The following is a 114,050-nucleotide window of genomic DNA, read 5'->3' on the forward strand; positions in this document are numbered from 1 at the left end:
ACTCCGTTAGCGTCTCGACGCAATCGCGACCAACGCCTCAAACTGATGGCGCCTCGCCGTTGCCGGCCGAACGTGACTTGCCGCGCTTGATCCAGGCCGCCAAGTTATGCGGGCGCAGCGTGTCGTACTCCTCGAACGGCTGATGGATCCACGGATTGGTCGCAAGAAACTGCACGGCATAATCAGGCTTGATCTTCGAGCACGCCTTGTGCCACAGCACAGCAGTACGCACGTCGGTCACGGCCGGATAGCGCTCCTTCAGGTGACGCCCAACGCGCTCCAGCGTGATGCCCGAATCCACCAGATCATCCACCAGCAGCACGCGGCCCGACAACTCGCCACGGGTCATCGTGATGTATTGCGCGATGTCGAGATCGCCCTGCTGCGTGCCAGCGGCTTCGCGATAGCTGCTGGTCGCCAGGATGGCCAACGGCAGGTCGTAGATGCGTGAAAGCTGATCGCCAACCCGCAAGCCGCCGCGCGCCAAGCACAGAATCTTGTCGAACTTCCAGCCCGACTCGTGCACGACGAGCGCCAGGCGCTCGATCAGGCCGTGGTAGTCATCCCACGACACCCACAGATGCGAGTCGTCGTTGATCGGCTGGTTCATGGTGTACCTCTTCGTATCGTGAATGCGGCGTGAGTTGCCGCTATCGTGTTCTATGAAAAACGGCGCTCCATGCAAATTCGCCCGGCGAATCACCGGGCGAATCTGGGAGCAATCGCGTCAGTCCTTGTAGGGATGACGCAGGAGGATGGTCTCGTCGCGGTCAGGACCAGTCGAGATCATGGCGATCGGGACGCCGGCCACCTCTTCGACGCGCTTCAGGTAAGCCTGAGCGGTCTCGGGCAGCGCATCCCACTCCTTCAGCCCGAAGGTCGAGGTGTTCCAGCCCGGGAATTCTTCGTAGATCGGCTGGCAACGCGCCACGGCATCGGAGCCACGCGGCAGGATGTCGATTTCCTTGCCATCGAGCATGTAGCCGACACACAGCTTGAGGGTTTCCAGACCATCCAGCACATCGAGCTTGGTCATGCAGAGGCCCGACACACCGTTGATCTGGATCGCCCGACGCAGAGCGGCGGCATCCAGCCAGCCCGTGCGGCGCGGCCGGCCCGTAACCGAGCCGAATTCCTTGCCGACATTGGCCAGACGCACACCGATCGGATCTTGGCGCGCCGGGTTGTCCGCGTCATACAGCTCGCTCGGGAACGGGCCTGAACCCACACGTGTGCAATACGCCTTGGTGATGCCAAGGATGTAATGCAGTTGGCCCGGGCCGACGCCTGCACCTGCGGCGGCATTGCCCGCCACGCAGTTGCTCGACGTGACGAACGGATAGGTGCCGTGATCGATATCGAGCAGCGTGCCTTGCGCACCTTCGAACATCAGGTTCTTGCCGGCTGCGTTTGCGGCAAACAGTTCGGCCGACACATCCGTCACCATCGGGGCAATGCGGCCTGCATACGACAGCATCTCGTCCAGGGTCTGCTGGAAGTCCAGCGCCGGGTGATTCAGGTACTGCGTCAGAACAAAGTTGTGGAAGTCCAGGTTTTCGCGCAGACGCTCGGCAAAGTAAGCCGGATCGAACAGGTCCTGCACACGCAGCGCGCGGCGGGCTACCTTGTCTTCGTATGCCGGGCCGATACCGCGGCCGGTGGTACCGATCTTGGCGGCGCCGCGCTTGGCTTCGCGCGCCTTGTCGATGGCCACGTGATACGGCAGGATCAGATTGGTGGCTTCTGAAATGCGCAGGCGGTTCTGCACCTGCACGCCGGCCGATTCCAGCTCGTCGATTTCCTTGAACAGCGCTTCAGGCGAAAGCACGACACCGTTGCCGATGTAGCACGCGACGCCGTCGCGCATGATGCCCGACGGAATCAGACGCAGGATCGTCTTCTTGCCGCCGATGATGAGGGTATGGCCTGCGTTATGTCCGCCCTGGAAACGAACCACGCCTTGCGCATGATCGGTCAGCCAATCGACGATTTTCCCTTTACCTTCGTCACCCCACTGGGTGCCGATGACGACGACATTGCGTCCTTGGCTCACTGCTGGTGCGGACATGTTGAATTTGCAGATGGGTTAAAAACGTATTCTACCCTTGTTGCCAGGGCCTTCCCTGGAATTACCGGGTATTTACACAACGTTATGCAACAACTTCAGACCGAAGCGTTGCGGGGCTTGACGATCCAGCGACCGCCCTCTTCGACGAGTTGCCGATCATAAGCGAACTCCTCCAGATCTTCCGGGTGGCCCGGCAGCGACTGGATAACAATCTCGCCCGCCGCGCGCAGCGCAGCGATCGCCTCACGAAGCTTGGCATCGCCCGACCAGGGCGCGTGGATGGCAGCGGCGCGCGCCTCCACCGGCGAAATGCCGGCGACCTCGCGCAGATCCAGCGAAAAGCCGGTCGCCGGGCGAGCACGGCCGAAAGCCTCTCCGACCTTGTCATACCGACCGCCACGCGCCACGGCATTTGGCACACCGGCCACATAGGCAGTGAACATCACACCACTGTGGTAGTGGTAGCCGCGCAGGTCGGCCAAGTCGATGTTGACGGTCGCACCGCCTGCGCGCTCGGCCAGCGTAGCCAAATCGTCCAGCGCACGGCCGATGGCGGGCAGCGCGGGCAACTGCTTGCGCGCACGGCCCAGCACATCGACACCACCGTACAGTGCTGGCAGCAGGTTGATGGCGTCGCGCTGCGCCGGCGGCAGATCGGCCGTGATGGCGCGCAGAGCAGGCACATCTTTGGCTGCGAGCGCCGTGAAGAGGTCATCCTGAAGGCCGACGGCAACCGGCGATTGCTCCAGCAACGCCGCCACCACCCCAACGTGGCAAAGGTCCAGGCGTACATCGGCCAGCCCCGCGGCCGACAGCGCGGCGAGCATCAGCTCCTGAATTTCCAGATCGGCTTCCAGACCGGCATGGCCATAGATCTCAGCGCCGATCTGCAGCGGCTCGCGCGTGACGTGAAACCCACTCGGGCGGGTATGCAATACCGACCCCGCATAGCACAGGCGCGTCACGCCAGCGCGGTTCAGCAAATGGGCGTCGATGCGGGCGACTTGCGGCGTGATGTCGGCGCGCAGGCCGATGGTGCGGCCTGAAAGTTGATCGACCAGCTTGAACGTCTTCAGGTCCAGATCGTGACCGGTGCCCGAGAGCAGCGACTCGATGTATTCCAGCATGGGGGGCATGACCAGTTCGTAGCCGTAAGTACGGAACAGGTCGAGCATGCGGCGGCGCAACTCTTCAATCTTGCGCGCCTCTGAAGGCAGCACATCAGCAATGGATTCAGGCAGCAGCCAATTGGTCGGCATGGCGGTCTCGCTCGGGAGTCTTGGTACGGCAGAAATTCGTAAAAAACGCAGGCAGTGCGCTAGCGATGCAGCAACCGCAGGAGGATCAGTCCGATCGCCATCGACACTAAGCCGATCGCGCGAAGCTTTTCGTCCGGCAGTTCGGTCAGCGTCTGGAAGGCGCGTCGCCAAGCCCGCGGCGCCACGAACGGCAGGATGCCCTCGAATACGAGCACCAGCGCGCACGCTGCCAGCAAAACGGTGGGGAGTGACTCTTCCATGGGATGCGCTTGGAGAACGAACAAAACCCCGGCAAGCCGGGGTTTGTCCGCCTCAAATGATCAGCGACGCATTGTACTAGCGATGGCGCCCCGTCTGGGCAGCCGGTGCTGCCGCCGAGCTGCCGCCGTTCGGGCTACGCATGTATTTGAAGAAATCGCTGTTCGGCTGCAGCACCATCACGTCCTTCCGATCGCGGAACGACGCGCGATACGCCTCCATGGAGCGCCAGAATGCGGCGAACTGCGGATCACGGCCAAACGCATCGGCGTAAACGTCAGCGGCGCGGGCGTCGCCCTCACCCTTGATCTTCTGCGCATCGCGGTAGGCATCGGCCAGGACGACTTCGCGCTGACGATCGGCATCGGCACGGATTTTCTCGCCCTCTGCAGCACCCGTCGAACGCAGCTCGTTGGCCACCCGCTTGCGCTCGGCTTCCATGCGGCGGTAGACCGATTCGGTCACGCTGGCCAGCAGGTCCACCCGCTTCAGGCGCACGTCGATGATGTCTACACCAACCGACTTGCCGTACTCCTGCACACCCTTGAGGATGCTCTGCATCACGGCTTCACGATCCGTCGATACCACGTCAGACACAGTGCGGCGCGCAAACTCATCGCGAGCGATGGAGTTGATCTTCTGCGTCATGCTGTCCTGTGCGAGGCGGTTATCGCCCTTGAAGCTCACGTAGAACAGACGCGGATCGGAGACGCGCCACTTCACAAACCAGTCGACCAGCAGGTTCTTCTTCTCTGCCGTGATGAAACGATCGGCGCCGGCCACATCGATGGTCTGCAGGCGCTTATCCATGAACACCACGTTCTGCAGCGGCGGCGGAAGCTTGAAGTGCAGCCCCGGCTCCTTGATGACCTGCTTGATCTCACCAAAGGCGAACACCACGGCGTACTGCCGCTGGTCCACCACGAACACCACCGACGAGAACACCGCCAGGGCAATGACCAGCGCCACGAAGGCCGAAATCAGACGATTCATAGTGCCCTCCTGTTAGCGCGAATCGCGGTCACGGTTGCGCAGTGCTTCGCGCGAGCGCGAGTCTGCGTCATTGGCCGGTGACGGGTTGGAGGGAGTCGGCACGCCCTGCGCAGAACCACTGTCCTGAGGCGACGCACCCGGCGCGACAGCGGGACGCGATGTATCGCCCTGCGTCTGCGCGATCAGCTTGTCCAGCGGCAAATACAACAGGCTGCCGTTGCTCTGGTCGACCAGCACCTTGGTCGAGTTGGCGTAAATGTCCTGCATGGTTTCCAGATAGATACGGTCGCGCGTGACCTGCGGCGCCTTCGCGTATTCGCGCTGCACTGAGGCAAAGCGAGCCGCGTCACCTTCCGCACGTGCGATGACCCGTGCCTTGTAGCCTTGCGCCTCTTCACCCAGACGTGCGGCCGTACCCTTGGCGCGCGGCACCACGTCGTTGGCATACGCCTGACCTTCGGAGATAGCACGCTCGCGGTCTTGGCCCGCCTTGGTCACATCGTCGAACGCAGCCTGCACCTGCTCGGGCGGCTGCACGCTCTGCACGTTGACGCTAAGGATTCGGATGCCAGTCTTGTACGCCGACAAGATGCGTTGAATCGATTCGGCCAAGTTGCGGCCAACGGCATCGCGACCTTCGTACAGCACCGCGTCCATCTTGTTACGGCCGACGATCTCGCGCACCGACGTCTCAGCCGCCTGCGTCACCAGTTCTTCATCGCCGCCGCGGTCCGTACGGTTGTAGAACAGGTAGTCGACCGGGTTGGCAATGTTGTACTGGACCGAGAACCGCACGTCGACGATGTTCTCGTCCTGCGTGAGCATCGACGAGTCTTTCAGGTTCGTGTCCTTGATCTGCGTCGTACGACCGATTTCAAGCGTACGCACACCCGACAGGTTCACGATCTCGTGCGATTCGATCGGATACGGCAGGCGCCAATTGATACCCGGCGTTGCCAGATACTTGAAACGGCCGAACTGCAAGATCACGCCCGTCTGGCCTTCCTGCACGATGAAGAAACCGCTGGCCAGCCACAGACCAACGAGCACCGCCAGCAGCACGCCGACGCCCAGGCCCGAACCACCTCGGCCGTTACCCGGACGCAGCGGCGTGGGGCCGTCATTACCGTTACCGCTGTCCTTGCGACCGAACAGGTTGTTCAGCCGGCGATTGAAGTCGCGCCACAACTCGTCGAGGTCCGGGGGGCCTTCCTGAGGCGGCTTGCTTTGACGCTTCGGTTCGTCTTTGTCTTCGCGCTCGGCGTTGTTGTCATCGCCGCGACCCCAGCGCGGATCGTTCAGCGAAAGCAGCACACGCAAGCGGTGCCACAAACCTCGCACGTTACGCGGCGAGGCCATGGAAGAAGACTGGGTCGAAATCTCGGGCATGAGCGGTCGGGCTTGTCCTGATTGGCTGACTGCGAAGGAGTAACGGGGCATTCTATCAGCCCTCTTCGTCACCTTTGGCGGAAGAAGCGCTGCTCGGCAAGCTTTGCGACAGTTCGTCACGGTGCGCGGGCAGCGAATCACGACGGGTATCGAAGCGCGGATCGAAATCGTCACCATGCGACGCAGGGTTCTCCCGCAGGCGGATCGCGGTCTCGACCAGCGCCTCGCGCAATAGATCAAGCCCGCTGCCTTCGATAGCAGAAACGAACACACGCCGCACGGCGCCGGTTTCGTCGCGCTCGATGCGCGGGCCAGCCGCACGCAACTCCTCCGCCGCGTCGATCTTGTTCATCACCAAAATCTGCGGGATGCCACTGGCGTTGATTTCATCCAGCACGCGATCGACCTGCTCCATCTGCTCGTGCTTGACGGTGCTGGCGGCGTCCACCACATGCAGCAGCACGTCGGCGTGGACGGTCTCTTCCAGCGTGGCGCGGAAAGCAGCCACCAGTTGCGTAGGCAAATCGCGGATGAAGCCGACCGTATCCGACAGCACCACATTGCCCAGCCCTTCCAGGTACAGCCGGCGGGACGTCGTATCCAGCGTGGCGAACAATTGGTTGGCCGCGTACGCACGTGCCTTGGTCAGCGCATTGAACAGCGTCGATTTGCCGGCGTTGGTATAGCCGACCAGGGAGACAGAAAACGCGTCGTTGCGGCTGCGCGAACGGCGCTGCGTGTCATGCTGACGCTGCAGCTTGTCCAACTCGGACGACAGCCGTTTGGCGCGTTCATCCAGCATCCGCCGGTCCAGTTCGAGCTGACGCTCGCCCGGGCCGCCGCGCAGGCCGACCCCGCCTTTCTGGCGCTCCAAGTGGCTCCACGCCCGCACTAGGCGGGCCGCCTGATATCGCACACGCGCAAGTTCCACCTGCACCTTACCGACGTGGCTTTGCGCGCGCTGGCTAAAAATATCGAGGATGAGGCCGGTCCGGTCCACCACGTGGCGCCCGAAAAAGCGCTCAAGGTTACGCTGCTGAGCAGGACTCAGCGCGTGGTTAAAGATGACGATTTCCGCGTCTTCCTCGTCTGCGGCAATCCTCACCTCTTCTGCCTTGCCTGCGCCGATGAACAGCGCTGCATCAGGCCGGGAACGCTTGCCCGTAACCGCGCGCACAGGTTCAGAGCCCGCTGTGGAGGCTAGCAGCGCCAGTTCACTCAGACTTTCCTGGAAATCGTGTTTGCCGAAATCGACAGCGACCAAGATAGCGCGCGTCGGCTCCGAGCTGGAGGTGGGATGAGATGCCAAACGGGGAAATAGAGAAGGGAGAAACGGGGTTGGTGCGTCCCGCCGCGCGGACGGCGGCGGGAGCGAGGCAGAATCAGGCGTCAGGCGCTTCGTCCACGCGGAAATTCACGGCACGGGCCGGCACCACGGTGGAGATCGCATGCTTGTACACCATCTGCGTCACGGTATTACGCAGGAGCACGACGTATTGGTCGAACGACTCGATGTTGCCTTGCAGCTTGATACCGTTGACGAGGTAGATCGACACCGGCACATGCTCCTTACGCAGCGCATTCAGAAACGGGTCTTGTAGCAATTGCCCTTTGTTGCTCATGGCACACTCCAGATTTATAGGTTTAGTGATGGGTTATGGGGCTAGGAAGCCCGGGTTCAAGCAGGCGACGCAAAAAAAGTTCGTCAAAAAGAGTCGGCCAGACGCGTCCAAATGACGCCGATGGCGCCTGGGTTTGCAGACACCAAGCGCCATGTCTCGAGAATTTAGCCTTAGAAATCAGGGAAAGCAAACGGAAAACCGATGACCCCGCCATATGAAATGGCTCGGCCATTTTGGTGATCCCCCGTTCGAATGCCCCCGCGTCACACGCCCCCGCCGTCGAGCACCGCCCGTGCGATGCTCAATCGTTCGATTGAGCGTACGGGTTTTTGTTCGTACGAAATTCGATCCGAAGCGGCGTGCCTTTCAGTTGGAAGGCCTCGCGGAAACGCCCCTCCAGGAAGCGGCGATAGGTCTCGGGGATATTCGACAGCGCGTTGCCGTGAATCACCACGATCGGCGGGTTGGAACCGCCCTGGTGCGCGTAGCGCAGCTTCGGCCGCGAGACGCCTGCGCGACGCGGTTGCTGATACTCCACCGCCTCCATCAGCACGCGCGTGAGCTTGGGCGTCGGCAGCTTGACCATGGCGGCTGCGTAAGCGGCGTCCACGGACTTCATCAGCGCGCCAATGCCCGTGCGCTCCTTGGCCGAGATGTAATGCACGTTGGCAAACGACAGGAACTGCAGCTTGCGCTCCATATCGTGCTTGATTCGATCGCGAGCATGGCCGGTCAGACCATCCCACTTGTTCACGCCAATCACCAGCGCGCGCCCGGACTCGACGATGAAACCAGCGATATGCGCGTCCTGGTCGGAAATGTCCTGCTGTGCGTCGAGGATCAGCACAACCACGTTAGCGTCGGCAATCGACTGCAGCGTCTTCACCACCGAGAATTTCTCGATTGCCTCGAACACCTTGCCACGCTTGCGCAAGCCGGCCGTATCGATGAGCGTGTAAGGCTTGCCGTTACGCTCGAAATCCACGTAGATGGCATCGCGCGTAGTGCCCGGCATATCGAACGCGATCACGCGCTCTTCGCCGATGAGGGCGTTCACCAGCGTCGACTTACCGACGTTCGGACGGCCAACGATGGCAATACGAGTGCCGTGGTTGTGCGCGTCGGCTGCCTCGGCAAGCTCGGGGCGCTCGGCAAACGCCAGGTCGAGCGCTTCGGCCACCAAGTCATTGACACCATCACCGTGCGCCGCCGAGATAGCAGCCGGATCGCCCAGACCAAGTTCGTAAAAATCGCTGGCGACGGCGGTGTAGCGCATGCCTTCAGCCTTGTTGACGGCCAAAAGGATGCGGCGCCCGGTTTTGCGCAAGTAATCGGCAATCACGCGATCCTGCGGCGCCAGCCCCAGACGACCATCGACGATGAAGATCACGACATCGGCTTCAACCACGGCCTGGCGCGTTTGCTTCGCCATCTCCGCAACGATGCCGTCCTTGGCGACGGGTTCGAAGCCCCCGGTATCGATGGCGATGAACGGACGGTCGCCCACACGGCCTTCGCCGTAGTGACGATCGCGCGTCAGGCCAGGGATATCCGCGACCAACGCGTCACGCGAGCGCGTCAGACGGTTGAAGAGGGTCGATTTGCCGACATTCGGCCGCCCTACGAGGGCAATGACTGGTTTCATGCTTGTGTGCCGCACGCGAATGGCGCCACGGCAAATTCTGATTGTTGCAACTGCGGTTGGCATCTGCACGGCTGAATGCCTGATGACACAGATGCAAGACGCCCGCGGAGTACGCGGGCGCAAGTCCAAGGCGGCGATGCCGCCCCGATGTGATGCGTGTGCCGCCACAGCCCATCCGGGCCGCGGCGGCCAATGTTATTTCGGCAGATAGCCGTAGACACCGCCACCGCGGGTTTGGACGACCAACGTCTGGCCAACCACCACGGGTGCTGCGCCAATGGCACTGCTGTCGGTTTTCACGCGGGCGACGAACTTGCCGTCGTCACGCGACAGGAAGTGCAGCCAACCTTCGGAATCGCCCACGATGACCGCACGGCCAAACGCCAGCGGCGTACCGAGGTCGCGCCACAGCAGTGCGTCGTTCTTCCAGAGATCGGCACCGTTTTGTGCGTTAAAACCGTAGACCACCGACTTCTCGTCCGCCGCGAACAGCCCGTCATCATCCTGAGTCACACCGGTCGGCGACGAGAAATCACGACCCCAGCGCGGAGCGCCGGTGCTCAGATCAAAACAAGCCACGCGCCCCTGGAAGCTGGCCGCACAGACTTGCGAACCGTTGATCGACGGTGCACCGGTCACATCGTTCAGGCGCTCGATTTCCGATACACCACGCGGATACGACACGGCAGCTTCCCAGCGCAACGCGCCATTGCTGGCCGACAGCGCACCGAGCTTGCCACCGGCAAAACCGAGGACGATGTTATCGCCGGCGAAAATCATCGGCAGACTGCTACGCAGGTTCAGTGCCGACGGAGAACGCTGATAAATCCACTTGCGTTCACCGTTGCTGGGGTCCAGACCCAAGACGCGGCCATCGGTCGTGCGAACGATCACCAATCCCTGGCCCACCAGCGGCGCCGTCAGGACTTCACCGTTGACGGCGATCTTCCACTTCTGCGCGCCCTTTTCGTCGAACGCGATGACCGCGCCCTTCTCACCTGCCACCGCCGTCAGCGTGCCATCGCTGCCAGGGCCGGAGGTCAGGTCGACGTCCGCCTTGCCTTGCCAGACCGTGCGACCGGTGGCGCCATCCAGGGCGGTCACAGTACCGCCAGCGGCCGACACATAGACGTTGTTGCCTGCCACCGCCGGCTGCATCACGTAGCGGCCGCTCTTGCCGACGCTCACGCTCCACACCTGGCGCACGGCCAGCACTTGCTGAACTTCCGTCAGCTTGGCTGGTTCATGCTTGTTCTTGCTGCTGAACAGCGAGCAACCACCAAGGACAGCCGTCGCTGCCAGTGCCAGCACTGCCACGCGTGCCGCCTGTGCAACACCGCGCGCGACACCACCCTGCTCAAGTGCGTGAATCATGAAATCGGGATCCTTTTGTTATGCGTTGAATTGCACCGGGTGCCCCAATCAGGCGCCGCCCAGGGCATCCAGCTTGAACTGCACGATCTGGCGCGCGGAAGCGTCGGCCGGACCAAACTTTTCCAGCGCCAACTTGTAGGCAGCACGGGCGTCTTCGTTCTTGTTCTGCGCGGCCAACAGGTCACCGCGACGATCGGCGTACAGCCCGGCGAACGCCGGCGCAACGTCGCCGGAGACTAGCGCGATGCCCTGATCGTAGGCTTTCTCGTCGAGCAGAAGGCCAGCCAGGCGCAGCTTGGCGAGCGCCTTGTATTCATCGTCGCGCGCATGATCAACCGTCCATTGCAGTTGCGCCTTGGCGCCCGCCGCATCGTTGGATTCGTACAGCGCCTTGGCTGCGGCCAGCGCGCTCATCTGCGCGTAGGCCGTGCCGCCAAACTTGGCTTCCATGTCAGTCGCGGCGCGCTTGATCTTCTCAGCGTCCTTGCCATCAACGGCCTTCTGCACCTGTTCGTACAGCACGGACGCTTCGCCGGCCTGCTTGCGCTGCCAGTTTTTCCAGCCAAACCAGCCCGCCACAGCAAGCAGCACCACGATGGCGATCCACGTGATCACGTTGCCGTTATCACGCCACCAGTGCTTGAGACTCTCTATTTGTTCCTGTTCTTCGAGATCGTAGGCCATGCTTTGCAGAGCTTGAATATTGGATGTGGGTCGCGGTGGTTCGCTGCCGAACGCACTGCCGCGGTTAGTCGTTGTTGGCCACCATGGCATCGATCAGGCGGTCGACCAGTTGGTCCGACGGCACGGTCTGCTGGGCATCCGCGGTCGGATCGCCACGCAGCGGCTTGATCTGCGCAACACCTTGGGTGACTTCATCGTCGCCAATGATAACCGCATAGGATGCGCCACTTGCGTCAGCGCGCTTGAACTGCGACTTGAAGCTACCGTTGCGGCCTTCCGGCGAGGCGTGAAGGATGACGTCGAGGCCGGCATCGCGCAGTCGCTCTGCCGCGATCAGCGCCTGCACCTGCGCCTCATCGCCCTGGTGGACGATGTAGACGTCACAGCCTTGCGCTTCGGGCTCAAGCTTTTCCTCACGCAACAGTTCGATGATGCGTTCTACCCCCATCGCCCAGCCGCATGCGGGGGCAGGCTTCCCGCCGATCTGCTCGATCAGCGGGTCATAGCGGCCGCCGCCGGCCACCGTTCCCTGCGCGCCCAGCTTGTCCGTCGTCCACTCGAAGACGGTGAGGTTGTAGTAATCCAACCCCCGCACCAGGCGCGGATTGATGGTGAACGGAATGTTGTTCGCCTTGAGCAGCTTCTGCACGCCTTCAAAGTGCGCGCGCGACTCGTCGCCCAGGTAGTCGATCAGCTTCGGCGCGCCGGCGGCCATTTCCTGCAGCGCCGGGTTCTTCGTGTCGAGTACGCGAAGCGGGTTGGTGTACAGGCGGCGCTTACCGTCCTCATCCAGAATATCCTGGAAACCTTCCAAGTACTTGATCAGGTCAGCACGGTGCGCGGCGCGCTCCTCTGCCTGGCCAAGCGAGTTCAGCTCCAGCTTCAGGCCGACGAGGCCGAGGTCGTCCCACAGGCGCTGGCACATCAGGATGACTTCTGCGTCGATGTCCGGGCCCGCAAAGCCAAGCGCTTCCACGCCAACCTGATGGAACTGGCGATAGCGACCGCGCTGCGGACGCTCGTGGCGGAACATCGGGCCGGTGTACCACAGGCGCTTCGGACCGTCGTACAGCAGGTTGTGCTCGATCACGGCGCGCACGGCGGCAGCGGTACCTTCGGGGCGCATGGTCAGTTGCTCGCCGTTCAACGCATCGGTGAAGGTGTACATCTCCTTCTCGACGATATCCGTCACCTCGCCGATGCCACGCACAAACAATTGCGTCTGCTCGACGATCGGCGTGCGAATCTGCTGGTAGCCATAGGCGCGCAGCATGCTGCGCACCGCGTTATCAAAGTGCTCCCACAGGGGGGCGTCACTGGGCAGCAGGTCGTTCATGCCTTTGACGCCGGCGATCTTCTGCACGCGTTGTTTTTGTGTATCGCTCATGATGTCACGTTGAAAACCGGCTCTCGCATCTACCTCAATGCGGGCCGGTCGGTCGTTTCGTGCTTCGGCTTCGGGCTCCGAAGCCTGATGCTGCCATTTAGACCGTCGCCGGAGCCTGTGCGCCGTAATGCGTGCGCACGTACTCATCGACGATCGTCTGGAATTCTTCTGTGATGCGTTCGCCGCGCAGCGTTTTCACCTTCACGCCGTCCACGAACACCGGCGCCGCCGGAGATTCGCCCGTGCCTGGCAGCGAAATGCCGATGTTGGCGTGCTTGCTCTCCCCGGGACCGTTGACGATGCAGCCCATCACGGCCACGTTCATCTCTTCGACGCCGGGGTACTGCATCTTCCACATCGGCATCTGCTCACGCAGGTATGACTGGATGCGCGCCGCCAGCTTCTGGAACACCGTACTGGTCGTGCGCCCGCAACCCGGGCACGCGATCACCATGGGGGTGAAATTACGCAGGCCCATGGTCTGCAGAATTTCTTGCGCGACGATGACTTCCTTCTCGCGTGGCGCACCCGGCTCCGGCGTGAGCGAAATGCGGATCGTGTCGCCAATGCCTTCCTGCAGCAGCACCGACAACGCCGCCGTGGAAGCGACGATGCCCTTGCTACCCATGCCGGCCTCGGTCAGACCCAGGTGCAGCGCGTAATTGCAGCGACGCGCCAGCTCGCGGTACACAGCAATCAGATCCTGCACTGCCGAGACCTTGCATGACAGGATGATCTGGCTGCCTGGCAAGCCCAGTTCTTCAGCCTTCTGCGCGGACTGGATCGCCGAGGTAATCAACGCCTCAACCATCACGGCACGGGCATCCCACGGAGATGCGCGTTGCGCGTTCTCGTCCATGATGCGGGCGAGCAAATCCTGATCGAGGCTGCCCCAATTCACACCGATACGCACCGGCTTGTCGTAGCGGCAGGCGATCTCGATCATCTGCGCGAACTGCGTGTCGCGCTTGGCACCCTGCCCGACATTGCCCGGGTTGATGCGGTACTTGGACAGCGCCTGCGCGCACTCCGGATAGTCCTGCAGCAGCTTGTGGCCGTTGTAGTGAAAATCCCCCACCAGCGGCACATCCACACCCATGCGGTCGAGCTGCTCGCGGATGGCCGGCACCGCCGCGGCGGCGGCCGGCGTATCCACTGTGATGCGCACCAACTCAGAGCCGGCACGCGCCAGTTCCTTTACCTGGATTGCGGTACCGATGGCGTCCGACGTGTCGGTATTCGTCATCGATTGCACACAGACCGGCGCGTCGCCGCCAACATGCACGACGCGATCGCCCCAACGGATTTCCGCAGCGCGCGAGTTCCGGCGCGGCAACGGGCCCACCAAGGCTGGAGCGCAATCGAGAGGCGTGGTGATTTCCATGATCAGACAAGGCGCGCCGCCCACAGGTGCCGCGCCATTTACAAAACGGTTCAGGGCAACGTAGCCCGTGCCACGCGATTGCGGGCGTACTTCTGAAGATCGACGGTGGCACCGCCCACAGCCAGCGATTCAACGGCTTCCGCATTGCCGAAGACGACCTTGAATGGCGGCGTACCGGTCAGATCGCGTGCGTCACCTTCCTTGGAAATGCCACTGGCAAGCGTCTTCCCAGTCTTGTCCTTGATCTCGTACCAAGACGAACCGGAGAAGCGTACCGAGACCGTACCGCCGCCCGATTCAGCCGGCTTGGCGGCTTCCGGCGGCAGAACGGAGACCGGTGCGTCGACGTTGATCACAGCCGGCTTGGCACCCGCAACGGCTACAGCGGGCGCCGGCGCGGCGCCATTGTCCGAACGCGGCAGCGTGGGCGGCGGCGCCAGCGGCGCAGTCACCACACCGGAGGCCGGAGCGGCCGGCGTAACGGGCGTCAACGGTGTCGGCATCGAAGCGGCCGGCGTTTCTGCCGGAGCCTGCTCAGCCGCTGGAGCCACTTGCGCGGGCGCGGCTTGCTCCACCGCCGGTGCTTCCTTCGCGGTGGAGTCGGTGTTTTGCGTAGCCGCGGTTTGCGTGGCAAACCACTGCTTGAGACGATCCATACCGACCAGCGCGCCGGCCGCCACAATCACCGCAACCAGCACGCCGATCAGCCAGCGGCCACTGCCGCTCCGACGCTTGGCAAAGCTCGGTTTGTCGGAGAACGATTCACCGAGCCCACCCTCGGGACGCAAGCCAATGTTGGTGACCGGCGCACGCGCGTTCAAACGCGCAAGCTGATCATCGACATCGACCTGCAAAGCGCGCGCATAGGCACGGATGAGCCCCTTGGTAAACGTCATGTCGGGCAATGCTCCGACATCTGCCGATTCCACCGCCAACAACTTGCCCGGCGCCACTTTCAAGCGCGTGGCCAGATCGTCGACCGTCAGACGCTGATGCTCACGGCCGGCGCGCAGACGTTCGGCAATCTGACGCAACGCATCGTCGCGCTCAGGCGACGCGGCGGCAGGCGGATTCGAGGCAGGCGCCGTGCCGTGAGAGAGGTCGGCAGCGCTTGCCACGTCGCGGTCAGTCATCCCAGGCTCCTCGTTCGAATGCCGCCTCTTCGGGCGCATTGGGGAAACGGCGCTGCAATTGCGCGCTCCACGCGTTCTGCTGCGAAGCGTCACCCAGGCGGCGCGCGATGCGAGCGCCCAGCCACAGGCTTTCCGCCGTCGCATTGCCACGACCATTCACACGTTCGATAAACGGCATGGCACGCGCATATTCGCGGCGTTTGTAATAAAGCTGCGCCAACGTGAGGTTGGTCAGCAGATTGTTTGCGTCGATGTAGGTGGCGCGCGTCAGGCTCTTCTCCGCGCCATCCAGATCGCCTTGGCGCATCTGGCAAACACCCAGGTTCGTCCACGGCTTGGCCGGGCTGGCGGCGGCCGGCGCCTCGATAGCCTGGCGCAGCATCGTCATGCCTTGATCTGGCTTGCCGCCTTGCGAGCACAGGAACCAGCCGTAGTTGTTCAGCAGGTCACCGTCTTGCGGTGTCGCGGCCAGAGCGCTGCGGAAACTCTCGTCAGCTTGTTCGCGTTGACCGAGATTCATATAGGCCAGCGCGCGGATGTGATACGCATTCGGGACGTTCGGATCGATCGCGATGGCGTTCTTGATTTCCTCAAGCGCTGTCGCATTCTGGCCGGCTTCCAGGTATTGCGTCGCGAGTTGCAATCGGATCGCGGCCCGGCGACCGGCGTCGGCCTTTTGATCGGGTACTGTTGTAACTTCTCGTGTCTGTGTCTGGACCGGCGGCGACAACGCGCACCCGGCGGCTGCCAGCGTGAAGACCAGACTGACAGCAGTCGACCAACGCTTCATGCGGTACCCATGCGGTGAGTTGAGTCGGCCCCGACCACGGGGATCTCGACGATCTTGCCGAACTTGCCGCGCTCGGCCAGGCGTGTGCGATCTTTGACCTCGCCAGCGAGCTGGCCGCAGGCCGCATCGATGTCGTCGCCACGCGTCTTGCGGATGGTGGTGACAATGCCAGCATCCAGCAGCACTTGTGAGAAGCGGCGGATCTGCTCATTGTTCGAGCGCTTCAACCCTGATTCCGGGAACGGGTTGAACGGGATCAGGTTGAACTTGCACGGCACGTCAGCCACGACGCGCAACAGTTCACGGGCATGCTCGACGGTGTCGTTGACGCCATCGAGCATGCAGTATTCAAAGGTGATGAAATCGCGCGGCGCGAACTCAAGATAGCGGCGGCAGGCAGCCATCAGTTCGGCCAGCGGGTACTTCTTGTTGAGCGGCACGAGCATGTCGCGCAACGCATCGTTGGACGCATGCAGCGACACTGCAAGCGCCACGGGCACATCGCGCGCAAGACGGTCCATCATCGGAACCACGCCGGAGGTGGATACGGTTACGCGCCGGCGCGAAAGGCCATACGCGTTGTCGTCCAGCATCAAAGCCAGCGCCGGCACCACGGCGTCGTAGTTCAGCAGCGGCTCGCCCATGCCCATCATCACCACGTTGGTGATGACGCGGTCGTCCTTGGGGCCGCGACCGAGTTGCTTGCGCATGGCGAACTCGGCCATCCACAGCTGACCGATGATCTCGCCAGTGCTGAGATTGCGCGAGAAGCCCTGCTTGCCGGTCGAACAGAACCGGCAGTTGACGGCACACCCCGCCTGAGACGATACGCACAACGTGCCACGCGTCTCTTCGGGGATGTAGACCGTCTCGACGGCATTGCCCTGCCCCACGTCGACCAGCCATTTGCGCGTGCCGTCCGACGATAGGTGATCGGTAATGACCGCCGGTGCCTGGACGTTAGCGCGGGTCGCGAGCTTTTCGCGCAGCGACTTGGCGAGATCGGTCATCTCGCCAAAATCGGACGCGCCCGACTGGTGAATCCAGCGCTGCAACTGCTTGGCGCGAAACGATTTCTCACCCAGACTCTCGCAGTACGCGAGAAGACCCTGTGCGTCGAAATCGAGGAGATTCACCACATCGTTCATGACTTGCAACCCGAAACCACCAATTCCAGTCTAGTGTTGACGCTTAGCGGCTGTAAATGTTCAAGCCCGGGAAGAAGAAAGCGACTTCCACGGCAGCCGTTTCAGCAGCGTCCGAACCGTGCACGGCGTTGGCGTCGATACTGTCAGCGAAGTCGGCGCGGATCGTGCCCTTCTCAGCCTTCTTCGGATCGGTTGCACCCATCAGGTCACGGTTCTTGGCGATTGCGTTTTCGCCTTCCAGCGCTTGCACCATCACCGGGCCCGAGATCATGAAGTCCACCAGATCCTTGAAGAACGGGCGCTCCTTGTGCACGGCGTAGAACTGCTCGGCTTCTGCGCGCGACAGGTGGATCATCTTGGCTGCGACGATCTTCAGGCCTGCACCTTCGAAGCGGGCGTAGATCTGGCCGATGACATTCTTGGCCACGGCATCCGGTTTGATAATCGACAAAGTGCGTTCGAGCGCCATCAAAAACTCCAAAAAATGAAGGTGTTACGTGAAAGATAAACGTTAGATTCTAACACGGGAGGGAGCCAGATTGGATGTCGAGCGGTGCAACCCGACGCCGCGCATGCCGGGAGAGACGGGAGGCGCAACGATCACTTCGCACTGAGCACGCTGCCAGCCCGATGTACCCGCCTTAGGATCCCCTTATTGGGGGTACGGAAAGTCACCTGCAAAGAACACTTTCCGCCGCGATTGCCGGCCAGCGACCGGAACCGCGTGGCATGCTGACTCTCCAAGTAAGGACGGCGCGGCTTGCAAAAGCCTGCTTTGGATGCCACATTCGCTGTGTCGTCGCATTGTCTGCAATGTCATTCACCCCAAGGAGTTCGCATGGACAACCAACTCAACACGTACGGTTTTGGCGCTTCCGGCACCGCCGGCGCGTTGGCCGTCCGCAACCGCGTGCTGCGCAATACCTATTGGCTGCTCGCGCTTTCCATGATCCCCACCATCCTCGGTGCCTGGATCGGCGTCGCTACCGGCTTCAATCTGATGGGGCGTAACCCGCTGATGGGTTTCGTCATCTTCATGGCAGTGGCCTTTGGCTTCTTCTACGCCATTGAGCGCTTCAAGAACAGTGGCTTGGGCGTAGCGCTGCTGCTCGGTTTCACGTTCTTCATGGGGCTGATGCTGTCGCGGCTGATCGGCATGATTCTGGGCTTCTCGAACGGCGCGTCGCTCATCATGACGGCGTTCGGCGGAACAGCGATCATCTTCGGCGTGATGGCAACGGTGGCCACGGTCAGCAAGCGAGATTTCTCGGGCCTGGGCAAGTGGCTGTTCATGGGCGTGCTGGTGCTGATCGTTGGCTCGGTGGCCAATATCTGGCTGCAACTGCCGGCGATGATGCTGACGATCTCGGTGCTGGCCATCGCGATCTTCTCTGCCTACATCCTGTTCGACGTGCAGCGTATCGTGAACGGCGGCGAGACCAACTACGTGACCGCCACCTTGGCGATCTATCTGGACGTCTACAACATCTTCACGAACCTGCTGGCGATCCTGGGCATCTTCGGCGGGAATCGCAACTGAGCCAAATTTGGCCCGCAACGCGCTAGCAATAGCGCGGAGTAACTAAAAAACCGGCGCTTGGTGCGCCGGTTTTCTTTTGCACGCAAGACTACGTGACGAACGGTCAGACTCGCTCGAATACCGCCATCGATTCCACATGTGATGTGTGCGGGAACATGTTCACTACGCCCGCGCCGGCCAGCCTGTAGCCCGCTTCATGCACAAGCAGACCCGCGTCGCGCGCCAGCGTCGCCGGATTACATGACACGTAAACAATGCGCTTCGGCAGCAAATCGGCCGCCTCGCCGCCGCGCTGAGACAACTCGGCCAGCGCCTTGGACACGGCCAGCGCGCCTTCGCGCGGCGGATCGATCAGCCAACGATCAAACTTGCCCAGCGCGGCAATATCGTCAGCCGTCACTTCGAACAGATTGCGGCAAGCGAATGTCGTCTTCGCGTCCAAGCCGTTGTGCTGGGCGTTGGCAAGCGCACGCGTCGTCAACGCCTCGCTGCCTTCGATCCCCATCACCTCGCGGGCACGCGTAGCCATTGGCAGCGTGAAGTTGCCGATACCGCAAAACAGGTCAAGCAGCCGATCGCCCGGTTGCGCGTCAAGCAGCTTCAGCGCCCGCGACATCAGCGCCCGGTTGATCTGGTGATTGACCTGCGTGAAATCCGTCGGCTTGAACGGCATGGTGATGCCGAACTCGGGCAGCGTGTACGTCAGCGTACGATCGAGCGGATGGAACGGATAGACCGTATCCGGCCCCTTGGGCTGCAGCCAGAACTGAACGTTGTGATGATCGGCGAAAGCGCGCAGTTCCGCCTCATCTTCAGCGGTGATTGGCTCCAGGTTACGCAACACCAGCGCGGTCAAATCCTGGCCGACTGCCAGCTCGATCTGCGGCATACGCTGCACGATCGACAGGCGCCCCACCAACTCGCGCAACGGCACCAGCAGCGCGGACACGTGCGGCGGCAACACCTCGCACGACGTCATGTCGGCCACATAGCTGCTTTTGCGCTCGTGAAAACCCACCAGCACGCCACCTTTGGCCGCAACATGGCGCACAGTCAATCGCGCGCGATAGCGGTAGCCCCAATCCGGGCCGGCAATGGGTCGGAACACCACGTCCGGGCGCAGCTTGGCCAAATGCCACAGATCGTCTTCCAGCACACGCTGCTTGATCGCAACCTGCGCGCGCGAATCCAGATGCTGCATCGAGCAGCCACCGCACACCCCGAAAAACTTGCACCGCGGCGTCACGCGCGAAGCGGACTGGCGCAGAATGTTCACGACACTCGCCTGCTCGTACGACGACTTGACGCGGTGACTGCGGTACATCACCCGCTCGCCCGGCAATGCGCCTTCCACGAAGACAACCTTCCCCGGCGTGCCATCCTCGTTCATCAAACGCCCGACGCCCCGCGCTTCGCCATCGAGCGAGACGATGTCCAATGGGCCCGCCACGGACATTTCGGGCTTACGGCGCCCACGGGTTTTGGCCGGCGGCGTGTCCGGCGCGACCGTTGCTGGAGCGGAAGAGGAAAGCGTGACGTTGGGTGCAGCTTGAGACACGAGCGAGCCTGGACAAAATGAGGACAAGGGCGGCATTGTAAGACACCGGAGGACCAGCATGGGCACCGTCATCCTGACGTGGAATATCCAGTGGGGCCGTGGCGCCGACGGGCACGTCAGTCTCGCGCGCCAACTTAAGCAAGCGCGGGAGATGGCCGAATTCGACGTGCTGTGCCTGCAGGAAGTCACCTCCGGCTTCAGCGATCTGCCGGGCCGACCGGGCATCGACCAATGGAGCGAGCTCGCCGACGCGCTTGGCAGCGAGTACACCGTCATCACTGGATTCGCGCTGGAGCGCCACAACCGCGCGCATGCGCAGCGCTTCGGCAACGCCATTGCCACGCGCCTGCCCGTGCATTACATCCGGCGCCACGCATTGCCCTGTCCGCCCGATGCCACACCGTACATGCCGCGCATGGCCATTGAGGCGGTCGTGCAGGCACCGTTTGGCGCGTTGCGCGTCGTCACGACGCATCTGGAGTACTACTCGGAGCCGCAGCGTGCGGCGCAAATCGATGCGCTGCGAGCGATCCACACGGAAGGTTGCGCGCGTACGAATCAACCATCCGTGCTTGGCACGGAGCCCGAAGTCGGCCCTTTCCGCCCGCTAGCGCAGACCACGGCAACCATCGTCTGCGGTGATTTCAACTGCAAGCCAGATTCCATGCCCAAGCGCTTGGCCACCGTGCCATTCACTCGCGAACCTGCTTTGCATGATGCGTGGGAGATTGCGCACGGCACGACGCCGCAGCCACCGACTTTCGGTGTGCACGACCGCGCTGGCTGGACCGAACCGGCCTACGCGTGCGATTTCATGCTGATCAGCGAGCCACTGAAGCCGCGCGTGCTGCGCCTGGAAGTCAATAGCGCGACCCAGGCGTCGGATCATCAACCGATACTGCTGGAGCTTCGAAACGACTGAAGAAGAGGAAGGAGAGACAAAGAGACAGCAGCGCTTTACAGCACCGCGTCCTTGCGCACGCCCTGCGAGGCGAAATGACGCTTGAGCTTGACCAGCGCCTCCTGTTGGATCTGACGCACGCGTTCACGCGTCAAACCCATCTCCGCGGCAAGTTCTTCCAGCGTGGCGGGCTCGATGTAGTTAAGGCCAAAGCGGCGCTCAACCACATAGCGATGCTTGTCAGACAAGCGTGCGAGCCACGACTTCATCAACAGCGACAGCTCGCGATGTGCCACCTCCTGATCGGGCGAGGCGCCATGCTCGTCCGACAGGAAATCGAGCAGACTCGTGCCGGGATCAAGATCGAACGGCGTATCCAGCGAAGTCGTGTGCTCGTTGAGCGAGAGCACGTCCTGCACCTCCTCCGTCGTCTTGCCGAGCAGGTGAGCGATATCTTCGAGGCTTGCGTCGCGGCCATCCACGCCGCTCTTTTCCAGATGACGCTTGGCGCGCAGCACCTGGTTGAGCTCGCGAATCACGTGCACCGGCAAACGAACCGTGCGCGCCTGATTCATGATCGCGCGCTCAATGCTCTGGCGGATCCACCACGTTGCATACGTGGAGAAGCGGAACCCGCGTTCCGGATCGAATTTTTCGATCGCGTGCATCAGACCCAGGTTGCCCTCTTCGATCAGGTCGAGCAGCGGCACACCGCGATTCAGATAGCCCTTGGCAATGCTCACTACCAAGCGGAGATTGCGCTCGATCATGACTTGGCGCGCTGCAAACTCGCCCGCCTTGGCCAGCGTCGAGAAATGCAGTTCCTCGGCCGGCGTCAGAAGCGGCTTGATGCTGATGCGATTCAGATAGTGCTGAACGGTGTCGGCGGCCAGTTCGGCCTGCAGCACTTTGCGGAAATCTTCCTCGGGTGCGGCTTCCTCTGCCTCTTCAGCCTCCTCCTCTTCTTCATCGGGCTCGTCTGCACTGTCCGACGTGTCGTTGAGCTCGGCGGAATCGGAAGCAGGCAGGTCGTCGACGAGCGCGTCGACGACTTCGATCTCTTCAGCGGGGGGCTGTGCCTCGCCGCGCGCACGCCGCCCAGCGCGCCCATTCGGGGTGCGCTGGCCCTCTACAGCAGCGTCGATGTTGTCATCGGCGGGGGTGACGGGCGTGGCGGCTTTCTGGCGCGGCATGCATTCCTCTATTGAGGCGGCAAGTAGCGCATCGGATCGACCGGCTTACCATTGCGGCGCACTTCAAAATGAAGCTTCACGCGATCCGCATCGGTACTGCCCATTTCGGCGATCTTCTGCCCTTTCTTGACCGTGGATTGCTCGGTGACCAGAACCTTATCGTTGTTGCCGTAGGCGGTCAGGAACGTGTCGTTGTGTTTGATGATGACAAGATTCCCGTACCCACGCAAGGGTCCAACGTGGATCACTTTTCCATCATCGGCAGCGACCACCGCGTCACCGCGTTTGCCACCAATGTCGATACCCTTGTTGCTCTTGTCATCGAAACGGTTGATGAGCGAGCCGCGTGCCGGCCAGGCCAGCGAGATTGCGCTGTCAGTTGCCCCGGCAGGAGCGCCGGACGACGCTGCGGACGCCGGCGTAACCGGTGTGGAATCGGCCGGCGGCGTGGTCGTGTTGGCCGGGCGAACCGGCGTGACCACGGCCCCGGTGTTGCTGACATCCGCATTCGGTGGAACGACACGTAGCAGCTGATCGACTTCGATCTGATTCGGGTTGGCGATGTTGTTCCAGGCCACCAGGTCGCGCGGCGCTTGGCCGTTACGCAAGGCGATGCTGTACAAGGTATCGCCACGCTTGACCCGATAGTAGCCGGGGGGCGGCGGCTCTTGCGACACGGTGCCAGCGCTGCCGGCACGCGAGGTGCGATCGAGAACAGGGGCTTGGTTGCCGGAGGATGCGCAAGCCGCCAGTAATGCGGCCGACACCATCGCCACGGCGAGCCGGCCTGCGCGTGCGGGGCTTGGACGGTTCATGGAGCTCCGGGAAATGAACATGCTAAACAGTTCCTGATTTTAACGGGACAAAGAAAACGCCTTCAAGCGCGGTACTGTGAAACTGGAAGCGGCTGCGGCGCTCGATGAGAACGAGCTGCTGCGCGGGGCCGCTGTTGCGATCGGTAGCCACCGGGGCGATCAGCCGTCCGCCGACGGTCAGCTGGTCGAGCAGCGCCTGCGGCACCTCCAGACCCGCCGCAGCCAGGATGATGGCGTCGAACGGCGCGGCCTTCGGCAGCCCCAGCATGCCGTCTCCATAGTGCAGACGGATGTTTGGCACGCGGAGTGGCCGCAAGTTCGCTTTGGCTTTTTCATGCAGCGGGCGGACGCGCTCGATCGAGTACACCTCGTCGGCCAGCTGTGCCAGAACGGCTGCCTGGTAGCCGCAGCCGGTGCCAATCTCCAGCACGCGAGCGAGCGGCATGCCAGTGCGGCCGGACCGTCCACTCAACAACAACTCGATCATCCGTCCGACCACTGACGGCTTGGAGATCGTTTGCTGATGACCGATTGGCAAAGCGGAATCTTCATATGCCTGCGAGGCAAGGCCGGCATCGACAAACAGATGGCGCGGTACCGTGCCGATTGCAGCGAGCACGCGCTTATCACTCACGCCTCCCGCCTGCACACGGCCAACTAACGCCTGACGCGCACGGTCCGATGCCATGCCGCCGGCAGCCGCGTGCGCTGCCGCCGTGCGTGCCTGTACAGCGCTCGCGGCGACAGCGCCGACAACAGCGTCGACACCCGCCACACGCTGTGGCGCAGGTGCAGGAGCGGATGCAGGCGACGCGCGCTCAACGGATACCGCACGCACCGGCGTGGGGCGTGACACCGCGCTCACTCCTGACGAGATACGCGTTTCACGCTGGCGCTCCACGGGCTTGCGCTCGACCACTGCGTCAAGCGTCAACGGAAAGCGCCGGTCTCGCGGGCGTTCAGACATGAGCCACCGTGACGATCATGGCGTCTGCCAGCGGCGCACGGTGCGCAGTTGGGCCGTATCGGTCAGATCGAGCTGCAGCGGTGTCAGCGAAACGAAGCCATGCGCGACGGCATGGAAATCGGTGCCCTCGCTGGCGTCTTTCGCATCGCCGGCGGCACCGACCCAGAAGATCGGCTCGCCGCGCGGATTGGCTTGGCGGATCACCGGCTGCGATTGGTGCCGCTTGCCCAGACGCGTCGCGCGCCAACCAGCCAGCTCGGCGTACGGCAGATTCGGGATATTGACGTTGAGCAGGACCGGGCCGTCCAGCGGATCGGACAGATAGCGCTCGACCACCTCGCGGGCAACACGCTCGGCAGCGTCGAGGTGCGTCCAGCCCTTGTCGGCCTGCGAGAACGCAATCGACGGAATACCAAACAGATAGCCCTCGATGGCAGCGGCGACGGTGCCGGAATACAGCACGTCTTCGCCCATGTTCTGACCCTGGTTGATACCGGAGACGACCAGATCGGGCTTCTCTTCAATCATGCCGGTGAGCGCGATGTGCACGCAGTCTGTCGGCGTGCCGTTGACGAAGCGAAAGCCCTTCTGGGCACCGTCGGTCGCTTCGAACACCGAAAGCGGTCGCTGCAGCGTGAGCGAGTTCGACGCGCCGCTGTGGTTCTGCTCCGGTGCGACCACCGTCACGCGGCCCAGGGGGCTCAGCGCACGATGCAGCGCCGCGAGCCCGGGCGCGAGGTATCCGTCGTCGTTGGCAATGAGAATATGCATGGCGCGGATTGTAACCGAGCAACGTTCGCGAATCGTGCTCGCGCACACGTTCTATACGCTTACAAAAATTGCATCGACAAGCCGAACGATTCATCGCATCCGGCCAAATCGAACGACCGTGCTTTTATTCGGTTACACTGCCAGCCGAGATCGCGTGCAATGCATGCGAGATGGCGAACAATCCAACGCAAAACTGTTGAGGAGACACTGATGAAAGCCGTCGTCTGCAAGACCTGGGGCCCGCCCGAATCGCTGGTGATCGAAACGCTGCCGGACCTCTCGCCCGGTGCCGGTGAAGTGGTTATCGACGTGAAGGCTGCGGGGGTGAATTTCCCTGACGTGCTGATCATCCAGAACAAATACCAGTTCAAGCCGGAGTTGCCGTTTACGCCCGGCTCGGAAGTGGCGGGCGTTGTTAATGCCGTAGGCGAAGGCGTGTCGCACCTCAAAGCCGGCGACCACGTGATCGCCTTCCTCGGCCAGGGCGCCTTTGCTTCACAGGTCAAGGCGTCGGCCAAGGTGGTGATGCCGATGCCGCCGGGCATGGCGTTCGACACCGCAGCAGCATTCACGCTCACGTATGGCACGTCGCACCACGCGGTGGTCGATCGCGGGCAACTGAAGGCCGGCGAGACAATGCTGGTGCTCGGCGCGGCCGGCGGCGTCGGGCTGGCGGCCATCGAGATCGGCAAGGCGATTGGCGCACGCGTGATCGCGGCGGCATCGAGCGACGAGAAGCTGGCGGTCTGCAAGGACCACGGCGCCGATGCGCTCATCAACTATTCGACCGAAGACCTGCGCGAGCGCATCAAGGAACTGACCGACGGCAAAGGCCCCGACGTGATCTATGACCCGGTCGGCGGAATCTATGCGGAACCGGCGTTCCGTTCGATTGCCTGGCGTGGCCGCTACCTCGTGGTCGGATTTGCCAATGGCGAGATTCCGAAGATGCCGCTGAACCTGGCGTTGCTCAAAGGTGCGTCGCTGGTTGGCGTGTTCTGGGGCGAGTTTGCACGTCGCGAGCCGAAGGCGAATCTGGCGAACATGATGCAGATGCTCGGCTGGATGCAGGAAGGCAAGATTCGTCCGCATATCTCGGCGCGCTATCCGCTGGAGCAGACGACACAAGCGCTGCTGGACATGGCGGCGCGCAAGGTGACGGGCAAGGTGGTGATCCAGCCTTAAAAAACACACGCTGGAGACAAAAAAGCCGCGCAGGTTGATCGCCTGCGCGGCTTTCTCTTTGGTGCAACGGATTATCAGGCTGCTTCTTCCAGCGTCGGATAGTCGGTGTAGCCCTTTTCCTGGCCGCCGTAGAACGTTGCGCGATCCGGCTGGTTGAGCGATGCGCCGGCACGGAAGCGCTCCACCAGATCGGGGTTCGCGATGAACGGACGACCGAACGCAACGGCATCAGCCAGACCGGAGGCAATCATCTGCTCGCCCTCCTCCGCCGTGTATTGGCCGCACACGATGAGCGTGCCCTTGAAGGCGTCGCGGAGTTGGCGGCGGAAATCGTTGGTCAGCTCGGGACCGCCGGCCCAATCGGGCTCGGCGATATGCAAATAGGCGATGCCACGCTTGGTCAGCTCGCGGGCGAGGTACAACGCGCTTTCTTCGGCTTGTGCGTCGGCAATGTCATGCGCGACGAAGTGCGGCGACAGGCGGATGCCGACGCGGTCTGCACCAATCTCGGCGATGGCGGTATCGACCACTTCGAGAATCAGTCGGGCGCGATTTTCCAGGGAGCCGCCGTACTGGTCGGTGCGCTGGTTGCTGTTGGTCGACAGGAATTGGTGCAGCAGGTACCCGTTGGCAGCATGGATTTCAACAAAATCGAAACCAGCGCGACGTGCACGCAGCACGGCTTGACGATATTGTGCGATCACGCTAGGGATTTCTTCCGTGGCGAGAGCGCGCGGTTCGCTGGTCGGCACATTGGCGGGCGTGCCGTCGGGCTGCACGACAAAGCTCTGCGCCCCCTTGGCGACGAGGGCCGACGGCGCGACAGGTGCCTGGCCGTTTTCCTGCAGCAACGTATTGGAAATACGACCCACGTGCCAGAGCTGTTGCGAGATGCGGCCGCCCTTGGCGTGCACAGCATCCACCACCGCCTTCCAGCCAGCTTCCTGTGCGTCGGTGTACATGCCCGGCGTCCAGGCGTAGCCCTGGCCCTGGCGGGAAATTTGCGTCGCCTCCGTAACGATCAGGCCCGCGGTTGCACGCTGCGCGTAGTAAGTCACGTTCAGTTCGGTCGGCACGTCGCCCGGCTGGCCAGCGCGCGAGCGCGTGAGCGGCGCCATCACGACACGATTGGCGAGGGTCGTACGTCCGGTCTGGACCGGGGACAGCAGTTGTTGGGTCATATCAGCTCCTGGAAGAGGCACTATTCGACCGGTCATCTAGAACCGGAATCAAAGAAAAAGCGAGGAACATGCCTCGCCGGCAATGGTTTGGGTTGCAATCAGTGTTTGGGCTTGGCCAGCAGGATTTCCGTTTGCGCCACACAGCTCTTGAACGCGGCGACAGTGCGATGCGACTTGGCCAACAGCGCGCCGCCCATCCACATGGCGTACAGCCCTTCGGCCAGATGGTGTGCATTCTCTACAGGTGCCAAGGAGCCGTCGGTGACGCCTGCCTCGATTGCCGTAGCGATACGCTCGACCATGCGCGTCATGCCGGTCGAAAGCACCTTGCGCATCGGCTCGGAGAGGTCCGACACCTCCCCCGACAGCTTGACCGCTAGGCAGGTGACCTCGCACGCGCTGCGCTCATGCAGATCGATCCAGGCCATGAAATAGCGCAGCAGCCGCTCGCGGGCGGTAATGCGCGTGTCGTTGAACAGGCTGACAACGCCCGCGTCGTAGTCCTGGAAATAGCGCTCCAGCATGGCGACGCCAAAGTCTTCCTTCGACCCGAAATAGTAATAAAACGAGCCTTTGGGTACCTGAGCGCGGCCGAGGATTTCCGCCAAGCCGACGGCCGAGAACCCGCGCCCGAGGATCAACTCGGCACCGGCGTCCAGAATGCGGTCGCGGGTGTCGTGCCGGGCTTCGGCGCCTTCAGCGGTGACGGGTTCGGGGTGCTTGCTCATGATGGATCGCATTGTAGTAGACCGACCGTCTAGTTGCATGACCCTGCTATGAGCAGGGTCGATGTGACGTTCGCGTCGTTGGCGCGCTCGCTCAGAGCTTCTCTGTCTCGCCGCTCTTCGGTTGCCAGCGCATCAGGCGTTTTTCCATCAAGCCGACGAGCCAGTCGAGCACCAGCGCAAAGACCGTCAACACGACGATGCCCGCAAACACGGTATTGATGTCGAAAGTGCCTTCGGCCTGGAGGATCAAGTAACCGACACCGCGGGCCGAGCCGAGATACTCCCCCACCACCGCCCCCACGAAGGCCAGACCCACCGACGTATGCAGCGACGAGAACACCCAGCTCGTCGCGCTCGGCAGGTAGACAAAGCGCAGCAGTTGCCGCTGCGATGCGCCCAGCATGCGCGCATTGGCCAGCACGACCGGGCTCACTTCCTTCACGCCCTGATAGACGTTGAAGAAGACGATGAAAAACACCAGCGTCACCGCCAGCGCCACCTTCGACCAGATACCCAGTCCGAACCACACGCCAAAGATCGGCGCCAGGATCACGCGCGGCATCGAATTGGCAGCCTTGATGTACGGATCAAGCACCGCCGATGCGGCCGGGCTCAGCGCCAGCCACAGCCCCGCCCCCAGGCCAGTGGCCGTGCCGATGGCAAATGCCAGCACCGTCTCGGCCAGCGTCACGCCAAGGTGCTGATAGATATCGCCTTCGGTGACGAACCAGGCCCAGACGCGCTGGGCAACGATGAGCGGTTCCCCGAAGAAGAAAGCAACTTCCTGCGAGCGCGTGGCGAAGTGCCACACGCCCAACGTGACGACCAGCAGGCCAAGCTGCCAGGTGCGCAGCGCGAATAGAGAAAGCGGACGGTTAGCCATGGATGCAATCGATCAGATTCAGGTCAAGCCACGCGGCGGTGCTGCGCATAGCCCTTGAGCACTTCTTCGCGCAGCACATCCCAGATGCGCGAATGCAGGTCGACAAAGCCGGCCTGGTCGCGAATCTCGGCCACATCGCGCGGGCGCGGCAGGTCGATCGTGAATTCGCCGATCGGGTGCGTGCCGGGGCCGGCGGCCAGCACGACCACGCGGTCGCTCATGGCAATGGCTTCATCCAGATCGTGCGTGATGAACAGCACCGCCTTGCGCTTGGCGGCCCAAAGATCGAGCACCTCGTTCTCCATCAGTTGGCGCGTCTGAATGTCGAGCGCCGAGAACGGCTCGTCCATGAGGATGATGTCGGGATCGAGCACCAGCGTTTGCGCCAGGCTCACGCGCTTGCGCATGCCGCCGGAAAGCTGATGCGGATAGCGGTCTTCAAACCCTGCCAGACCCACGCGCGCGAGCCACGACATGGCAAGGTCACGCGCTTCCTTGTCGGGCATGCCCCGAAACTGCAGCCCTGCTGTCACATTGTCGAGCGCGCTGCGCCACGGCATCAGCGCCTCTGCCTGGAACATGTAACCGGCGCGACGGTTGATGCCGAGCAGCGGCTCGCCGAACACCCGCACCTGCCCGGAAGACGGCTGCAACAGGCCCGCAGCCAGATTCAGCAACGTAGATTTGCCGCAGCCGGTCGGGCCCACCACTGAGACGAACTCGCCGGCCTGCACCTCCAGCGAGGTGTTTTGCACGGCGGTGTAGCGCTGGCCCGGCGTGTCGGGTGAGATGAACGTACAGGTGATCTGATCGAACGAAAGCGCGGGATGGGGCATGGTCTGCGGTCCAAAAGCAATGCGCCCGGGCGGAACCGGGCGCGTTGCTGAAAGCCTGTCGAAATTACTTGTACTTGGCGTTGGCCTTCTGCACGAAGGCGTTGGTGAAGGTCTGGTCGAGCTTGATCTGCTTGCCCTTCACTTCCGCATCAAACTCCGACAGCGTGCGCAGTGCTGTGGCGGGGCCGTCGACGGGCATCGTGCCATCCGGCGAGATGGCCTCGCGCACCTTGTCCCACGCCGCCAGATACAACGCGCGGTCACCCAGCAGATAGGCTTCCGGCACCGTCTTGACGATGTCCGAGGGGCCCGCCTTCTGCAGCCACTTGAGCGCGCGCACCATGGCGTTGGTCATCGCCTGTGTCGTGTTCGGATTCTTCTGGATGAACGCGGTAGATGCATACAGGCAGCCGGCCGGCATGTTGCCGCCGAATACCGCCTTGGTATCGGCCAGCGTGCGGGTATCCGAGACCACGCGCACTTCATTCTTCTGCGTGAGCATCGACATCACTGGGTCCAGGTTGGCCAGGGCGTCGATTTGGCCCGCACGCACGGCGGCAATCGCCCCACTGCTCGGACCCACGCCAATGATCGACACTTCGTTCGGCTTGATGCCGGCGCGCGCCAGCACGTAGTTGACCATGATGTTGGTCGACGAACCCGGAGCTGTCACGCCGATCTTCTTGCCTTTCAAGTCGGCAATCGACTTGTAGTTGGGCATCGTCTTGTTGTTGACCGCCAGCACGATCTGGGGCGCCCGCCCTTGCAGCACGAACTCCTGGTACATCTGGCCCTTGGCCTGCAATACCAGCGTGTGCTCATACGCGCCGCTCACCACGTCGGCGCTGCCACCAACCACGGCCTGCAGGGCTTTCGCGCCACCGGCAAAGTCGACGATTTCAACGTCCAGACCTTCGTCCTTGAAGTAGCCCAGGCGCTCGGCAATCGTCAGCGGCAGGTAGTAGAACAGCGCCTTGCCGCCCACCGCGATGGTGATCTTGCTCTTTTCAGGCTTGCCCTGTGCCAGAACGGCGGGGCTGGCAGCCACCAGGCTCGTCGCGCACAGTGCTGCGCCCATCCATTTTGCCCAGCGCCCAATGACTCGTGTCCCCATGCCTGTCTCCTGTTTTGTGGCGTTCACTGCCTCGGCGGCGATCTTACCGCAACGATTTGCAACACAACATGCGGGATCGTCCTAGCTGTTTAGCTTTTGGCTTCGGCAATGATGCCTTGCGAAACCAGCGCGTCGATCTGCGCGTCGGTCAGGCCGTGGCCGCGCAGTACGTCGCGCGTGTGCTGACCCAGGCGCGGCGCGCTCGCCTGTACGGCGCCCGGCGTGGCGGAAAGCTTGGGTACCACGCCCGGCATCTCTACATCGATGCCCGACTGCGCGCGCACCGTTTCGATCACGCCGCGCGCGCGGTAGTGCGGGTCGGCGGCAATGTCGGCGACGGTGTAGATGGGGCCGCTGGGCACCTCGGCCGCATGCAGCGCGGCCAGCACATCGGCGATGGGCAGCGTGCCCGTCCAGGCGTTGATGGCGGCATCGATTTCGTCCGCCCGGGCGGCGCGGCCGTCGTTGCGGGCCAAATCGGGATCGTCGGCCAGGTCTTGCCGGCCCATGTGTTGCATCAGGCGGCGGAAGATGTTGTCACCGTTGGCGGCAATCAGAACGTATTCGCCACCGGCGCAGCGGTAGGCGTTCGACGGCGCGATGCCCGGCAGCGCCCCACCCGCGGGCTGGCGAATTGCGCCGAACACGGAGTACTCCGGCAGCAGGCTCTCCGTCAGGTTGAACACGGATTCATACAGCGCCACGTCGATCACCTGCCCCTTGCCTCCGCGCGCATCGCGTTCGTACAAGGCCAGCAACACGCCTAGCGCGCCGTGCAAGCCGGCGATCGTGTCGCCAAGTGACAGCCCGGCGCGGGCAGGCGGCCGCCCCGGCTCACCGGTCAAATAGCGCAGGCCGGCCATGGCTTCAGCAATGGCGGCAAAGCCGGGTTCATCGCGTTTGGGGCCCGTCTGGCCATAGCCCGACACGCGCAGCATGATCAGTTTCGGATTGATGGCGGACAGTGCCTCATACGACAGCCCCCACTTTTCCATCGTGCCGGGGCGGAAATTCTCGATCAGGACATCGGCTTCGGCGGCCAGCTTGCGCACGACTTCCTGCCCTTCCGGCACACGCAGGTCCACACAGACGGACTGCTTGTTGCGCGACTGCGCTTCCCACCAGACTGACGTGCCCTCATGCAGCATCCGCCATTTGCGCAGCGGATCGCCCTGCCCGGGCGGCTCGATCTTGACGACCTGCGCGCCAAAGTCGGCGAGCGTCTTGGCTGCAAACGGCCCGGCAATCAGTTGCCCGAGTTCGAGCACGCGGATGTCCTGCAAAACCTGTGTCGGCATGGTTGTGTAGAAAGCGTTGAATTCAGAGTGCAGCGGGGTTGCCAAGCAGATACGTCATCAACAGGCGCGCGGAGCTGGTCAGCGCGTCGGGATCGCGCACGCCGACCAACAGGCGGCGATGCGCCCATTCGTCTTGCAGCGACACCAGTGCTAGACCCGCACCCGGCAGGCTCGATACGTGCCCTTGTGCCGCGATGCGCGGCAACACGCCCACGCCCAGGCCGGAAGCCACCATGCGGCAGACGGCTTCGAAGCTGCGCACCTGGATGCGCAGCCGCAGCGGCTTGCCCAAGCGCAGGCTTTCGTCGACCAGTTGCGCAGCCAGCGAGGTGCCCGGCGGCAGGCTGACGAAATCGAAATCCACGGCGTCGGCGAAGTGGACCTGCTTGCGCCCGGCCAATGGATGCCCGCGCGGCGTAACCAAGGCGAGATCGTCCTCGCGATAGTCGAACGATTGCAGCCCATCGCACGGCGTACCGGCCGCGAAGATGCCAAGGTCTGCCCGATTTTCACGCAGCGCGGCAACGATATCGCCGCTGTCCTGCTCTTCCAGCGCGATGCGGATGGCCGGATTGGCCAGCATGAAGGCGGCCAGGTCGTCGGCCAGGAATTGCGTAATCGATGAGGTGTTGGCCCACACGCGCACCAGCCCGCGCGTGCCGGCGGCAAAGTCCGATAGCGCACCGGCCATACGCTCGACGTCCTGCAGGATGCCCACAGCATGGCGGAAGCACGCCTGGCCGGCCTCGGTCAGCTCCACGCCGGCGGCATGCCGATAGAGCAACGGCGCGCCCACGGCTGCTTCCAGATCGGAAATCCGCTTGCTTGCCGCAGCTACAGCCAGGTGTGATTGGCGTGCCCCGGCCGAGATGCTGCCAAGCCGGGCCACCGCCACGAACAAGCCGAGGGTGACAAGATCGAAGCGGGCGAGATTCATCGTGGAAAGCTGAAGGTGGGAAATACACAACATCGGATGTGACATCGTGGCACGTTCCGTGCGTGTTTCATCCGGCCGTCACCCGCCCACGTTTAACATGGCGGACTTTTGCCGTTCCCGGATCCGAAAAAGGGATTCTAACGGCGTTCTCTCTGCTTGCTGCCATGTTGCTTCCGTTCCGTCTTGCCCGCTTGACCGCCCTGTGCGCCCTCTCCTTGAGCGCCGGCCATGCCTTGGCAACCCAAAGCAGCACAGGCGACACCGCCAGTTGGGCGATCAACGATCCCGACCGCTTTGCCGTGCATGGCCAGGCGACCTACGTGTGGCAGCACGACCTGTCGTTCCACTCGCCGTACAGCGGGCCGAACAGCCTGTCAGCCAAATCGACCACAAGCTATTCGGTCACGACGACGCTCGATCTGGGCATGCGCCTGTGGCAAGGCGCTGAAGTGCACATCAATCCGGAAATGGCGCTCGGCCAGCCTTTCTCGGGTCTGCATGGCCTGGCCGGATTCACCAATGGCGAGCTGGCCAAGACCGCCGGCCCAAACCCGACGCTCTACCGCGCACGCGCCTTCTTCCGCCAGACGGTCGGGCTAGGCGGTGGCACCGAAGACCGGGAAGCCGAGATGAACCAGTTTGCCGGCCAGGTCGACAAGCGTCGCCTGGTGTTCACGGCAGGCAACTTCTCGGTGCTGGACGTATTCGACGGCGTGACCTACTCGCATGACCCGCGCACGCAGTTCCTGAACTGGTCGTTCCTCACGCACGGCGCGTTCGACTACGCCGCCGATGCGCGCGGCTACACCTGGGGCGCTGCCCTCGAGTATTACGACGGCGATTGGGCCTACCGCATTGGCCGCTTCATCCAGCCGGAAGAATCCAACGGCCTGCCGCTGGACACGCGTATCGGCCGCCACTACGGCGACGTGTTTGAAGTGGAGCGCAGTCACACACTCGCCGGCCAGCCCGGCAAGCTGCGCGTCATGCTCTTCCGCAACAGGACCGACATGGCGCGCTACGACGATGCCCTCGCCCTTGGCCAGTCGACGGGCAGCGCACCGGACATCAGCCTCGCGCGACGCGACAACACCAAGGTGGGGATCGGCATTGGCGGCGAACAGCAGATCAACGATGACATTGGCGTCTTCGCACGCGCATCGTGGGCGGATGGCAAGACGGAAACCTACGCCTTTACGGAAATCGACCGCTCAGTGTCGTTTGGCACGCTGGTCAAGGGCAGCAAGTGGGGCCGCTCGGATGACACGGTCGGGCTCGCGGCCGCCATCAACATGCTGTCGCCGGATCACCGCCGCTACCTGCAGCAAGGCGGCCTGGGCGTATTCCTAGGGGACGGCAAGCTGAACTATGCGCCCGAGCAGATCGTCGAGGCGTTCTATAGCTTCCAGGCGACCAAGCACCTGTGGATCAGCGCCGACGCGCAATGGATCCGCAACCCCGGCTACAACGCCGATCGCGGCCCTGCGGTGTTCTTCGGTACGCGCCTGCATACCGAATTCTGAGGTTCGTTTGTGCCAGCTCAGAGCTGGCGCCGATCCAGCACCGCGCGAGCAATGGTGCCCGCGTCCACATATTCCAGCTCACCGCCCACCGGCACACCACGCGCCAGACGCGTCGCCTTGATGCCGCGCGCCTTCAACATTTCGCCGATGTAGTGGGCAGTCGCCTCGCCTTCGCTGGTGAAGTTGGTAGCAAGGATGACCTCAGCGCAGGGCCCACCCAGCGCAGGGTCAGTGGCGCGGGCCAGTAAGCGTTCGAGGTGAATCTCTTTCGGGCCGATGTTGTCCAGCGGCGAGAGCCGCCCCATCAGCACAAAATACTGGCCGCGATAGGTCAGCGTCTGCTCGATCATCATCTGATCGGCTGGCGTTTCCACCACGCACAGCACCGACGCATCGCGACGCGCATCCAGGCAGGTTTCGCAGATTTCCTGCTCGGTGAAGGTATTGCACCGGCTGCAATGCTGGATCGATTCCGTCGCCTCGGACAGCGCCTGCGCCAGTTGCGCAGCGCCCTCGCGGTCATGCTGCATCAGGTGATACGCCATCCGCTGGGCCGACTTGGGGCCGACACCCGGCAGCACACGCAAGGCTTCAACCAGCATCTGCAGCGCCGACGGCGTGCCTGGAGCGTTACGCATCACGCATGCTCCAGAACCGTCGTGTGGTGCAGCACTTCCGGCATCGGGTCATAGAAATGATGCAGCAGCGCTCGCCACCGCTGGTACTCGGGCGACTGCCGAAAGCCGATGGTGTGGTCTTCCAGCGTCTGCCACTGCACCAGCAGCAGGTAATCGCTGGTCTTCTCCATGCAGCGCGACAGCGACAGCGAAACGAAGCCCCGCATCGCACCGATGATGTGGCGAGCCTCATCAAAGGCCGCCTCGAAGGCAGTTTCCTGGCCGAGCCTGACGTGCAGCAGCGCGGATTCCAGCACCATGGCGCGATCCTGATGAGCGTCGTTTAGAACGGCAGCTTGAAGCCAGGCGGCAGCATGCTGGCCATGCCGCCCAGGCCGGAAGTGAGGGAACCCATCTTTTCTTGCGCGGTGGCCTCGGCCTTGCGCACGGCGTCGTTGAACGCAGCGGCGATCAGGTCCTCCAGCAGATCCTTGTCTTCGCCTTCGGCCAGCAGGCTCGGGTCGATCGACACGCGCTTCACGTCGTTCTTGCAGGTCATCACCACCTTCACGAGGCCAGCGCCGGACACGCCTTCCACCTCGATCAGAGCGAGTTGCTCCTGCGCTTTCTTCATGTTTTCCTGCATCTGCTGGGCCTGCTTCATCAGCCCGGCGATCTGGCCTTTCATCATGGTCGTTGCTCCTTGAAATGGGTCATGCAAGACGCGCCGCTCAGCGGTGCGCCGGTGTTCAATGTTCAGTCTTGGAATGCGATTCAGTGCGCGTGCGGTTGGATCGAACCGGGGACGACCTGCGCGGCAAAGTCCCGGACCAGCGCCTGCACAAACGGGTTGGCGGCGATGGCATCTTCGGCATTGCGTTGGCGCTCGGCGCGCTGCTCGGCATCGACAGCCGCCGCGGTGGCGCGTGCGGGTCCGATATCGCACGCCACGCGAACGGGCGTGCCGAAGTGTTCCGTCAGTGCCGCCTCCAGACGCTCGACGACGTTGGCATCGGTGAGGGGGGGCAGCGGCACGCGAAGGCGCACCGTGACGCCTTCCACGGCTGCCAACTCGCTCTGGTAAGCCAGCTGTTGGGCCAGACCGCGGATCGGCAGGCTCGCTGCCAGCGCCGGCCAATTGCCGTCGAACGTGGTAAGACCGCTGGCGCTCAGATCCGGCGGCGTAGCAGCGGCTAGCGGCTCCGGGGCGACCGTCTTGGCCGGCACGGGTGCAGCTGCCGGCGCCTCGATCTGTGCTGGACGTGTTGCCGGTTCAGACGCGCCGGGGCGCCCGCTCGAAGCGGAATCCCAACCGGCAAAGGCCGCGTCCATCTCTTCAAGCGACGGCGAAGCAAATTCGCCCGGCATTTCATCCCAGGGCGGCGGGCCATCATCGGCGGGCGTGGCAACTGCAACCGGCTGCTCACGGCGCTGCGGCGGAGAGGCCGCTGCCGCGGCCGGATTCGGACGCGGGCCCACGACGGGAGCAACAGGAGCAGCAGGACGGGCCACAGGCGCAGGCGCGGCTACCGGTGCAGCAGCAGGCGCGGAAGCACCACCACGGCCACGGCTTGACGCCTGACGCGCAGCGGCCAACGCTTCCATTGCCGGCGAGCGACGCGCTGGGGCCGCAGCCGGCGTATCTGCAACCGCCGCAACGGGCGCTGGCGCCGGCGGAGTCGCCTGATAAGTCGCTCGCGGCGCCTCGACCACCGGCTCCGGACGCATCGCCACCGGCGCAACCTCAGCAACCGGTGCCGCCACAGGCGTAGTCGCCGTGACCGCTGGACGCGTCGATCCGGCCGGCGTTACCGCCAGCGGCATTGCCCGCTTCCCGCCGCCACCGCCCGAAGGCGGCGGCGCGTCCCCACCCGACTGTCCGGGCTGGAACGCCAGCATGCGCAGCAGCGTCATCGTGAAGCCGGCGTACTCATCCGGCGCCAGCGCCAGTTCGTTCCGGCCCAGGTTGGCAAACTGGTAAAACAGTTGCACCGCCTGCGCGTCGAACCGCTCCGCGAGGCGGCGTACATCGTCGGCCTCGGGCCAGTCGTCCTGCACAGCGGCGGGCACGACCTGCGCCAGCGCAATCTTCTGCAGCAGGGATGCAAGATCCTGCAGCGCGCCCGAGAAGCTCAGACTGCGCCCGGCCATCTCGTCGGCAATCTCGATGAGCGCCGCGCCGTTCTCGTCGGCCAGCGCATCGAGCAGACGCACGAGGTAGCTTTGATCAATCGCGCCAAGCATGCCGCGCACGGCAGCCTCACTCACCTCGCCAGCGCTGTACGCGATGGCCTGATCGGTAAGCGACAGTGCATCGCGCATCGAACCCTGCGCGGCGGCCGCCAACAGACGCAGCGCATTCGGCTCGTGAGCGATGCCCTCTTCGCCAAGAATGCGGTCCAGGTGAGACACGATGTGCCCCGGCGGCATCTGCTTGAGGTTGAACTGCAGGCAACGCGACAGCACCGTCACCGGAATCTTCTGGGGATCGGTCGTCGCAAGAATGAACTTGACGTGCTCGGGTGGTTCTTCCAGCGTCTTCAGCATCGCGTTGAAGGCGTGGTTGGTCAGCATGTGCACTTCGTCGATCATGTAGACCTTGAAGCGGCCGCTGGTTGGTGCGTAGACCGCGCGGTCCAGCAACTGCGCCATCTCGTCGACGCCGCGGTTGGAGGCGGCATCCATCTCGATGTAATCGACAAAGCGCCCGGCATCGATCTCGGTACAGGCGCGGCACACGCCGCACGGCTGCGCGGTGATGCCGCCCTGCCCATCCGCGCCGACGCAATTGAGCGATTTGGCAAGGATGCGCGACAGCGTCGTCTTGCCGACACCGCGCGTACCCGTGAACAGGTATGCGTGGTGCAGGCGCTGCTGTTCGAGCGCATGCGTGAGCGCTTTCACCACGTGTTCCTGACCGACCAGCGTGGTGAAATCGCGAGGGCGCCACTTGCGGGCGAGCACTTGATAACTCATGCGGCGGATTGTAGCAAAGCGAGGTGGATTTCCGACGCGGTTTCGGTGGGGTCAACCGCCATGCGCGCCGAGCGAATTGCAAGGATATTCAGGTGGGGACGTGGGAGTCGGTTACAATGGCGGTCGGACGGGCCTCCTCGCATGGTGGCGCGGTCAACCTGGTCAGGTCGGGAACGAAGCAGCCACAGCCGTTTTCCGCCAGTGCCGAGGGTCAGGCTCGTCCCCCTTCTCTTTTCCCCTCCGCATCACCCCTCCCCGTTTTTTGTCTGTGCCGCTCGCGTCAGAACAACGCGCCTTGGCTGTCGTCATGTGATGCCTGGACCGGCTTCGGCAACGATTCCAGATCGATCCATTCGCCCTGTGCGGTAGCCACGCCTGCGCGCACGGTGCGCCCTGGATACATCGGCGTGACGGCAGCCACGTAGCCGCGCAACTGATCTGCATAGGCAGCGCGTTCGACCGGCAGCAAGCGCAGCTTGTAATCGACCACCAGGACGTCGTTGCCACGTTCGATCAGGCGATCGATGCGCAACAGCGCACCGTCTGGGCCAAAAAGTTCGATCTCGTTATGCGCGGCGTCGAAGCGCGCGGGGTCGAAGACATGCGCCAGCGTCTCGGCTGAGAGCATCCGGCGCACGGCTTCGGCGGCGCGTGTGGCGTCGGCTTGCGTGACGCCGGTGGCACTGAACCAGCGCGCGATCGTCTCGGCGTCGGGCGCCTGTTCGGGCAAGCCCCGGCGTGTCAGGCGCTCAAGCACCGCATGCAGCAATTCGCCCTGTGCGACGGCGCCTTGGTCAAAAACGATATCGGCGGCGCCCTCAGCGACAGCGCCGGCAGCACCAACACGCACCGTCACAGTCAGCGGTGCGCGGAAATCGTGATACGAGACCGCCTCCTGCCCCGCAGCGCTGACAGCCAAATCGGCTGCGCCGTCAACAACCGGAGCGGGTGACGCTACGCCTGCCGCGGCGAGCAGCGTGTACCAGCTCGCCGTGCCGTCCACCTCAGGCGCATCACCTTCATCGACAGATTGGGCCGCCGTGGCATCACGCTTGTTTGCGACGCCGGAAACGATCAGCGCTTGCCGTGCACGCGTCATCGCCACGTAGAGCAGGTTCCAGTTCTCGCGCTCGGCAAGGTCGTTTTCTTGCTTGAAAAGAGGCTCGCGCGCAAGGCCGCGCTCGGACGTCTTGCCGAACGCGGAAAAATGCGCAGGCGCTTGCGCGCCGGGCGGCCAGTCGATCAGGATGCCGGCCGTATCGACACGCGCGTCGCTGTGGTGGCTGTCGAGCAGCACGACGAACGGCGCTTCCAGCCCCTTCGAGGCATGCACGGTCAGGATCTGTACGGCATCAAGACCTTCGCTGGCGACTTCGGCGTCGATAGCATCCGGCGCGTCCGTGTCGCCCTGCGTGCCTTCGTCAGGGCTTTCATCCTCATCGCCCTGGCGGATGGCGCGCAGTTCGGCCATGAACTTCGGCAGACTCGGATAGCGGCCGCCGTCCAGATCGAGCGCGAGCTTCAAAAACGCATCCAGGTTGGCGAGCACCTGGTCGCGGTTTGCGGCCGGTGCGCGCTCGGCATAACGGCGCTTGAGTTCGCCGGTGTAGACGATGTGATCGAGCAAGTCGTGCACGGGCAGCGTGGGCGCCACCGCCAGCCAGCGCGAGAGCATGCGATGCGCGTGGCGCAAGGTGTCCGCCGCATCAGCCTGGCCGGCCAGCGCTGTCAGCCGCTCCCACCAAGTCAATGCGACCGTGCCTTCGCCAAACTGCGCCAGTGCGATGAGGTGGTCGTCCGTGGCGGCGAAGATGGGGCTGCGCAGCACATGCGCGAGCGATAAATCGGCCTGCGGCGTCATCAGAAAATCAAGCAGCGCGCACAGATCAAGCGCTTCGAGCGTAGCCAGCAGACCGCCACGGCGCGGGCTCAGATACGGCACGCCGGCATCGCGCAGCGCACGCTCGTAATCGGCGAGATAGCGTTTGCGGCGGACGAGCAGCTGGAAATCGCCCCACCGCACCGGGCGCTCGACGCCGCCTTCGCGAATGCGCTCATTGGCGTGTAACGCGCGCAGGCAAGCGGCCACTTGGCGGCCCTCAGCATATCGCTGCGAATCGCCGGTCTCTTCGCGCGGTTCGGTGAGCGTATCCCGGGGTGCGGCTTCGTCAGCCTGCTCGGCTTCGGACACCGGCACCAGCGGCAACAGCAGCGCCTGCCCAATGGGTGCGTCCACGGCGGTACTTTGCTCGGCGTAGATGGGATAGTCGCCGCGCGCCCGCGCTTGCAGGAACACGGCATTGACCCACTCCAGCACGGCCGGTGCATTGCGACGCGTGCGATTGGTACGCAGCACGGTCGCGTTGAATTCGGCGACCAGCATTTCACGCGCAGCGTCGAACAGCCGTGCATCGGCGCGCCGGAAACGGTAGATCGATTGTTTAGGATCGCCCACCAGAAACACGCTCGGCTGCGTGCCAGTGCCCGCGTAGCCTGCCAGCCAACCTTGCAGGATGCGCCACTGCATGGGGTTCGTATCTTGAAACTCGTCGAGCAGCAGATGCTTGTAGCGCGCGTCGAGCCGCACCTGCAGGTAAGCAGCTGTGTCGTCTTGCTGCATCAGGCGCGCCGCTTCCCATTCGAGATCGGTGAAATCCATCGCGCGCGCCTGGCGCTTGTACGCCTGATAGCGATCGATCAGTGCGTCGCCCAACGCAAACAATGCTGCGTTGACGGCGCGCACGAGGGCTTCCTGCCGGCGCGCCTGAATTGTCGTCAGCGCTTCGCATAGCGTGGTGTGCAAGGTCACCAGCGTTTGTGCGTGCTCGTCGCCGATGGCTTTGATGAGCGCCTTGGTCGGCTTGCAGGCGCGTGCCTTGCCGGCCTGCGTATGGAAGGCGGCGAAGAGCGCATCAAATGCTTGCGCGCGCGCGGCCTCGTCCGACACATTCGTTCCGCGCGCAGCAGTCACCGCCGACTCGATGGCCACGGCGCGCTTGCCCTCGGCCGCACCACCCTGCCCAAACCAGCCGGACACGCGCAGCATGTCGGCCAAAAACACCGCATCCTGCAGCGCTTCGATCAACGGATCGACCGTCGCATCATCGCCAAGCAGTGCGTCCAATGCATCCAGCGGACGCCCGCCGGCCTGCGTCTTGTACGCCCACCAGTCGCTGCGCTGGTGGAACATTGCATCGAGCAGGCGACCGGCCTGGAAATCGCCGACCAGATCGGCAAGCGTTTCATACGCGGCGCGCAAATCAGCATGATCTTCGGCCAGCAAGCCGCGCCAGAAAGGCGCCCAAGCTTCACGCCGCAGCCGCCCGGCATCTTCACGCAACGACGCGCCCTGCTGCACGCCAGACGACAGCGGCGCCCCGCGCAGCAACGACCCAAACCAGCCGTGGAACGTATCGATCGCCATGCGCGACGGCGATTCCAGCACGCGCGCATACAGCCCACGCGCGGTTTCAATCAGCGCCGGCGCATCGCGCTCATCCACCGTACGCGCGATCAGCTCGCGCACGACACCCTCATCGTCGGCACCGGCCAGTTGCGCGAGGATGTCGAGCAAACGCTGACGCATCTCTTCGGCGGCCTTGCGCGTGAACGTGATGGCGAGAATGTCCGACGGCGCGGCGCCCGCAAGCAGCAAGCGCAACATGCGAGTGACCAGCAACCAGGTCTTGCCGCTGCCCGCGCACGCTTCCACCACGACCGAGCGCTGCGGATCGCATGCGGCGCGCGAAAAGGCCTCGGGCGAGACGGCTGCGCCGTCGCGTTCGTAAGCGTGATCGCTCATGCCGCGCCCTCCGGCTCGCGGGGCGTACCTTCGGTCCAATACCCCTTGCGGCACAGGCCACGCGCCGCGCAGTAGCGGCACGCCGATTCATCACCGAAGGCCGGCAGCGGCGCACCGGCTGCGAGAGCGGTCATGTCCTTTTGCATCTGTTCGATCAACCAGTCAACGACTTGCGTGAAGTCGGGCAACGCAACGTCGCGCTTGTCGCCGCGCGCCTCGCCGTCGAGCGAAACCCAGCCGCCCGAATCTGCGCGCGCATCAAGCACGCCGTAAAACGGGAGTTGGCAATCCTCAAACGGCGTCTTGGCACGACGCACCAGCACCATTTGCGATTGCGTTTTGTAATCGAGCACTGCCACGCCGTGTTCGTCATGCACATCAATGCGGTCAATACGGCCGCGCAAGCGCAGCGGACGCTCGTCCGGCAACGTGATGGACGTATCGACTTCGACTTCACCCGCCTCAAAGCGCCAGCCATCTGCCTCACGCGCGGCCTGCCACGCCAGGTACGACGGCATCACACCGAGCCAGCGCCGATAGAAGCGCAACGCGTTGCCGTCCTCGGCCAACAGCGGACCGAACAGTTCGTCGGTAATGCTCTGCAGCAGCCCCTGACGATCGGCCGGATCGTGCATTGGCGCTTCCAGCAACTGCCGGTGAAAGCGATGCAGGATCGCGTGCAGGATCTCGCCAATGTCGCGTTTCTCCAGCTCGTCGGAAACCTCTTCCAGCTCGCCCAACCGCAGCATGCGACCGACGAAGAACTGGTACGGACAGCGGCGCAGGCTGTTGTAAGCGGCTGCACTCAACGTAGACGGCACCAGCGTCGGCGCAGCGGGCGCGGGCATGTCGGTTGGCTGGCTCGTGGTCTGCAGGCTGGGCAACGTGACTGACGTATCGATACGCACGCCGCTCACCGCAAACCGGCGTTGCAAGCGTTCGAGCCAACCGGAAAGGCGATGCGGCTCGCCGCGTCCGCCGTGACGTTGCCAGGTCAACACCACCTCGGGCTGATTGAGCAGCACTTCGGCCAGGTCGCGCGCCTGCTGCGCAAAGCGCTGTGCCCGGTCGGGCAAACCGAGTTCACGTCGCACGTCGTTGGAGAAGAACAGCCACTCCGGCTGCGCCGACGGCAACTGCGCATCATCGCAACCCACCACCACAACGCCATCAAACCGCCGCATGCGCGCGCCATTCAGCGGCAGGATGACAACACGCCGATCGGCAGGCGGTGAAGGCTCGCTGAAGACGGCGGACTCAAGCAGCATCGAGAGCAACGCGCGCCACTCCGTGAGCGAAAAACGCGCGCCCGCATCGGTGCTGCCATGGATGGAGGTCCGCAGGCGGTCAATCCAATCCAGCAACTGGCGGCCTGCATCGTCGTTCTGCAAACCGGTGCGCATATGCAGACGATCGAGCGTGCCTGCCAGCAGCGTTACCCATGCGTCGAGCGTGGCGCTGCCGGCACGGCGCCACAGCGCCGCCTCATCAGCCAGCACGCCCAGGCGATCGGCCAGGCGGCTAACCTTGACTTCGCCCTCGGCTTCGTTGGCGGGGCGATCGGCCACTAGCCGGCGCAACCGTCCCCAGCCACCAGAAACGTTGTGCCGGCGCACTCGGCGCTCCAGTTCGGCAACCCATGCGGGCGTGGCAGTGCCGGCGTCGGCATCGCGCAAACAGAACGGGCTTTTGATGAGATCGAGCAGCGCTGCGGTATCGCCGTCGCCCTGCACCACGTCGACCCAGCGCATAAGTGCCGCAGCGGCGCGCGTCGTGGAGAGCTTCCAGCCAGTCTCGTCGCGCACCGGCACGTTCACCCGCGCCAGCAACGCGCGAACACGCCGTGCGACGATGCGATCCTGCGCCACCAACGCCAACGAGCGGCGTCCGTCGTTCAACCAATCGACCAGCGTATGCGCGGCGAAGGCGGCTTCGTCCTCAAAGCGCGCAGCGCCGGCAATGCGCAGGGTTGGTGCGGGAATCTGCGCATCGGCAGCATCATCCGCTGCCTGGGCGGGCGTACCGCATTCGGGCCAGGCGTGCAGCAGCAGATCGCGGAAATCCGCGTGCGTGGAAGGCGCCGAAGGGGCGCCAGTTTCAGGCGCATTCCAGTCGTAGCCGATGTTGAGCACCGGCACGCGCTCGGCGGCGCGCTGCAGAAAATCCAGATCGACTGTCTCGGGATTGGTCGGGCTCATCCATACGATCGGCCCGTGCAGTTCGTCCAGCAGGCGCCGCATGGCGCGCAACCGCATTGGAATCGGGTCCGCCGCGCCCGAAAGCAACCGCCAGAACGTCAGCACGATGCGCGATTCGGTACCGAGAAAACGTTCGGACAATTGTGCGTAGATACGCTCCAACGCCTCCGCCAATGCCGACTCCAACTCGTCGGGTCGCCCATCTGCGCCACTGTGTGCTGCATCCAGCGTCAGCCAACGCTGCGACAACTCATCCGACACCGTCACGAGCACCTGCGCCACGCCCCATAGAGCGGCATCGTCCTGCGCGCCGAGGGCTTCACGCAGCCATGCCTGCGTCTTGAGGGCCTGCTGCACGGCAAGCAGCCGCGACAGCGGCGTGCGCGTGGCGGGTACACCCGCTTCGGGCTGCAAATCGAGCAGCCAATGCCCCAGCGTCAGAATGCGCGGAAGCAAACGCGGCGTGCCGGCCGCTTGCGCACTGGCATGCAGGGCACTGCGCACCCCCGGAATCTGCGCGGCTGTCGGCACAACAACGGTGGCGGTACCCGAGGATTGGGCGTGCGCATCCAGAAAGCGCCATGCAGCGTCGGCGGCACGGGAAAGGAATGCTGGGCCAGGCGCGAAGGCAAGCGTCTGCATGCGTGGGGATAAGCGATATACCGGGAATCGAAGACCTGCGGCTATCGGCGTGATAGGCAGAATCAACGGTTGAATCGGTTGAAAATGAGAGCGTGGGTACTATATCAGCAGCATCCGCGCCGACAGTGGTCCTAATACACGCCGGTTCGTGTAATCGTGTAATGTATGGGTTCGGCGCACGTCGCCAGCTTTTACGAAATAACAGAGGTTCCCGCCATGAGCGAACAGATCAAGTATGTGAGCGACGCGTCCTTCGAGGCAGACGTGCTCAAGTCCGACAAACCCGTGCTGGTCGATTTCTGGGCCGAATGGTGCGGTCCCTGCAAAATGATCGCCCCGATCCTGGACGAAGTTTCCAAGGACTACGGCGAGAAGGTGCAGATCGCCAAGATCAACGTCGATGAGAACCAGGGCGTGCCGGCCAAGTTCGGCATTCGCGGCATCCCGACGCTGATTCTGTTCAAGAACGGCGCTGTGGCCGCGCAAAAGGTGGGCGCACTGTCCAAGTCGCAACTGACCGCATTCCTGGACAGCCATCTGTAAGCTCTTTTTCGGCTGAGGGCGACCCTTCGCGTTGCCCCTCACCCACGCTGGCGCACTTCCGCCTGGAAGCTCGCCAGCGTTGTGCTAAGATTGCAGCCAATCTGTTTCTCCGAGCGTTCGCTCGACCTTTCCCCCTCCCCCCGTTTCTCGTTTCGCCGCCCGTTCGGGCCCTTCCCTCATCTTTCGTCTATGCATCTGACAGAACTGAAATCCTTGCACGTGTCCCAATTGCTGGAAATGGCGGGGCAGTTGGAGATCGATAACGCCCAACGCATGCGCAAACAGGAATTGATGTTTGCCATCCTGAAAAAGAAGGCGAAACAGGGGGAAACGATTTTCGGTGACGGCACACTTGAAGTGCTGCCCGACGGCTTCGGTTTTCTGCGCTCGCCGGAAACCTCGTATCTGGCCAGCACCGACGACATCTATATCAGCCCGTCACAGATCCGCCGATTCAATCTGCACACCGGCGACACCATCGAAGGTGAAGTCCGCACGCCCAAGGATGGCGAGCGCTACTTCGCGCTGGTGAAGGTCGACAAGGTCAACACGCAGCCTCCTGAGGCGGTCAAGAACCGCATCATGTTCGAGAACCTGACGCCGCTGCATCCGAACAAGCCGCTCACGCTCGAACGCGACATCAAGGCCGAAGAGAACATCACCGGCCGCATCATCGACATGATTGCCCCGATTGGTCGCGGCCAGCGCGCGCTGCTGGTGGCAAGCCCGAAGTCGGGCAAGACCGTGATGCTGCAGCACATTGCGCACGCCATCGCGACCAATCATCCGGAAGCCGAGCTGTTCGTGCTGCTGATCGACGAGCGCCCGGAAGAAGTGACCGAAATGCAGCGCACCGTGCGCGGCGAAGTGGTCGCCTCGACGTTCGACGAGCCTGCCGTGCGTCACGTGCAGGTGGCCGAAATGGTCATCGAAAAGGCCAAGCGCCTGGTCGAACTGAAGAAGGACGTGGTGATCGTGCTGGATTCGATCACGCGCCTGGCACGCGCCTACAACACCGTGGTGCCAACCTCTGGCAAGGTGCTGACCGGCGGTGTCGACGCCAACGCGTTGCAGCGTCCGAAGCGTTTCTTCGGTGCTGCACGTAACCTGGAAGAAGGTGGTTCGCTCACCATCATCGGCACGGCGCTGATCGAAACCGGCAGCCGCATGGATGACGTGATCTACGAAGAATTCAAGGGCACCGGCAACATGGAAGTGCACCTGGAACGCCGCCTGGCTGAGAAGCGCGTCTACCCTGCCATCAACCTGAACAAGTCAGGCACGCGCCGCGAAGAACTGCTGATCAAACCGGACATCCTGCAGAAGGTGTGGATCCTGCGTAAGTTCATCCATGACATGGATGAAGTCGAGGCAATGGAATTCCTGCTCGACAAACTCAAGACGACGAAGAACAACGCCGAGTTCTTCGACATGATGCGACGCGGTGGCTAAGTCTCCTGCCTGCATAGCGAAAAGCGCACCCATTGTGGTGCGCTTTTTTATTGCTGAGTCAACTGCCTGTTTTTCCAGCGGATTTTCTCGCCAAAGTTGTGAAATTCGCTAGTTCATTTGCATTACAGGGCTCGCGCGCAAGCGTTTGCTTCCATCGTCCTTAAACTTCATCGCAAAACAGAAACCCGGCAACCATACTGCAAGCCTGCCCTGGCCGAGCCGCCTCGGCAAAGAACGAACCACACCAAGAATGGAACGGGGGAAACCATGCGCGAAGAGTCGCTGGAATGTACTGCTGCGTGCCGAACCGTCGTGGTGGCGTCGCGCGCGGGGATGGGGGAGATTGACGAGACGATTCTGGGTGCGGAGTGGCACGTGCGGCGCGTAACGTCGATGCGTGAACTGGGTTGCGCCATTCGCGACGGCGTTCCCGTGGCGGGGTTGGTCGATTTCAGCAGCGCGTTCTCGGCTGCGGAGCTGGATTTGCTCGAACGCTGCATGCAGGTCTCGCACGTGGGTTGGGTGGCAGCGCTGCCGCCAGCCATGCTGAACCACGAGCGCGTACGCCAGCTGGTGCGCGATTACTGCGTGGACTACGTCTAGATGCCGCTGCGTACGGACGAGGCTGCGTATTCGCTGCGTCACGCCTGGGGCATGGCATCGCTCGCCCAGGAAGCCACGCCGGCGCCCAAGGCAAATCATGCGCGCATGCTGGGTGAGTGCCCGGTCATGCATAACCTGTTCCGCGCCATCCGCAAGGTCGCGCAGAACAGTGCGCCAGCCTTTATCGCGGGCGAGTCTGGCACCGGTAAAGAGCTGACTGCGCAGGCCATTCACGAAGCTTCTTCGCGCGCAAGCGGGCCGTTCATCGCCATCAACTGCGGGGCGATTCCGCCGCACCTGATCCAGTCCGAATTGTTCGGCTACGAAAAAGGCGCATTTACCGGCGCGCATCAACGTCATATCGGCTGGGTCGAACATGCCAATGGCGGCACGCTGTTCCTCGATGAAATCGGCGACCTGCCGCTCGAGAGCCAGGTCAGCCTGCTACGTTTCCTGCAGCAAGGCACGATCACGCGGCTCGGCGGGCATCAGGCGATTCCGCTGGACCTCCGCATCATCTCGGCAACGCACGTGGATCTGGAAGCGGCCCAACATCACGGCGGATTCCGCACCGACCTGTTTCATCGACTGTGCGTGCTGACCTTGTCGGTGCCACCGCTGCGCGAGCGCGGCAGCGACATCGTGTTGCTGGCAGAACATATCCTCGCCCAGCACGCCAGCGAAGCGTCGCACCGCATCCGCGGGTTCACGCCCTGCGCGTTGCACGCGATGATGCATTACCCATGGCCGGGCAACGTGCGCGAACTCATCAACCGCGTGCGCCGCGCGCTGGTGATGACCGACAACCGCAAGATCTCCGCCGCTGACCTGCACCTCGAAGGCTATGCATCCGTGTCGGGCCAGACGCTGGAAGAAGCGCGCGAAGGCGCCGAGTCGGATGCCATCCGCACGGCCATCGCGCGCAACGGCTTCCATATGGGCATGACGGCGCGCGAATTGGCAGTGTCTCGCGTCACGCTGTATCGGCTGATGCAGAAGCACGGCATTCGGGCAGAGCATCCGCTGCATACGGCCTAGGCTCGGTCTCATCGGTTTGATTCCTCCAAGGGGCGTAGCAAGCGTGCTACGTCCCCTAGACGTGTTCTTGGGAAAGCAGGGGGCGGCTGGACAGGGCCCACTTCCAGCACTGCTCATCCCATCCGACCTATCAATACTTGGTTCAGTACACTGAATTCTGCGGCTGGCGCCTGAAGGAACCGGAGGCGCCAGCGCTGCAAACGCTGTCAGATTGACTTGCATCGGGATCCCGCTCGAGGATGGCTATTGAGAAAAGAGTGCCCGCCGGGGGACGGAGCACGAAACCGTTGAACAGCCGCCATGTCGGGCTGTTCGGCGTACGTTGCGAAAGCGCCACATTTTGGTGCACCTAGGGCCGCGCAACCAGCGACAACCTTTGCCAAGAGACTGTTGCGGCGCAGGCAATCTGGCGCGGTAGCTGGCACATACCCGGCAGCACCCCACTTCCGGGGGGATTGCGCAAGCCACGTCGCCGTTGGATTGTTAAGCCACGCATGCGACGTACTCAGTTCGCCGTCCGTGAGTGCGGACACGACAGAACAGGTGGATGGATCGAATGCGCGGGTGGGAATGAGACCGAATGCGAGTCGCGCCGGCAACGTATCGGCGAGAACGCTTCGAAGGGCGATCAGCAGCGTGATTGCACGCCGCACGACGAGATCCCCGTCTACCGCGAGCACCGGCATCATGACGATCATGGCCGTGCGATTCGCGACCACTCCGGTCTTCTCGACCGTCCACCCGAACGGCAAACGTCGAGCACAGCGCTGCGCGATTGTCGGCATGGCTCGCTCCTCCCCGACGGGTATAGAGCGACATCTATGCCATGACGGCTAACGCCTTGTTTTAACGGGATATTTTCCATACGGAGAAACGCCCAACCCGGCATGGCATGCGATTTTTGTGTCGCGACTGAAACAGCTGTCGCCATAAAAACCGCTGTTAGTGGACGCGGGTTCTCCGGTGGTCGAATTGCTCGCCCTGGCAAACGCTGGGCTACAGTACCCAGAACGCAGCAATGAGGGTCCCGAGGCATGGCCGTGGCGCCTGTCATTTTTGACTTCCGCCACTAAAATGATTCGGAACGGGGGTCTGCTCCGGCCTGCATCTCGCCTGGGCGACAAGGATGTTCGCAAGATCGGTAACAGGTCGAGAACAACGATGAACACTGTTTTGATCGAAGCCCATCCGTTGGTGCGTACAGGCATTGCGCACCTGCTACGGACGCTCAAAGGCGTCACTGGCGTCACAGTCGTCGAACCGGACGAAGGGATGTTCGACGCCATCGAAACCAATGCCGACGCCGGTCTTCTTGTGATCGGCCTGCCGCTGCCACATCTGGACGAGTTGTCGGCCATCGGCGAGATCATGCACCGGCCGCACGCGCGCCACGTGGTCGTGCTGGCCGAATCCGAATCGCCCGACATCATCCGCACGCTCATGCAGATGGGCTTGTCAGGCTACACACTCAAGCACTCGCCGGGCGAAGTCATCGCAGCTTCGCTGGAGCTGGTTCTGGTGGGTGGTCAATACATTCCGGCCAGCGCGCTGCTGCCGGAATCACGCCTGGACGGCGCGCCCAACCCGGCGCTCGCGGGCGATCCGCAGACCGATCCGAAGCTGCTCGGCATTACGCCGCGGCAGTACGAGATTCTGGTGCTGCTCTCACGCGGGCATCCGGTCAAGACCATCAGCCGCATGCTGAACATCTCCGAGGCAACAGCCAAGGCGCATATCAGCACGCTGTATCGGCGCCTTAAAGTCCGTAGCCGCACCGAGGCCGTGTATGTCGCCAATCAGCGCGGTGCACGACTCCTCTCAGTCGCCTGATCCTCCGACAAGGGCGCAAGCGCGCGTCGCAAAGCTGCAAGCGACGGCCGATATACTGGACGCATGCTTTCGTCCGTCCTCCGGTGGTTCTCCGGCCGCGCACGCACGCGGCGCCTGACCCGTTACGCCATCTCCGACGCGCTGTGGTCACGTGCGCTCGATGGCCTGCCCTTCCTACTCGACTGGTCCGACGCGGACCTTGCACGTCTGCGTGAAACGGCCACGCTCTTCATCGCCGAAAAGGAATTCACCACCGCGCACGATTTGCCGCTCACCGACGACATGGTGATCAACGTCGCCGTGCAAGCCAGTGTGCCGATCCTGGAGCTGGGCATGTCGTGGTACGGCGGATGGCACGGCGTGGTCATCTACCCCGGCGAGTTCGTCATCCGCAAAGAAGTCATGGATGAAGACGGCGTCGTGCACAACGTGCGTGAAGAAGCTGCTGGGGAGGCATGGGAGCACGGCCCCGTCATCCTCTCGTGGCAGGACATCGAACTCGGGGGCGCACTAGCTGAGCCAGGCGTGCAGCCGTACAACGTGGTCGTACACGAGTTTGCACACAAGCTCGATATGCTCAACGGCGAGTCGGACGGCATCCCGGCGTTTTCATCGCGCCTGCATGCCAATGTTGACCGCGAGCAATGGGCCGATGACCTCTATGCCGAGTACGACGCCTTCGCCAATCGTTGCGAGCAGATTCCGGAGCGCCGGTGGGGCGACGACCCGATCCTTTCATTGCTCGACCCTTATGGCGCACAGCATCCGGCCGAGTTCTTTGCGGTAGCGTCGGAAGTGTTCTTCGTTGAACCGGTGGCCTTGCTTGAGACGCTTCCTTCGTTGTACTCGCTCCTGCAAGCCTTCTACCTGCAAGATCCGGCACGGCGCGTGCTGGACGCTGAGCAACGCCAGGAGGGATTCCTGCCATGACGATTCACCAAGCGCTTCGCACAACGCTGCTCGGTTGTTGCCTCGCTGCCGGCACCGCATTGGCGCAACCGACCGTGCCTGTGATCCTCAGCGTCACCGCGCAATTCGATGGGCAATCCGAGACCAAACGCGTCACGCTTTCGGCCGATACATCCGCCACGGGCCAGCACGTCGCACTACTCGAACGTACCCATACATACGACGTGGGTGGCTCAATGCCTCGCAAAGAATGGGAGGCGCGCTTCGCCGCCGGCCTGCCCGATGACACGATCCCGCTAGGCTGCGACACCACCACCTGCCAATTCATGCGCCACCGCTGGGCCAAGACCGGCGTGGACGTCACCCTGCGGCCGATGGTCGTGTCGGGCGAGTTCCAGACGCTGTCCATCGGTGTAACGCTGCATCGGTTCCAGCCGTCGCCCGACACCGATGCCCCTGCACGCGTCGACACCTGGGCACGCAATCTCGACACCTCGTTGCGCGTCGGCGACACCAAGATCATGGATCTGGACGGCCACGGCGTGCTCACGATCGAACGCTTGGCCAAACCTTGATCGAAATAGGCTTCCCGAGTCACTTTTCGATGCGCCGGCACGACGGATTTTGCGGCAAGCGCGTTGCCCAAGCCTTTGTTTCTCTGGCATAATCCTCGTTTCTCCACCCGGCAAGTGATTCGAGGGCTGGTCGCACGGTGGCTCCTACCATGTGAGCACCTGAAGCGCGCCGCGAATTGGCTACCTCTACCCCAGGGCCCATCATGAAAGAAGGCATTCACCCGAATTACCGCGAAGTCGTGTTCCAGGACATGTCCAGCGACTTCAAGTTCATCACCCGCTCGACCATCCAGACCAAGGAAATGATCACGCTGGACGGCAAGGAATATCCGCTGGCAAAGATCGAAGTCTCGTCCGAATCGCACCCGTTCTACACGGGCCAGCAAAAGGTTCTGGACACGGCAGGCCGCGTGGAAAAGTTCCGCAACAAGTTCGGCAGCAAGATCGGCAAGGCTGCCAAGTAATACCGGCGCCGGAGACGGCTCACCAGATGGCCCGTCTCATTGGTCAGAAAAAGGCAGCTCCGGCTGCCTTTTTTGTTTCTCGGCACATGGTAGGCCGTTGGCTCGGCCCCTCTTTACGATCCGCACGTCGCTGTGCAACCCCGACCGGGCTCGCCCGGTCTGACACTCGATGAACACCACCCGCGTCTCGCGCATCCGCCTGACTGCTGCCGCCACCCGCGAGTTACCGCGTTGGCTGCTGCTCGCCATCTGCGTGATCTACGGCCTGTCAGGGCTGTTCTCGCGCGACCCGTGGAAGAACGAAGACGCCGCCGGCTTCGGCGCGATGTGGACGCTGGCCACCGGCAACGCGCAGGACTGGCTAATGCCGAACATCGTCGGGCGCCCCATCGTGCAATCGGGGCCGCTGGTGTTCTGGATCGGCGGCGCGTTCATTCGCCTCTTCGGACAATGGCTCGGGCCGGCGGATGCGTCGCGCCTGGCCACCGCCCTCTTCTTCTTCGTCACCAGCGCATGCATCTGGTATGGCGCCTATCTGCTGGGTCGCCGCGCGGAAGTTCAACCGTTTGAATTCGTCTTCGGTGGCCAGCCCAACACGCGCGACTACGGCCGTACGCTGGCCGATGGCGCGCTGCTGATCTTCCTCGCCTGTGTGGGCCTGGCACAGCGCGGTCACGAAACGACACCGCTGGTCGGGGCGCTGTGCTTCGTGGCGGTTGCGGTGTATGGCTTGATCCGGGCGCTCGACAAGCCGGTACACGGCAGCCTCATCTATGGCATCGGCATCGGCTGCCTGTCGCTGGCGGGCGGCCCAATCCTGCCACTGACAATCATGGTAGCCGTGTTGATCGCCGCGCATGCCACGCGTGTGCTGCCGCTACGGCCGCTTCTGACAGTTGCGCTGCCCGTGTCGCTCGCGCTGGGATGCTCATGGCCGGCGATGGCGTACTTGCTGGCAAATAATCCGACTGACGCGGTGACGTACGTCCGCGAATGGGCGCGCTTCGATCGCCACCAATACGCTGGCCCGACGGCTCATTCGCTCGGCTTTGTCGCTCGCAACCTGCCACTATTCGCATGGCCAGTCTGGCCGCTGGCTGCATGGGCGTGGAAGAGCTGGGGCGGCATGCGCACCGCTCCGCATATCACGTTGCCGTTGGCCGTCCTGCTGCCGCAGCTAGTGCTGCTGCTCATGCAGCCCCACCCGGGCGACGACGGATTCCTGCTGCTGATTCCACCGATGGCCGTGATGGCGACGTTCGCGCTGCCGACGCTCAAACGAGGCGCCATCAGCGCAATCGACTGGTTTGCGCTGCTGGCCTTCACCATCTTGGGCGGGACGCTATGGCTGCTGTGGATCGCCAAGATGACGGGCTTTCCGCCTCAGCTCGCGCGCAACGTGTATCGCATCGTGCCGGGCTATCGACCCGAGTTCAGTTGGACAGCGCTGATCAGCGCGCTGCTCGTGACCGCGGCGTGGGTGCTCATCGTCGTCTGGCGCACATCGCGGGCGCCCAAGGCCATCTGGCGTGCAGTGGTGATCTCGGCCGCCGGCACGACACTGATGTGGGTGCTGATGATGACGCTGTGGCTGCCCACCATCAACTACGCCAAGACATATCGCGACGTCGCGCAGTCGGCCGCCCTTGCACTGCCGCGTACCTACACGTGCGTGCAGCCGATCCGCATGGGCGATGCGCAACTTGCCTCGTTTGCGTACTTCGGCCACATCCGTTTTGGTAGCGCCGAAGACAACTGCGACATCCTGCTGCGCCACGACCCGTACGACTACGGCGCACCGACGAGCGTCTCCAACTACGAGTGGCGCCTGATCTGGGAAGGCCGCCGTCCCGCCGACCGCGACGAGCACTTCCGCATGTACCGCCTGACCGAGGCTGCTGCCGCCACACATCCGCCGCCGACACCGGCAACCACACGCCGGCGCAAGCTACGCCAATAACGTTTCCGTAGCACCCACATGTTTGTCGCCGACGTCCGCCGCATTACCGAACTGGCTTGGCCGGTACTGATCGGCCAGTTGGCTGTCATCGCCTTCGGCGTACTCGATACAGCGATGGCCGGCCGCGCCTCTGCGGCAGACCTCGCGGCCATCGGGCTCGGCGGGTCGATCTACGTGACGGTGTACATCAGCTTGATGGGCGTGCTGCAAGCGCTCTCGCCTATCGCCGGACAACTCTACGGAGCGCAAAGGTACGGCGAGATCGGCGAAGAAGTGCGCCAGGCAGTTTGGCTCGGACTGGTGCTCGCGGCAATCGGCATGCTGATCCTGTGGTTCCCAGCCCCGCTGCTGCAACTGGCAAACGCCACGCCGGAACTCACCGAGAAAGCCACCGCCTATTTGCGGTATGAAGCGCTCGCATTGCCTGCGGCGCTCGGCTTCCGGATCTACTCTGCGTTGAACAACGCGCTGTCGCGCCCGGTGATGGTGACGATGCTGCAGCTCGCCGGCCTCGCCATCAAGTTTCCTCTCAACGCCTTGTTTCTCTATGGAGGCATGGGCGTCCCTGCGATGGGCGGCCCGGGCTGCGCACTCGCCTCGATGATCATCAGCTGGCTGTGGTTCGTCGCAGCGGCCGCCATCCTGATGCGCAATCCGGCTTATAAGCCCTTCGCGATTTTCGCGCACTACTCGCCCCCTAACCGTGCGCGGCTGTGGGCACTGGTACGCCTGGGTGTGCCGATGGGCTTCACCTACCTGATCGAGATCACGTCGTTCACGTTGATGGCGATCTTCATCGCGCGCCTTGGCACGGTGGCACTGGCCGGGCATCAGATTGCCGCCAACCTTGGAGCGGTTGCGTACATGGTGCCGCTGTCGCTATCGATCGCGACATCCACGCTGGCAGCGCAATCAATCGGGGCCCGCGATCGCGTAGCAGCTCGGCGCATCTCGCTGAACGGCATCAAGTTGGCGGTGATGTGTGCGGTCATCGTTGGCGCGGCCGTGTTGTTCTTGCGGCGCGAGTTGGTCAGCCTCTACACGCACGATGCCGCTGTCCTGGCGATTGCGGTGCCGCTGCTGCCTTTCATCGCCTTCTATCAGATGTTCGATGCGCTGCAAGTCATGACAGCGTTCATCCTGCGCGCATACAAGATCGCTCTCATCCCAACCGTCATCTATGCGCTATCGCTGTGGGGTGTTGGCCTTGGTGGCGGCTATGTGCTCGGATTTGGGCTGTTGGGGGACGTTGCCGCGGCACTGCGCGGGGCAGCCGGCTTCTGGGCCGCCAATGGACTCAGTTTGATGGTGGCTGGCGCGTTGCTGGTCAGCTATTTCAATCGCGTAAGCCGCGTTGCCGATTAAAGCAAGCCATTCACACTCACTTTAAAGCAGCATCAATCTTGATTGGCTTGCATTGAATGAAAAGCGCAAAAGAAAAAACCCGCTGCAAGCAGCGGGTTTTGATTTGGCGGAGCGGACGGGACTCGAACCCGCGACCCCCGGCGTGACAGGCCGGTATTCTAACCGACTGAACTACCGCTCCGTGTCGGTTGCAAAATCAGCTAGAGACTGATTTTGCTAATGAGCTTCTGGTTAAGCTCTTGTTTTGGCGTCCCCTAGGGGATTCGAACCCCTGTACTCACCGTGAAAGGGTGATGTCCTAGGCCTCTAGACGAAGGGGACAGAAACTGTTTTGCAACGCTTTCTGTCTTACGCTGCGAAGTCCGCTACTATAACGAACTTTTTTGCGTTTTGGAAGCCTCTTTTCAAATTATTTTTTGAATCGAATCTTCCGGCATTTTGGTGGAGCTAAGCGGGATCGAACCGCTGACCTCTTGCATGCCATGCAAGCGCTCTCCCAGCTGAGCTATAGCCCCGAGGTACTGCCTTTTACTGCTTGCTTCTCACTGCATTTCGCTTCGTGTTGCAGCGAAAACAAGAGTATAGGGGATGTATTTAGCGCTTGGCAATACCCTTCCGCAAAATTTTTTGCGCCGCACACATCACGCCGTTAGACGACGCAGAACAACGTCGCGGCCGAACAATTCCAGCACCGCATCAATCGAAGGCGTTTGCAGTTGTCCTGCTACCAGCAGGCGCACCGGCATCGCCAGCTTCGGCATCTTCCAACCCTGTGCCGCGAGCACTTCCTTGAAGGCGGCGCCAATGGCCTCGCGCGTCCACTCGGGCAGCGCGCCGAGCTTCTCAGCCAGTGCGGCAATGCCCGGACGCACATCGTCGGTGAGGTGCTGCGCAGCCAGTGCCGGATCGACAGCCAGATCCGTGCGATAGAACAGCAGCGCCGTTTGGGCGACTTCACGAAGCGTGTTGGCGCGATCCTTCACCAGCGCAATCACGTCGGCCAGCACGGGGCCGCCATCCACCTTGCCACCCAGCTCTTCGATGAACGGCTTCACCAGACCAGACAGACGCGCGTTGTCGGCCTGCTTGATGTAGTGGTTGTTCAGCCAGGCGAGCTTCTCAGGGTTGTATTGCGCGGGCGACTTGCCCAGGTGCTCGAGATCGAACCATTCGATGAACTGCTCGCGCGAGAAGATCTCCGCGTCGCCGTGCGCCCAGCCCAGGCGGGCAAGGTAGTTGACGATGGCTTCTGGCAGATAGCCCGCATCACGATAGCCCGTAACAGCCATGGCACCGTGGCGCTTGCTCATCTTCTCGCCCTGCTCGTTGAGCACGGTCGGCAAGTGAGCGTAAACCGGCGGCGTACCGCCTAGCGCGCGCAGGATGTTGATCTGGCGGGGCGTGTTGTTGACGTGGTCGTCGCCGCGAATTACATGGGTGATCTGCATGTCCATGTCATCCACGACCACACAGAAGTTGTACGTGGGCGTGCCATCAGGGCGGGCGATCACGAGGTCATCGAGTTCGTCGTTGGAGATCTCGATGCGGCCCTTCACTGCGTCGTCCCACACGACACTGCCCCCGATGGGGTTCTTGAAGCGGATCACAGGTTGTACGCCCGCTGGCGGCGTCGGCAAAACCTTCCCCGGCGCGGGGCGCCAGGTACCGTCGTAACGGGGCTTCTCGCCTCGCTCGCGTTGCGCTTCGCGCAGGGCGTCGAGCTCTTCGGTGCTCATGTAGCACGGGTAAGCCAGTTCCTGCTGCACCATCTGCGCGACCACGGCGCGGTAACGGTCCATGCGCTGCATCTGGTAGAACGGGCCTTCATCGATGTCCATGTCCAGCCAGTCCATCGCCTCCAGGATCACGTCGACGGCTTCCTGGCTGGAACGCTCCACATCGGTGTCTTCGATGCGAAGGATGAAGTCTCCCTTCATCTTGCGTGCGAAGGCCCACGGATAGAGTGCCGAGCGGATGTTGCCGAGGTGGATGAAGCCAGTGGGGCTGGGGGCGAAACGAGTGCGTACGCGCTGTGTCATAGGAATGGCTGAACGAATAAGGCCGCGTGGTCGGACCCTGAGCGCGGATCCTGAGCGGCCTCTATCAAAACCGAAATTATAGCAACCGCGCCACGCATATCCGGCCGACCTGTCGCTGAACTTTGGCACAATGGCGGCCAGCCGCAGTGCGCTCGGTTACGACTGAACATCACTGCGCGGCATACCAAACCGCCCAACCTCCTCATGCAACGCCGCCTCTTCCTGGGCGCCGCCGGCGCCTCCGTCCTCTCTGCCTGCACCGTGACGGGTTTCTCGTCCAGCAAAACTGAAACGCCAGTCACCCCGGCCTCGGCCGTGCTGCCGCCCACGGCCCAGCCGGCCACACAACCCGTGCGGATCGGGTTGGCACTGGGCGGCGGTGCCGCGCGTGGTTTTGCGCACATCGGCGTCATCAAGATGCTGGAAGCCCAAGGCATTCAGATCGACTTCATCACCGGCACGAGCGCGGGTAGCGTGGTGGCGGCGATCTACGCGTCGGGCATGTCAGGGCTGGAAATGAACCGCATGGCGCTCAAGATGGACGAGGCCATGATCGCCGACTGGGCGCTGCCCTTCGGCACGCGCTTCGGCGGCTGGCTCAAGGGCGAGGCGCTGGAGAAGTACATCAACCGGCTGGTCAAGCAGAAGCCCATCGAACAGATGCACATTCCACTGGGCATCATCGCGACGGACCTGGCGAGCGGCAAGCCGATCCTGTTCCGGCGCGGCAATACCGGGCAGGCTGTGCGTGCGTCGTGCAGCATCCCAGGCGTGTTCCAGCCGGTAACGATCAGCGGCCGCCAATACGTGGACGGCGGCCTGGTGGCGCCCGTGCCGGTTACGTACGTCAAGCAGATGGGCGCTACGTTCGTGATTGCGGTGAATATCTCGGCAGACCCGTCCAACCAGGCGGTATCGGGGCAGGCGAGCATGCTGCTGCAGACGACGGCCATCATGGGCCAGAGCATCAACAAAACCGAGCTGGCCCAGGCGGATGTGGTGATCACACCGTCGCTGCCGTTCGTTAAGGGCAGCGACTTCACCGCGCGCAACGAGGCGATTCTCGCGGGCGAACAGGCCGCCCAGGCTGCCATGCCACTGCTGCGGGAGAAGCTGCATCTGACGCAAACCATCGTCGGCACCCCGCTGCCGCCGCACTGATACCCCTCACAGGCAACAAAAAAGACCGCCAAGGCGGTCTTTTCTAATTGGGCAGCAGCGAATCAACCGCCGTACATTGCCAGCGGCTTGCCGGCAGCGTTCGGATCGACGCGCTTGAGTTGCTCGACAAAGTTGTCGGCGCCGTCCTTGATTGCGGCGCCTGAGTTGCCTTCGATGCGGCGAGCGCCGTTATAGCGCGTCACCCAGTACGAGGCGGTCATGTCATCCACGCGGATCTTGCTGCCCGTGGACGGCGCATGTACAAACTTGTTATCGCCGATATAGATACCGACGTGCGAAAAGGTGTGGCGCATGGTATTGAAGAACACCAAGTCGCCGGGACGCAGTTCAGCTGTTTCTACGCTGGTGCCGACACGGCTCATTTCCACAGCGCGGCGCGGCAGCAGGAAACCGAAGGTGTCGTTGAAGACGTAGCGGACGAAGCCGCTGCAGTCGAGGCCCGACTCCGGCGTGTTGCCGCCGAAACGGTAGCGCAGGCCGATCATGCCCAGTGCGTTCATGACCACGTCGCCGGTCTTGCTCATCACGTTCGAGATGAGGCCCGATTTGGCTTCGGGCTTGACGTCGGCGCGGACTTCCGTGTCCTTGAAGACCGTATCAGCATGCACTGCATTCGACACGATCACGCCGCAGCCGATCACAACCCCTACCGCCAGACGCGCCATGGAATGAAGTACGAAATGCTGCATTGGTTCTCCCTCGGAAACTCGTAATGATGCGGCCAAGATATGGCACCGCAAATGAGAACAGTCCGAATCTTGTTAAAACAATCTCGCAGGATGATAAAAGTGACACTTTGACTTGTCAAAGGTCGTTACAAATTCTCCGGAATCCACAGGCAAATCAGGCACTTAGACATGACTTTAGATGCGCATTCTTACAAAAACAGCGCATCAGAACTGCACTGATTCGGGGCAAAAGCATTGGGTTTTAGGGGTTATCCCGCGCAGGGATGAGTGAGGCAGCCGCCATCAGCTTGCAGGTGTAGGGGTGTGAGGGGGACGCCAACACCGCTTCAGTGTCGCCCTCTTCCACCACTTTTCCATCCTTCATCACCACCACGCGATGTGACATCGCGCGGATGACAGCAAGGTCGTGGCTGATGAATAGATACGACAGGTTGTACTTTTTCTGAAGGGCGGACAGCAGCGAAAGCACCTGCTGCTGGATCGACACATCAAGTGCGGAAGTCGGCTCATCGAGCACCAGCAACTGCGGCTTGAGGATCAGCACGCGGGCAATGGCGACGCGCTGGCGCTGCCCGCCCGAGAATTCATGCGGATAGCGGCCCAGCGCCGTGCGGTCCAAGCCGACCTCGCGCAGGGCTTCGATCACGCGGTGACGGCGCTCTGTGGCGTTGACATGGGGTTGGTGCAGCGCCAGCCCTTCGCCGACGATCTCCTCGATCGTCATGCGCGGCGACAGCGAACCGTAGGGGTCTTGAAACACCACCTGCATGCGCGCCCGCACAGCGCGACGCTCGTCGCGCGAAATGCGCAGCAGCGAGTTGCCAAGGAAACGCAGGTCGCCGCTCTTTGCCGCTTGCAGACCCAGCAGCGTCTGCGCGAGCGTGGTCTTGCCAGAGCCCGATTCGCCCACGATGCCGAGCGTCTCGCCTTCACGCAGTTGCAGCGACACGGAATCGACCGCGGTGAACGGATCGGTTCGAAACCAGCCGGCAAACCCCGGGCGATGGCGTTCGTAGGTGACCGTCAGCTTGTCGGCTTCGAGCAGCACGGGCGCAAGCGGCACCAGCGGCAGCACGTCACGCTGCGGGCGGCTCTCAAGCAGGCGCACGGTGTACGGATGTTGGGGCGCGGCAAATACGTCGGCCGTGTTACCGATCTCGACCAGGACGCCCCGCTCCATCACGCCAACGCGCTCGGCAAAGACGCGCACCATGTTCAGGTCGTGCGTGATCAGCATGATGGCCATGCCGAACTCGGCCTGCAGCTCGCGCAGCAATTGCAGGATCTGCATGCGCACCGTCACGTCCAGCGCGGTGGTTGGCTCATCGGCCAGCAGAAGTTTCGGCGAGCACGCCAGCGCCATGGCGATCATTGCGCGCTGGCGTTGGCCACCCGATAGCTGGTGCGGGAAGGCGTCAAACCGGCGCGGCGCCTCGGCAATGCCGGTGCGTTCCAGCAGCGCAATCGCGCGTGCCTTGGCGGCGCGCTTGTCCAGGCCTTCGTGCAGCTCCAGCGTTTCGACGATCTGGTTGCCGATCGTGTACAGCGGATTGAGCGCCGTCATCGGTTCCTGGAACACCATGGCGACATCGGCCCCACGCAGGCCGCGCATCTCCCGCTCGCTCGCGGCAAGCAGGTCACGGCCTTCGAGCAGGATGCGGCCGCTGTATTGCGCGTCAGCCAACAATCGCATGATCGATAGCGCGGTCACTGACTTACCCGAGCCCGATTCGCCCACCAACGCGAAGCGCTCGCCAGCGTGCAAGTCGAACGAGACATGCTTGACGGCTTCCGTAACCTCGCCGTGCTCGGATTCGAAATGCACGCATAAGTCATCCAGCCGCAGCAGCGGGCCGTCGTACTTCGGCGCGGAGGAACGCAGATCGACGCGGGTCATTTCACCCCCGCGGGTTTCTGGCGCGTGCGCAGTTGGGCGAACGACAGGCGCGTGTCGAAGGCATCGCGCAGTGCGTCGCCCATGAAGGTCAGCAGCACGAGGGTCAGCACGAGCACCACGAAAGTCGACAGCGAGATCCACCACGCATCCAGGTTGGCCTTGCCCTGCGCGAGGAGTTCACCAAGGCTCGGTGTGGATGGCGGTACGCCAAGGCCCAGGAAATCCAGGCTGGTAAGCGCAAGAATGGCCGCGCTCATGCGGAACGGCAGGAAGGTGATCACAGGCGTCAGGCTGTTGGGCATGATGTGGCGCCACATGATCTGCCAACTGGACAGGCCCATCGCGCGCGCGGCCTTCACATAGTCGAGCGAGCGGTTGCGGTAAAACTCGGCGCGAACGTAATCCGACAGGCTCATCCACCCGAACAGCGACAGCAGGATGATGAGCAGCCCGAGGCTGGGGGTAAAGATCGACGCGAAGATGATCAGCAAGTACAGCTCAGGCATCGAACTCCAGATTTCGATCAGCCGCTGCGACACCATGTCGAAGCGCCCGCCGAAGAAGCCCATCAGCGCGCCAGTCAGCGTGCCGACCAGCACGCCCAGCACCGTGAGCGCCAGCCCGAACAGCACCGAGACGCGGAAGCCGTACAGCAGCCGCGCGAACACATCGCGGCCACGGTCATCGGTGCCGAGCCAATTCTCGGCCGAGGGCGGCGCCGGGTTGGGCTCCTTCGAAAAGTAGTTCAGCGTCTCGTACGAATACGGATTGGGCGGGTAAATCGCAAAGCTTCCCGGCTCCTTGAACTTGTCTCGGATGAACGGATCGAGGTAATCCGTCGGTGTTGGAAAATCCCCGCCGAAGGTCGTCTCAGGGTATGCCTTCACGATCGGGAAATACCAGTTGCCGTGATACTTGACCACCAGCGGCCGGTCATTGGAGATGCATTCAGCGCCCAGACTGAGCACGAACAGCACCACGAAGATGAGCAGGCTCCAATAGCCAAGCCGATGCTGCTTGAAGCGGCGCCACGCACGCTTGAGGGGCGACGGCGAGTGTCGCACCGGATGCGGCGCTGCCGTATTGGATGGATGCGTGGAAGTGCGCGAATACTGGGTCATGGTTGCCGGCCCGCCTATCGCCCAACCGAGCCGAAATGGATACGCGGATCGACCAGCACGTAGCACACGTCGGAAATCAACCGTGCAGCCAGCCCAATCAGCGTGAACAGGTACAGCGTGCCGAGCACGACCGGATAATCGCGCCGCATCACCGCCTCATACGACAGCAGGCCCATTCCATCGAGCGAGAACAGTTGCTCGATCAGCAGCGACCCCGTGAAAAATGCTCCAATGAAAGCCGACGGGAAGCCCGTCACGAGCGGCAGCAGCGCGTTGCGGAAGATGTGCTTCCACAGCACGCGCCGCTCCGACAGTCCCTTGCTACGCGCCGTCAGCACGTACTGCTTGCGGATTTCCTCTAGGAACGCGTTCTTCGTCAGCATGGTGATGACGGCAAAGCTTCCCACCACCGACGCCATGACGGGCAGCGTGATGTGCCAAAGGTAATCCGTGATCTTGCCGAGCAGGCTGAGCTGATCCCAGTTGTCGGATGTGATGCCCCGGATAGGGAACCACTGGAAGAACGTGCCGCCGCCAAACAGCACAAGCAGCAACACCCCGAGCACGAACCCCGGGATGGCGTAACCGACCAACACGATGATGCTTGTCACCAGATCAAACCGGCTGCCCGCCCGCACGGCCTTCGCAATGCCGAGCGGTACCGCTATCAGATACGTGAGAAAGAACGTCCATAACCCAATCGAAATCGATACCGGCAATTTCGACTTGATCAGGTCCCACACACTGCGGTGCTGGAAATAGCTCTCTCCCAGGTCGAAGCGCGCAAAACGGCCGAGCATCAGGAAATAGCGCTCGACGGGGCTCTTGTCGAAACCATACAGCGCGCGGATTTCCTTGATCTTCTCGGGATCGACGCCGCGGCGGCCTCGATAGTCAAACGCGCCGCCACCACTGGCCTCGCCGCCGGCGCCGCGCCCTTTCATCTCCATCATCATCTGTTCGACCGGGCCACCGGGCACGAACTGGATCACGACAAACGTGAGCGTGATCACGCCGATCAGCGTCGGGATCAGAAGCAGCAACCGTTTGATCAGGTACGCGAACATGGTGTCACCGATGCGGTCATTTGGCAGCCGATTGGGCGGATTCCGGTGTCCGCCACCAGGCCGTCAGCACCCAGGCCTCGGCCGAGTAGTAATACGGCAGACGATCCGGGTACATCAGGTTCTTGTTGTAGGCCACGCGGTGCGAAGCCGAATACCAGTGCGGAATCACATAGCAGCCTTGCATCAATACGCGGTCGAGCGCGCGCGAAGCGATGATCAACTCGTCGCGGCTGTCAGCGCGCAGCACATCGTCGATCAGTGCGTCGACGGCGGGCGATTTCAGGCCGATCACGTTGTCCGAGCCAGCCTCGTCAGCCGCAGCCGAGCCGAAGCGGTCCTTCAGCTCATTGCCGGGGCTTTGCGAATCGGGAAAGCGCAGCGAGATCATGTCGAAATCGAACTCTTCCAACCGCTTCTGGTAAAGCGCGAAATCGGTCATGCGCTGGTTGACCTGGATGCCGAGCTTCTCAAGGTTGCGCGCATACGCCGCCATGACGCGGCTCATGGCGCCGCCGTCGTCGAGCATCTCGAAGACGAACGGTTCGCCCTTGCTGTTGCGCAGCGCGCCGTCAGCGTACGTCCAACCGGCCTGGGCCAATAGGCGACGCGCCTGCCGCAGGTTGTCACGCAGTGAGCTGGGAGGGTCAGTCGAAGGCGGCGCGGACAGCACGCCAAACACCTCCGGATCGAGCTTGCTGCGCAGCGGCTCCAGCAACGCCAGCTCGCCCTTGCCGGGCATGCCCGTGAGCGAATCCGACGCGGCCAGTTCGCTATTGGCGAAGTAGCTGTCGAGCCGGCGGTAGGCGCCATAGAAGAGTTGGCGATTGAGCCATTCGAAATCAAGCGCCAGCGCCAGCGCCTTGCGCACCCGAAGATCCTGGAACAGCGGCCGCCGCAGGTTCATCACAAAGCCCTGCATGCCCGCGCCGTTGCGATGCGGGAATTCGCTCTTGATCAGCTCGCCGCTGCGGAACTTCACGCCGACGTAACTCTTGGCCCAGTTCTTGGCGCGGTACTCAACCATGGCGTCGTACTCGCCGGCCTTGAAGGCTTCCAGGCGGGCGGTTTCATCCTTGTAGAGCTTGTACTGGATGCGCTCGAAATTGAACGAACCACGACGCACGTTCAGGTCACGGCCCCAATAGTCGGGATTGCGCCGAAAGGTAATGCCGCGCGATGGATCGAAACGCTCGATCACATACGGGCCGCTGGCAACCGGGTCCTGGAAGGTCAGTTTGTCGAACGCGACATCCTTTCCGCCGTCCGGGTCATCGGGCTTGCCGCTGCCCTTGCCCCACTTTGGCGAGAACACCGGCAGCCCACCGACGATGAGCGGCAGCTCCTTGTTCTTGCGCTTGAACTCGTAGCGGATGGTGCTCGCGTCCACCACCGTCACCTTGGCCACATCCGCTGTCATGCTGCGGTAGGCGGGGCTCGCGCCCTTGCCCATCAGCATGTCGTAGGAGTACTTAACGTCCGACGCGCGTACGTGATCGCCGTTGGAGAATCGCGCGCGGGAGTTGATGTGGAACGTAACCGAAAGCTCGTCGGGGGCGACCGTCACATCGTCCGCAAGCAGCCCATAGCCGCTGGCGGTTTCGTCCCAGCTCGTAATGAGCAGGCTCTCGAAGACAAGCTGATTCAGCCCCGGCGCCGACGTGCCCTTGATCGTGAACGGATTGAACTTGTCGAAGCTTGTGCGCCGGTCGGGGTTGCCGAGCAGCAGCATGCCTCCGATGGGCGCCTTGGGGTTCAGATAGCCGAAGTTGGAGAAACCGGCCGGATATTTGAGGTCGCCATATTCGGCGTAGCCATGGGCCGCCCAGGCGGGTGTCGCGCAGATCGCCGCCAGCAGGCTGACCAGCGCTATGGCTCGCTTGTGTGTCGCAACGCGCACGCTCATTGCGCCCCTTGCCCCCAATATCCTTGCATGCGTTGATCCGATTGATCGCTGTCTGAAAAACTGTTTTGGACGATTCTAACGCCCTCACACCGCAATCCCACCAATTCCGGCCCGGGGATCGTCCCGCATTGACAAGGCTGGCAGGGGTTGTGCGGCACTGCGCAAATGCGGAGCCGCCCCTCGCTTTCCGGTATGATCGCGCCCACCTAATTGCCTCGCGCCCCGGATACCGCCGCTGCGTCACCGCAGTGACGAGTGACCACGGCAACATACGGGCGCGACGTTGCCCCACATTTGTACGGAGAAACCATGGGATTCCTCGCTGGCAAGCGCATTCTGATTACCGGCCTTCTGTCCAACCGCTCGATCGCCTACGGCATCGCCAGCGCGTGCAAGCGCGAAGGCGCGGAACTGGCCTTCACCTACGTCGGCGAACGCTTTAAAGACCGCATTACTGAATTCGCCACCGAGTTCGACAGCAAGCTGGTGTTTGATTGCGACGTCGGCAGCGATGAGCAGATCGCCAAGGTCTTCGAAGATCTCGGCCAGCACTGGGACCACTTCGACGGCCTCGTGCACTCGATCGGCTTTGCGCCGCGCGAAGCGATTGCCGGCAACTTCATGGACGGCCTGTCGCGCGAATCATTCCGCATCGCGCACGACATCTCGGCGTATAGCTTCCCCGCGCTGGCGAAGGCCGCGCTGCCGATGCTCTCGCCCAATGCTTCGCTCCTCGCCCTGACCTACCTGGGTGCTGAGCGCGTGGTCCCAAACTACAACACGATGGGCCTGGCCAAGGCGTCGCTCGAAGCGAGCGTGCGTTACCTGGCCAGCGCTCTGGGTCCGAAGGGCATCCGCGCCAACGGCATCTCGGCGGGTCCGATCAAGACGCTTGCTGCATCCGGCATCAAGGATTTCGGCAAGCTGCTCAAATACATGGAAGACGTGGCACCACTGCGCCGTAACGTCACCATCGAGGAGGTTGGCAACGTGGCGGCGTTCCTGCTGTCGGATCTGGCCAGCGGTATGACTGGCGAGATCACGTACGTGGACTGTGGCTTCAACGTGACCGCCGGTGTGCCGGACGTCGTCGGCCAAGGCTGATGCGTTAATGCACTAACGCATGCGCGCGCCATCTTAGGAAGGCGCACGCGTGCGGAGCAGACAAAGAAAAAGCCCGCATGGCGCAAACCATGCGGGCTTTTTGACGTGCAGTGCAATGCGAGCCGTCACGTCAGCTCAACTCGCATCCGCCTGTTGTGTGCACTTCCCGCGAGAAGCGCCAAACTGGCGGAGACGGAGGGATTCGAACCCTCGATCCAGGTTTTGGCCCGGATGCTCCCTTAGCAGGGGAGTGCCTTCGACCTCTCGGCCACGTCTCCCAAACTTGCGTCGCACGAAGGAGCCCGTGCAACGAAGCGCGTATTCTAGCCACTTCACCCCACCCGGTCAACGACAACTGCATGACACGCGGTGAGAATCTGTGGCCCACTGGGGTCGCCACCCCGGCCATCCGGTGCCAGCTCAGCCGATTACGCCTGATCCAGCTCGAACGCCTTGTGGAGCGCGCGCACGGCCAGCTCCATGTACTTCTCATCGATCAGCACCGAGATCTTGATTTCCGAGGTGGAGATCATCTGGATGTTGATGCCCTCTTCCGACAGCGTGCGGAACATCTTGCTGGCGATACCCACGTGCGAGCGCATGCCCACACCCACCACCGAAACCTTCGATACCTTCGGGTCGCCCGACACGCTGGCCGCACCAATATGCGCCTTCACGCTGTCGTTCAGGATCGCCAGGGCGCGCTGGTATTCGCCACGCGGCACGGTAAAGGTAAAGTCCGTCTTACCTTCCACCGACTGGTTCTGGATGATCATGTCGACGTCGATATTGGCATCGGCGACCGGGCCCAGGATCTGATAAGCGATGCCAGGCTTGTCCGGCACACCGATCACGGTGATCTTGGCTTCGTCGCGGGCAAAGGCGATGCCGGAAATGGCGGCGGCTTCCATGTTCGAATCTTCCTCAAAAGTAATCAGCGTGCCCGAGTTCATCTCGACGTCGAGCGGCATCAGCGGGTCGGTCAGCGACGACAGCACGCGGGTCTTCACGCGGTACTTGCCGGCAAACTCCACCGAGCGAATCTGCAGCACCTTGGACCCAAGGCTGGCCATTTCCAGCATCTCTTCGAAGGTGATCTTGTCCAGGCGACGGGCGTCGTCCACCACGCGCGGGTCGGTCGTGTACACGCCGTCGACGTCGGTGTAGATCAGGCATTCGTCGGCTTCGAGCGCCGCGGCAACCGCCACGGCCGAGGTATCCGAACCACCACGGCCCAGCGTGGTGATGTGGCCTTCGCCGTCGATACCCTGGAAGCCGGTAATGACGACCACGCGACCGGCGTCCAAATCAGCGCGCACGCGCTCATCGTCGATCGACTGGATGCGTGCCTTGGTGTAGGCCGAATCGGTCTTCACCGGCACTTGCCAGCCCGTGTAGCTGCGGGCATCGATGCCTTCGGCGTGCAGCGCGATGGCCAACAGACCCACGCTCACCTGCTCGCCGGTCGAGGCAATCATGTCGAGTTCACGCGGGTCGGGTTGGGCCGAAATCTCTTTGGCCATGCCCAGCAGGCGATTGGTTTCGCCAGACATGGCCGACGGAACGACCACGATCTGGTGACCTGCACGGTGCCACTTGGCAACGCGCTTGGCGACATTCTTGATGCGTTCAACCGAACCCATCGAGGTGCCACCGTATTTGTGAACGATGAGAGCCATCTTGGAAAGATCTGGAGGAGGCGGAGCGGTGCAAAAGCCTTTGAAAATACAGCAATTTGCATCGATCGGCAAGCAATCCGCCAGTGACGATGTGTGTCAGGAGGCACTCCCCCCCGTCGCTGACCACGTGATTTCCCAGCCAGCGCCGCCATGCGTGGCCGCCCGGTTCATCCCCAACCCCGCCGCAAATACGAGCACTTCGCCCGCATACAGGAGCGGCAAACGCTGGCGTCCCCAGGCAGGAATGCCGGCCTCCTGATACGCCTGTTTGAGCGCGCGGGACGGCCCCCCAGGGCGCAGTACGATACGTTCTCCACCGCGGCGGGACTCCAGCGACAGCGGCGCCTGCAAGGTTTGCACCGCAATGCCATCGCTTGCCACGGGGGCAAACAGCAGCGCCCCACCCCATGCGGCCACATTCACGCGTTGCTCAGTTCGATGCACCGGCTCGAACTGCGTCGCCCCAATGGGTACCGCGACCGGCTCCGATGCATCGTTGGCGCCAGCGTCGAGCCATGCAACGCCGCGGTAGCGCCTGACTTCCCCCGTCGGCAATTGAATGCGCAGCGCACCGTCGTCTCGCGCATCAATCAGTTGCGTACGCAGATCCTCGAGGCGCCGACTCGACAGCGCACGCATGCCCGCTTCCGCCAACCACGCTCGCAGCACCGCACGCTGGCGCGGCTCGGACAGCGCAATCAACGCCACCACATCCAGGCCATCCGCGGAAGCGATCTGCATCAAATCGGCCTGTGCAATCTCGTCGATCAGCGCGGCCGCATCCGCCAGATGCGTCGCGCTGCGCGACAGCGCTTCGCGATACGCCGGGAAATGATCCGCCATGCCCACAAGCAGCGGACGCAACGCATTCCGTGCGTAGCGCGCGTCGGTGTTGGACGGGTCCTCGACCCAGCTGAGCGCGTGCGTATGTGCGTACAGCTCGATCTCGCTGCGCGGCGCATCGATCCACGGACGCAGCAATGTGACAGTGCCCGCCCGAGCCATCGGCATGGCTGCGAGGCCGTCGAGGCCAGCGCCGCGCATCAATTGCAGCAGCACCGTTTCGGCTTGGTCATCCTGATGATGCGCCGTCAGCAGAATGGAGGCGCCTGTTTCCGCGCAAAGCGCTTCGAGCGCGGCGTATCGGGCTTCGCGCGCCGCTTGCTCAACGCCCTGCCCCGCATCGACCGCCACATGGACGCGACGTGCATGAAACGCGACGCCAGCTGCTTCTGCCATGCGTTGGCAGGCGCATTCCCAGACATCGGCATCGGCCTGCAAACCGTGATGGATATGCAGGGCAACGAGCTGCACGCGTGCGCCCGAATCACGCCACGCAGCACTTGCGTGCAGCAGCGCGGCGGAATCGCGCCCGCCCGACAGGGCAATCGCCACGATTGGCGCTTCGGCCCCGCCAGAAGCAACAAAGGCCGCACACGCGGCAACGCGTTGTGCGACCTTGTTGACGAGCTCAGCCGACGAATCAGCGAACTTCGGTTTCCTTGAACTTGCCATAAGCCATCAGGCGCTCGTGACGGCGCGTCTGGAGTTCCGATGTCTTCATGCCCTGGAACTGGCGCAGCGATTCGGCCAGCGCGCGCTTGAGCATCGTCGCCATGCCCTTCGGATCACGGTGTGCGCCGCCCAGCGGCTCGTTGACGATCTTGTCGATCAGGCCCAGAGCCTTCAGACGATGCGCGGTCAGACCCAGTGCCTCAGCGGCTTCCGGTGCCTTCTCTGCGGTCTTCCACAGGATCGATGCGCAGCCTTCCGGCGAGATCACAGCGTACGTCGCGAACTGCAGCATGATCACGGAATCGCCCATGGCGATGGCCAGTGCGCCGCCCGAACCGCCTTCACCGATGATGGTGGCGATCAGGGGCACCTTCAGGCCGGCCATCACAAACAGGTTGTGACCGATGGCTTCGGATTGACCGCGCTCTTCCGCATCAATGCCTGGGAATGCGCCCGGCGTATCGACGAACGTGAAGATCGGCAGGCCGAACTTGTCCGCCAGCTCCATCAGGCGCTTGGCCTTACGGTAACCCTCGGGCTTGGACATGCCGAAGTTGCGCAGCGCGCGCTCCTTCGTGTCGCGGCCCTTCTGGTGACCGATCACCATGCAAGGTTGACCATTGAAGCGCGCCAGACCGCCCACGATCGACAAATCATCGGCGAAAGTGCGATCACCGTGCAGTTCGTGGAAGTCGGTGAAGATCTCGCGGACGTAATCGAGCGTGTATGGACGCTGCGGGTGTCGGGCGATCTGCGCGACCTGCCATGGCGTCAGGTTGGCGTACAGATCTTTGGTGAGCTGCTGGCTTTTCGAAGCCAGGCGGGAAATTTCTTCAGAAATGTCGACAGCGGAATCGTCTTGCACGAAGCGAAGTTCTTCGATCTTCGCCTCAAGTTCTGCGATCGGCTGCTCGAACTCCAGGAAGGTTGTTTTCATGGATCTTCTGAAAGGCTCTTGAAGGCGCGCATTCTACCGGATTTTGACCGCCCGGCGACGCGCTCCGTTTCATCGAAATGAACAGCTCAATAGGTGGTTGCCGTATCGAGGCTGCGCCACATATACCAAGTCGCCACGGTGCGCCAAGGTTCCCAGTTGGCGGCAACTTCCCGCGCTTCGCTGCGAGTGACGGGTTCGCCACTGAAATAATTCTGTGAAATCGCGTTGATGAGTCCGATGTCGTCCAGCGGCAGCACATTCGGACGCATCAGGTTGAACATCAGGAACATCTCGGCCGTCCATCGACCGATGCCCCGGATTTGCGTCAACTCAGCAATCACATCCTCATCTTCCATCTCGGCCCATTTGGCGACGTGCACGGTGCCGTTACGAAAGTGATCGGCCAAGTCAAGGATGTATTCCGCCTTGCGCTTGGACAGGCCGCAACCCGCCAGCTTCTCCTGGCCGGCGCGCAAAAACTGCGCAGGCACGAGCTTCGGGCACACAGCCACGACCCGTTCCCACACCGACTGCGCTGCCTTGACCGAAATCTGCTGCCCGACAATCGACCGCGCCAGCGTGACGAATGGGTCGCCGCGGGAAGCCAAGTGCGCCGGACCATACGTCGGGATGATCTTGCGCAGGATACGGTCACGCTTCATCAGGTCTGCGCAAGCTTCTTGCCAGTATTCGGGCGGGCCCGAAAGCACCACTTCCGCCGGCACAGGCAGCGCCTCGTTGGTGGCGAGCGTTTCAGGCAGCGGTACCTTGCTCGCAGGCGCGCGTTTGGTCGGCGCCTTGGCAGCCTTGATCGGCGCACTCCTGCCGGCGACCGTCTTGCTCGCCACACCGTCGACTTTCCTGGCGACCGCTTTTTTGGCAGCCGGCACCTTCACCGCCGGCGCTTTCTTGGCGGCTGTGCTGCGCACTACGTTGGCTTTCTTGGCCACCGCGTTCATGCGCGTCTCCATTCGGTCAGGCCGCCCGGTTTGTCTTCCAGAACGATGCCGGCGGCAAGCAACTCGGCACGGATCGCATCAGCGCGGGCGAAATCGCGGGCGGCCTTGGCCGCGCGGCGCTCTTCAATACGTGCTTCCACTTCTGCAGCGTCCAAGCCATCGGCCGACACGCCGCCCTGCAGGAACGCGTGCGGATCGCGGCCCAGCAGGCCCAGCACACCGGCCAGCGCAGCCAGTTGATTGGCCAGCTCGGGCGAGCGTGTCTTGTTCACCTCGCTCGCCAGTTCAAACAGCACCGACACGGCGACCGGCGTGTTGAAATCGTCGTTCATCGCTTCGAGGAAGCGCTTGCCGTGCGACTCACTCCAGTCGGGTTGGGCGCCAGCCGACGCAGGCACGTCCTTGAGTGCGGTGTACAGGCGCGTAAGCGCATGGCGCGCGTCGTCAAGGTGCGCGTCGCTGTAGTTCAAGTCGCTCCGATAGTGCGAGCGCAGGATGAAGAAACGCATGACCTCCGCGTCGTACACCTTCAGCACGTCACGGATGGTGAAGAAGTTGCCGAGCGACTTCGACATCTTCTCGTCATTCACACGCACGAAGCCGTTGTGCATCCACGTGTTGACGAACGTCTTGCCGGTCGCGCCTTCGGACTGGGCGATCTCGTTTTCATGGTGCGGGAACTGCAGATCGGCGCCGCCGCCGTGCAGGTCGAAATGTTCGCCCAGCAGTTCGCAGCTCATCGCCGAGCACTCGATATGCCAGCCTGGGCGGCCCTCCCCCCACGGCGAGGCCCAGCGCGACTCAGCGGGCTCGTCAGCCTTGGCGGATTTCCACAGCACGAAGTCGAGCGGATCCTGCTTGGCATCGTTGGCTGCCACACGCTCGCCGGCACGCAGGTCTTCGAGCGACTTGCCCGAGAGCTTGCCGTAACCGGGGAACTTGCGCACCGCGTAGTTCACGTCGCCGTCGGTAGCCTGATAGGCGAGGCCATTCGTCTGCAGCCTGCCGATCATGCTCAGCATCTGCGGCACGTATTCAGTGGCGCGGGGCTCGTGGTCGGGGCGTTGCACGCCCAGCGCATCGGCGTCTTCGTGCATGGCGGCGATGAAGCGGCCGGTGAGCGCACTCATCGTCTCGCCGTTCTCGACCGCACGCTTGATGATCTTGTCGTCGATGTCGGTGATGTTGCGCACGTAGGTCACCTCGTAACCTGCCGCGCGCAGCCAACGCTGCACCATGTCGAACACCACCATGACCCGCGCATGCCCGACGTGACAGTAGTCGTACACCGTCATCCCGCATACGTACATGCGCACGCGGCCGGGCTCGATGGGGACGAACGTCTGTTTCTCACGCGCGAGCGTGTTGTAGATCTTGAGTGATTCCATGAAGCGGTGTCGGGAGACTCAGCGCGCCGCGCATGCGAGGTACAACGTTGCGGGGCGGACCAAATTGGAGGCAATCGGCGCCGGCGCGGCGCCTGCAAAACTAGCGGCATATCTTACCGGAACTGCGCTGACGAGGCGGCCTGCCTGTGCGTCTGGCATGCTCCCCGTCAAGAACCTCCCCCGGCGCGCAAGGCCGCTGCTGCGCACAAAGACGGTTTGTTAGAATGCGGCGGAGTATAACGGAACCGATTCTCATGAACAGACCGCTGCGTCAGACCGCTGCAACCCTGGCTTGCCTGCTTGCCATGTCGGCGGCACCGGCCTTCGCCCAGACCGCCGGCTTCGCCTTGCCGGCCGATTTGATGCCCAGCACGCAGCAAGCGCCGCAGGTCGCGCGCCAGAAGCGCATCGACGACGCGTTGGCCAAGAAGCAATACACCGAGGCACTGGCCGAGCTGGACAAGGACGTCGCCTCCCAGCCGCGCAACGCGCAGGCACGCTTCCAGCGCGGCGTGGCACTTGCCGGCCTGGGCCGCGCCGACGATGCCATCGTGGCTTTCAGCCAGATGACGCAGGATTTTCCGGAGCTGCCCGAGCCGTACATCAACTTGGCTGCGTTGTATGCCGAGCGCGGCGAACTGCTCCGCGCCCGCGACAGCCTGATCATGGCGAACCGCGTGGCGCCGGAAAATGCGCTGGCGCAATCCAACCTTGGTGACGTCTACGTCCGCCTGGCCGCGCAGTCGTATCAGAACGCGATCAAGCTGAACCCCAAGAATGCCGCCGCGCGCGCACGTCTGGATGCCCTGCCCGATCTGCCGGGCGTGCACCCTGCGTCCAAACCCGCCACGACCACGCTGCCTGCAGCCAGCGGCGTGAGTGCCAAGCCGGCGAAGCGTCAATAAGAAGAAGACGCGGCCGATCCTGCTTTTCCCACCCCCCAGTTCTCTCTTTCTGACCATGCTCCGTATTCGTTCCCTCTTTGCCGGGCTCGTGTGTGCACTGGCCGTAACCGCCACCGCAGCCACAGCAGCCACCGCGTCCGCGCCACGCGTCCAGTTCAAGACGTCGATGGGTAACTTCACCGTTGAGGTGTATCCGGACAAGGCACCCAAGACGGTCGCCAACTTCCTGCAATACGTGAAGGACGGCTTTTACAAGGGCACGATCTTCCACCGCGTGATGGATGGCTTCATGATCCAGGGCGGCGGCTTCACGGCCGACATGAAACAGAAGGACACTCGCCCGCCGGTCGAAATCGAATCGAAGAACGGTCTGAAGAACGACAAGTACACGATCGCCATGGCGCGCACCATGGACCCGAACTCCGCCACCGCGCAGTTCTACGTGAACGTGGTGGATAACAACATGCTCAACTACCCTGGTCAGGACGGTTACGGCTATACCGTCTTCGGCAAGGTGGTCGATGGCACCGACACCATCGACAAGATCAAGGCCGTGGAAACCACCACCAAGTTCCCGCACCAGAATGTGCCTGTGAAGCCGATCGTGATTGAATCGGCCACCGTCGTCTCCAAGTAACGCTTTTTGCCCCACCCAAGGAATTCACTATGACCCAAGTCAAGCTGCACACCAACCACGGCGACATCACCCTGGCGCTGGACGCTGAGAAAGCACCCAAGTCGGTTGCCAACTTCGTCGCCTATGTGAAGGATGGCCACTACAACGGCACGGTGTTCCACCGCGTCATCAAGGGCTTCATGATCCAGGGCGGCGGCTTTGAGCCGGGCGAAAAGATGAACCAGAAGCCCACCAAGGCGCCGATCGACAACGAAGCCAACAACGGCCTGAAGAATGAGCGCGGTGCCATTGCCATGGCACGCACCAACGATCCGCACTCGGCCACCGCTCAGTTTTTCATCAACACGGTCGACAACGACTTCCTGAACCACACCTCCCCGACGCCGCAAGGCTGGGGCTACGCCGTGTTCGGCAAGGTGACCGAAGGCATGGACGTGGTCGACAAGATCCGCTCGGTGCGCACGGGCAACCGCGGCTTCCACCAGGACGTGCCGATGGAAGACGTCATCATCGAAAGCGCCGAAGTGATCGAATGATCGACGCAGCGCACGCCTCACAGGCCCCCGCGCTGAAGACACCGGTCCGGGTTTCGGGGCCGGTGTTTTTTATTTCGGATCTGCACCTGACGGCCAGCATGCCGGCCACCGCCGCCGCGTTCGAGCGCTTCCTGCGCACACGCGCCCGCGAGGCACGCACGCTCGTCATCCTGGGTGACTTCTTCGAATACTGGGTCGGCGATGAAGAATTGGCCGATCCGTTCCACCAGCACATCGCCGGCCTGCTCGCAGAGCTTTCAGCGGCCGGCACGCGCGTGCTGTTCATGCATGGCAATCGCGACTTCCTGCTCGGCAAGCGCTTCTTGAACGCCGCGCACGCTACGCTGCTACCTGATCCCACCGTGCTGGAAGCGGATGATGGCCAGCGCATCGTGCTTGCCCACGGCGACGCCCTCTGCACGCGCGACACGGCCTACATGCGCTTTCGCCACTGGACGCGCAAGCGCTGGGTGCAGCGGATATTTCTGTCGATGCCGCTGCGCTGGCGGCTGAAGATCGCGCAGAAGATGCGCGCAGAGAGCGAAGCCGGCCGCGCCATATCCGCCAATGTCGCCGGCGAGCCCCGCGCCGCCGCGATGATGGGCGACGTCGCACCCGAAACGGTGGACGCGCTGCTCAAGGCATCAAACACATCCACGCTGATCCACGGCCACACGCACCGACCGCAATTGCATCACGAGCCGAGCGGCAGCCGCTGGGTACTTTCCGACTGGGATTTCGATCAAGCGCAACCGCGCGGCAGTTTCCTCAAACTGCAAGACGGCGCGCTGACGGTCGAGCAAGTGACGACATAAGCTGTCGCCACCGGCCCTTTGCTTACTTGAGCATCCGCTTCAGTTCGCTGGCATCGAACGGATCGTTCGGCGAGTTTTCCAGGTGTGCGCCCAGCCGATCGAGTGCAGAAAGAATCGACTCGATGCGCTCCTGCTGAAGCTCGCTGTGGTCGATCAGCCGTTTGAGCGCCAGCGATACCGGATCGTCCGCATCCGGCGTGATGCCGTAAGCAGAAAACTCCTGCTTGAGCGCAGACCGGGCCTCGGTAGCGACATCGCGTTCGATGATGCGCGCTGGAATGCCAACCGCCGTTGCGCCCGGCGGCACCGGCTTGAGCACGACCGCGTTGGACCCAACACGCGCCCCATCCCCGATGACAAAGCCGCCGAGCACCTTGGCACCCGCGCTTACCACCACGCCCTTGCCGAGCGTCGGATGCCGCTTGGCGCCCTTGTAGAGCGACGTGCCGCCCAGCGTGACGCCCTGGTAGATCGTGCAGTCGTCACCAATTTCGGCCGTCTCGCCAATGACGACGCCCATGCCGTGGTCGATGAACACGCGCCGGCCAATTGTCGCGCCGGGGTGGATCTCGATGCCGGTGAGGAAGCGGCCGAGGTGAGAGAACCACCGCCCCAGCAGTCGGAAGCCGCCGTGCCAACACGCATGCGCGATCCGATGGACGATGATGGCGTGCAGACCTGGGTAGCAGGTCAGCACTTCCCAGCGGCTGCGTGCGGCCGGATCTCGCTCCATGATGGCGCCGATATCTTCGCGAATGCGTGTGAACATCTTGAGGTGTGTGGATCGTTATATCTATGTGCGCAATGCGCTGAGGGCAGTGTAAGGCATTGCCTTACCGCGCTGCGGCAAGGGTTTTAACCAGACATGCAGGGGATGCCGCCCGTTTTGATCAACAACGGGCGGCGTTCAAGGTGATCAGCGACAGTCGTCGGCTGCGCCGGTGGGCGGCGTGGCTGCTTCGGCGTGGCGGCCGAGCATGCGCTTGGCGATCCCGCGCAGGATGTTGACTTCTTCAGCCTCCAACTGCGTGCGGGCAAACAGACGTCGCAGGCGCGGCATCAGCTTTTTCGGCTGGGCGGGGTCGAGAAAGCCAATCTCAACAAGACCCTGCTCCAGATGAGCGAACATTCCGTCGATCTGCTCGGCGGTGGCCGGCTCACCGACAAAGCCGACGCCTTCCATGCGGGTGTCCCCCGTGCCGGTGCCGGCCAGCAGCGCCATACGGACTTCGTACGCAATCAACTGCACCGCCTGCGACAAATTCAACGAGGCATACGCCGGGTTGGCAGGGATGTGCGTGACCACGTGGCAACGCTCCACCACCTCGTTGGGCAAACCAAATCGCTCGTTGCCGAAGACGAAAGCGACGGTGGTGTCCGGGGCGGCCAGCAATGCGGCCGCTTCTTCTGCAGCGGCACGCGGGCCGATGCGACGCGGCCCGAATTCGCGCGGGCGGGCGGTGAGCGCAATGGTGAGCGAGGCACCGGCCAGCGCCTCGCCAACGTCGTCGACCACGCGGGCGGCGGCCAGCACATCGTCGGCGCCGCTTGCCATGGCAACGGCATCGGCGTGGCGTTGGGCGTCGGGCTCGCGCGGGCGCACGAGCAAGAAGCTGCCGGGCTCGCCGAACCCCATCGTCTTGAGCGCACGTGCCGTGGAGCCGACATTGCCGGGATGGCTGGTCTCGACCAGCACGAAACGGCACCGCGCGGCGCGCTGGCGCAGCGTTTCCGGGTCGGTAGGAGTTGTGTTCGACGTGCTCATTGGCGCAATTCGCGGGGCGCCTGGGGCGGGGTTCATATACAATACGGCCACTCTTTTGACGGCGGGCAGGATCGCGAGATTGGCCCGCCGCTCGTTCTTCTACAATTCGTTGTGTTGTTTCGCCTGCGGCCGCTTCCGAAAAATCGGCGCGCCAGGCGCGGAGATCCCACATGCATCCGATGCTCAATATCGCCGTCCGGGCTGCTCGCAAGGCCGGCACCGTCATCAACCGCGCGTCCTTCGACGTCGATAGCCTGCGCACCGAGCGCAAACAACACAACGATTTCGTCACCGAAGTCGACCGCGCAGCTGAAGCGGCGATCATCGAAGTCATCAAGACTGCCTACCCCGATCACGCGATTCTAGCGGAAGAGTCCGGCCAATCCTGGGCCGACGGCGAAACCGCCAGCGAAAACGTCTGGGTGATCGACCCGCTGGACGGCACCACCAACTTCATCCACGGCTTCCCGCAATATGGCGTGTCGATCGCGCTGATGCAGCGTGGCGTCGTCACCCAGGCCGTGGTGTACGACCCGACGCGCGACGAACTCTTCACCGCCTCCAAGGGCGCCGGCGCGTTCCTGAACAACCGCCGCATCCGCGTCACGCGTCGCGACAAGCTGGCCGACTGCCTGATCGGCACCGGTTTCCCCTACCGCGATCTGGAAGGCCTGTACGACTACACCCGCCTGTTTGCGACCATGACGGAAAACTGCGCCGGCCTGCGTCGCCCAGGCGCCGCCGCGCTTGACCTCGCCTACGTCGCCTGCGGCCGCCTCGATGGTTTCTTCGAGCAGGGCCTGAGCAAGTGGGACATGGCAGCCGGCTCGCTGCTCGTGACGGAATCGGGCGGTCTGGTGGGCAACTACACCGGCGAATCGGGCTACCTTGACCAGGGCGAAATCCTGGCCGGTAATCCGAAGGCCTTCGTGCAGATGATCAAGTTCACCTCGCCGTTCTCGCGGTCGAAGGCTGAGGCTTGATCGCTGCTAACCAGTAGCTGCCAATAAAAAAGCCCGCGCGAAGCGGGCTTTTTTTCACCTTCCGGCTTACTTCTTGGCGACCGGCGGCTGATTGGGCGCAAAGCTCAACGACGGAAGTTCGGCCTGTGCCTTTTCCGGTGTTTCAAGCTCCGGCACCACGCGACCGACAATCAGACCCAGCGACGGCGACGTGCGCACGTACTTTGTCTCACCGGCGTCCAGCGCGAAGCTCAGCGTCTTCTCGGTCTCGGTGGCCGTTGACACGACATACTTCCCAGCCGGTCGGTCAACGAAGAAGAAGCCGCCCGGTTTGGATTGACCGACCACTTCGTTGTTCAGCTTGATGTCCGGCTGCAGTGCCGCGCCCATCAGCGACGACGAGCGGAAGAAGTACACGCGTCCCTGATCCTGCTTGATCGTCGGAATCGACGAAGCCATCTCGGAATACTTCACGCCTGAGGCACAACCTGCCATCAGAACCGTGATACCGATGGCCGAAGCCAATGCGCGCAAAACTCCCTTCATTGTGATTCTCCTGTTGTGATGGATACAGCCGTGGAAAGCGGGGAGAACGCCTGCTCACCGGGCAGGTAGAACCCGACCAGACGTTGACCGGCAATGACGAGATAGGCCTCATGAACTTGTCGGCCTTCAATCGTGAAGATCGTACCGACTGGGCGGTAGACGGCACCTTGCGGCAGCGTACCGACCCGCTGCCAGTTTGAGCCGGCCGCAAGCATGCGTGTATAACCAGTCTCCAGGCGGATCTCTGTTGCCGATTTCAGTTGAATCCGCGACGGCCCGGTCCCGCTGTCGGTGGCCAGCGCGGCTGGCGCGGTAGATACCATCGGCGCGCAGGCGCCCAGGCAAGCCACGGCAATGCATGCCATAGCCCAATGCAGCATTGGCTTTCGCACAACTCCCTCCAGAATTTTCTTATCGGTACCGAGGCGGCACTCTGTGGGAAGCGATCTTAATAAGATGACGCGAGACTGGCATCCCCTCGAATGAGGTTTTTCGTGGGGGTTGCAATGCACGTTACTAACAACCGATATAAGCAACACTTAGTCGGTATGTCAGAGCCGATGCCGTCGACCCTTTCACGCTGGGCGCAGGGCGCCACCGCGGTCACACCCGCAGCTCCCCAAGCCCAGAGACAAACCCTCGCCACCCACACGGGTTTTGCGAGCCGCGCCCGTCATTCACAATGTGCTTCGCCTTCAACCGCCATCGCAAGCCATGAAAACCGCCCTCGCCCTGCGCCACGTTCCGTTCGAGCATCTCGGCATCCTGCAGCCGCTGCTGGAAGCGCGCGGCTACACGGTGCGCACCGTGGACGTGGGCGTACAACCCGTGCCGGCCGACGACATGGCCGCGGTCGATTTGCTGATCGTGCTGGGCGGGCCCATCGGCGCGTATGACGATGCAACGTATCCGTTCGTGGGCGATGAAGCCGCCGCCATCGCGCAGCGTCTGGCCGCTCGCAAGCCGTTGCTTGGTATCTGCCTGGGGGCGCAGTTGATGGCACGGGCGCTCGGTGCGGCGGTCAAGCCGATGGGCGTGAAGGAGATCGGCTTTGCGCCCATCACGCTCACGGCCGAAGGCGCAGACTCGCCGCTTGCGCCGCTGGCCGACGGCACGCCGGTGCTGCACTGGCACGGCGACCGGTACGACTTGCCGCCGGGCGCGCAACGGCTGGCATTCACGGCAGTCTGCGCAGAGCAAGCCTTCGCCATTGGCACCCACGCCCTGGGCTTGCAATTCCATCTGGAGGCAAATCTGGAGGAGCTGGAAGCGTGGTTGATCGGGCATGCGGCGGAGCTCGGTGCGGCAGGCATCGACCCACGCGCGCTGCGTGCGCAGGTGCCTGCGCTTGCGGGGCGCCTGTCGCAACGCGCACGCGAGGTCTTCAACGCCTGGCTGGATCGCGCGGAGGCTGCATGACGCTGCCCGGCCCCATCCGCATCGACGCCCTCCTCACCGGGCGCGCAGTCGACTACACGCGCCCTGGCTCGCGCAGCGCCATCGATAAGCGCCCCGTGAGCGACGTAGTGAAGGTGGACATCAACGGCATTGTCGGTGATGAGCAAGGCGATCTGCGTGTGCACGGCGGCCCCGACAAGGCAATCCACCACTACCCGTTCGACCATTACGCGGCCTGGCAAACGGACATTGGCGCGCAGCCCGTGCTCGCACAGCCCGGCGCTTTCGGCGAGAACCTGAGCACGACGGGCATCATCGAAACCGACATCTGCGTGGGTGACCGCCTGCGTGCAGGCAGCGTGGTGCTGGAAGTGTCGCAACTGCGTCAGCCGTGCTGGAAGCTCAACGACCGCTTCAACGCGCGTGACATGGCGCGCCGCGTGCAAAACACAGGGCGCACAGGTTGGTACTACCGGGTGTTGGAAGGCGGCACACTGCGCGCGGGCGATGCGCTGGAATGGCTCGAGCGCCCATGGCCACAATGGCCGCTGGCGCGTGTGCTCGACGTGCTTTACCGCAACATGCTCGATCATGCGGCGCTGGCCGACATGCTGACGCTGCCGCTCACGCCGTCATGGCGCAAGCTGGTGGAGGGCCGCCTCGCACGCGGCGAGGTGGAAAGCTGGGCCAAACGCATCGATGGCCCAGCGCTCGATGCCTGAATTCTCAACCGATCAGAACGTTTCCCAGTCGGCGTCGGAGCCGCCACCGGCCACGGCCAGAGGTTGCTTGCGGGCGGCAGCGGGCGCAGAAACGGCGGCGGCGGGTGCGACCGGCGCAGACGCCGCCGGCTGAGCAGCGATCTTCGGTTCACGCTTGCGCAGAGCCGCGCGCACGGGCTTGGCCGCGCCGACCGGCTTTGTCACGCCCTTGGCCGCAGGCTTGGCAGCCTTCTCAGGTTTCCGCTCGGCCATCACGGCGGTCTCTGCCCCATCCAGCCGGAACTGCGACACCACCTGCGTGAGGTTCTGCGCCTGCTCTTCCAGCGACTGCGCGGCGGCGGCCGCCTGTTCGACCAGCGCAGCGTTCTGCTGCGTCACCTGCTCCATTTCCGTCACGGCTTGGCCGATCTGCAGGATGCCCTGCGTCTGCTCGACCGATGCGGAAGCGATGTCTTCAACGATATTGGCGACGCGGCGTACGGCTTCCACGGTCTCGGTGATGGTCTCGCCGGCCTGCGCAACCTGCGTGTGGCCCGCTTGCACGCGCGATACCGAATCGTCGATCAGCGTCTTGATTTCCTTGGCCGCGGCAGCACTGCGCTGAGCCAGCGCGCGCACTTCGCCAGCCACCACGGCAAAGCCGCGACCCTGCTCGCCGGCGCGAGCGGCCTCCACGGCAGCGTTGAGCGCCAGGATGTTGGTCTGGAACGCAATGCCATCAATCACGCCGATGATGTCGGCCATCTTGCGCGAGCCCGCGCTGATGTCATCCATGGTGGCCACCACGCCGCGCACCACGTCGCCGCCGCGCGAAGCCAGGTCTGCTGCGTTTGACGCCAGCGCGCTGGCCTGACGGGCGTTCTCGGAGTTGTTGGTCACGGTGGAGGTCATCTGCTCCATGCTCGCGGCAGTCTTCTCCAGCGAGGCCGACTGCTGCTCGGTACGCGTGGACAGATCGAGGTTGCCGCTGGCGATTTCGTGCGCGCCGGTGTTGACCGAATCCGAGCTGTTGCGCACCTGGCGCACGGTGTTCACCAGGCTCTCGCGCATGCGGCCCACGGCGGCCAGCAGCCGGCCGAGTTCATTGCGACCACCCGTTTTGACATGGACGGCCAGATCGCCTTCTGCCACACGGCTCAGCACGGTCACGGCTTCGTTGAGCGGCGTGATCACGAAAGCCTTGAGCCCGTAGAACACTGCCACGATCAATGCGAGCGCCATGGCAATACCGAGCGCCACAAACTTGAGGATCGTTTCATAGCGCGCGCGGCCATTGTCGGCCTCGTCCTTGGCCAGCTTCTTGACGAGCTGCTGGAAATTCTCGATCTGCACCGACCACGCCGCACCGGTATCGGTCACGTCCTTGTAGTTGATCGGGGCATAGGCTGCGGCATCACCGGCGCGCAAGGCCGCGAGAGCGCGCTGCACGGCTTCGATGTGCGTCTGTGCGGCCTGGACGATCGCCTGGTGCAGCGAATCGTCAACACCTTCGATAGGCGGCGCATTCTTGAATGACTCCACCTGTGCGATGGACTTCTTCAGGCCTTTCTCGGAGCTGGCAAGCGCTGCCGTCTTGGCCGCCTCATCCATGTTCTCGCGCAGCACGCTGTACAGGCGCGACATGCCGGTGCGCGCACGCTGCATGTCCTTGTACGCGTCATTCAACAGCATGCTGCGGTCGGAAATCTCGTGCACGCGCTCGGTGGCAGCGTTGGTGGTGCGCAAGGCCAGCACACCCACCGCCGCCCCGACCACGATCATCAGTGCAAAGGTGATCAGAATCGCCAGCAGGCCAGCGCGTACGCTGGTGTTCTTCAAAATGCGGTCCATCTTGTCTCCGGAATCCGGGCAGGCAAGCACGCGATTGCGTGCGTCAAATCAACGAGGTGAAAGTCAATCGCGGATCAGAACGTTTCCCAGTCCGAATCGTCTCCGGCGGCCACCAGCGGCTTCGCTTTGGTCAGGCTTGCCGGTATGACTGCCGGTGCGGGCGCACTCTTCTCGGCTCGGGCGACCGGCTTGGCCGCCGCCTTGCGCAGCACAGGCGGCTTGCGCGAGGTCAGCCTGGGCTTGGCGGCATCGGTGCTCGGCTTGGCGGCATCGCGGCGCGGTGCTTCGCCCTTGGGTGCTACCGGCGCTGCAATTGCGACCGGCTTGACCGGCGCAACAACCGGCTCAACCTTGGCCACCATGGTCGGAGCGCGCAGCGCGTGCGCATCGAGGCGGAATTGCGCCACCACCTGCGTCAGGCTCACCGCCTGCTCTTCGAGCGATTGCGCGGCCGCGGCGGCTTCCTCGACCAGCGCGGCGTTCTGCTGCGTGGCGTCGTCAAGCTGCGTGACGGCGTGGCTCACTTCTTCAATACCCGAGCGCTGTTCCTGGCTCGCGGACGAAATCTCGCCAACGATGTCAGTCACGCGCTTCACGCTCGCAACAATCTCGCGCATGGTCGTGCCGGCCTCTTCCACCAGCGCGCTGCCCGCATCCACGTTGACGACGGAATCGTCGATGAGCGCCTTGATCTCCTTGGCGGCAGCGGCACTGCGCTGCGCAAGGCTGCGCACTTCACCGGCCACCACGGCAAAGCCGCGGCCCTGCTCGCCGGCGCGGGCGGCTTCCACCGCGGCATTCAGCGCGAGGATGTTGGTCTGGAAAGCGATGCCATCGATCACGCCGATGATGTCGACGATCTTGCGCGACGATGCGTTGATCGAGCCCATGGTTTCCACCACGCGCGTCACCACATCGCCGCCGCGCACGGCCACATCCGAAGCGGACGCGGCCAGTTGGTTGGCCTGCTGGGCGTTGTCGGCGTTCTGCTGCACGGTCGACATCAACTGCTCCATGGCCGAAGCCGTTTCTTCCAGCGAGCTGGCCTGCTGTTCGGTGCGCGACGACAGATCGAGGTTGCCGCTGGCGATCTCGCGCGTGGCGGTGCCGATGGTTTCCGAGGCGCCCTTGATGCGGCCGATGGTCTGCACCAGCGCGCCGCGCATGCGGCTCATCGCGTAGAGCAGGCTGTGGTTGTCATCGGCACGGGTGGCGATCTCGACCGTCAGGTCGCCACCGGCGATGCGGGTGGCTACATCGGCTGCATAGGCAGGGTCGCCGCCAAGCGTGCGCTGCAGGCTGCGGTTCGCGACGCCGCCCAGCAGCAACAGCAAACCACCCACCAGCACCAGCAGGCCGCCAGTCTGGTACAGCGAAGTCATAAACGCGGCGTTGATGTCATCCATGTAGACGCCGGTCGAGAAGACCCAGTCCCAGGGCTCGTAGCGCATCGCGAAAGCCGTCTTGGGCACCGGCTCCGTGCCACCGACTTTCGGCCACACATAGCTGGTAAATCCGCCCTTCGGGTCTTTGGCAGCGTTGGTCAAGCCCACGTAGACGGCATTGCCCTGCGCATCCTTGAAGCCGGATTGATCCTTGCCGATGAACTCAGGCTTGATCGGGTGCATAACCACCACGTTGTTGGAGCTGGTGATGGTGAAGTAACCGTCCTTGTCGTAGCGCAGCGCCTTGAAGCGGTCGAGCGCCTCCTTCTGCGCGGCGTCTTTGCTCAACGTGCCGTTCTTGGTCAGATCGTCGTACTGCTTGACCAGGTTCATGGCCATGGTCGTCACGCTGACGAGGTTGTTCTTGCGCTCCTCCACGCGGATCTCGCGCGCCTGATACGCGTTGAATACCGAGATCAAGGTCAGCGCGACGAGGCTGATGACCAGCGGCAGCCAAAGCTTTTGGCGAAAGCTGAGCTTGCTCATTCCAGAGTCTCCGGATGTGGAACCGCCAAGCGCCATTTGCGCAAACGCGTTCCCACTATGGTTTTAGGGGTCCGGATGGTCTATCGGCAGGCAGACCGCCAATCTTGAGGGGAGCGCCCCCACCCGAGCGGCGACGGCGCTGCATTTACGCCCTAGCAGAGCGGCCGCCGCCGGCAGCGATCTTTGCAAATGGCGCCACATTAGGCAGAATTCTCTTGATTTGGAATTGACAATCGACAATGAAAACCACGCTCGAAGAACTGCTCGCCTTTCGCACCGTGGTCGATACGGGCTCCGTCACGGCGGCCGCCGAGCAGCTCGGGCAGACCGTGTCGGGCGTGAGCCGCGCGCTGCGCCGCCTGGAAGAGAAGCTGGACACCACCCTGCTCTCGCGCACCACGCGGCGGCTGGCCCTCACGGACGAAGGCGCGACATTTCTGGCGCAGGCACGCAGCATCCTCGCCGCCGTCGACGAAGCGGAGGAGCAGATCGCCCTGCGCCGCCAACAGCCCGCCGGACGCCTGCGCATCAACGCTGCCATGCCGTTCATGCTGCATGTGGTGGCGCCGCTGGTGCCGGACTTCCGCGCGCAGTATCCGCAGATTGACCTGGAGCTGAACACCAACGACCTGATCATTGATCTGCTGGAAGAAGACACCGACGTGGCGATCCGCATCGGCACGCTGCGCGATTCCACCCTGCGCGCGCGCCTGCTCGGCACGCGGCGACTGCGCGTGCTGGCGAGCCCCGCTTATCTGAAAGCGCACGGCCGGCCCCGCAACGTGGACGACCTGCAGAAACACGCCCTGCTCGGTTTCGTGCAGCCGGAATCGCTGAACCTGTGGCCCCTGCGCGGCACGCACGGCGACCGACTGCGTGTCGAACCCACGCTCAAGGCCTCAAGCGGCGAAACCTTGCGCCAACTCGCACTGCAAGGCACGGGCATCGTCTGCCTGGCCGATTTCATGACCGCTGAAGACCGGCGCACCGGCGATCTCGTGCAAGTGCTTCCGGACGACACGGTGGAGGTGCTGCAGCCAATTCACGCGGTGTACTACCGCAACACGCAGTTGGCTTCGCGGATTGCGTGCTTTCTCGACTTTCTGGAAGCCCGTTTGATCGAGACCTTATGAGGTTGCGTACGTTGGTATGCCACAATTTAGCGCTTGACCGCAGTGCAATGTTACGTTTGCAGCACCCATTGCCGGAGGGCGTTACTTCCCTCATCTAGATTCGCGTGAGCGCTCAGCCGCCCCCACAGGACACAATGGGCAAAACCATTGAAATATACTGCGCGCCTAAACTTGGAACCCACAACTCAAACCAGTATGACGATCAGTAACGAACCCCTCTCTTCGCAGTCTGACAAGAGTCTGCAAGAGTTGATCACTTTCCTGCGCAATCACTCCATGCGCATCTTCGTAGCGGGCGTGATTGGGGGGGTCATAGGTGCATCACTTTTCCTCACTCTACCCAAACGTTGGGAAGCAACGGCGCTGTTCCAGGTCGGACAGATCAACTTCAGCAGCAAGAATGCCCCCGTTTCAATCGAACCTGTCCCTCAAGTTGTAGAGCGAGTCAAGACCACCGCATTCGCGGATGACGTCTTCCAACAAATGTTCGGCGACTCGAATGCAGCCGCATCCGAAGCTGCGCTTCTGCGCAACACTTTGACAGCCAAAGCCCTCCCGGGCACCTCTGTTGTACAGATTTCGGCTCAAGGGCACTCCCCCAAAATCGCAAGCGACTCGGTCACGATGACCATGCGGCTACTGGCTAGCGGCCATTCGCGAACCGTGGCAACAGCCGAGACCGCCTTCAAAGAGCAATTGTCAGAAGTCATCAAAGAATTGTCGCTGCGCAATCAAGTAACAACTGCGCTCCGTTCTCATCTCGCGACCACTACGACGTCATCCGCCTCCTCCACAGCAAGAAATGACTCGCTCTTGTTGACCTCCCTTGCATTGGCGGATAGCCGTACGGAAGAACTTGTAAAGCTGAAATTTGATCTGCAAGAGCAACTAAGTCCACTGCGGACGTTTCCCTCCAAACCTCTTCAGCAAACCGTCGTCTCGCGGGAACCCGTCTTCCCAAAGGCTTCGCTATTTATCGGAGGGGGCGCCCTGCTCGGCCTGTTCTTAGCGGTTCTTTGGGCCTTAAGTCGGGAGACCCCGAAATTTCTGAGGACCCAGTCGCAGTAGGGACATGAGAAAAAAGAACTAGGCATTCTGTGCCCAAGCCTCCTCACCCCACCACCCTCTTCATCCACATTGATTTTCTGTGCAGCAAACAGACCTGAGGTCGATCAGTGTCCTTCATTAAATCAAGCGCGAGCTTTGCCATCTCAACTGCCGTAAAAATCGCGGCTGGCCTGTTAGTGATGAAGACAATGGCGTGGCAACTCGGCCCAGAGCGCTTCGGTGTTTTGGGCCAACTGATGACAGTCGTTGCGGTCAGCAGCATGTTCGCAGGCGGAGGCATTTCTGTAGGTCTGACCAGACGTTTATCCGAACGGCTGGAAAACAGAAGTGTGCTGCATCAACGCCTAGGCGCCGCGACGGTGATATATCTAAGCACATCACTTCTGGTGACAGCAATTCTTCTGGCTGGTGACACAGAAATATCGCAATACGTCTTTAGTGATACTGCCTTCAAAAAGGTATTCTGGATGCTAGCACTCTGTTATTGGAGTGCCGGCTTCTACAATCTATCACAAGCCGCATTCAGCAGCCGCCAAGACGTTCCGGGCATCGTCATGATCAATGTGCTCGGAACAATTTTGGGAACAGGCTTATTCCTTGCACTGTTGATGAAGTTCGGATTTACCGGCGCCGCATATGGAATCGTTCTTCTTCCGGCAGCCAACGGTATCGCTGCATTATGGTTTTCATCCAGGCGGTTACCAGCCGACTGGCGCCGACTTCACTGGAACACCGACAAGGCCGAGCTCAAAGAGCTAGCTTCGTACAGCATCGTGATGCTAATTTCGGCAGCGACGATTCCCTGCGCGCAGTTTCTTGTACGGAATTTATTGGGTGCCCACGTGGGGTGGCAGGAGGTTGGTTATTGGCAAGGCATGCTCAAAATTTCAGACGTGTACATGCAATTTGTGGGAGTCGTTCTCGCAAGCTTTGTACTACCTCAATTTTCATCTGCCAATAGCATAACGGAAATACATAACGTCTTAAGGCGAGCTCTTACAACGCTCGCGCCCTTAGCCATAGTCGGCCTGCTGCTCGCATACTTCCTCCGACATACCATCATCCAAATTCTTTTTAGCCCATCGTTTTCTCCAATGGCTGATCTCTTTCTTCCCCAGGCCATTGGGGATCTCATGCGAATTTTCTCCTCCACTCTTACTTACGTTTTTCTGGCGCGCGGATATCGGCGCATCGCCATAGCATCAGAATTGATACAAGGAGCCGGACTTTACGTCTTTAGCAAATTGCTAATTTCAACGTTACTAGGAAATACTCCAGTTTATGCATACGGAATCGCTTCAGCAATTAATCTCACCAGCATGCTTTTTGCCTACCAATGGCTGCATAGAGAAATGAAGCAAGTCCGACAAGCCTCATAGGATCTAGACACCCAAAATGGAACAACGTTATCATGGCTTGCAAAAATGCACGATAAAAAAACGGGTATTTATGTGACAAAAGGAAATGAAATGAATATCCTTGTTCTTTGCACTAAATTTGCGATGAGTGAGTCCGACGGATCTCTCTCAAATGATTTGGTAGCTGCGTTCGCCCAAGCAGGTCATCGAGTTACGGTAATATGTCTCGAGTGGTCCGGGACTACGCGCGCGGAAGTCAAGACGCTATACGGTAGCGCCACCATTCTGAATATTCCTGTTGACCTGCAGCGCGCTGCCGCTTGGCCCCACGCAATTCAGAAAGCCTACAAATGGTTTCTCGCCTCTCGCAACGCCATTTCAATGGTGGATGCTGGCCTCCTGGAGAAACACTATGATTTGTTTGTTGGCTTCTCCCCAGCATCTGCATGCTTTTGGCTACAAAAACATTTGCTGAAAAAATTTAAGATCAAGAAAAAGTACATGATCTTGTGGGACTTTTTCCCACGATACCACGCTGAACTTGGATTGATTCCAAAGGGCCCTGTCTACTGGATAGCGAAATATCTGGAATCCAGCGCAATTCGCGATTTCGATACGATCGGAGTCATGTCACAGGCAAATATCTCCTTCTTTCGGAAGGAATTTACAAGTTACCGAGGTAATATTGAGGTTTTGCGCTTATGGGGCCCACAAACCGTTCCCCCTCAGGGAGATTCCGCCATTATCCGTACGCAGTACGGGCTTGCCCAGAATAGCCTGATTTGCATCTTTGGTGGGCAGCTTATCCCTGGTCGCGGCATCGAGCTTCTTCTGCGCCTTGCCGATGCTGTGCGAACGAAGCTACCCAATGTTTTTTTTGTAGTAGCAGGAAAAGGACCGCTCGAGCATTATTTAACGGAGAACTTGGAAAATGGAAAACATCCAAATGTTCGATATCTTGGCCAATTACCTCGGGAACAATATCTCCAATTCCTGACTATTTGCGACATCGGATTGGTATTCAACTCCGGAACAGTGACCGTACCTACATTCGCATCTAAAACGATTGATTACCTCCGCGCCGGCAAGCCGATCTTAGGAGCCGTCGAGGCCAACACCGATTATAGCGAAATTTTAGAAAATGAAATAAAAGCGGGATATTCGTGCGTCACCACTGACATCGAACAGCTTATAGCGAACCTGACAGCCCTCTGCGAAAACCCAAAGATGAGACAAGAGATGGGATTAAACGGACGGCAATATTTTAATAAATACATGACATCCCCCATAATCTCCAATCAAATTACCAACTCAAGTTCCTGATGGAATTTTATTTTTTTATTGCCATCCTCTTTGGGGCCGCAAGCGTTTTCTCGGGCATCACTTCACGGCGAACGCCAGCATTAAACACATTACTACTCATAATTTTCTGGTCAATAGCCGCACTTCGCTATGATACAGGCTATGATTGGTTAGTATACAAAAATTACTTCAATCAGTTTTTCGAGAATTCATTTGGCCCATCGACGGGAATAGTCCCAATGGAGCCGCTGTACAGACTCGCCAATTACCTAATTGCCATTACATTAGGAGATTTTCAATTTATCTTCTTGGCAGTCGCGACATTCAATACCTGGGCGATATCAAAGCTACTAAAATAGGCAAACACTAATAAAGCGCTTTGCCTTTTCCTCTATTTTTGCACGATATACTTGGCCGTGCAGATGGGCGTCACAAGACAATCTATCGCGATTTCATTCTTCTTACTGGCAATCCTTGAGGATGCGAAGGAGAATCGTCTGCGGGCGTTGGTTTTCTGCCTTTTAGGAATTGGATTTCATTACTCCGCGGCCATGTACTTGTTGGTTTTTCTGAGAGGCTTAACAAGAAAAATTCTTCGCTCGCCTCGGATTTTTTGCGGAATTTTACTTACGATATACATTTCCGGGATAGGACTTGCCTCCCTTCTTATTGAAACAATCTCCAGAAGTAGCATTCCCTTCATTTCGGAAAAAATCGCGTTCTATCTACCATCAGGACTGTCCTCTCGAACGCCAGCATCTGCGGCATACTTGCTGATCAGTATGTCGGTCTTTCTCTGGACGAACTCGACGATTCAGAAGAAAAATCGATTCCAGGAATTACTGTTTGGAGCGATCGTACTGCAGATTGCGCTCGAGAGCCTTTTTTTCGATGTGCCTCTATTTTGGAATCGCGTACAGTACCTAGCAGTGCTTCCTCAAGCGATCCTGCTTTCCCAGACCATTGACAGAAAAAATCTGGCCACGCGAGCAGTTTCGCTCGCTGCATCATGTGCATTCGGGGTGGCGCTTCTGACTTATCAGTTAACAAACCCTTTAATTGCGCCTTATATCCCCTACTACTCCTATCTTGAATATATGGCAACAGGATATCCTGGCACGGGGATGGATCGTGCAATCCAATATTATGAGACGGTTGATAGCGCTCAAGAGCAATAACCTGCCCTCACGAATGACGGAATAAACTCACTACGTCCGCCCGCAGGAAGTCCGCTTCCAGCGGTTCGAACACATACGGCAAGGCATCCGGTGCCGAGAAAGGGGCGATGGCTCACTACGTAGGCAAAGTGAGGCGAAACGGATCGGCGGTCGCGGTCTGGGTGTTGAGGCCGATCGTCTCTCATCCAAAACTGCCCGCCCCTCCCAAACTGGCGCAGCCCGGCGTTCCGACGCTTAACGGACGGACATTCCGCCAGGAAACCGCTGTCCACCTGTGCAACAATTGCGCGATTCAACACCTTCCGCGCGCGACCCAATCCGATCTGAGCGGGTCGCACGCCGCGCTTTAGTACTCATTGCACCGCATGGCTGAACACTCCGCTCCTGCTCTGGAGATCGACCCGAAATACGGCCCCTTCGACAAGCACACCCCGATGATGCAGCAATATTTACGGCTGAAATCGGGGCATCCAAACACGCTTGTCTTCTATCGCATGGGCGACTTCTACGAGCTCTTCTTCGAAGATGCCGAAAAAGCCTCGCGCCTGCTCGATATCACGCTCACCGCACGCGGCAGTTCCAACGGGCACCCGATCCGAATGGCCGGTATCCCGTTCCACGCTGCCGAACAATACCTCGCCAAGCTGGTTAAGCTGGGCGAATCCGTTGCCATCTGCGAACAGATCGGGGACCCTGCCACGACCAAGGGACCGGTCGAGCGCAAGGTCGTACGTGTCGTCACACCCGGCACGTTGACGGACGCCGCGCTGCTCTCCGACAAGGTCAACAACCACCTGCTGGCCATCGCGCACCTGCCGGGCAAGCGTGGCACCGCACCGCTGATCGGTCTGGCCTGGCTTAACCTTGTCGGCGGCGAACTGCGCGTGATGGAGTGCGGCCCCGACCAGCTCGATCGCGAACTTGAACGCATCCGCCCCGCCGAAGTGCTGGCCGACGATGCGACGCTCAACACCATCCAGATGGATGTTGCCCGCACGCGCCTGCCCGATTGGCACTTCGACGTGGAAGCCGGCACCCGCCGACTGCGCGAACAACTCGGCGTAGCAAGCCTCGTTGCTTTCGGTGCGGAAACGTTGACGGCCGCGCTCGCTGCTGCAGGCGCACTGCTGAATTACGCAGCAGCCACGCAGGGCCAATCGCTGCGTCACGTGATAGGCCTGACCGTCGAGCATGAGAGCGAATTCATCGGCCTGGATACCGCCACGCGCCGCAATCTGGAGCTGACCGAAACGCTGCGCGGGCAGGAATCGCCGACGCTGTTCTCGCTGCTGGACACCTGCGCGACGAGCATGGGCAGCCGCCTTCTGCGCCACTGGCTGCATCATCCGCTGCGGGATCGCGCGGTGCCGCAAGCACGGCAGCAGGCGATCGAAGTGCTGCTCGGCAGCGATTGGCAAACGTTGCGTGCGACGCTGCGCACGCTGTCGGATGTGGAGCGCATTACCGGGCGACTGGCGCTGCTGTCGGCGCGCCCGCGGGATCTGTCTTCGTTGCGCGACACGCTCGCGCGCCTGCCTGAGATTCGCGAAGAGCTACCGCAAAGCGATGCTGCCCCGCTGCTTGCCGATCTGTACGCCGCGCTCAGCCTGCCCGAAGACGCCCACGCCTTGCTCCAGAGCGCCGTGATGGCAGAGCCGGCGGCGATGGTGCGCGACGGCGGCGTCATCGCCCGCGGCTACGACGCCGACCTCGATGAGCTGCGCGACATCTCTGAAAACTGCGGCCAGTTCCTCGTCGATCTGGAAGCCCGCGAGCGCGAGCGCACCGGCATCGCCAACCTTCGCGTCGAATACAACCGCGTGCACGGCTTCTACATCGAAGTCACCAATGGCCAAGCTGCCAAGGTGCCCGACGATTACCGCCGCCGCCAGACGCTGAAGAACGCCGAGCGCTACATCACGCCCGAGCTGAAGGCGTTTGAAGACAAGGCCTTGTCAGCGCAGGACCGCGCGCTGTCGCGCGAAAAGCTCCTCTACGAAGAACTGCTGCAGAAGCTGCTGCCGCATCTGACCGAGTTCAAGCGCATTGCCGCCGCACTAGCGCAGGCCGATGTGCTCGCAACGCTCGCAGAGCGTGCGCATGCGCTGTCGTGGTCCCGCCCCATGCTGACGGATGCACCCGGCATTGAACTGATGCGCGCACGCCATCCCGTGGTCGAACAACAAGTCGAACAGTTCGTCGCCAACGACTGCGTGCTGCAGGACGCGCGCAAGCTACTGCTGATCACGGGCCCGAACATGGGGGGTAAATCGACCTTCATGCGGCAGACCGCGCTGGTCGTGCTGCTCGCCTACGTGGGCGCATTTGTGCCGGCGGAAGCCGCGGCCATCGGACCGATCGACCGCATCTTCACGCGCATCGGGGCGGCCGACGATCTGGCGGGCGGTCGTTCGACCTTCATGGTCGAAATGACCGAAGCCGCTGCCATCCTGCACCGCGCCACACCCAATAGCCTGGTGCTGATGGACGAAATCGGGCGAGGCACAAGCACGTTTGATGGCCTGGCGCTTGCCTGGGCGATTGCGCGCCACTTGCTGTCGCACAATCGCAGCCACACACTGTTCGCCACGCACTATTTCGAGTTGACGCAACTGCCGCAAGAATTTGCGCAGGCTGCCAACGTGCACCTGTCCGCAGTCGAACATGGTGACGGCATTGTTTTCCTGCATGCCGTGCAGGACGGTCCGGCAAGCCAGAGTTACGGCCTGCAGGTCGCGCAGTTGGCGGGCGTGCCGCAGCCGGTCATTCGCGCCGCACGCAAACGGCTCGCATGGCTGGAGCAGCATTCCGCAGACACCGGCGCCACGCCCCAGCTCGACCTGTTCGCACTCGCCGCCGATGCGCCCATCGACGACGAAGACGATGCCAACGCCGAAGCGACGGCCAACGCCAACGCGCTGACAGATGCGCTCGCCGGGATCGATCCCGACGACATGACGCCGCGTGAAGCGCTCGATGCGTTGTATCGCCTCAAGGCGCTGACGAGCCCGTCCGCCTGATTCCGATGATCCGGCCCGGCGCAGTTTCCCGCACGCTTCAATGCATTGCCATGACCTTGGCGATGCTGCTGCCGGTGGCTGTACCGGCGGCGCCCAAGGGCGCAAAGCCTGCAACTGACGCGCCGACAGCTTTCACCTTTACGGTGATCGGCAACGTGCCCGAGCGCGCCGAAGATGTTGCCCCTGCGCGCGCGCTGCTGGACGCCATCGACGCCGAACACCCTGCCTTTGTCGTCCACCTGGGCAACCTCAAGGGCCGCGATGAATCATGCTCCGACACGCTGCTCGAAGCCCGCCATGACCTGCTCGACAGCCTGATCGCGCCCGTCGTCTACATCCCGGGCGACCACGACTGGAGCGACTGCCAGCGCCCCGCAGCCGGCAGCTTCGACCCCGTGGAACGCCTGTTGCGCCTGCGCGAGCTGTTCTACCCCGACGACAACACGCTCGGCCAGCGCACCATGACCGTCATGCGCCAGTCCGATCAGGCCAAGTTCCGCAGCTACCGCGAAAACACGCGCTGGACGATGAACGACGTGCTATTCGTCACCCTCAACGTGCCCGGCGACAACAACAATTACAAGATCGCGGGCGGGCGCAACGGCGAATACGAAGATCGCCTAGAAGCCAATCGCCAATGGCTTGCCCGCGCCTTTGCCGTCGCACGCCAGCGCAAGATGGCCGGTGTGGTCATCATGATGCAGGCCGATCCGCTCTTCGAAGACGGCTGGGAGCGGCGCCGCGCGCCCAACCTATTCGACGGCTTGCTGCGGCGCCGCTCGCATGACGGCTACCTGGCACTCAAGCGCCAGTTGCGAACGCTCACACGCGAGTACGACGGCGCCGTCCTACTCATCCACGGCGCGAGCCAGACCTTCATGCTCGACCGCCCGCTCAGGGACGAAGACGGCCGCCCGGACTCGCACGTCATGCGCGCACGCACCTACGGTTCGCCGGTGCTCGATCGCTGGCTGGAAGTGTCCGTCACGCCAGGCCGCACGCCACTGTTCCATATCCGCAGCCGCCGCCTTGACAACACCCCCGCCCCGGCACCGGAAATCACGCCGGCGCCGGTGCAATAAAAAACGGGAGCCGAAGCTCCCGTTCTCGCATCTCGATGGACTTGCCGATCAGTGCAGCGTGTGCGGCTTGTCGTCGTCTTCGTCCTCATCCACCACTTCAAGACCGTTTTCACCGTGCACGTGGCCGTGCTCGATTTCTTCAGCGGTGGCTTCACGCACTTCAGTCACCTTCAGGTCAAAGCGCAGCGCCATGCCGGCCAGCGGGTGATTGCCATCTAGCACGACCTTGTCTTCCGCCACGTCGGTGACGGTGTAGACAATGGCGTCTTCCTCGTCGCCATCTTCCGGCACGCCCTCGAACTGCATGCCAACTTCGAGCGGTTCCGGAAAGCGATCACGCGGCTCGATCTTGATCAGCTCTTGATCGTAGTCACCGAAGGCGTCGTCCGGTTCGAGCTGCAGTTTGGTCTCAAAGCCTTGCTCCTGGCCGTCCAGCGCTTCCTCGATCTTGGGGAACGTGCCATCATAGCCGCCGTGCAAATACACCATCGGCTCATCGGATTCCTCGATGACGTTGCCCTGCGCGTCGGACAGTTTGTAAGCGACCGACACCACCGTATTCTTCGCGATTTTCAATTGCGCACTCCATGAACGAAGTCCCATTATACGCTGCCGATGGCGGCGTCCAACCCGCTCTTCCGGCAGAGCGTCCGGCGCAACTCCTGGGCGGGTTGTCGCCACGCGATTTCATGCGCACGCACTGGCAGAAAAAACCTCTGCTGATTCGGCAGGCACTCTCGCCCGAAGAGATGCGTGCGCTGCACTTTCCACTATCGCCGGAGCGTGTACTTGCCTTGGCCGAGCGCCCCGACGTCGAGTCCCGCCTGATCGCGCAATCGCGCGGGCGCTGGACGTTCAATCACGGCCCCTTCGACGAACGTCCGCTGCCCTCGCGCAAGACACGCAACTGGTCGGTGCTTGTGCAAGGCGCGAACCTCGTCGAGCCGGCGGTCGAAGCCCTCATGCAGCGTTTCCGATTCATTCCCGACGCGCGGCTTGATGACGTGATGATCAGCTTCGCCACCGACGGCGGCGGCGTCGGCCCCCACTTCGATTCGTACGACGTGTTCCTGCTGCAAGCCCACGGCAAACGCCACTGGCGCATTTCCGCCCAGGACGATCTCACGCTCATCCCCGATCTGCCGCTCAAAATCCTGGCCAACTTCCAGCCTGAAGAGGAATTTGTGCTCGAGCCCGGCGACATGCTGTATCTGCCCCCCCACTACGCACACGATGGCGTGGCAGAGGGCGACTGCATGACGTACTCGATCGGTTTTCGCTCACCGTCGTACCGTGAACTGGCCGGCCACTTCTTGGGCTTCCTGTCGCAAACCCTGGAAGACGACCCCAACTTCGAAGGCCGTTACGCCGACCCCGAACAAAAACCCACCGCCCGCCCCGGTGAATTACCGGCTGCCATGGTCAAGGCTCTTGCCCAGAAGCTCAACGCGCTGCGCTGGACGCCCGAACTCGTCGGTGAATTCCTCGGCGCGTACCTTTCCGAGCCCAAGGATCACGTCGACTTCGTCACGCAGCCCCGTTTGCCGCTCGCTCGCTTCACAGCCCGCGCGCGCAAGGAAGGCATTGTGCTCGACGCACGCACGCAGGCGCTGTATGACGCGCACCGCTTCTGGATCAACGGCGATACGTTCGAGCCTTCGGGAACGTTGCTTGCGTGGCTTTCCGCGTTGGCGGACGCACGTCGTGCGAGTGCTGCTACCGTCGATGCGGCGGCCGGTTTGCCGGATCTGATGGATACGCTGCATGCATGGTATGAAGAAGGCTGGCTGAGGCTGGCTGGACCCGCGAAGCGATGATTCCGCGTTGAAACAGATCGTTACAAAAGCGTCTGAATCGCACGTGCGTCAGCCCCGACTCCGCTACACAGGGTAGGTAAAGGTCGCTATAATCCGACGCTAGCTTGCAGGCCGAGCAGCCCTCGTGCGACTTGGCTGCCAGCATAGAAGAAGGTGTAGTACCTGAGCGATAATTACCGGTAATTATTCATCGCCTTTCTGTTGTCCGCTTTCCATATTCAGTTTAAGGATCGAAAAAATGAAAAAGTCTCTCCTGATCGCCTCGCTGATGGCTGCTGTGGCTCTGGCTGCTTGCGGTAAGAAGGAAGAAGCTGCTGCTCCGGCCGCTGCTCCGGAAGCTTCGGCTCCGGCCGCTGCTGCTTCGGAAGCTGCTGCTCCGGCCGCTGCTCCGGCTGCTTCGGACGCCGCTGCTGCTCCGGCTGCTTCGGACGCTGCTGCATCGGCTCCGGCTGCTGACGCTTCGGCTCCGGCTGCCAAGCAATAATCGCGTTTCTCGCGAGACGAAAAAGCCGACCTCTGGGTCGGCTTTTTTCATGGGCGAAATCTGGCGCTGGAGCATTCGGGCAACAACTATGCGGCCCATCCGCCATTCAAAGTTGTTTCTGAATCTTACAAGCTGCTCGATTGGTCCTAGCGCACTCAAACGGTACGCCAGATCAGCCCCTCTTCCTGATCCGCGATCGGCACGTCTTCGGCACTAGCCCCCAGCGGCACGGCGATCGCCTCAGCAGCCAATAACGGCGTGTTGTTCTGCTTGGACAGATGCGCGGCCACGACCGTATGCAAGGCGTCGTGGCGCACGCGGGTGAGGATCGCAGCGGCAATGTCATTGGCCAAGTGGCCAAAATCCCCGCCGATACGACGCTTCAATGACCAGGGATAGGCTGAATTGGCCAGCATCTCCCGGTCGTGATTGCATTCGAGCACGAGGGCGTGCATGCCCGTCAGATGCGTGCAGAGGTATTCCGTCGACATGCCGGCATCGGTCAGCACACCCAGGCGCCGTGCACCGTCATTGAAAACAAACTGCAGGGGCTCCCGCGCGTCGTGTGGCACGGTGTACGGCAATATCTGCAAATCGCCAACACAGAACATATCGTCGGCGCGGCAGAAACGCACGGCCGCACGGTCGGCGCCGCGCAGGTTTTCCGTGGCGCGATACGTGCCGTGGCTGGTCCAGACGGGGATATTGAACTTAGCGGCAAACGCATAAGCGCTGCCAACGTGATCGCTATGCTCGTGCGTAACGAGGATGGCGTTGAGGGACTCCGGCGCACAGCCCAAGCGTTCGAGCCGCCGAACGGTCTCGCGGATACCAAATCCGCAATCCAGAAGGATGCGCGTGCACGTCGCTCCGCTCGCGGATTCGACGAGCAGCGCATTCCCTTCACTGCCGCTGCCAAGGCTGGCGAATCTCAGTGTCATCGCCCACCCAGGCAGCCGTACTGCATGACGCCGATTACCGCAGTTGCTCGTCGAGCAGCGACAGGATGCGCTTGCCGATATCGCCGGTCTGCGCGGAGCCATCATCGTTCTGCACCAGCACCGTCGACGACGTACCTGCGTCCTTCACAACCACGCGGTAACGCTTGGCGCGCTTGAGGTCCTCGATCTTCGTGCCAGAGAACAGGCGCGAGAAGAAGCCCGGTGCGTTGGCTTCGGCACGCGTATCAGCGTAGCGGACGAAGTACACGCCTTGCGAACGGTCGCGATCATCCACGGTGAAGTTCACGCGGTCCAGTGCCAGGCCCACGATACGCCAGGCGCGATCGAAGGGCTCTGGCACCTGCAGGACCGGTTGGCCATTCGATTGCGTCAGCAGCGACGGGCCGGTACGCGGGGCCGGTTCAGCCTTCGTGCCGTCTTGCACCGGATGCGCAGCCTGCGTTTGCGCAAGCTTCTGCTGCGCGGCTTCCTTGCTGGCGCCCAGACGCTGCATCAGGCGCGAGAGGAATTCGGCCTCGAGTTCCGGATCGGCCGGACGCGGTGTCCACACAGTCTGGTCCTTGGACGACCCGACCAGTTGTTCCTGCGCGCCGCGGTGTGAGATGTAGACCTCGACCATGCCATTCGGTCCCTTCTCGATGCGGGTGCGGAACTTGTCGCGCTCCGACGTCGAGTACAGGCCATCGAACACCTTGCCGACGGTGCGGCGGATGATGTCCTGCGGAATCTTCGCGCGGTTCTCGGCCCAGTCGGTTTCCATGATGCCGGTCTCGGGCGAGTCGATCACCAGCAGGAAGCCCAGTTCTTGCCAGAAGGTGCGCAATTGCGGCCACAGAGCATCTGGCGTGGTCTTCACGACCAGCCAGCGCTGATTGCCATCACGCTCGATACGCATGTCGGACACGGCGGGCAGCACGTTGTCGGCGCCCGAACCAGGCGTCGTGACCTTGGGCGCCGTCGACGTGTAGGCCGAGAGCGTGGTCGTGCCCGTATCAGGCGCGGCATAGCGGCGGTCAGCCTGGATGCCGGTCAGGTCGGGCGGGACTTCAAGCGTCGGGCCCTTCTTTGCCTGCGATTTGTAATCGATGCGGTCCGGTTGCATCACCTCATTGACGGTATCGCAACCGGAAATCAGGGCAACCGACAGCGCGGCCAGCAACAGTTGAGCGGACGTCGCCACAGCCCCGCGACGGGTTTGGTGCAGTTTCATTGACTTGCGATCCTTCAGATGAGAACGATGGCTTAAGGGCCCAGAAGCGCCTGGAAGGGGCCTTGAAACAATCAGGAGAGTAGCCCAGCATCCTTCAGGGATGCGCGTACAACCTCGTGATACTGGGGTGCCAGCGGCGTCAACGGCAGGCGGATGCCGCCCTCCATCTTGCCCATGGCTTGGAGAGCCCACTTGACGGGAATCGGGTTCGACTCGACGAACAGGTTCTTGTGCACCGACAGCAATTGCATGTGAATGCGGCGAGCCGTTTCCACATCGCCGCGCATGGCAGCCGCGCACAGTTCGTGCATGGCGCGCGGCGCCACGTTGGCTGTCACGGAAATGTTGCCGTGGCCGCCCAGCAGCATCAGCGCGATGGCCGTCGGGTCATCCCCGCTATAAATCTTGAACGAGGCCGGTGCGCCCTTGATGAGGTGCGCCGCGCGGTCGATGTTGCCGGTGGCTTCCTTCACGCCGATGACGCCCGGCACTTCGGCCAAACGCAGCATGGTTTCGACCGTCATATCGGCCACCGTGCGGCCCGGCACGTTGTACAGAATGACGGGCAGATCCACCGACTCGGCTACCTTGCGGAAGTGCAGGTACATCCCTTCCTGCGTCGGCTTGTTGTAGTACGGCACGACCTGCAGGGAGGCATCGGCGCCCACTTGCTTGGCATAGGCCGTCAGCTCGACCGCCTCGGTGGTGGAGTTGCCGCCGGTGCCCGCAATGATGGGGATGCGCTTGTTGGCCTGCTCGACCGCCACGCGGATCAGCTCACGGTGCTCTTCCACCGACACGGTCGGCGATTCACCGCTGGTGCCGACGATCACGATGCCGTCGGTACCTTCGGCGATGTGCCAGTCGATGAGCTTGCGCAGGGACGGGAAATCAAGGCTGCCGTCCTCGTGCATGGGCGTGACGATGGCGACGAGACTGCCGGAAATCTGGATCATGGTTTCGAAAGCAGACAAAAGCGTGAACGTAAACAGTCGGATTGTACCGGATCGTCAGAACGGATTCGCCACATCTGGGACCCGCCAAGAGACGGGTAAGCCGCCGTCCTCAGCAACTTCAAAGTGCATAGCGCGACGCAACCGTCCCCGCAAGCTCACGAACCGCGCAAACCCGCTGCACGTAAGCATCTCGGGGCGACGCGAGAAAACCATCTTCGTAGCCGATTACCCGCAGTTGGCCGCGCACCGCATCGAGCAATTCGCCCGGCGCCAGCAGGAATGCCGGATTGGACGGCTTCCCGACGGTTTCGTTTCCGACGGCGAAGGTTTCGTAGATCAGGCGGCCGCCCGGCGCGACGGACGCCAGCAAACGCGGCCAGAGCGGTCGGTGTAAGTAATTCGTAACGACGACGGCATCGAAAGTGGCCCCGGCGGGCAACGGCCACGGGTTGCCTTCGATGTCGGCGACGATGGTTTGGGCGATGCCCGCGAGGGCCGAAAGCGCAGCCGCGTCACGGTCGATGCCTGTTACCTGCAGGCCGCGTGCAGCCAGCCAACGTGCGTGTCGGCCGCTGCCGCACGCCACATCCAGCACGGAGGCGCCGGCCGGCAGTTCAGCCGTCCAACGCGCCACCCACGGCGACGGCGCAGCAAGCGTGTGCGAATCCAAGGCGGCGGCAGACATCAACGGCCCATCAGCTATACGTCAGACCCATCGCCTCGCGCACCTCGCGCATGGTCTCTTGCGTGACCTTACGGGCGTTGTCGCAGCCATCGGCGATGATGGCGCGCAGCAATGACGGATCGTCCATGTATTTCTGGGCGCGTTCGAGCATCGGCTGCTGTTCGCGCAGAATGCCCTCGATCACGGGCTGCTTGCATTCCAGGCAGCCGATGCCGGCGCTGCGGCAGCCCTTCTGCACCCACTCTTTCGTGTCGGCGTCGGAGTAGACCTGGTGCAGTTGCCAGACCGGGCACTTGTCCGGGTCGCCCGGATCGGTGCGGCGCACGCGGGCCGGGTCGGTCGGCATGGTGCGGACCTTTTTCTCGACGGTTTCCTTGTCCTCGCGCATGCGGATCGTGTTGCCGTACGACTTGGACATCTTCTGGCCGTCGAGACCCGGCATGCGCGATGCCTCGGTCAGCAGCACCTGCGGCTCGGGCAGGATGATCTTGCGGGCACCTTCCAGGTAGCCGAACAGGCGTTCGCGGTCGCCCATCGAGAGGCTCTGGGATTCGGCAAGCAGTGCGCGAGCCTGCTCCAGAGCCTCATCTTCGCCACGCTCCTGGTACGCGGTGCGCAGTTCCAGATACAGCTTGGCGCGCTTGCCGCCGAGTTTCTTAGCCGCTTCCAGCGCTTTCTCTTCGAAGCCCAGTTCGCGGCCATAGAGGTAGTTGAAGCGGCGGGCAACTTCGCGCGTCATCTCGACGTGCGGCACCTGGTCTTCGCCCACCGGAACGAAGCCGGCGCGGTAGATCAAGATGTCAGCGGCCTGCAGCAGCGGGTAGCCGAGGAAGCCGTAGGTGGAGAGATCCTTCTCCTTGAGCTTCTCGATCTGGTCCTTGTACGTCGGCACACGTTCGAGCCAGCCCAGCGGTGTGCCCATCGAAAGCAGCAGGAACAGCTCGGCGTGCTCGGGCACACGGCTCTGGATGAACAGCGTGGACTGCGTCGGATCGACGCCGGCAGCGAGCCAGTCGATCAACATTTCCCACACGGATTGCGCGATCACCTCGGGTGACTCGTAGTGCGTGGTCAGCGCATGCCAGTCGGCGACGAAGAAGAAGCACGGGTACTCGGCTTGCAGCCGGACCCAGTTTTTCAAGACGCCGTGGTAATGCCCCAGGTGCAGAGCACCGGTCGGACGCATGCCGGAGAGAACGCGGTCAGGAAACATGTGGGAAATGGAGTTGAAGACTCAGGAAAACAGCATCTGCAGCGGGCTCAGAATCCACTGCAGCAGTTGAAACAGCAGCGCCATGATCGGGCGCATCCAGACATTGGTGATGACGTTGGAAATGATCAACGCCATCACGATGAAGAAGCCGAACGGTTCGATGCGCGACAGACCGAGCGCCATCCGAGGCGGCAGGAGTGCTGCCAGCACGCGCCCGCCATCAAGCGGCGGCAGCGGAAACATGTTGAACGCCGCCATCACCATATTGACCAGAATGCCAGCGCGCGCCATGCCGATCAGGAACGGCTCATTCACACCGCCCCCCGCGAACACAACCGCCAACACGCCCCAGAAGATCGCCTGAACAAAGTTGGTGGTGGGCCCCGCCAGCGCCACCCACATGCCGTGCCAGCGCGGATCGCGTAGACGGTCGAAGCGCACCGGCACCGGCTTGGCATAGCCAAACACGAAAGCGCCCTTGGTTGCGAAATACAGCAGCAGCGGCATTGCGATTGTGCCGATGGGATCGATGTGCCGCAGCGGATTGATGCTGACGCGGCCCATGACATAGGCTGTATCGTCGCCGAAATGCTTGGCGACATAGCCATGCGCCGCCTCATGCAGCGTGATGGCAAACAGGACGGGAATCGCGTAAACCGCGATGTTCTGGATCAGTGTGGGGTCCATAGGCGAGCTATTGTAGCAAGCGCGCGCCGCGGCAAGGCGCCACCGAAGCGCGCGCCAACGGCTGGCCTACAGGCCCACGCGAGCCGGATCGCCCCGGCCTTGGCGCACAAGTTCGGGCTCGCCGCTGGTCAGGTCGATGACGGTGGTCGGTTCAGCCGGGGCTGGACCGCCGTCGATGACGAGTTCGAGCTGCTTTTCAAGCCGGTCCCGAATGGTTTCGGCCTCGTTGAGCGGTTCGTCGTCGCCGGGCAGTTGCAGCGTGGCCGAGAGCAGCGGCTCACCCAACTCCGCCATCAGTGCCAGGGGAATCGCGTGTTCCGGTACGCGCAGGCCGATCGTCTTGCGCGACGGGTGCGAAAGCCGGCGCGGCACTTCCTTGGTCGCCTCGAGCAGGAAGACGAACGGCCCCGGCGTCGCCGCCTTCAGCACGCGGTACTGCTTGTTGTCGACGCGTGCAAACGTGGCCAGCTCGGAAAGGTCGCGGCACATCAGCGTGAGGTGGTGCTTCTCGTCGATGCCGCGCACGCGGCGCAGGCGCTCGACGGCCGATTTGTCGTCCAGATGGCAGGCGAGCGCGTAGCAGGAATCGGTGGGCAGCGCGACCAGGCCGCCGGCGCGGATGATCTCCACGGCCTGGCGAATCAAGCGCCCTTGCGGGGTGGTCGGGTGAATCTGGAAGAACTGGGACATGGCAGCCGCGCGCTCAGGACATCCACCGGCTCCACACCGGCGTCAGGTTGTCGGGTAGCGGCGGCAGCGTGCCGAGTTCGACGCGGCCCTCACCTGGACCATGGAAGTCTGAACCGCGCGACGCCAACAGGCCGTAACGGCGGGCCACGTCGGCGTACAGCGCGTATTGGTCGGGCGTATGGCTGCCGGTGACGACCTCGACGCCCTCCCCGCCCAGCGCCTTGAATTCGTCAAACAGCGCGCCGTGCTCGACCAGCGACAGCGTGTAGCGTCCTGGATGCGCCATCACCGCGACGCCACCCGCGCCCTTGATCCAGTTGATCGCATCGGCCAGGCGTGCCCAGCGATGCGGCACGTAACCCGGCTTGCCGTCGCCCAGATAGCGGTCAAATACCTCGTGGATGTCGCGGCAGTGACCGTGCTCGACCAGGAAGCGCGCGAAATGGGTGCGTGAGACCATGTCGGGATTGCCGGCGTAGCGCAACGCACCTTCATAAGCGCCTTCGATGCCGAGCTTGGCCAGCGCGGCGCTGATGTCTTCGGCGCGCGCGCAGCGGCCGGAGCGTGTGCGTTCGAGCCCCTGCACCAGATCGGGGTTATCCGGATCGATGCCAAGGCCGACGATGTGCAGCGTGCGCCCCGCCCAGGTCACGGAAATCTCTACGCCCGAGAGGTAATCCATGCCCAAGGCCGTTGCCGCTTCGCGGGCAGCGGCCTGCCCACCCACTTCGTCGTGGTCGGTCAACGCCCAGAGCGTCACACCGTGCGCGGCAGCGCGGGCAGCCACTTCCTGCGGCGCAAGCATGCCGTCCGACACCGTGGAATGGCAGTGCAGATCGGCATTTCGGGCGGAGGCGGCGGAGATGTTTGGCATTTCGCCATTTTACTGCCGCGTCGCGCAACCGGGGGACCGCACCCCACTAAAGATCGGCATTCGGAAGACCCGACTGCCCGTGGCGGTGTTCGCGGCGAGGCGCTTGCTGCAGGCTATAGTGGCCGCATTGTTTCGTTCTCGACGCTTTGCCATGACTTCCGCCAAATTCCCCGCCGATCTACTTCAGCCCTTGCAGCAACGCATCGACGTGCTCGTCGTGGGTGCGGGGCCAGTGGGGCTATTTGCAGCCTTCCAGGCAGGCGTGCTCGGCATGTCGTGTGTGCTGGTGGATGCATTGGACCGCCCGGGCGGCCAATGCACGGAGCTGTACCCGGAAAAACCGATCTACGACATCCCGGCACTCGTCTCGTGCACGGCGCAGGAACTCGTCGACCGGTTGATGGCCCAGTGCGCGCCGTTCAACTACCCCATTCTCTGCGGTCGCCGCGCGGAAACCGTGGAAACGCTGGAAAGCGAGCACGGCCAGCGCTTTCGCGTCACCACCAGCGCCGGCGACGTGTTCGACTGCGCCGCCGTACTCATCACGGCAGGCAACGGCGCGTTCACCCCACAACGTGTGGCTTTGCCTGAAGCGGCCGCACTGGAAGGGCGCCACCTGCACTATGCCGTGCGCGACACTGCGCGCTTTGCGGGCAAGCGCGTGGTTATCGCTGGCGGCGGGGATTCCGCGCTCGACTGGGCGCTCGCGCTGCGAAAAGTGGCCGCACGTGTAACGCTGGTCCATCGGCGAGAGGGCTTTCGCGCAGCCGATGCGAGCGTCGCTGAAATGCGCGCCGCCGTCACCGCCGGCGAAATGGATTTCGCGCTGGGCATGCTCTCGCGTCTGGACAGCACGCCCGACGGCACACTCACCGGCGCGGCCATCCGCGGGCGCGATGGCGAAACCGTCCTGCCCTGCGATGAACTGATCGCGCTGTATGGTCTGGTTTCCGAGCCAGGCCCGATTGTCAACTGGGGCGTAGAGATGCGCGTGGGCCGCATCACGGTGGAAACGACGGCGTACGAGACGTCGCGCCCGGGCGTGTTTGCGGCGGGCGACATCGCGCTGTATCCGAACAAGCAGAAGCTGATTCTGTCGGGTTTCCACGAGGTGGCGATGGCGCTGCGCCGCGCGTACCGCTACGCGAATCCGGACAAGACGCTCGTGCATACGCATTCGAGCAACGACGCGGGGTTGCAGACAAAGCTGCATGTGGCTGCCGAGTAGGTCGTCCGCATGCGCGCACCGTCGCTCTACGAAACCGTGCTTGGCGGGCGATACGCGCAACTGGCGCCGGCGGTGCAGACGTTCCACCGAATGACCGGCGCAGTGACGCTGCACGGTGAAGTCGAAACAGAGCCGCCCGCCTCGCGCCTCGCACGCGGGCTTGCCTGGTGCATCCGCACGCCGCGCACATCGACACGCGGCCCGATCCGAATCACGCTCAACGCCGCAGCCACGGAAGAAACCTGGACGCGCCATTTCCCGCGCCACACGATGCGCTCAACGTTGTCGCTGCATCAGGGGCGCATCACGGAACGGCTCGGTGCGGTGCGTCTGTTCTTTGCGCTGGAAGCGGAGCACGGCGTATTGCGGATGCGCCTGGCGGGCTTGCGCTTCCTCGGCATCCCTTGCCCGGCGTGGCTGCGGCCGGCCGTGTTGGCAGAGGAATCCGGCGAGGGTGATCGCTTCCACTTCAACGTACGCGCCAGCGTGCCATTGTTGGGTGTGGTTGCGGCGTATCGAGGTTATCTCGACCTGACGACGATGGAGCACGAATGATCGTTGTCTACGATGCGCACTGCCTGCTGTGCAGCGGCTCCATCCAATTTCTGCTGCGACACGATCGGCAAGGCGTGCTGCGCTTCGCATCCATGCAGGGCGAGACCGGACGGCAGTTGCTCGCGCAGGCCGGCGTGAGTCCGGATGGCGTGGATACCGTGCTGTTCGTGCGGGACGGCCGTGCGTGGCGTGAAAGCGCCGCCGTCCTGCGCATCCTGCATGCGCTCGGCTGGCCCTGGCGGTTGGCATGGATCGGCTGGTTGATCCCGGCAGCACTGCGCGACACGCTGTATCGCCGCGTTGCGCGCAATCGCTATCGATGGTTTGGGCGGTCAGACACTTGCATCCTGCCGCCACCCGGCGCGGCGCGGCGATTTCTCGATTGACTCTGTCGCTCAGTGCTGCAAGCAGAACTCTTCGATCAGCGCGGCCACCTGCTCCGGCTGATCGTGGTGCAGCATGTGCCCCGCGTCTGCAATCAGCACCTCACGGAAATCAGGAAACGCCGCAAAGCGTGTCTTGAACTCGGCCAGCGGCACGTCGCCCGCGATGGCCTTCAGCGTGAGTGAATCGACTGCCTCGACGTGCAGCACGGGCGCGGTAACACAGCGCCAGATTTCCATCACCTCATCCAGCCGATAAAGCTGCGGATTGATAATCTTGTGCGCCGGGTCGCCGAGAATTTCCCAGCGGCCCTCGGCGTTCTGGCCCGACCAGTGTTGCGCGAGGAATGCGGCCTTGTCGGACGGCAGACGCGGATTGGTCTTCTGCAGGCGCGCGGCGACGTCTTCAACGGTGGCGTAGGTGTTCAGGCGCGGCTTGTCCTTCAGCTCGTCGAGCCAACGCGCATAGCGCCGCGGCGCCTGTGATGCCTTCGACGCCGACATGCCGAAGCCCTCCAGATCCACCACGCGCCGCACGCGCTCGGGCCGGATACCCGCGTACAGGCAAACCACGTTGGCGCCCAGGCTGTGCCCGACCAGCGTCACCTGCCCTTCCGGCTGATAGTGATCGATGATGGCTTCGAGGTCGGCCACGTAATCGGCAAACCAATAGCTCTCGACGCCGGGGCCCTGGGTGGGTCGGGCGGTCTGGCCGTACCCGCGCCAATCCGGCGCCACGATATGCCAGCGCTCGCGCAGCGCATCGACCAGAAACTGGAACGACGCCGACACATCCATCCACCCGTGAAACAGGAAGAGGATGGGCGCACCGGGTTCGCCCCATTCGCGGATGTGATAGCGCAGGCCGCGCACGGGCAGATATGTCGAGCGGGAGGCCTGGCGCGCGGCAGGCTGTGTGGTGGAGTCCATGGTTTCCGTCACCCAATAGAAATCGAACGATCGTTCTTTTTCTGAAGATTATAGCGGCGGATGGGGAACGCCGTTGCGCTTAGAACGAGGCTTCCAGGGCGGCAATTTCGTCGTCGTCGAAACCGGCCTGGCGGCGCGCCTCGAGGTTGAATGGACCGCGCAATCGCGGCGCACCGTATTGCTCGGCCAGCTTGCGATACGTTGGCACGGGGTCCAGGCCGGCGCGCTCGCACAGCCAGCGGTACCAGCGATTGCCGACCGCAACGTGGCCGATCTCGTCGCGCAGGATGATGTCGAGGATGCCAGCGGCCGCCATGTCTCCTGCCTGGGCCAGCTTGGCACGAATCGGCGGCGAGGCGTCGAGCCCGCGCGCCTCAAGCGTGCGCGGCACCAGCGCCATGCGCGCGAGGGGATCGGCAGCAGTTTTCTCCGTCATCTGCCACAAGCCGTCGTGGGCGGGGTGATCGCCGTAGCGGCAATCGAGCGTTGCCAGGTGGGCCGCAAGCAACGAAAAGTGCGTGGCCTCTTCAGCGGCCACACGCGCCCAGTCCTGGTAGAACGCCACGGGCATCCCCGCAAAACGCCACACGGCGTCGAGCGCAAGATTGATGGCATTGAATTCGATGTGCGCGAGTGCGTGCAACAACGCGCCCCGACCACGTGGCGTATCGATCGCACGACGGCGGGGAACCTCGGAAGGCGGCACGAGCACCGGCGCGCCTGGGCGGCCGGGGACACCGCTTTCCGGTGCCGCCATGGCTTCGTCAATGCCCCAGCTCGCGTCGTCGGCACACTTGGCGCGCTCGCCCAGACGCAGCGTGGCGTCCACCTTGCTGGCCGGATCAGTGAGACACAGCGCGGCCAAGGCGGCGTGGCGCAGCGTGTTGGGGAGCGTTTTGGGGCAAGGCTGCGAAGCGGTCATCAGCGTACAATTTGGACTTTCCGCCATTTTAATTCGACGCATCGGCCTGCCTCGCTCGGCAAGCTTGAAGACGCGCCCATTCCCCCCATTTACGCAGATTCTGGAGACCGATCGCATGGCCCTCTACCAACTCGGCGATGTTGCCCCGACCATTGACGCAAACGCCTATGTGGCCCCCGAAGCGACCGTCATCGGCCGCGTGGAGCTGAAAGCACGTGCGAGCGTGTGGCCTGGCGCCGTCATCCGTGGCGACAACGAGCCGATTACCGTGGGCGAGGCCAGCAACGTGCAGGAAGGCTCGGTGCTGCACACCGATCCGGGCTGCCCGCTGAACATCGGCGACCGCGTGACGATCGGCCACCAGGCCATGCTGCACGGTTGCACGATCGGCGAAGGCTCGCTGATCGGCATCCAGGCGGTGGTTCTCAATCGCGCGGTGATCGGCAAGAACTGCCTGGTGGGCGCGGGCGCGATCGTCACCGAAGGCAAGGTCTTCGAAGATGGCACGCTCATTCTGGGTGCGCCCGCCAAGGCTGTGCGCAAACTGACGGAAGACGACATCGCCAAGATGCACCTGAACACCGAAACGTATGCGGTGCGTCAGGCGATGTACAAGCAGCAACTGAAACGGATCGATGGATGACTGACGAGCTGAAGAAATTTGTATTCGACGCCGCGCCTGTGCGCGGTGAACTGGTGCGCCTGGAAGGGACATGGCAAGAGGTGCTGAGCCACCGCCGCTACCCTGCCCCGGTCAGCACGCTGCTGGGTGAGATGATGGCCGCCGCCGCGCTGCTGTCAGCCAACCTCAAGTTCAACGGCGCGCTCGTCATGCAACTGCACGGTGACGGCCCGGTGCACATGCTGGTCGTGGAGTGCAACTCCGACCTGTCGATGCGCGCCACCGCCAAGATTGCCGAAGGCGTCGAGATTGCCGACGACGCCACGCTGGCTGCCATGGTCAACGTGCACGGCAACGGACGCTTCGCCATCACGCTCGACCCGCAAGACAAGTTGCCGGGCCAGCAGCCGTATCAAGGCATTGTGCCCCTGTCGGATGAGAACGGGCCGCTTGCCAGCATCACCGAAGTGCTTGAGCACTACATGCAAAGCTCTGAGCAGCTCGACACGCGCCTGTGGCTGGCCGCCGACGGCAAGGTCGCGTCGGGCATGTTGCTGCAACGCTTGCCTTCGTATGGCGGCACCATGGAAGGCCGCACGACCCACGTCCCTGCGCAAGTTGGCGAGACGGGCCAGCCGCTGCACCACGACGTGCAGGAGCAAGATCTCGACACGTGGGAGCGCGTTTGCCAGCTAGGCAAGACGCTGCGCCGCGACGAACTGCTCGAACAGCCGATCGACACGCTCATCAAGCGCCTGTACTGGGAAGAAATGGAAGCGGCCGGCATCCGCATGTTCGAGCCGCAAACCCCGCGGTTCCGCTGCTCGTGCTCCCGCCTGCGAGTGGGATCGATGCTGCGTACGCTGGGCCAACCCGAGGTCGATAGCATTCTGGAAGAGCGCGGCCAGGTGGAAATCGACTGCGAATTCTGCGGCCAGCACTACAGCTTCGACGCCGTGGACTGTGCACAGCTCTTCGCACAGGAGACCGTCGCGCAAGGCATCCAGGGCGCGTCCGACCAGCGCCACTGAACACGGCGACATAGTATGAAGTGCGCGTGGCGCGCGGCACTTATCGGTGCCGCCCACGCTCTAAGTCGCCAGTTTCTTCATCTGCCGCTTGCTGCGGAGCGCATCATGTCTGAGCCCACTTCCTCGTCCTTGCGATCGTTGAGTCTCTCTCGCGCTGGTGCGCTGGCGTTGCCGATTGGCGCGGCGCTGCTGGCGTCGGCCTGCGTTGCCGTGCCGCGCGGCCCGGGCGGTACCCCCTACACCGCCCGGCTGTCGGACGATACGCAGGCTGCGGCATCCGCGCCGTTGTCGGCGGAAGACCGCAAGAAGCTGGATGCGCTGAATGCCAAGGCGCTGCGCGAATCGGATCAAGCCATCAGACGCGATGCCGAAGCGCGCGCCTATGCGGCCACGCCGTACTACGCGCCGTATCCGTACTACGGAGGCTATTCGGTGTACTACGGCAGCGGATGGCGGCACCGTGGCGACTGGGGCGTCAGCTACGGGGCACCCGTGTGGGGCTATCCGTACTACTGGTAAATCCCGGAAATTGTCTTGAAGACGAGCGCATCTGCAGGATGCGTTCGCATAGCTGGCTCAGTGATGCGCCTGCTGGCCCGCAGGAGGGGGCGGCGGTGGCGGAGTTTCGCTGGTTTTCGGGGCCGGCGCGACGAACTGCACGAAGCCTTCGTCGTCTTTCACCATCCCCAGCTCATAGCGCGCGCGCTCTTCAATGGCGCCCGTGCCTTCCTTCAAATCCTTCACTTCGCCTTCGAGCTTGGTGTTGCGCTGCTTCAGTTCAGCGTTGCGCTGATTCTGCGCCGTCACCTGCTTCTGCATGTCCCACACGCGCAGCCAGCCGCCCTTGCCCAGCCAAAGCGGGTACTGGATAGCAAGCAGCAACAGCAGCAGGAACAGCGTAATCAGGCGCATAGAGACAAGCGTTGGCGGTACTCGGGCCCCAAATACCATGCGACCGCCAAAGCGGCGGTCGCACAGTCATGCGGAGCGAAACTGCGAGGGATTATCGCAGGTTATAGAACGCCGACTTGCCCGGGTAGCTGGCGATATCACCGAGGTCTTCTTCGATACGCAGCAACTGGTTGTACTTGGCCATGCGATCCGAGCGCGACAGCGAGCCGGTCTTGATCTGGCCAGCGTTCGTGCCAACGGCAATATCGGCGATCGTGCTGTCTTCGGTTTCGCCCGAGCGGTGCGAGATCACAGCGGTGTAGCCGGCGCGCTTGGCCATCTCGATGGCTGCGAACGTCTCGGTCAGCGTACCGATCTGGTTGATCTTGATGAGGATCGAGTTGGCGATGCCCTTCTCGATGCCTTCCTTCAGGATCTTGGTGTTGGTAACGAACAAATCGTCGCCCACCAGCTGCACCTTCTTGCCAAGCTTTTCGGTCAGGACCTTCCAACCGGCCCAATCGCTCTCGTGCATGCCGTCTTCGATCGACACGATCGGGAACTTGTCAGCCAGATTTGCCAGGTAGTTGGCGAAATCTTCCGACGACAGCTGCAGGCCTTCGCCTTCGAGGTGATATTTGCCGTCCTTGTAGAACTCGGAAGCAGCGCAGTCCAGCGCCAGCAGCACGTCTTCACCGGCCTTGTAGCCAGCTTGCTCGATGGCCGACAGGATGGTGTTCAGGCACTCTTCGTTGCTGGCGAAGTTCGGTGCGAAGCCGCCTTCGTCGCCAACGGCCGTGCTCATACCCTTGTCAGCCAGGATCTTCTTCAGTGCGTGGAAGATCTCTGCGCCGCAGCGCAGGGCTTCACGGAAGCTCGACTGGCCGACCGGCATCACCATGAATTCCTGGATGTCCAGGCTGTTGTTGGCGTGTGCACCGCCATTGACGATGTTCATCATCGGCACCGGCATCTGCATCGCGCCCGAACCGCCGAAGTAGCGATACAGCGGCAGACCGGCTTCTTCGGCAGCAGCCTTGGCAACAGCCATCGACACGGCCAGCATGGCGTTTGCGCCCAGGCGGCTCTTGTTCTCGGTACCGTCCAGATCGATCAGGGTGCGATCCAGGAAAGCCTGTTCCGACGCGTCCAGGCCCATGATGGCCTCGGAGATTTCGGTGTTGATATGCTCGACGGCCTTGAGCACGCCCTTGCCCAGGTAGCGCGACTTGTCGCCGTCACGCAGTTCGATGGCTTCGCGCGAGCCGGTGGATGCGCCCGACGGCACCGCGGCACGGCCCATCACGCCCGATTCCAGCAGCACGTCGCATTCGACAGTCGGATTGCCGCGCGAGTCCAGCACTTCGCGACCGATGATATCTACGATGGCACTCATGAAAATCCCTCTTGGTGTCTTAAAGCTAACGCAAGCAGTCGATGGGCTTAGATGCCTTCGACCACAATCATGTTCATCTTGGCGGCCTTGGCGCGCGCATCGCGCGCAGCCAGGTATTCCTCGCTGTCATAAAACGCCTTCGCAGCATCGTAGCTTGCAAACTTCAGCACGACGATACGCGTCGGGTTCCACTCGCCTTCCAGCTGCTCGGTCTTGCCGCCGCGCACCAGCGGCTCCGCGCCATGAGCCTGCATGGCCTTGGTCGACAGCACTTTGTATTGTTCGTATTGCACGGGGTCTGTCACGTCCACGTACGCGAGGATGTAGCCAGCGGCCATGTGTCTCTCTCCAGAAGCTGCAACAAACGACGACGGCAGCATACGCTGCCGCCGGTCGGGTTGGGATCAGTCAATCAGTCGAACTGATTTTCCAGGAAACCGCTGCGCTTGGTGAGCACATCCAGTTCTTTCAGAACCGACAGCAAGTCTTTCATGCGACGCAGCGGTACGGCATTCGGACCGTCTGATTTCGCGCATGCGGGATCGGGGTGCGTTTCCATGAAAACGCCCGACACGCCCGCGGCGATGGCCGCACGTGCCAGCACCGGCACGAACTCGCGCTGGCCGCCCGAGCTGGTGCCCTGGCCGCCCGGCAATTGCACCGAATGCGTGGCGTCGAACACCACCGGCGCCCCCGTCTCTCGCATGATCGCGAGCGAGCGCATGTCTGACACGAGGTTGTTGTAACCAAACGAGGCACCGCGCTCGCAGGCCATGAAGTTGTCTTCCGGCAGGCCGGCATCGCGGGCAGCATGACGCGCCTTGTCGATGACATTCTTCATGTCGTGCGGCGCGAGGAACTGGCCCTTCTTGATATTGACGGGCTTACCGCTCTGCGCGCAGGCACGGATGAAATCGGTCTGGCGACACAGAAACGCCGGCGTCTGGAGCACGTCCACGACTTCGGCCACGGGCTTGATCTCATCGATCTCGTGGATGTCGGTCAGCACAGGCACGCCCACCTGGCGACGCACTTCCGCCAGAATGCGCAGCCCCTCTTCCATGCCCAGACCGCGGAACGAGGCGTCCGACGAGCGATTCGCCTTGTCGAACGACGACTTGTAGATGAACGGAATGCCCAGCTCGCCGGTAATCTCCTTGAGCGTACCGGCGGTGTCGATCGCCATCTGCTCGGATTCGATCACGCAGGTGCCGGCAATCAGGAAGAACGGTTTGTCGAGGCCGACTTCGAAATCGCAGAGTTTCATGATGTTCCCGTGTGCCGGCGCTTAGGCGACAGCGCGTTGCG

General features: G+C 62.6%; 104 protein-coding genes, 4 tRNA genes, 1 other RNA gene and 2 pseudogenes (1 of these 111 only partly in view). 38 read left to right on the forward strand and 73 right to left on the reverse strand.

Annotated elements, in window-relative coordinates; all coding sequences use genetic code 11:
* Positions 1–37 precede the first annotated feature (37 nt).
* The 17 genes from BG83_RS0106450 to ndk form a co-directional block, all read right to left on the reverse strand.
* Positions 38–610: a phosphoribosyltransferase gene (locus tag BG83_RS0106450; RefSeq protein ID WP_024975954.1), complete on the reverse strand. Its 573-nt coding sequence runs from the start codon at positions 608–610 to the stop codon at positions 38–40.
* Between the two features lie 117 nt (positions 611–727).
* Complete coding sequence (locus BG83_RS0106455) at positions 728–2,068, reverse strand: adenylosuccinate synthase (RefSeq protein WP_024975955.1); 1,341 nt, start codon at positions 2,066–2,068, stop codon at positions 728–730.
* A 95-nt stretch (positions 2,069–2,163) separates the two neighbouring features.
* Complete coding sequence (locus BG83_RS0106460; protein WP_024975956.1) at positions 2,164–3,327, reverse strand: ATP phosphoribosyltransferase regulatory subunit; 1,164 nt, start codon at positions 3,325–3,327, stop codon at positions 2,164–2,166.
* A 59-nt stretch (positions 3,328–3,386) separates the two neighbouring features.
* Entirely contained in the window at positions 3,387–3,587 is a 201-nt protein-coding gene (locus BG83_RS0106465) for a DUF2065 domain-containing protein (protein WP_024975957.1), read from the reverse strand.
* Between the two features lie 76 nt (positions 3,588–3,663).
* Positions 3,664–4,578, reverse strand: a complete 915-nt coding sequence (gene hflC, locus BG83_RS0106470) for a protease modulator HflC (RefSeq protein ID WP_024975958.1) — start codon at positions 4,576–4,578, stop codon at positions 3,664–3,666.
* Between the two features lie 12 nt (positions 4,579–4,590).
* The gene (gene hflK, locus BG83_RS0106475) at positions 4,591–5,967 is read right to left on the reverse strand and encodes an FtsH protease activity modulator HflK (RefSeq protein WP_024975959.1); all 1,377 of its coding nucleotides are present in this window, start codon (positions 5,965–5,967) and stop codon (positions 4,591–4,593) included.
* Between the two features lie 55 nt (positions 5,968–6,022).
* Positions 6,023–7,276, reverse strand: a complete 1,254-nt coding sequence (gene hflX, locus BG83_RS0106480; RefSeq protein ID WP_024975960.1) for a GTPase HflX — start codon at positions 7,274–7,276, stop codon at positions 6,023–6,025.
* Positions 7,277–7,349: 73 nt separating this feature from the next.
* Positions 7,350–7,589 carry an RNA chaperone Hfq gene (gene hfq / locus BG83_RS0106485; RefSeq protein WP_004626316.1) on the reverse strand — a complete coding sequence of 80 codons (240 nt, stop codon included), beginning with the start codon at positions 7,587–7,589 and terminating at the stop codon, positions 7,350–7,352.
* Between the two features lie 301 nt (positions 7,590–7,890).
* The gene (gene der, locus BG83_RS0106490; protein ID WP_024975961.1) at positions 7,891–9,234 is read right to left on the reverse strand and encodes a ribosome biogenesis GTPase Der; all 1,344 of its coding nucleotides are present in this window, start codon (positions 9,232–9,234) and stop codon (positions 7,891–7,893) included.
* A gap of 195 nt (positions 9,235–9,429) precedes the next feature.
* Complete coding sequence (gene bamB / locus BG83_RS0106495) at positions 9,430–10,608, reverse strand: outer membrane protein assembly factor BamB (RefSeq protein ID WP_024975962.1); 1,179 nt, start codon at positions 10,606–10,608, stop codon at positions 9,430–9,432.
* Between the two features lie 48 nt (positions 10,609–10,656).
* A complete protein-coding gene (locus BG83_RS0106500) occupies positions 10,657–11,292 on the reverse strand; it encodes a YfgM family protein (RefSeq protein WP_024975963.1) in 636 nt (211 codons plus the stop codon).
* A 64-nt stretch (positions 11,293–11,356) separates the two neighbouring features.
* A complete protein-coding gene (gene hisS / locus BG83_RS0106505; RefSeq protein WP_024975964.1) occupies positions 11,357–12,679 on the reverse strand; it encodes a histidine--tRNA ligase in 1,323 nt (440 codons plus the stop codon).
* Between the two features lie 97 nt (positions 12,680–12,776).
* Entirely contained in the window at positions 12,777–14,063 is a 1,287-nt protein-coding gene (gene ispG / locus BG83_RS0106510) for a flavodoxin-dependent (E)-4-hydroxy-3-methylbut-2-enyl-diphosphate synthase (protein WP_024975965.1), read from the reverse strand.
* 50 nt (positions 14,064–14,113) lie between these two features.
* Positions 14,114–15,196, reverse strand: coding sequence for a RodZ domain-containing protein (locus tag BG83_RS0106515; RefSeq protein ID WP_024975966.1), 1,083 nt, complete (start codon positions 15,194–15,196; stop codon positions 14,114–14,116).
* Positions 15,189–15,986, reverse strand: a complete 798-nt coding sequence (gene pilW, locus BG83_RS0106520; protein WP_024975967.1) for a type IV pilus biogenesis/stability protein PilW — start codon at positions 15,984–15,986, stop codon at positions 15,189–15,191. The genes BG83_RS0106515 and pilW overlap by 8 nt, the downstream gene beginning before the upstream one ends.
* Positions 15,983–17,134: a 23S rRNA (adenine(2503)-C(2))-methyltransferase RlmN gene (rlmN, locus tag BG83_RS0106525; RefSeq protein ID WP_024975968.1), complete on the reverse strand. Its 1,152-nt coding sequence runs from the start codon at positions 17,132–17,134 to the stop codon at positions 15,983–15,985. The genes pilW and rlmN overlap by 4 nt, the downstream gene beginning before the upstream one ends.
* Positions 17,135–17,177: 43 nt before the next feature.
* Positions 17,178–17,603: a nucleoside-diphosphate kinase gene (gene ndk, locus BG83_RS0106530; RefSeq protein ID WP_004626298.1), complete on the reverse strand. Its 426-nt coding sequence runs from the start codon at positions 17,601–17,603 to the stop codon at positions 17,178–17,180.
* A 369-nt stretch (positions 17,604–17,972) separates the two neighbouring features.
* Here ndk and BG83_RS0106535 point away from each other — a divergent pair, with 369 nt between their 5' ends.
* Positions 17,973–18,674 (forward strand): Bax inhibitor-1/YccA family protein, encoded by a 702-nt coding sequence (locus BG83_RS0106535; RefSeq protein ID WP_024975969.1) that lies wholly within the window; start codon positions 17,973–17,975, stop codon positions 18,672–18,674.
* A 103-nt stretch (positions 18,675–18,777) separates the two neighbouring features.
* On the opposite strand, the gene rlmD is transcribed toward BG83_RS0106535, so the two are convergent.
* A complete protein-coding gene (gene rlmD / locus BG83_RS0106540; RefSeq protein WP_024975970.1) occupies positions 18,778–20,130 on the reverse strand; it encodes a 23S rRNA (uracil(1939)-C(5))-methyltransferase RlmD in 1,353 nt (450 codons plus the stop codon).
* Positions 20,131–20,290: 160 nt separating this feature from the next.
* On the opposite strand from rlmD, the gene BG83_RS0106545 reads away from it, so the two are divergent.
* Positions 20,291–21,154, forward strand: coding sequence for an endonuclease/exonuclease/phosphatase family protein (locus BG83_RS0106545; RefSeq protein ID WP_024975971.1), 864 nt, complete (start codon positions 20,291–20,293; stop codon positions 21,152–21,154).
* A 35-nt stretch (positions 21,155–21,189) separates the two neighbouring features.
* On the opposite strand, the gene rpoS is transcribed toward BG83_RS0106545, so the two are convergent.
* The 4 genes from rpoS to surE are packed head-to-tail and all read right to left on the reverse strand — an operon-like array spanning position 21,190 to position 24,879.
* Complete coding sequence (gene rpoS, locus BG83_RS0106550) at positions 21,190–22,326, reverse strand: RNA polymerase sigma factor RpoS (RefSeq protein ID WP_024975972.1); 1,137 nt, start codon at positions 22,324–22,326, stop codon at positions 21,190–21,192.
* A gap of 8 nt (positions 22,327–22,334) precedes the next feature.
* A complete protein-coding gene (locus tag BG83_RS0106555) occupies positions 22,335–23,162 on the reverse strand; it encodes a peptidoglycan DD-metalloendopeptidase family protein (RefSeq protein ID WP_024975973.1) in 828 nt (275 codons plus the stop codon).
* 1 nt (position 23,163) lies between these two features.
* Complete coding sequence (locus BG83_RS0106560) at positions 23,164–24,108, reverse strand: protein-L-isoaspartate(D-aspartate) O-methyltransferase (RefSeq protein ID WP_024975974.1); 945 nt, start codon at positions 24,106–24,108, stop codon at positions 23,164–23,166.
* 15 nt (positions 24,109–24,123) lie between these two features.
* Positions 24,124–24,879: a 5'/3'-nucleotidase SurE gene (surE, locus tag BG83_RS0106565; protein ID WP_024975975.1), complete on the reverse strand. Its 756-nt coding sequence runs from the start codon at positions 24,877–24,879 to the stop codon at positions 24,124–24,126.
* 210 nt (positions 24,880–25,089) lie between these two features.
* Here surE and BG83_RS0106570 point away from each other — a divergent pair, with 210 nt between their 5' ends.
* The gene (locus BG83_RS0106570) at positions 25,090–26,064 is read left to right on the forward strand and encodes an NADPH:quinone oxidoreductase family protein (RefSeq protein WP_009238416.1); all 975 of its coding nucleotides are present in this window, start codon (positions 25,090–25,092) and stop codon (positions 26,062–26,064) included.
* 74 nt (positions 26,065–26,138) lie between these two features.
* Here BG83_RS0106570 and BG83_RS0106575 read toward each other — a convergent pair whose 3' ends face one another.
* From BG83_RS0106575 to BG83_RS0106605, 7 genes are all read right to left on the reverse strand, one after another.
* Positions 26,139–27,245, reverse strand: a complete 1,107-nt coding sequence (locus BG83_RS0106575) for an alkene reductase (RefSeq protein ID WP_024975976.1) — start codon at positions 27,243–27,245, stop codon at positions 26,139–26,141.
* Positions 27,246–27,343: 98 nt separating this feature from the next.
* Entirely contained in the window at positions 27,344–27,973 is a 630-nt protein-coding gene (locus BG83_RS0106580; RefSeq protein ID WP_024975977.1) for a TetR/AcrR family transcriptional regulator, read from the reverse strand.
* Positions 27,974–28,064: 91 nt separating this feature from the next.
* Positions 28,065–28,856, reverse strand: coding sequence for an ABC transporter permease (locus BG83_RS0106585; protein ID WP_024975978.1), 792 nt, complete (start codon positions 28,854–28,856; stop codon positions 28,065–28,067).
* A gap of 23 nt (positions 28,857–28,879) precedes the next feature.
* Entirely contained in the window at positions 28,880–29,692 is an 813-nt protein-coding gene (locus tag BG83_RS0106590) for an ABC transporter ATP-binding protein (protein WP_024975979.1), read from the reverse strand.
* A gap of 64 nt (positions 29,693–29,756) precedes the next feature.
* The gene (locus BG83_RS0106595; RefSeq protein ID WP_024975980.1) at positions 29,757–30,806 is read right to left on the reverse strand and encodes an ABC transporter substrate-binding protein; all 1,050 of its coding nucleotides are present in this window, start codon (positions 30,804–30,806) and stop codon (positions 29,757–29,759) included.
* Positions 30,807–30,895: 89 nt separating this feature from the next.
* On the reverse strand, positions 30,896–32,104 hold the full coding sequence (locus BG83_RS0106600; RefSeq protein ID WP_024975981.1) for a CaiB/BaiF CoA transferase family protein: 1,209 nt from the start codon (positions 32,102–32,104) through the stop codon (positions 30,896–30,898).
* Between the two features lie 22 nt (positions 32,105–32,126).
* Positions 32,127–33,041 carry a LysR substrate-binding domain-containing protein gene (locus BG83_RS0106605; RefSeq protein ID WP_024975982.1) on the reverse strand — a complete coding sequence of 305 codons (915 nt, stop codon included), beginning with the start codon at positions 33,039–33,041 and terminating at the stop codon, positions 32,127–32,129.
* A 233-nt stretch (positions 33,042–33,274) separates the two neighbouring features.
* Between BG83_RS0106605 and BG83_RS0106610 the strand changes: the two genes are divergently transcribed.
* Positions 33,275–34,564 carry a carbohydrate porin gene (locus BG83_RS0106610; protein WP_419177591.1) on the forward strand — a complete coding sequence of 430 codons (1,290 nt, stop codon included), beginning with the start codon at positions 33,275–33,277 and terminating at the stop codon, positions 34,562–34,564.
* A 17-nt stretch (positions 34,565–34,581) separates the two neighbouring features.
* Here BG83_RS0106610 and recR read toward each other — a convergent pair whose 3' ends face one another.
* The 4 genes from recR to BG83_RS0106630 form a co-directional block, all read right to left on the reverse strand.
* Complete coding sequence (gene recR / locus BG83_RS0106615; protein WP_024975984.1) at positions 34,582–35,202, reverse strand: recombination mediator RecR; 621 nt, start codon at positions 35,200–35,202, stop codon at positions 34,582–34,584.
* Positions 35,202–35,501 (reverse strand): antibiotic biosynthesis monooxygenase family protein, encoded by a 300-nt coding sequence (locus tag BG83_RS0106620; protein WP_024975985.1) that lies wholly within the window; start codon positions 35,499–35,501, stop codon positions 35,202–35,204. Before BG83_RS0106620 ends, recR begins: the two co-directional genes overlap by 1 nt.
* A 23-nt stretch (positions 35,502–35,524) precedes the next feature.
* Positions 35,525–35,872, reverse strand: a complete 348-nt coding sequence (locus BG83_RS0106625; protein ID WP_024975986.1) for a YbaB/EbfC family nucleoid-associated protein — start codon at positions 35,870–35,872, stop codon at positions 35,525–35,527.
* Positions 35,873–35,955: 83 nt separating this feature from the next.
* The gene (locus tag BG83_RS0106630) at positions 35,956–38,157 is read right to left on the reverse strand and encodes a DNA polymerase III subunit gamma/tau (protein ID WP_024975987.1); all 2,202 of its coding nucleotides are present in this window, start codon (positions 38,155–38,157) and stop codon (positions 35,956–35,958) included.
* Between the two features lie 126 nt (positions 38,158–38,283).
* On the opposite strand from BG83_RS0106630, the gene ffs reads away from it, so the two are divergent.
* Positions 38,284–38,382: signal recognition particle sRNA small type (gene ffs / locus BG83_RS28565), an RNA gene on the forward strand.
* Between the two features lie 55 nt (positions 38,383–38,437).
* Here the strand turns inward: ffs and BG83_RS0106635 are convergent.
* Positions 38,438–41,959 (reverse strand): UvrD-helicase domain-containing protein, encoded by a 3,522-nt coding sequence (locus tag BG83_RS0106635; protein WP_024975988.1) that lies wholly within the window; start codon positions 41,957–41,959, stop codon positions 38,438–38,440.
* Positions 41,956–44,799 (reverse strand): PD-(D/E)XK nuclease family protein, encoded by a 2,844-nt coding sequence (locus tag BG83_RS0106640; RefSeq protein ID WP_024975989.1) that lies wholly within the window; start codon positions 44,797–44,799, stop codon positions 41,956–41,958. The genes BG83_RS0106635 and BG83_RS0106640 overlap by 4 nt, the downstream gene beginning before the upstream one ends.
* 216 nt (positions 44,800–45,015) lie before the next feature.
* Between BG83_RS0106640 and trxA the strand changes: the two genes are divergently transcribed.
* The 3 genes and pseudogenes from trxA (at position 45,016) to BG83_RS27635 (ending at position 48,435) form a co-directional block, all read left to right on the forward strand.
* Positions 45,016–45,342 (forward strand): thioredoxin TrxA, encoded by a 327-nt coding sequence (gene trxA / locus BG83_RS0106645; RefSeq protein WP_004626253.1) that lies wholly within the window; start codon positions 45,016–45,018, stop codon positions 45,340–45,342.
* A 189-nt stretch (positions 45,343–45,531) separates the two neighbouring features.
* Positions 45,532–46,794, forward strand: a complete 1,263-nt coding sequence (gene rho / locus BG83_RS0106650) for a transcription termination factor Rho (protein WP_004626250.1) — start codon at positions 45,532–45,534, stop codon at positions 46,792–46,794.
* 267 nt (positions 46,795–47,061) lie between these two features.
* A pseudogene (locus BG83_RS27635) lies at positions 47,062–48,435 on the forward strand (sigma 54-interacting transcriptional regulator).
* 206 nt (positions 48,436–48,641) lie between these two features.
* Here the strand turns inward: BG83_RS27635 and BG83_RS28570 are convergent.
* Positions 48,642–49,220 (reverse strand): hypothetical protein, encoded by a 579-nt coding sequence (locus BG83_RS28570; protein WP_235193163.1) that lies wholly within the window; start codon positions 49,218–49,220, stop codon positions 48,642–48,644.
* Positions 49,221–49,596: 376 nt separating this feature from the next.
* Here BG83_RS28570 and BG83_RS0106665 point away from each other — a divergent pair, with 376 nt between their 5' ends.
* The 6 genes from BG83_RS0106665 to BG83_RS0106690 all read left to right on the forward strand — a co-directional run bounded on the left by BG83_RS0106665 (position 49,597) and on the right by BG83_RS0106690 (position 55,538).
* Positions 49,597–50,265 carry a LuxR C-terminal-related transcriptional regulator gene (locus BG83_RS0106665; RefSeq protein ID WP_009238433.1) on the forward strand — a complete coding sequence of 223 codons (669 nt, stop codon included), beginning with the start codon at positions 49,597–49,599 and terminating at the stop codon, positions 50,263–50,265.
* A gap of 63 nt (positions 50,266–50,328) precedes the next feature.
* Entirely contained in the window at positions 50,329–51,195 is an 867-nt protein-coding gene (locus BG83_RS0106670; RefSeq protein WP_024975990.1) for a zinc-dependent peptidase, read from the forward strand.
* A complete protein-coding gene (locus tag BG83_RS0106675) occupies positions 51,192–51,749 on the forward strand; it encodes a hypothetical protein (RefSeq protein ID WP_024975991.1) in 558 nt (185 codons plus the stop codon). Before BG83_RS0106670 ends, BG83_RS0106675 begins: the two co-directional genes overlap by 4 nt.
* A 203-nt stretch (positions 51,750–51,952) precedes the next feature.
* The gene (locus tag BG83_RS0106680) at positions 51,953–52,213 is read left to right on the forward strand and encodes a type B 50S ribosomal protein L31 (RefSeq protein WP_004626237.1); all 261 of its coding nucleotides are present in this window, start codon (positions 51,953–51,955) and stop codon (positions 52,211–52,213) included.
* Positions 52,214–52,382: 169 nt separating this feature from the next.
* On the forward strand, positions 52,383–54,173 hold the full coding sequence (locus tag BG83_RS0106685) for an ArnT family glycosyltransferase (RefSeq protein ID WP_024975992.1): 1,791 nt from the start codon (positions 52,383–52,385) through the stop codon (positions 54,171–54,173).
* An 18-nt stretch (positions 54,174–54,191) separates the two neighbouring features.
* The gene (locus tag BG83_RS0106690) at positions 54,192–55,538 is read left to right on the forward strand and encodes an MATE family efflux transporter (protein ID WP_024975993.1); all 1,347 of its coding nucleotides are present in this window, start codon (positions 54,192–54,194) and stop codon (positions 55,536–55,538) included.
* A 104-nt stretch (positions 55,539–55,642) separates the two neighbouring features.
* Here BG83_RS0106690 and BG83_RS0106695 read toward each other — a convergent pair.
* From BG83_RS0106695 to gltX, 4 genes are all read right to left on the reverse strand, one after another.
* Positions 55,643–55,719, reverse strand: a tRNA-Asp gene (locus BG83_RS0106695).
* Between the two features lie 64 nt (positions 55,720–55,783).
* A tRNA-Glu gene (locus BG83_RS0106700) sits at positions 55,784–55,859 on the reverse strand.
* Positions 55,860–55,977: 118 nt separating this feature from the next.
* Positions 55,978–56,053 (reverse strand) — tRNA-Ala (locus BG83_RS0106705).
* Positions 56,054–56,179: 126 nt separating this feature from the next.
* Entirely contained in the window at positions 56,180–57,577 is a 1,398-nt protein-coding gene (gene gltX, locus BG83_RS0106710; RefSeq protein ID WP_024975994.1) for a glutamate--tRNA ligase, read from the reverse strand.
* Between the two features lie 204 nt (positions 57,578–57,781).
* On the opposite strand from gltX, the gene BG83_RS0106715 reads away from it, so the two are divergent.
* Complete coding sequence (locus BG83_RS0106715) at positions 57,782–58,738, forward strand: patatin-like phospholipase family protein (RefSeq protein ID WP_024975995.1); 957 nt, start codon at positions 57,782–57,784, stop codon at positions 58,736–58,738.
* A 62-nt stretch (positions 58,739–58,800) separates the two neighbouring features.
* Here BG83_RS0106715 and BG83_RS0106720 read toward each other — a convergent pair whose 3' ends face one another.
* From BG83_RS0106720 to BG83_RS0106740, 5 genes are all read right to left on the reverse strand, one after another.
* On the reverse strand, positions 58,801–59,448 hold the full coding sequence (locus tag BG83_RS0106720) for a C40 family peptidase (RefSeq protein ID WP_024975996.1): 648 nt from the start codon (positions 59,446–59,448) through the stop codon (positions 58,801–58,803).
* A 241-nt stretch (positions 59,449–59,689) separates the two neighbouring features.
* Positions 59,690–61,345, reverse strand: coding sequence for an ABC transporter ATP-binding protein (locus BG83_RS0106725; protein ID WP_024975997.1), 1,656 nt, complete (start codon positions 61,343–61,345; stop codon positions 59,690–59,692).
* Entirely contained in the window at positions 61,342–62,466 is a 1,125-nt protein-coding gene (locus tag BG83_RS0106730) for an ABC transporter permease (RefSeq protein ID WP_024975998.1), read from the reverse strand. The genes BG83_RS0106725 and BG83_RS0106730 overlap by 4 nt, the downstream gene beginning before the upstream one ends.
* 14 nt (positions 62,467–62,480) lie before the next feature.
* On the reverse strand, positions 62,481–63,533 hold the full coding sequence (locus BG83_RS0106735; protein ID WP_024975999.1) for a microcin C ABC transporter permease YejB: 1,053 nt from the start codon (positions 63,531–63,533) through the stop codon (positions 62,481–62,483).
* A gap of 16 nt (positions 63,534–63,549) precedes the next feature.
* On the reverse strand, positions 63,550–65,436 hold the full coding sequence (locus BG83_RS0106740; RefSeq protein WP_024976000.1) for an extracellular solute-binding protein: 1,887 nt from the start codon (positions 65,434–65,436) through the stop codon (positions 63,550–63,552).
* Positions 65,437–65,745: 309 nt separating this feature from the next.
* Here BG83_RS0106740 and fabI point away from each other — a divergent pair, with 309 nt between their 5' ends.
* Entirely contained in the window at positions 65,746–66,540 is a 795-nt protein-coding gene (gene fabI / locus BG83_RS0106745) for an enoyl-ACP reductase FabI (RefSeq protein ID WP_024976001.1), read from the forward strand.
* A gap of 184 nt (positions 66,541–66,724) precedes the next feature.
* Here the strand turns inward: fabI and BG83_RS0106750 are convergent.
* The 6 genes from BG83_RS0106750 to cysS all read right to left on the reverse strand — a co-directional run bounded on the left by BG83_RS0106750 (position 66,725) and on the right by cysS (position 73,018).
* A tRNA-Ser gene (locus tag BG83_RS0106750) sits at positions 66,725–66,818 on the reverse strand.
* A 150-nt stretch (positions 66,819–66,968) separates the two neighbouring features.
* A complete protein-coding gene (locus BG83_RS0106755) occupies positions 66,969–68,219 on the reverse strand; it encodes an aspartate kinase (RefSeq protein ID WP_024976002.1) in 1,251 nt (416 codons plus the stop codon).
* Between the two features lie 96 nt (positions 68,220–68,315).
* Complete coding sequence (tilS, locus tag BG83_RS0106760; protein WP_024976003.1) at positions 68,316–69,734, reverse strand: tRNA lysidine(34) synthetase TilS; 1,419 nt, start codon at positions 69,732–69,734, stop codon at positions 68,316–68,318.
* Positions 69,703–70,671 carry an acetyl-CoA carboxylase carboxyltransferase subunit alpha gene (locus tag BG83_RS0106765; protein ID WP_024976004.1) on the reverse strand — a complete coding sequence of 323 codons (969 nt, stop codon included), beginning with the start codon at positions 70,669–70,671 and terminating at the stop codon, positions 69,703–69,705. The genes tilS and BG83_RS0106765 overlap by 32 nt, the downstream gene beginning before the upstream one ends.
* An 86-nt stretch (positions 70,672–70,757) precedes the next feature.
* Entirely contained in the window at positions 70,758–71,642 is an 885-nt protein-coding gene (locus BG83_RS0106770) for a DNA-3-methyladenine glycosylase family protein (protein WP_037031624.1), read from the reverse strand.
* Positions 71,627–73,018 carry a cysteine--tRNA ligase gene (gene cysS / locus BG83_RS0106775; protein ID WP_024976006.1) on the reverse strand — a complete coding sequence of 464 codons (1,392 nt, stop codon included), beginning with the start codon at positions 73,016–73,018 and terminating at the stop codon, positions 71,627–71,629. The genes BG83_RS0106770 and cysS overlap by 16 nt, the downstream gene beginning before the upstream one ends.
* Before the next feature lie 254 nt (positions 73,019–73,272).
* Here cysS and BG83_RS0106780 point away from each other — a divergent pair, with 254 nt between their 5' ends.
* From BG83_RS0106780 to BG83_RS0106795, 4 genes are read left to right on the forward strand one after another with little or no spacing between them, the layout of a single operon-like run.
* On the forward strand, positions 73,273–73,923 hold the full coding sequence (locus tag BG83_RS0106780; RefSeq protein WP_024976007.1) for a tetratricopeptide repeat protein: 651 nt from the start codon (positions 73,273–73,275) through the stop codon (positions 73,921–73,923).
* A 55-nt stretch (positions 73,924–73,978) separates the two neighbouring features.
* Positions 73,979–74,560: a peptidylprolyl isomerase gene (locus BG83_RS0106785; protein WP_024976008.1), complete on the forward strand. Its 582-nt coding sequence runs from the start codon at positions 73,979–73,981 to the stop codon at positions 74,558–74,560.
* Positions 74,561–74,589: 29 nt separating this feature from the next.
* Positions 74,590–75,096, forward strand: coding sequence for a peptidylprolyl isomerase (locus tag BG83_RS0106790; RefSeq protein ID WP_024976009.1), 507 nt, complete (start codon positions 74,590–74,592; stop codon positions 75,094–75,096).
* Entirely contained in the window at positions 75,093–75,911 is an 819-nt protein-coding gene (locus BG83_RS0106795; protein WP_024976010.1) for a UDP-2,3-diacylglucosamine diphosphatase, read from the forward strand. The genes BG83_RS0106790 and BG83_RS0106795 overlap by 4 nt, the downstream gene beginning before the upstream one ends.
* 22 nt (positions 75,912–75,933) lie before the next feature.
* Here BG83_RS0106795 and cysE read toward each other — a convergent pair whose 3' ends face one another.
* On the reverse strand, positions 75,934–76,680 hold the full coding sequence (gene cysE / locus BG83_RS0106800; protein WP_024976011.1) for a serine O-acetyltransferase: 747 nt from the start codon (positions 76,678–76,680) through the stop codon (positions 75,934–75,936).
* 147 nt (positions 76,681–76,827) lie between these two features.
* Positions 76,828–77,712, reverse strand: coding sequence for an RNA methyltransferase (locus tag BG83_RS0106805; protein ID WP_024976012.1), 885 nt, complete (start codon positions 77,710–77,712; stop codon positions 76,828–76,830).
* Between the two features lie 134 nt (positions 77,713–77,846).
* Between BG83_RS0106805 and BG83_RS0106810 the strand changes: the two genes are divergently transcribed.
* Positions 77,847–78,659, forward strand: a complete 813-nt coding sequence (locus BG83_RS0106810) for an inositol monophosphatase family protein (protein WP_009238457.1) — start codon at positions 77,847–77,849, stop codon at positions 78,657–78,659.
* A gap of 66 nt (positions 78,660–78,725) precedes the next feature.
* Here BG83_RS0106810 and BG83_RS0106815 read toward each other — a convergent pair whose 3' ends face one another.
* Together BG83_RS0106815 and BG83_RS0106820 are read right to left on the reverse strand one after the other, a co-directional pair.
* Positions 78,726–79,184, reverse strand: a complete 459-nt coding sequence (locus BG83_RS0106815; protein ID WP_024976013.1) for a DUF2846 domain-containing protein — start codon at positions 79,182–79,184, stop codon at positions 78,726–78,728.
* Positions 79,181–79,549 (reverse strand): hypothetical protein, encoded by a 369-nt coding sequence (locus BG83_RS0106820; RefSeq protein ID WP_419177592.1) that lies wholly within the window; start codon positions 79,547–79,549, stop codon positions 79,181–79,183. The genes BG83_RS0106815 and BG83_RS0106820 overlap by 4 nt, the downstream gene beginning before the upstream one ends.
* 349 nt (positions 79,550–79,898) lie before the next feature.
* Here BG83_RS0106820 and BG83_RS0106825 point away from each other — a divergent pair, with 349 nt between their 5' ends.
* Positions 79,899–80,603 (forward strand): glutamine amidotransferase, encoded by a 705-nt coding sequence (locus tag BG83_RS0106825; protein WP_024976015.1) that lies wholly within the window; start codon positions 79,899–79,901, stop codon positions 80,601–80,603.
* A complete protein-coding gene (locus tag BG83_RS0106830) occupies positions 80,600–81,304 on the forward strand; it encodes an MOSC domain-containing protein (protein WP_024976016.1) in 705 nt (234 codons plus the stop codon). Before BG83_RS0106825 ends, BG83_RS0106830 begins: the two co-directional genes overlap by 4 nt.
* A gap of 12 nt (positions 81,305–81,316) precedes the next feature.
* Here BG83_RS0106830 and BG83_RS0106835 read toward each other — a convergent pair whose 3' ends face one another.
* Both BG83_RS0106835 and BG83_RS0106840 read right to left on the reverse strand, forming a co-directional pair.
* Complete coding sequence (locus BG83_RS0106835; RefSeq protein ID WP_024976017.1) at positions 81,317–83,134, reverse strand: methyl-accepting chemotaxis protein; 1,818 nt, start codon at positions 83,132–83,134, stop codon at positions 81,317–81,319.
* Between the two features lie 74 nt (positions 83,135–83,208).
* Positions 83,209–85,065, reverse strand: coding sequence for a methyl-accepting chemotaxis protein (locus BG83_RS0106840; RefSeq protein ID WP_024976018.1), 1,857 nt, complete (start codon positions 85,063–85,065; stop codon positions 83,209–83,211).
* Positions 85,066–85,304: 239 nt separating this feature from the next.
* Here BG83_RS0106840 and BG83_RS0106845 point away from each other — a divergent pair, with 239 nt between their 5' ends.
* The 7 genes and pseudogenes from BG83_RS0106845 to BG83_RS0106875 all read left to right on the forward strand — a co-directional run bounded on the left by BG83_RS0106845 (position 85,305) and on the right by BG83_RS0106875 (position 95,206).
* Positions 85,305–86,198, forward strand: a complete 894-nt coding sequence (locus BG83_RS0106845; RefSeq protein WP_024976019.1) for a LysR family transcriptional regulator — start codon at positions 85,305–85,307, stop codon at positions 86,196–86,198.
* Between the two features lie 195 nt (positions 86,199–86,393).
* Positions 86,394–87,266 carry a hypothetical protein gene (locus tag BG83_RS0106850; RefSeq protein WP_024976020.1) on the forward strand — a complete coding sequence of 291 codons (873 nt, stop codon included), beginning with the start codon at positions 86,394–86,396 and terminating at the stop codon, positions 87,264–87,266.
* A 107-nt stretch (positions 87,267–87,373) separates the two neighbouring features.
* Entirely contained in the window at positions 87,374–88,645 is a 1,272-nt protein-coding gene (locus BG83_RS0106855; RefSeq protein WP_024976021.1) for an O-antigen translocase, read from the forward strand.
* Positions 88,646–88,735: 90 nt separating this feature from the next.
* Positions 88,736–89,947, forward strand: a complete 1,212-nt coding sequence (locus BG83_RS0106860) for a glycosyltransferase family 4 protein (protein ID WP_024976022.1) — start codon at positions 88,736–88,738, stop codon at positions 89,945–89,947.
* Positions 89,947–91,104, forward strand: a pseudogene (locus BG83_RS28580) (EpsG family protein). The gene BG83_RS0106860 and the pseudogene BG83_RS28580 overlap by 1 nt, the downstream one beginning before the upstream one ends.
* Before the next feature lie 365 nt (positions 91,105–91,469).
* On the forward strand, positions 91,470–94,124 hold the full coding sequence (mutS, locus tag BG83_RS0106870) for a DNA mismatch repair protein MutS (protein ID WP_024976024.1): 2,655 nt from the start codon (positions 91,470–91,472) through the stop codon (positions 94,122–94,124).
* Positions 94,125–94,129: 5 nt separating this feature from the next.
* A complete protein-coding gene (locus BG83_RS0106875; RefSeq protein ID WP_024976025.1) occupies positions 94,130–95,206 on the forward strand; it encodes a hypothetical protein in 1,077 nt (358 codons plus the stop codon).
* Between the two features lie 48 nt (positions 95,207–95,254).
* Here the strand turns inward: BG83_RS0106875 and BG83_RS0106880 are convergent, their stop codons facing one another.
* The gene (locus tag BG83_RS0106880; protein ID WP_024976026.1) at positions 95,255–95,782 is read right to left on the reverse strand and encodes an FKBP-type peptidyl-prolyl cis-trans isomerase; all 528 of its coding nucleotides are present in this window, start codon (positions 95,780–95,782) and stop codon (positions 95,255–95,257) included.
* An 11-nt stretch (positions 95,783–95,793) separates the two neighbouring features.
* On the opposite strand from BG83_RS0106880, the gene BG83_RS0106885 reads away from it, so the two are divergent.
* Positions 95,794–97,023 carry a cupin domain-containing protein gene (locus BG83_RS0106885; protein ID WP_024976027.1) on the forward strand — a complete coding sequence of 410 codons (1,230 nt, stop codon included), beginning with the start codon at positions 95,794–95,796 and terminating at the stop codon, positions 97,021–97,023.
* A 238-nt stretch (positions 97,024–97,261) separates the two neighbouring features.
* A complete protein-coding gene (locus tag BG83_RS28585) occupies positions 97,262–97,507 on the forward strand; it encodes a hypothetical protein (protein WP_080693654.1) in 246 nt (81 codons plus the stop codon).
* A gap of 155 nt (positions 97,508–97,662) precedes the next feature.
* On the opposite strand, the gene BG83_RS0106895 is transcribed toward BG83_RS28585, so the two are convergent.
* The 8 genes from BG83_RS0106895 to BG83_RS0106930 all read right to left on the reverse strand — a co-directional run bounded on the left by BG83_RS0106895 (position 97,663) and on the right by BG83_RS0106930 (position 104,784).
* The gene (locus BG83_RS0106895) at positions 97,663–98,448 is read right to left on the reverse strand and encodes an MBL fold metallo-hydrolase (protein ID WP_024976029.1); all 786 of its coding nucleotides are present in this window, start codon (positions 98,446–98,448) and stop codon (positions 97,663–97,665) included.
* 34 nt (positions 98,449–98,482) lie between these two features.
* Positions 98,483–99,679, reverse strand: a complete 1,197-nt coding sequence (gene bamC / locus BG83_RS0106900; RefSeq protein ID WP_024976030.1) for an outer membrane protein assembly factor BamC — start codon at positions 99,677–99,679, stop codon at positions 98,483–98,485.
* A 71-nt stretch (positions 99,680–99,750) separates the two neighbouring features.
* The gene (gene dapA / locus BG83_RS0106905; RefSeq protein ID WP_024976031.1) at positions 99,751–100,635 is read right to left on the reverse strand and encodes a 4-hydroxy-tetrahydrodipicolinate synthase; all 885 of its coding nucleotides are present in this window, start codon (positions 100,633–100,635) and stop codon (positions 99,751–99,753) included.
* 118 nt (positions 100,636–100,753) lie between these two features.
* Positions 100,754–101,320 carry a class I SAM-dependent methyltransferase gene (locus tag BG83_RS0106910; protein WP_024976032.1) on the reverse strand — a complete coding sequence of 189 codons (567 nt, stop codon included), beginning with the start codon at positions 101,318–101,320 and terminating at the stop codon, positions 100,754–100,756.
* 10 nt (positions 101,321–101,330) lie between these two features.
* On the reverse strand, positions 101,331–102,533 hold the full coding sequence (locus tag BG83_RS0106915; RefSeq protein ID WP_024976033.1) for a tryptophan--tRNA ligase: 1,203 nt from the start codon (positions 102,531–102,533) through the stop codon (positions 101,331–101,333).
* Between the two features lie 21 nt (positions 102,534–102,554).
* The gene (locus BG83_RS0106920; RefSeq protein WP_024976034.1) at positions 102,555–103,220 is read right to left on the reverse strand and encodes a site-2 protease family protein; all 666 of its coding nucleotides are present in this window, start codon (positions 103,218–103,220) and stop codon (positions 102,555–102,557) included.
* A 66-nt stretch (positions 103,221–103,286) separates the two neighbouring features.
* Positions 103,287–103,910 (reverse strand): L-threonylcarbamoyladenylate synthase, encoded by a 624-nt coding sequence (locus tag BG83_RS0106925; protein ID WP_024976035.1) that lies wholly within the window; start codon positions 103,908–103,910, stop codon positions 103,287–103,289.
* Positions 103,911–103,923: 13 nt separating this feature from the next.
* On the reverse strand, positions 103,924–104,784 hold the full coding sequence (locus BG83_RS0106930) for a 3',5'-nucleoside bisphosphate phosphatase (RefSeq protein ID WP_024976036.1): 861 nt from the start codon (positions 104,782–104,784) through the stop codon (positions 103,924–103,926).
* Positions 104,785–104,935: 151 nt separating this feature from the next.
* Here BG83_RS0106930 and BG83_RS0106935 point away from each other — a divergent pair, with 151 nt between their 5' ends.
* The 3 genes from BG83_RS0106935 to BG83_RS0106945 are packed head-to-tail and all read left to right on the forward strand — an operon-like array spanning position 104,936 to position 106,953.
* Positions 104,936–106,012, forward strand: a complete 1,077-nt coding sequence (locus BG83_RS0106935; protein WP_024976037.1) for an NAD(P)/FAD-dependent oxidoreductase — start codon at positions 104,936–104,938, stop codon at positions 106,010–106,012.
* A 9-nt stretch (positions 106,013–106,021) separates the two neighbouring features.
* Complete coding sequence (locus BG83_RS0106940) at positions 106,022–106,567, forward strand: DUF4166 domain-containing protein (RefSeq protein ID WP_024976038.1); 546 nt, start codon at positions 106,022–106,024, stop codon at positions 106,565–106,567.
* On the forward strand, positions 106,564–106,953 hold the full coding sequence (locus BG83_RS0106945; protein ID WP_024976039.1) for a thiol-disulfide oxidoreductase DCC family protein: 390 nt from the start codon (positions 106,564–106,566) through the stop codon (positions 106,951–106,953). The genes BG83_RS0106940 and BG83_RS0106945 overlap by 4 nt, the downstream gene beginning before the upstream one ends.
* Positions 106,954–106,962: 9 nt before the next feature.
* On the opposite strand, the gene BG83_RS0106950 is transcribed toward BG83_RS0106945, so the two are convergent.
* Both BG83_RS0106950 and BG83_RS0106955 read right to left on the reverse strand, forming a co-directional pair.
* Complete coding sequence (locus BG83_RS0106950) at positions 106,963–107,880, reverse strand: alpha/beta fold hydrolase (RefSeq protein ID WP_024976040.1); 918 nt, start codon at positions 107,878–107,880, stop codon at positions 106,963–106,965.
* Between the two features lie 79 nt (positions 107,881–107,959).
* Positions 107,960–108,802 carry a ferritin-like domain-containing protein gene (locus tag BG83_RS0106955; RefSeq protein WP_024976041.1) on the reverse strand — a complete coding sequence of 281 codons (843 nt, stop codon included), beginning with the start codon at positions 108,800–108,802 and terminating at the stop codon, positions 107,960–107,962.
* Between the two features lie 115 nt (positions 108,803–108,917).
* Between BG83_RS0106955 and BG83_RS0106960 the strand changes: the two genes are divergently transcribed.
* The 3 genes from BG83_RS0106960 (at position 108,918) to BG83_RS0106970 (ending at position 110,974) form a co-directional block, all read left to right on the forward strand.
* On the forward strand, positions 108,918–109,445 hold the full coding sequence (locus BG83_RS0106960; RefSeq protein ID WP_004626140.1) for a gamma carbonic anhydrase family protein: 528 nt from the start codon (positions 108,918–108,920) through the stop codon (positions 109,443–109,445).
* Entirely contained in the window at positions 109,442–110,455 is a 1,014-nt protein-coding gene (locus BG83_RS0106965; RefSeq protein ID WP_024976042.1) for an Hsp33 family molecular chaperone HslO, read from the forward strand. Before BG83_RS0106960 ends, BG83_RS0106965 begins: the two co-directional genes overlap by 4 nt.
* A gap of 105 nt (positions 110,456–110,560) precedes the next feature.
* Positions 110,561–110,974: a hypothetical protein gene (locus BG83_RS0106970; protein WP_024976043.1), complete on the forward strand. Its 414-nt coding sequence runs from the start codon at positions 110,561–110,563 to the stop codon at positions 110,972–110,974.
* Positions 110,975–111,031: 57 nt separating this feature from the next.
* On the opposite strand, the gene ftsB is transcribed toward BG83_RS0106970, so the two are convergent.
* From ftsB to BG83_RS0106995, 5 genes are all read right to left on the reverse strand, one after another.
* Positions 111,032–111,367 (reverse strand): cell division protein FtsB, encoded by a 336-nt coding sequence (gene ftsB, locus BG83_RS0106975; protein WP_024976044.1) that lies wholly within the window; start codon positions 111,365–111,367, stop codon positions 111,032–111,034.
* Between the two features lie 91 nt (positions 111,368–111,458).
* Positions 111,459–112,742, reverse strand: a complete 1,284-nt coding sequence (eno, locus tag BG83_RS0106980) for a phosphopyruvate hydratase (protein WP_024976045.1) — start codon at positions 112,740–112,742, stop codon at positions 111,459–111,461.
* A 47-nt stretch (positions 112,743–112,789) separates the two neighbouring features.
* Positions 112,790–113,080, reverse strand: coding sequence for a DUF1330 domain-containing protein (locus BG83_RS0106985; RefSeq protein ID WP_024976046.1), 291 nt, complete (start codon positions 113,078–113,080; stop codon positions 112,790–112,792).
* Positions 113,081–113,154: 74 nt separating this feature from the next.
* Positions 113,155–114,009, reverse strand: coding sequence for a 3-deoxy-8-phosphooctulonate synthase (gene kdsA / locus BG83_RS0106990; protein WP_024976047.1), 855 nt, complete (start codon positions 114,007–114,009; stop codon positions 113,155–113,157).
* Positions 114,010–114,030: 21 nt separating this feature from the next.
* Positions 114,031–114,050: the 3' portion of a CTP synthase gene (locus tag BG83_RS0106995; RefSeq protein ID WP_024976048.1), read on the reverse strand. It continues 1,645 nt past the right edge of the window; only the last 20 of its 1,665 coding nucleotides appear in the window; its start codon lies beyond the right edge, outside the window — the gene reads right to left on this strand; the stop codon is at positions 114,031–114,033.

The organism is Ralstonia pickettii (assembly GCF_000607165.1).
In the GTDB taxonomy this organism is placed as follows: domain Bacteria; phylum Pseudomonadota; class Gammaproteobacteria; order Burkholderiales; family Burkholderiaceae; genus Ralstonia; species Ralstonia holmesii.

Coding starts and splice junctions, on each gene's coding strand:
- gltX (WP_024975994.1), bottom strand. CDS start 57,577: ATGACACAGCGCGTACGCACTCGTTTCGCCCCCAGCCCCACTGGCTTC.
- BG83_RS0106735 (WP_024975999.1), bottom strand. CDS start 63,533: ATGTTCGCGTACCTGATCAAACGGTTGCTGCTTCTGATCCCGACGCTG.
- BG83_RS28570 (WP_235193163.1), bottom strand. CDS start 49,220: ATGCCGACAATCGCGCAGCGCTGTGCTCGACGTTTGCCGTTCGGGTGG.
- BG83_RS0106970 (WP_024976043.1), top strand. CDS start 110,561: ATGTCTGAGCCCACTTCCTCGTCCTTGCGATCGTTGAGTCTCTCTCGC.
- BG83_RS0106910 (WP_024976032.1), bottom strand. CDS start 101,320: ATGTCTGCCGCCGCCTTGGATTCGCACACGCTTGCTGCGCCGTCGCCG.
- surE (WP_024975975.1), bottom strand. CDS start 24,879: ATGCATATTCTCATTGCCAACGACGACGGATACCTCGCGCCCGGGCTC.
- hflK (WP_024975959.1), bottom strand. CDS start 5,967: ATGCCCGAGATTTCGACCCAGTCTTCTTCCATGGCCTCGCCGCGTAAC.
- BG83_RS0106720 (WP_024975996.1), bottom strand. CDS start 59,448: ATGCAGCATTTCGTACTTCATTCCATGGCGCGTCTGGCGGTAGGGGTT.
- BG83_RS0106815 (WP_024976013.1), bottom strand. CDS start 79,184: ATGAAGGGAGTTTTGCGCGCATTGGCTTCGGCCATCGGTATCACGGTT.
- BG83_RS0106675 (WP_024975991.1), top strand. CDS start 51,192: ATGACGATTCACCAAGCGCTTCGCACAACGCTGCTCGGTTGTTGCCTC.
- BG83_RS0106715 (WP_024975995.1), top strand. CDS start 57,782: ATGCAACGCCGCCTCTTCCTGGGCGCCGCCGGCGCCTCCGTCCTCTCT.
- BG83_RS0106840 (WP_024976018.1), bottom strand. CDS start 85,065: ATGAGCAAGCTCAGCTTTCGCCAAAAGCTTTGGCTGCCGCTGGTCATC.
- BG83_RS0106930 (WP_024976036.1), bottom strand. CDS start 104,784: ATGCCAAACATCTCCGCCGCCTCCGCCCGAAATGCCGATCTGCACTGC.
- BG83_RS0106455 (WP_024975955.1), bottom strand. CDS start 2,068: ATGTCCGCACCAGCAGTGAGCCAAGGACGCAATGTCGTCGTCATCGGC.
- BG83_RS0106680 (WP_004626237.1), top strand. CDS start 51,953: ATGAAAGAAGGCATTCACCCGAATTACCGCGAAGTCGTGTTCCAGGAC.
- BG83_RS0106755 (WP_024976002.1), bottom strand. CDS start 68,219: ATGGCTCTCATCGTTCACAAATACGGTGGCACCTCGATGGGTTCGGTT.
- fabI (WP_024976001.1), top strand. CDS start 65,746: ATGGGATTCCTCGCTGGCAAGCGCATTCTGATTACCGGCCTTCTGTCC.
- kdsA (WP_024976047.1), bottom strand. CDS start 114,009: ATGAAACTCTGCGATTTCGAAGTCGGCCTCGACAAACCGTTCTTCCTG.
- BG83_RS28585 (WP_080693654.1), top strand. CDS start 97,262: ATGAAAAAGTCTCTCCTGATCGCCTCGCTGATGGCTGCTGTGGCTCTG.
- BG83_RS0106555 (WP_024975973.1), bottom strand. CDS start 23,162: ATGTTCATTTCCCGGAGCTCCATGAACCGTCCAAGCCCCGCACGCGCA.
- BG83_RS0106670 (WP_024975990.1), top strand. CDS start 50,329: ATGCTTTCGTCCGTCCTCCGGTGGTTCTCCGGCCGCGCACGCACGCGG.
- BG83_RS0106575 (WP_024975976.1), bottom strand. CDS start 27,245: ATGACCCAACAACTGCTGTCCCCGGTCCAGACCGGACGTACGACCCTC.
- BG83_RS0106630 (WP_024975987.1), bottom strand. CDS start 38,157: ATGAGTTATCAAGTGCTCGCCCGCAAGTGGCGCCCTCGCGATTTCACC.
- BG83_RS0106835 (WP_024976017.1), bottom strand. CDS start 83,134: ATGGACCGCATTTTGAAGAACACCAGCGTACGCGCTGGCCTGCTGGCG.
- BG83_RS0106785 (WP_024976008.1), top strand. CDS start 73,979: ATGCTCCGTATTCGTTCCCTCTTTGCCGGGCTCGTGTGTGCACTGGCC.
- BG83_RS0106770 (WP_037031624.1), bottom strand. CDS start 71,642: ATGGAGACGCGCATGAACGCGGTGGCCAAGAAAGCCAACGTAGTGCGC.
- recR (WP_024975984.1), bottom strand. CDS start 35,202: ATGCGTAACGCTCCAGGCACGCCGTCGGCGCTGCAGATGCTGGTTGAA.
- BG83_RS0106875 (WP_024976025.1), top strand. CDS start 94,130: ATGATCCGGCCCGGCGCAGTTTCCCGCACGCTTCAATGCATTGCCATG.
- BG83_RS0106570 (WP_009238416.1), top strand. CDS start 25,090: ATGAAAGCCGTCGTCTGCAAGACCTGGGGCCCGCCCGAATCGCTGGTG.
- BG83_RS0106450 (WP_024975954.1), bottom strand. CDS start 610: ATGAACCAGCCGATCAACGACGACTCGCATCTGTGGGTGTCGTGGGAT.
- BG83_RS0106955 (WP_024976041.1), bottom strand. CDS start 108,802: ATGACCGCTTCGCAGCCTTGCCCCAAAACGCTCCCCAACACGCTGCGC.
- BG83_RS0106605 (WP_024975982.1), bottom strand. CDS start 33,041: ATGAATCTCGCCCGCTTCGATCTTGTCACCCTCGGCTTGTTCGTGGCG.
- BG83_RS0106935 (WP_024976037.1), top strand. CDS start 104,936: ATGACTTCCGCCAAATTCCCCGCCGATCTACTTCAGCCCTTGCAGCAA.
- BG83_RS0106640 (WP_024975989.1), bottom strand. CDS start 44,799: ATGCAGACGCTTGCCTTCGCGCCTGGCCCAGCATTCCTTTCCCGTGCC.
- BG83_RS0106915 (WP_024976033.1), bottom strand. CDS start 102,533: ATGTTTCCTGACCGCGTTCTCTCCGGCATGCGTCCGACCGGTGCTCTG.
- BG83_RS0106500 (WP_024975963.1), bottom strand. CDS start 11,292: ATGGCCTACGATCTCGAAGAACAGGAACAAATAGAGAGTCTCAAGCAC.
- ndk (WP_004626298.1), bottom strand. CDS start 17,603: ATGGCGCTCGAACGCACTTTGTCGATTATCAAACCGGATGCCGTGGCC.
- rlmD (WP_024975970.1), bottom strand. CDS start 20,130: ATGTCCGTGGCGGGCCCATTGGACATCGTCTCGCTCGATGGCGAAGCG.
- BG83_RS0106730 (WP_024975998.1), bottom strand. CDS start 62,466: ATGACCCAGTATTCGCGCACTTCCACGCATCCATCCAATACGGCAGCG.
- BG83_RS0106965 (WP_024976042.1), top strand. CDS start 109,442: ATGACTGACGAGCTGAAGAAATTTGTATTCGACGCCGCGCCTGTGCGC.
- BG83_RS0106780 (WP_024976007.1), top strand. CDS start 73,273: ATGAACAGACCGCTGCGTCAGACCGCTGCAACCCTGGCTTGCCTGCTT.
- BG83_RS0106805 (WP_024976012.1), bottom strand. CDS start 77,712: ATGAACCCCGCCCCAGGCGCCCCGCGAATTGCGCCAATGAGCACGTCG.
- BG83_RS0106625 (WP_024975986.1), bottom strand. CDS start 35,872: ATGATGAAAGGCCAGATCGCCGGGCTGATGAAGCAGGCCCAGCAGATG.
- bamC (WP_024976030.1), bottom strand. CDS start 99,679: ATGAAACTGCACCAAACCCGTCGCGGGGCTGTGGCGACGTCCGCTCAA.
- BG83_RS0106860 (WP_024976022.1), top strand. CDS start 88,736: ATGAATATCCTTGTTCTTTGCACTAAATTTGCGATGAGTGAGTCCGAC.
- hfq (WP_004626316.1), bottom strand. CDS start 7,589: ATGAGCAACAAAGGGCAATTGCTACAAGACCCGTTTCTGAATGCGCTG.
- BG83_RS0106725 (WP_024975997.1), bottom strand. CDS start 61,345: ATGACCCGCGTCGATCTGCGTTCCTCCGCGCCGAAGTACGACGGCCCG.
- rpoS (WP_024975972.1), bottom strand. CDS start 22,326: ATGCCGCGCCAGAAAGCCGCCACGCCCGTCACCCCCGCCGATGACAAC.
- BG83_RS0106685 (WP_024975992.1), top strand. CDS start 52,383: ATGAACACCACCCGCGTCTCGCGCATCCGCCTGACTGCTGCCGCCACC.
- BG83_RS0106825 (WP_024976015.1), top strand. CDS start 79,899: ATGAAAACCGCCCTCGCCCTGCGCCACGTTCCGTTCGAGCATCTCGGC.
- BG83_RS0106925 (WP_024976035.1), bottom strand. CDS start 103,910: ATGTCCCAGTTCTTCCAGATTCACCCGACCACCCCGCAAGGGCGCTTG.
- trxA (WP_004626253.1), top strand. CDS start 45,016: ATGAGCGAACAGATCAAGTATGTGAGCGACGCGTCCTTCGAGGCAGAC.
- hflC (WP_024975958.1), bottom strand. CDS start 4,578: ATGAATCGTCTGATTTCGGCCTTCGTGGCGCTGGTCATTGCCCTGGCG.
- rlmN (WP_024975968.1), bottom strand. CDS start 17,134: ATGAACGATGTGGTGAATCTCCTCGATTTCGACGCACAGGGTCTTCTC.
- BG83_RS0106950 (WP_024976040.1), bottom strand. CDS start 107,880: ATGGACTCCACCACACAGCCTGCCGCGCGCCAGGCCTCCCGCTCGACA.
- bamB (WP_024975962.1), bottom strand. CDS start 10,608: ATGATTCACGCACTTGAGCAGGGTGGTGTCGCGCGCGGTGTTGCACAG.
- BG83_RS0106585 (WP_024975978.1), bottom strand. CDS start 28,856: ATGGCTAACCGTCCGCTTTCTCTATTCGCGCTGCGCACCTGGCAGCTT.
- BG83_RS0106560 (WP_024975974.1), bottom strand. CDS start 24,108: ATGTCTGAACGCCCGCGAGACCGGCGCTTTCCGTTGACGCTTGACGCA.
- BG83_RS0106960 (WP_004626140.1), top strand. CDS start 108,918: ATGGCCCTCTACCAACTCGGCGATGTTGCCCCGACCATTGACGCAAAC.
- BG83_RS0106740 (WP_024976000.1), bottom strand. CDS start 65,436: ATGAGCGTGCGCGTTGCGACACACAAGCGAGCCATAGCGCTGGTCAGC.
- BG83_RS0106465 (WP_024975957.1), bottom strand. CDS start 3,587: ATGGAAGAGTCACTCCCCACCGTTTTGCTGGCAGCGTGCGCGCTGGTG.
- BG83_RS0106665 (WP_009238433.1), top strand. CDS start 49,597: ATGAACACTGTTTTGATCGAAGCCCATCCGTTGGTGCGTACAGGCATT.
- hisS (WP_024975964.1), bottom strand. CDS start 12,679: ATGAGCGATACACAAAAACAACGCGTGCAGAAGATCGCCGGCGTCAAA.
- BG83_RS0106460 (WP_024975956.1), bottom strand. CDS start 3,327: ATGCCGACCAATTGGCTGCTGCCTGAATCCATTGCTGATGTGCTGCCT.
- pilW (WP_024975967.1), bottom strand. CDS start 15,986: ATGAAGCGTTGGTCGACTGCTGTCAGTCTGGTCTTCACGCTGGCAGCC.
- BG83_RS0106830 (WP_024976016.1), top strand. CDS start 80,600: ATGACGCTGCCCGGCCCCATCCGCATCGACGCCCTCCTCACCGGGCGC.
- dapA (WP_024976031.1), bottom strand. CDS start 100,635: ATGATCCAGATTTCCGGCAGTCTCGTCGCCATCGTCACGCCCATGCAC.
- BG83_RS0106580 (WP_024975977.1), bottom strand. CDS start 27,973: ATGAGCAAGCACCCCGAACCCGTCACCGCTGAAGGCGCCGAAGCCCGG.
- eno (WP_024976045.1), bottom strand. CDS start 112,742: ATGAGTGCCATCGTAGATATCATCGGTCGCGAAGTGCTGGACTCGCGC.
- BG83_RS0106795 (WP_024976010.1), top strand. CDS start 75,093: ATGATCGACGCAGCGCACGCCTCACAGGCCCCCGCGCTGAAGACACCG.
- BG83_RS0106895 (WP_024976029.1), bottom strand. CDS start 98,448: ATGACACTGAGATTCGCCAGCCTTGGCAGCGGCAGTGAAGGGAATGCG.
- BG83_RS0106600 (WP_024975981.1), bottom strand. CDS start 32,104: ATGCCGACACAGGTTTTGCAGGACATCCGCGTGCTCGAACTCGGGCAA.
- BG83_RS0106535 (WP_024975969.1), top strand. CDS start 17,973: ATGGACAACCAACTCAACACGTACGGTTTTGGCGCTTCCGGCACCGCC.
- BG83_RS0106590 (WP_024975979.1), bottom strand. CDS start 29,692: ATGCCCCATCCCGCGCTTTCGTTCGATCAGATCACCTGTACGTTCATC.
- BG83_RS0106595 (WP_024975980.1), bottom strand. CDS start 30,806: ATGGGGACACGAGTCATTGGGCGCTGGGCAAAATGGATGGGCGCAGCA.
- BG83_RS0106515 (WP_024975966.1), bottom strand. CDS start 15,196: ATGACTGACCGCGACGTGGCAAGCGCTGCCGACCTCTCTCACGGCACG.
- cysE (WP_024976011.1), bottom strand. CDS start 76,680: ATGTTCACACGCATTCGCGAAGATATCGGCGCCATCATGGAGCGAGAT.
- BG83_RS0106885 (WP_024976027.1), top strand. CDS start 95,794: ATGAACGAAGTCCCATTATACGCTGCCGATGGCGGCGTCCAACCCGCT.
- BG83_RS0106940 (WP_024976038.1), top strand. CDS start 106,022: ATGCGCGCACCGTCGCTCTACGAAACCGTGCTTGGCGGGCGATACGCG.
- mutS (WP_024976024.1), top strand. CDS start 91,470: ATGGCTGAACACTCCGCTCCTGCTCTGGAGATCGACCCGAAATACGGC.
- BG83_RS0106920 (WP_024976034.1), bottom strand. CDS start 103,220: ATGGACCCCACACTGATCCAGAACATCGCGGTTTACGCGATTCCCGTC.
- BG83_RS0106810 (WP_009238457.1), top strand. CDS start 77,847: ATGCATCCGATGCTCAATATCGCCGTCCGGGCTGCTCGCAAGGCCGGC.
- BG83_RS0106790 (WP_024976009.1), top strand. CDS start 74,590: ATGACCCAAGTCAAGCTGCACACCAACCACGGCGACATCACCCTGGCG.
- BG83_RS0106765 (WP_024976004.1), bottom strand. CDS start 70,671: ATGAAAACAACCTTCCTGGAGTTCGAGCAGCCGATCGCAGAACTTGAG.
- cysS (WP_024976006.1), bottom strand. CDS start 73,018: ATGGAATCACTCAAGATCTACAACACGCTCGCGCGTGAGAAACAGACG.
- BG83_RS0106985 (WP_024976046.1), bottom strand. CDS start 113,080: ATGGCCGCTGGCTACATCCTCGCGTACGTGGACGTGACAGACCCCGTG.
- ispG (WP_024975965.1), bottom strand. CDS start 14,063: ATGGAAATCACCACGCCTCTCGATTGCGCTCCAGCCTTGGTGGGCCCG.
- BG83_RS0106820 (WP_419177592.1), bottom strand. CDS start 79,549: ATGGCATGCATTGCCGTGGCTTGCCTGGGCGCCTGCGCGCCGATGGTA.
- rho (WP_004626250.1), top strand. CDS start 45,532: ATGCATCTGACAGAACTGAAATCCTTGCACGTGTCCCAATTGCTGGAA.
- BG83_RS0106620 (WP_024975985.1), bottom strand. CDS start 35,501: ATGGTGCTGGAATCCGCGCTGCTGCACGTCAGGCTCGGCCAGGAAACT.
- BG83_RS0106850 (WP_024976020.1), top strand. CDS start 86,394: ATGACGATCAGTAACGAACCCCTCTCTTCGCAGTCTGACAAGAGTCTG.
- ftsB (WP_024976044.1), bottom strand. CDS start 111,367: ATGCGCCTGATTACGCTGTTCCTGCTGCTGTTGCTGCTTGCTATCCAG.
- BG83_RS0106690 (WP_024975993.1), top strand. CDS start 54,192: ATGTTTGTCGCCGACGTCCGCCGCATTACCGAACTGGCTTGGCCGGTA.
- tilS (WP_024976003.1), bottom strand. CDS start 69,734: ATGGCAAGTTCAAGGAAACCGAAGTTCGCTGATTCGTCGGCTGAGCTC.
- BG83_RS0106945 (WP_024976039.1), top strand. CDS start 106,564: ATGATCGTTGTCTACGATGCGCACTGCCTGCTGTGCAGCGGCTCCATC.
- BG83_RS0106845 (WP_024976019.1), top strand. CDS start 85,305: ATGAAAACCACGCTCGAAGAACTGCTCGCCTTTCGCACCGTGGTCGAT.
- BG83_RS0106545 (WP_024975971.1), top strand. CDS start 20,291: ATGGGCACCGTCATCCTGACGTGGAATATCCAGTGGGGCCGTGGCGCC.
- der (WP_024975961.1), bottom strand. CDS start 9,234: ATGAAACCAGTCATTGCCCTCGTAGGGCGGCCGAATGTCGGCAAATCG.
- BG83_RS0106635 (WP_024975988.1), bottom strand. CDS start 41,959: ATGAGCGATCACGCTTACGAACGCGACGGCGCAGCCGTCTCGCCCGAG.